This is a genomic window from Ruegeria sp. HKCCD6428 (assembly GCF_013110595.1).
In the GTDB taxonomy this organism is placed as follows: domain Bacteria; phylum Pseudomonadota; class Alphaproteobacteria; order Rhodobacterales; family Rhodobacteraceae; genus Ruegeria.
Window position 1 is genome coordinate 55130 of sequence record NZ_WVQX01000003.1, and the last position, 114134, is coordinate 169263.

The 114134-nt window shown below is 58.0% G+C and carries 114 protein-coding genes, 1 tRNA gene and 1 pseudogene (2 of these 116 running past the window's edge); 69 read left to right on the forward strand and 47 right to left on the reverse strand.

Going from position 1 to position 114134, the window contains the following annotated elements:
- From GS620_RS08955 to GS620_RS09010, 12 genes are all read left to right on the forward strand, one after another.
- Positions 1 to 854, forward strand: the end of a protein-coding gene (locus tag GS620_RS08955; protein WP_171615380.1) for an SNF2-related protein. It extends 2119 nt beyond the left edge of the window; 854 of the gene's 2973 nt are visible here — the last part of the coding sequence; its start codon lies off the left edge, out of view; its stop codon occupies positions 852 to 854.
- A 525-nt stretch (positions 855 to 1379) separates the two neighbouring features.
- A complete protein-coding gene (locus GS620_RS08960) occupies positions 1380 to 2144 on the forward strand; it encodes a TniB family NTP-binding protein (protein ID WP_171615382.1) in 765 nt (254 codons plus the stop codon).
- A gap of 574 nt (positions 2145 to 2718) precedes the next feature.
- Complete coding sequence (iolG, locus tag GS620_RS08965) at positions 2719 to 3732, forward strand: inositol 2-dehydrogenase (protein WP_171615384.1); 1014 nt, start codon at positions 2719 to 2721, stop codon at positions 3730 to 3732.
- Between the two features lie 124 nt (positions 3733 to 3856).
- Positions 3857 to 4777, forward strand: a complete 921-nt coding sequence (locus GS620_RS08970) for a sugar ABC transporter substrate-binding protein (RefSeq protein ID WP_170347329.1) — start codon at positions 3857 to 3859, stop codon at positions 4775 to 4777.
- 69 nt (positions 4778 to 4846) lie between these two features.
- On the forward strand, positions 4847 to 5953 hold the full coding sequence (locus GS620_RS08975) for an ABC transporter permease (protein WP_152459132.1): 1107 nt from the start codon (positions 4847 to 4849) through the stop codon (positions 5951 to 5953).
- 1 nt (position 5954) lies between these two features.
- A complete protein-coding gene (locus GS620_RS08980) occupies positions 5955 to 6776 on the forward strand; it encodes an ATP-binding cassette domain-containing protein (protein ID WP_152459131.1) in 822 nt (273 codons plus the stop codon).
- A gap of 152 nt (positions 6777 to 6928) precedes the next feature.
- Positions 6929 to 8761, forward strand: a complete 1833-nt coding sequence (gene iolD, locus GS620_RS08985; RefSeq protein ID WP_171615386.1) for a 3D-(3,5/4)-trihydroxycyclohexane-1,2-dione acylhydrolase (decyclizing) — start codon at positions 6929 to 6931, stop codon at positions 8759 to 8761.
- Positions 8758 to 9657: a myo-inosose-2 dehydratase gene (gene iolE, locus GS620_RS08990; protein ID WP_171615388.1), complete on the forward strand. Its 900-nt coding sequence runs from the start codon at positions 8758 to 8760 to the stop codon at positions 9655 to 9657. The genes iolD and iolE overlap by 4 nt, the downstream gene beginning before the upstream one ends.
- A 49-nt stretch (positions 9658 to 9706) precedes the next feature.
- Positions 9707 to 10888: a phytanoyl-CoA dioxygenase family protein gene (locus GS620_RS08995; RefSeq protein WP_171615390.1), complete on the forward strand. Its 1182-nt coding sequence runs from the start codon at positions 9707 to 9709 to the stop codon at positions 10886 to 10888.
- A 48-nt stretch (positions 10889 to 10936) separates the two neighbouring features.
- Positions 10937 to 11743 carry a 5-deoxy-glucuronate isomerase gene (iolB, locus tag GS620_RS09000; RefSeq protein WP_171169076.1) on the forward strand — a complete coding sequence of 269 codons (807 nt, stop codon included), beginning with the start codon at positions 10937 to 10939 and terminating at the stop codon, positions 11741 to 11743.
- The gene (locus GS620_RS09005) at positions 11740 to 12498 is read left to right on the forward strand and encodes an SDR family NAD(P)-dependent oxidoreductase (protein WP_171615392.1); all 759 of its coding nucleotides are present in this window, start codon (positions 11740 to 11742) and stop codon (positions 12496 to 12498) included. Before iolB ends, GS620_RS09005 begins: the two co-directional genes overlap by 4 nt.
- Before the next feature lie 26 nt (positions 12499 to 12524).
- Entirely contained in the window at positions 12525 to 13304 is a 780-nt protein-coding gene (locus GS620_RS09010; RefSeq protein ID WP_171615394.1) for a TIM barrel protein, read from the forward strand.
- 3 nt (positions 13305 to 13307) lie between these two features.
- Here the strand turns inward: GS620_RS09010 and GS620_RS09015 are convergent, their stop codons facing one another.
- Genes GS620_RS09015 through iolC form a run of 3 tightly spaced genes read right to left on the reverse strand, consistent with a single transcriptional unit; the run spans position 13308 to position 15958 of the window.
- A complete protein-coding gene (locus tag GS620_RS09015; RefSeq protein ID WP_171615396.1) occupies positions 13308 to 14147 on the reverse strand; it encodes a class II fructose-bisphosphate aldolase in 840 nt (279 codons plus the stop codon).
- Entirely contained in the window at positions 14144 to 14980 is an 837-nt protein-coding gene (locus GS620_RS09020; protein WP_171615398.1) for a 5-deoxy-glucuronate isomerase, read from the reverse strand. The genes GS620_RS09015 and GS620_RS09020 overlap by 4 nt, the downstream gene beginning before the upstream one ends.
- Before the next feature lie 9 nt (positions 14981 to 14989).
- Positions 14990 to 15958 carry a 5-dehydro-2-deoxygluconokinase gene (iolC, locus tag GS620_RS09025; RefSeq protein WP_171169311.1) on the reverse strand — a complete coding sequence of 323 codons (969 nt, stop codon included), beginning with the start codon at positions 15956 to 15958 and terminating at the stop codon, positions 14990 to 14992.
- A 123-nt stretch (positions 15959 to 16081) separates the two neighbouring features.
- Here iolC and GS620_RS09030 point away from each other — a divergent pair, with 123 nt between their 5' ends.
- A complete protein-coding gene (locus GS620_RS09030; RefSeq protein ID WP_171615400.1) occupies positions 16082 to 17185 on the forward strand; it encodes a Gfo/Idh/MocA family protein in 1104 nt (367 codons plus the stop codon).
- A gap of 38 nt (positions 17186 to 17223) precedes the next feature.
- Complete coding sequence (locus tag GS620_RS09035) at positions 17224 to 18357, forward strand: Gfo/Idh/MocA family protein (protein ID WP_171615402.1); 1134 nt, start codon at positions 17224 to 17226, stop codon at positions 18355 to 18357.
- On the opposite strand, the gene GS620_RS09040 is transcribed toward GS620_RS09035, so the two are convergent.
- The gene (locus tag GS620_RS09040; RefSeq protein WP_171169069.1) at positions 18358 to 19356 is read right to left on the reverse strand and encodes a LacI family DNA-binding transcriptional regulator; all 999 of its coding nucleotides are present in this window, start codon (positions 19354 to 19356) and stop codon (positions 18358 to 18360) included.
- A 535-nt stretch (positions 19357 to 19891) separates the two neighbouring features.
- Positions 19892 to 20893, reverse strand: a complete 1002-nt coding sequence (locus GS620_RS09045) for an AraC family transcriptional regulator (RefSeq protein WP_171615404.1) — start codon at positions 20891 to 20893, stop codon at positions 19892 to 19894.
- Positions 20894 to 21035: 142 nt separating this feature from the next.
- On the opposite strand from GS620_RS09045, the gene GS620_RS09050 reads away from it, so the two are divergent.
- From GS620_RS09050 to GS620_RS09070, 5 genes are all read left to right on the forward strand, one after another.
- On the forward strand, positions 21036 to 22433 hold the full coding sequence (locus GS620_RS09050) for an amidohydrolase family protein (protein ID WP_171615406.1): 1398 nt from the start codon (positions 21036 to 21038) through the stop codon (positions 22431 to 22433).
- Positions 22434 to 22458: 25 nt separating this feature from the next.
- The gene (locus tag GS620_RS09055) at positions 22459 to 23223 is read left to right on the forward strand and encodes a DUF3299 domain-containing protein (RefSeq protein ID WP_171615408.1); all 765 of its coding nucleotides are present in this window, start codon (positions 22459 to 22461) and stop codon (positions 23221 to 23223) included.
- Complete coding sequence (locus tag GS620_RS09060) at positions 23220 to 24398, forward strand: carbohydrate porin (RefSeq protein ID WP_171615410.1); 1179 nt, start codon at positions 23220 to 23222, stop codon at positions 24396 to 24398. The genes GS620_RS09055 and GS620_RS09060 overlap by 4 nt, the downstream gene beginning before the upstream one ends.
- 50 nt (positions 24399 to 24448) lie before the next feature.
- Complete coding sequence (locus GS620_RS09065) at positions 24449 to 25690, forward strand: membrane dipeptidase (RefSeq protein ID WP_171615412.1); 1242 nt, start codon at positions 24449 to 24451, stop codon at positions 25688 to 25690.
- A gap of 486 nt (positions 25691 to 26176) precedes the next feature.
- Entirely contained in the window at positions 26177 to 26530 is a 354-nt protein-coding gene (locus tag GS620_RS09070; RefSeq protein ID WP_171615414.1) for a hypothetical protein, read from the forward strand.
- Between the two features lie 459 nt (positions 26531 to 26989).
- Here the strand turns inward: GS620_RS09070 and GS620_RS09075 are convergent, their stop codons facing one another.
- From GS620_RS09075 to GS620_RS09090, 3 genes and pseudogenes are all read right to left on the reverse strand, one after another.
- Entirely contained in the window at positions 26990 to 27730 is a 741-nt protein-coding gene (locus tag GS620_RS09075) for an SDR family oxidoreductase (protein ID WP_171615416.1), read from the reverse strand.
- A gap of 28 nt (positions 27731 to 27758) precedes the next feature.
- A pseudogene (locus tag GS620_RS22275) lies at positions 27759 to 28586 on the reverse strand (zinc-binding alcohol dehydrogenase family protein).
- A 3-nt stretch (positions 28587 to 28589) separates the two neighbouring features.
- The gene (locus tag GS620_RS09090; RefSeq protein ID WP_171615422.1) at positions 28590 to 28754 is read right to left on the reverse strand and encodes a hypothetical protein; all 165 of its coding nucleotides are present in this window, start codon (positions 28752 to 28754) and stop codon (positions 28590 to 28592) included.
- A 91-nt stretch (positions 28755 to 28845) separates the two neighbouring features.
- Between GS620_RS09090 and GS620_RS09095 the strand changes: the two genes are divergently transcribed.
- Positions 28846 to 29682 carry a LysR family transcriptional regulator gene (locus GS620_RS09095; RefSeq protein WP_171615424.1) on the forward strand — a complete coding sequence of 279 codons (837 nt, stop codon included), beginning with the start codon at positions 28846 to 28848 and terminating at the stop codon, positions 29680 to 29682.
- 2 nt (positions 29683 to 29684) lie between these two features.
- Here the strand turns inward: GS620_RS09095 and GS620_RS09100 are convergent, their stop codons facing one another.
- The 6 genes from GS620_RS09100 to GS620_RS09125 form a co-directional block, all read right to left on the reverse strand.
- The gene (locus GS620_RS09100; protein WP_171615426.1) at positions 29685 to 30380 is read right to left on the reverse strand and encodes an SDR family oxidoreductase; all 696 of its coding nucleotides are present in this window, start codon (positions 30378 to 30380) and stop codon (positions 29685 to 29687) included.
- A 10-nt stretch (positions 30381 to 30390) separates the two neighbouring features.
- Entirely contained in the window at positions 30391 to 30900 is a 510-nt protein-coding gene (locus tag GS620_RS09105; RefSeq protein WP_171615428.1) for a nuclear transport factor 2 family protein, read from the reverse strand.
- Between the two features lie 60 nt (positions 30901 to 30960).
- Positions 30961 to 31914 (reverse strand): alpha/beta hydrolase, encoded by a 954-nt coding sequence (locus GS620_RS09110; RefSeq protein WP_171615430.1) that lies wholly within the window; start codon positions 31912 to 31914, stop codon positions 30961 to 30963.
- Between the two features lie 113 nt (positions 31915 to 32027).
- Positions 32028 to 32330 (reverse strand): helix-turn-helix domain-containing protein, encoded by a 303-nt coding sequence (locus GS620_RS09115; RefSeq protein WP_371809792.1) that lies wholly within the window; start codon positions 32328 to 32330, stop codon positions 32028 to 32030.
- Between the two features lie 45 nt (positions 32331 to 32375).
- Positions 32376 to 33686, reverse strand: a complete 1311-nt coding sequence (locus tag GS620_RS09120) for a sensor histidine kinase (RefSeq protein ID WP_371809797.1) — start codon at positions 33684 to 33686, stop codon at positions 32376 to 32378.
- 53 nt (positions 33687 to 33739) lie between these two features.
- Positions 33740 to 34408, reverse strand: coding sequence for a response regulator transcription factor (locus GS620_RS09125; protein ID WP_171118947.1), 669 nt, complete (start codon positions 34406 to 34408; stop codon positions 33740 to 33742).
- A gap of 139 nt (positions 34409 to 34547) precedes the next feature.
- Between GS620_RS09125 and GS620_RS09130 the strand changes: the two genes are divergently transcribed.
- From GS620_RS09130 to GS620_RS09150, 5 genes are all read left to right on the forward strand, one after another.
- The gene (locus GS620_RS09130; protein ID WP_171118945.1) at positions 34548 to 35636 is read left to right on the forward strand and encodes a tricarboxylate transporter; all 1089 of its coding nucleotides are present in this window, start codon (positions 34548 to 34550) and stop codon (positions 35634 to 35636) included.
- 76 nt (positions 35637 to 35712) lie between these two features.
- Positions 35713 to 37743: a tripartite tricarboxylate transporter permease gene (locus tag GS620_RS09135; protein ID WP_171615432.1), complete on the forward strand. Its 2031-nt coding sequence runs from the start codon at positions 35713 to 35715 to the stop codon at positions 37741 to 37743.
- Between the two features lie 79 nt (positions 37744 to 37822).
- Complete coding sequence (locus GS620_RS09140; RefSeq protein ID WP_171615434.1) at positions 37823 to 38911, forward strand: 4-oxalomesaconate tautomerase; 1089 nt, start codon at positions 37823 to 37825, stop codon at positions 38909 to 38911.
- Positions 38912 to 38962: 51 nt separating this feature from the next.
- Positions 38963 to 39199, forward strand: a complete 237-nt coding sequence (locus tag GS620_RS09145; RefSeq protein ID WP_171615436.1) for a hypothetical protein — start codon at positions 38963 to 38965, stop codon at positions 39197 to 39199.
- Positions 39196 to 40176, forward strand: coding sequence for a D-2-hydroxyacid dehydrogenase family protein (locus tag GS620_RS09150; protein ID WP_171118936.1), 981 nt, complete (start codon positions 39196 to 39198; stop codon positions 40174 to 40176). The genes GS620_RS09145 and GS620_RS09150 overlap by 4 nt, the downstream gene beginning before the upstream one ends.
- On the opposite strand, the gene GS620_RS09155 is transcribed toward GS620_RS09150, so the two are convergent.
- A complete protein-coding gene (locus tag GS620_RS09155) occupies positions 40145 to 41119 on the reverse strand; it encodes an AbrB family transcriptional regulator (protein ID WP_253284204.1) in 975 nt (324 codons plus the stop codon). The two genes, GS620_RS09150 and GS620_RS09155, sit on opposite strands and share 32 nt — an antisense overlap.
- Before the next feature lie 168 nt (positions 41120 to 41287).
- On the opposite strand from GS620_RS09155, the gene GS620_RS09160 reads away from it, so the two are divergent.
- From GS620_RS09160 to tcuB, 3 genes are read left to right on the forward strand one after another with little or no spacing between them, the layout of a single operon-like run.
- Entirely contained in the window at positions 41288 to 41968 is a 681-nt protein-coding gene (locus tag GS620_RS09160) for a GntR family transcriptional regulator (RefSeq protein ID WP_171118934.1), read from the forward strand.
- 11 nt (positions 41969 to 41979) lie between these two features.
- Entirely contained in the window at positions 41980 to 43374 is a 1395-nt protein-coding gene (tcuA, locus tag GS620_RS09165; protein WP_171615438.1) for an FAD-dependent tricarballylate dehydrogenase TcuA, read from the forward strand.
- On the forward strand, positions 43364 to 44443 hold the full coding sequence (gene tcuB / locus GS620_RS09170; protein WP_171615440.1) for a tricarballylate utilization 4Fe-4S protein TcuB: 1080 nt from the start codon (positions 43364 to 43366) through the stop codon (positions 44441 to 44443). Before tcuA ends, tcuB begins: the two co-directional genes overlap by 11 nt.
- Positions 44444 to 44727: 284 nt before the next feature.
- Here the strand turns inward: tcuB and ureG are convergent, their stop codons facing one another.
- The 10 genes from ureG to GS620_RS09220 all read right to left on the reverse strand — a co-directional run bounded on the left by ureG (position 44728) and on the right by GS620_RS09220 (position 51128).
- The gene (gene ureG / locus GS620_RS09175; protein ID WP_171615442.1) at positions 44728 to 45357 is read right to left on the reverse strand and encodes an urease accessory protein UreG; all 630 of its coding nucleotides are present in this window, start codon (positions 45355 to 45357) and stop codon (positions 44728 to 44730) included.
- Complete coding sequence (locus tag GS620_RS09180; protein ID WP_171615444.1) at positions 45354 to 46007, reverse strand: urease accessory protein UreF; 654 nt, start codon at positions 46005 to 46007, stop codon at positions 45354 to 45356. The genes ureG and GS620_RS09180 overlap by 4 nt, the downstream gene beginning before the upstream one ends.
- Positions 45991 to 46443, reverse strand: coding sequence for an urease accessory protein UreE (gene ureE / locus GS620_RS09185; RefSeq protein WP_171615446.1), 453 nt, complete (start codon positions 46441 to 46443; stop codon positions 45991 to 45993). Before ureE ends, GS620_RS09180 begins: the two co-directional genes overlap by 17 nt.
- 28 nt (positions 46444 to 46471) lie before the next feature.
- Positions 46472 to 46696, reverse strand: a complete 225-nt coding sequence (locus GS620_RS09190; protein WP_171118922.1) for a DUF1127 domain-containing protein — start codon at positions 46694 to 46696, stop codon at positions 46472 to 46474.
- A gap of 121 nt (positions 46697 to 46817) precedes the next feature.
- Positions 46818 to 48578, reverse strand: coding sequence for an urease subunit alpha (gene ureC / locus GS620_RS09195; RefSeq protein WP_171363984.1), 1761 nt, complete (start codon positions 48576 to 48578; stop codon positions 46818 to 46820).
- Complete coding sequence (locus tag GS620_RS09200; RefSeq protein ID WP_171229060.1) at positions 48553 to 48885, reverse strand: urease subunit beta; 333 nt, start codon at positions 48883 to 48885, stop codon at positions 48553 to 48555. Before GS620_RS09200 ends, ureC begins: the two co-directional genes overlap by 26 nt.
- Positions 48882 to 49043 carry a hypothetical protein gene (locus tag GS620_RS09205; protein WP_171169025.1) on the reverse strand — a complete coding sequence of 54 codons (162 nt, stop codon included), beginning with the start codon at positions 49041 to 49043 and terminating at the stop codon, positions 48882 to 48884. The genes GS620_RS09200 and GS620_RS09205 overlap by 4 nt, the downstream gene beginning before the upstream one ends.
- Before the next feature lie 18 nt (positions 49044 to 49061).
- Positions 49062 to 49364: an urease subunit gamma gene (locus GS620_RS09210; protein WP_152459090.1), complete on the reverse strand. Its 303-nt coding sequence runs from the start codon at positions 49362 to 49364 to the stop codon at positions 49062 to 49064.
- A 1-nt stretch (position 49365) separates the two neighbouring features.
- Positions 49366 to 50295 (reverse strand): urease accessory protein UreD, encoded by a 930-nt coding sequence (locus GS620_RS09215; protein WP_371809793.1) that lies wholly within the window; start codon positions 50293 to 50295, stop codon positions 49366 to 49368.
- Between the two features lie 215 nt (positions 50296 to 50510).
- A complete protein-coding gene (locus tag GS620_RS09220; protein WP_171615450.1) occupies positions 50511 to 51128 on the reverse strand; it encodes a TetR/AcrR family transcriptional regulator in 618 nt (205 codons plus the stop codon).
- Between the two features lie 101 nt (positions 51129 to 51229).
- On the opposite strand from GS620_RS09220, the gene GS620_RS09225 reads away from it, so the two are divergent.
- The 4 genes from GS620_RS09225 to GS620_RS09240 are packed head-to-tail and all read left to right on the forward strand — an operon-like array spanning position 51230 to position 56781.
- On the forward strand, positions 51230 to 52378 hold the full coding sequence (locus GS620_RS09225) for an efflux RND transporter periplasmic adaptor subunit (protein ID WP_171615452.1): 1149 nt from the start codon (positions 51230 to 51232) through the stop codon (positions 52376 to 52378).
- A gap of 3 nt (positions 52379 to 52381) precedes the next feature.
- Positions 52382 to 55510, forward strand: a complete 3129-nt coding sequence (locus GS620_RS09230) for an efflux RND transporter permease subunit (RefSeq protein WP_171615454.1) — start codon at positions 52382 to 52384, stop codon at positions 55508 to 55510.
- Positions 55507 to 55926 (forward strand): DUF2141 domain-containing protein, encoded by a 420-nt coding sequence (locus GS620_RS09235; protein ID WP_171169022.1) that lies wholly within the window; start codon positions 55507 to 55509, stop codon positions 55924 to 55926. Before GS620_RS09230 ends, GS620_RS09235 begins: the two co-directional genes overlap by 4 nt.
- 6 nt (positions 55927 to 55932) lie before the next feature.
- Positions 55933 to 56781: an ABC transporter six-transmembrane domain-containing protein gene (locus GS620_RS09240; RefSeq protein ID WP_171615456.1), complete on the forward strand. Its 849-nt coding sequence runs from the start codon at positions 55933 to 55935 to the stop codon at positions 56779 to 56781.
- Positions 56782 to 57099: 318 nt separating this feature from the next.
- Here GS620_RS09240 and GS620_RS09245 read toward each other — a convergent pair whose 3' ends face one another.
- The 3 genes from GS620_RS09245 to GS620_RS09255 form a co-directional block, all read right to left on the reverse strand.
- A complete protein-coding gene (locus GS620_RS09245) occupies positions 57100 to 57282 on the reverse strand; it encodes a hypothetical protein (protein ID WP_171615458.1) in 183 nt (60 codons plus the stop codon).
- A 43-nt stretch (positions 57283 to 57325) separates the two neighbouring features.
- Positions 57326 to 57772 (reverse strand): twin-arginine translocation signal domain-containing protein, encoded by a 447-nt coding sequence (locus GS620_RS09250; RefSeq protein WP_171615460.1) that lies wholly within the window; start codon positions 57770 to 57772, stop codon positions 57326 to 57328.
- 81 nt (positions 57773 to 57853) lie between these two features.
- Positions 57854 to 59512: a sulfatase-like hydrolase/transferase gene (locus tag GS620_RS09255; RefSeq protein WP_171615462.1), complete on the reverse strand. Its 1659-nt coding sequence runs from the start codon at positions 59510 to 59512 to the stop codon at positions 57854 to 57856.
- 78 nt (positions 59513 to 59590) lie between these two features.
- Between GS620_RS09255 and GS620_RS09260 the strand changes: the two genes are divergently transcribed.
- From GS620_RS09260 to GS620_RS09300, 9 genes are all read left to right on the forward strand, one after another.
- Positions 59591 to 60760, forward strand: coding sequence for a helix-turn-helix domain-containing protein (locus tag GS620_RS09260; protein WP_171615464.1), 1170 nt, complete (start codon positions 59591 to 59593; stop codon positions 60758 to 60760).
- A gap of 347 nt (positions 60761 to 61107) precedes the next feature.
- Positions 61108 to 61485: a nuclear transport factor 2 family protein gene (locus GS620_RS09265; protein ID WP_171118898.1), complete on the forward strand. Its 378-nt coding sequence runs from the start codon at positions 61108 to 61110 to the stop codon at positions 61483 to 61485.
- 186 nt (positions 61486 to 61671) lie between these two features.
- On the forward strand, positions 61672 to 63465 hold the full coding sequence (locus GS620_RS09270; RefSeq protein WP_171615466.1) for an alpha/beta hydrolase: 1794 nt from the start codon (positions 61672 to 61674) through the stop codon (positions 63463 to 63465).
- Positions 63466 to 63738: 273 nt separating this feature from the next.
- Complete coding sequence (locus tag GS620_RS09275) at positions 63739 to 64725, forward strand: zinc-binding alcohol dehydrogenase family protein (RefSeq protein WP_171615468.1); 987 nt, start codon at positions 63739 to 63741, stop codon at positions 64723 to 64725.
- A gap of 569 nt (positions 64726 to 65294) precedes the next feature.
- Entirely contained in the window at positions 65295 to 66641 is a 1347-nt protein-coding gene (locus tag GS620_RS09280) for a substrate-binding protein (RefSeq protein ID WP_152459077.1), read from the forward strand.
- A gap of 105 nt (positions 66642 to 66746) precedes the next feature.
- Positions 66747 to 67778, forward strand: coding sequence for a branched-chain amino acid ABC transporter permease (locus GS620_RS09285; RefSeq protein ID WP_171615470.1), 1032 nt, complete (start codon positions 66747 to 66749; stop codon positions 67776 to 67778).
- Between the two features lie 3 nt (positions 67779 to 67781).
- Positions 67782 to 68987 (forward strand): branched-chain amino acid ABC transporter permease, encoded by a 1206-nt coding sequence (locus tag GS620_RS09290; RefSeq protein WP_171118889.1) that lies wholly within the window; start codon positions 67782 to 67784, stop codon positions 68985 to 68987.
- Between the two features lie 10 nt (positions 68988 to 68997).
- Positions 68998 to 69753, forward strand: coding sequence for an ABC transporter ATP-binding protein (locus tag GS620_RS09295; protein WP_152459074.1), 756 nt, complete (start codon positions 68998 to 69000; stop codon positions 69751 to 69753).
- Positions 69754 to 69762: 9 nt separating this feature from the next.
- On the forward strand, positions 69763 to 70518 hold the full coding sequence (locus GS620_RS09300; protein WP_152459073.1) for an ABC transporter ATP-binding protein: 756 nt from the start codon (positions 69763 to 69765) through the stop codon (positions 70516 to 70518).
- Between the two features lie 495 nt (positions 70519 to 71013).
- On the opposite strand, the gene GS620_RS09305 is transcribed toward GS620_RS09300, so the two are convergent.
- Genes GS620_RS09305 through GS620_RS09320 form a run of 4 tightly spaced genes read right to left on the reverse strand, consistent with a single transcriptional unit; the run spans position 71014 to position 74175 of the window.
- On the reverse strand, positions 71014 to 71811 hold the full coding sequence (locus GS620_RS09305; protein ID WP_171615472.1) for an ABC transporter permease: 798 nt from the start codon (positions 71809 to 71811) through the stop codon (positions 71014 to 71016).
- Positions 71808 to 72560 carry an ABC transporter permease subunit gene (locus tag GS620_RS09310; protein WP_171615474.1) on the reverse strand — a complete coding sequence of 251 codons (753 nt, stop codon included), beginning with the start codon at positions 72558 to 72560 and terminating at the stop codon, positions 71808 to 71810. Before GS620_RS09310 ends, GS620_RS09305 begins: the two co-directional genes overlap by 4 nt.
- Before the next feature lie 9 nt (positions 72561 to 72569).
- Positions 72570 to 73334 carry a transporter substrate-binding domain-containing protein gene (locus GS620_RS09315; protein ID WP_171169003.1) on the reverse strand — a complete coding sequence of 255 codons (765 nt, stop codon included), beginning with the start codon at positions 73332 to 73334 and terminating at the stop codon, positions 72570 to 72572.
- Between the two features lie 43 nt (positions 73335 to 73377).
- On the reverse strand, positions 73378 to 74175 hold the full coding sequence (locus tag GS620_RS09320) for an ABC transporter ATP-binding protein (protein ID WP_171615476.1): 798 nt from the start codon (positions 74173 to 74175) through the stop codon (positions 73378 to 73380).
- A 77-nt stretch (positions 74176 to 74252) separates the two neighbouring features.
- Here GS620_RS09320 and GS620_RS09325 point away from each other — a divergent pair, with 77 nt between their 5' ends.
- Genes GS620_RS09325 through GS620_RS09340 form a run of 4 tightly spaced genes read left to right on the forward strand, consistent with a single transcriptional unit; the run spans position 74253 to position 78477 of the window.
- Positions 74253 to 74909, forward strand: coding sequence for a TetR/AcrR family transcriptional regulator (locus GS620_RS09325; RefSeq protein WP_174830398.1), 657 nt, complete (start codon positions 74253 to 74255; stop codon positions 74907 to 74909).
- On the forward strand, positions 74906 to 76090 hold the full coding sequence (locus GS620_RS09330) for a pyridoxal phosphate-dependent aminotransferase (RefSeq protein WP_171615478.1): 1185 nt from the start codon (positions 74906 to 74908) through the stop codon (positions 76088 to 76090). The genes GS620_RS09325 and GS620_RS09330 overlap by 4 nt, the downstream gene beginning before the upstream one ends.
- Positions 76087 to 77691, forward strand: a complete 1605-nt coding sequence (locus tag GS620_RS09335) for a 5-guanidino-2-oxopentanoate decarboxylase (protein WP_171615480.1) — start codon at positions 76087 to 76089, stop codon at positions 77689 to 77691. The genes GS620_RS09330 and GS620_RS09335 overlap by 4 nt, the downstream gene beginning before the upstream one ends.
- Positions 77692 to 77694: 3 nt before the next feature.
- Positions 77695 to 78477 carry a dimethylarginine dimethylaminohydrolase family protein gene (locus GS620_RS09340; RefSeq protein ID WP_171118872.1) on the forward strand — a complete coding sequence of 261 codons (783 nt, stop codon included), beginning with the start codon at positions 77695 to 77697 and terminating at the stop codon, positions 78475 to 78477.
- A gap of 265 nt (positions 78478 to 78742) precedes the next feature.
- On the opposite strand, the gene GS620_RS09345 is transcribed toward GS620_RS09340, so the two are convergent.
- From GS620_RS09345 to GS620_RS09365, 6 genes are all read right to left on the reverse strand, one after another.
- Positions 78743 to 79618: a copper resistance D family protein gene (locus tag GS620_RS09345; protein WP_171615482.1), complete on the reverse strand. Its 876-nt coding sequence runs from the start codon at positions 79616 to 79618 to the stop codon at positions 78743 to 78745.
- A 2-nt stretch (positions 79619 to 79620) separates the two neighbouring features.
- Entirely contained in the window at positions 79621 to 79962 is a 342-nt protein-coding gene (locus GS620_RS09350) for a copper resistance CopC family protein (RefSeq protein ID WP_171615484.1), read from the reverse strand.
- 10 nt (positions 79963 to 79972) lie between these two features.
- The gene (locus GS620_RS09355; protein WP_371809798.1) at positions 79973 to 80404 is read right to left on the reverse strand and encodes a cytochrome c; all 432 of its coding nucleotides are present in this window, start codon (positions 80402 to 80404) and stop codon (positions 79973 to 79975) included.
- 757 nt (positions 80405 to 81161) lie between these two features.
- Positions 81162 to 81371 (reverse strand): DUF6538 domain-containing protein, encoded by a 210-nt coding sequence (locus GS620_RS22280; protein WP_371419717.1) that lies wholly within the window; start codon positions 81369 to 81371, stop codon positions 81162 to 81164.
- A gap of 63 nt (positions 81372 to 81434) precedes the next feature.
- Positions 81435 to 81510 (reverse strand) — tRNA-Ala (locus GS620_RS09360).
- A 143-nt stretch (positions 81511 to 81653) separates the two neighbouring features.
- A complete protein-coding gene (locus tag GS620_RS09365) occupies positions 81654 to 81980 on the reverse strand; it encodes a TIGR02300 family protein (RefSeq protein ID WP_171118864.1) in 327 nt (108 codons plus the stop codon).
- Between the two features lie 100 nt (positions 81981 to 82080).
- Between GS620_RS09365 and GS620_RS09370 the strand changes: the two genes are divergently transcribed.
- The 3 genes from GS620_RS09370 (at position 82081) to GS620_RS09380 (ending at position 84698) form a co-directional block, all read left to right on the forward strand.
- A complete protein-coding gene (locus GS620_RS09370) occupies positions 82081 to 82776 on the forward strand; it encodes a M48 family metallopeptidase (protein ID WP_253282570.1) in 696 nt (231 codons plus the stop codon).
- Positions 82777 to 82806: 30 nt separating this feature from the next.
- Positions 82807 to 83454: a GntR family transcriptional regulator gene (locus tag GS620_RS09375; RefSeq protein ID WP_170346010.1), complete on the forward strand. Its 648-nt coding sequence runs from the start codon at positions 82807 to 82809 to the stop codon at positions 83452 to 83454.
- A gap of 113 nt (positions 83455 to 83567) precedes the next feature.
- Positions 83568 to 84698 carry a lytic murein transglycosylase gene (locus GS620_RS09380; protein WP_171363948.1) on the forward strand — a complete coding sequence of 377 codons (1131 nt, stop codon included), beginning with the start codon at positions 83568 to 83570 and terminating at the stop codon, positions 84696 to 84698.
- Positions 84699 to 84701: 3 nt separating this feature from the next.
- Here the strand turns inward: GS620_RS09380 and GS620_RS09385 are convergent, their stop codons facing one another.
- Positions 84702 to 85664, reverse strand: a complete 963-nt coding sequence (locus GS620_RS09385; RefSeq protein ID WP_171615488.1) for an acetyl-CoA carboxylase carboxyltransferase subunit alpha — start codon at positions 85662 to 85664, stop codon at positions 84702 to 84704.
- A gap of 103 nt (positions 85665 to 85767) precedes the next feature.
- Between GS620_RS09385 and GS620_RS09390 the strand changes: the two genes are divergently transcribed.
- A complete protein-coding gene (locus GS620_RS09390; RefSeq protein ID WP_171363947.1) occupies positions 85768 to 85938 on the forward strand; it encodes a hypothetical protein in 171 nt (56 codons plus the stop codon).
- Here the strand turns inward: GS620_RS09390 and GS620_RS09395 are convergent.
- Complete coding sequence (locus tag GS620_RS09395) at positions 85914 to 86510, reverse strand: LysE family translocator (RefSeq protein WP_171615490.1); 597 nt, start codon at positions 86508 to 86510, stop codon at positions 85914 to 85916. The two genes, GS620_RS09390 and GS620_RS09395, sit on opposite strands and share 25 nt — an antisense overlap.
- Before the next feature lie 73 nt (positions 86511 to 86583).
- Between GS620_RS09395 and GS620_RS09400 the strand changes: the two genes are divergently transcribed.
- Complete coding sequence (locus GS620_RS09400) at positions 86584 to 87036, forward strand: Lrp/AsnC family transcriptional regulator (RefSeq protein ID WP_171615492.1); 453 nt, start codon at positions 86584 to 86586, stop codon at positions 87034 to 87036.
- 119 nt (positions 87037 to 87155) lie between these two features.
- On the forward strand, positions 87156 to 87734 hold the full coding sequence (locus GS620_RS09405; RefSeq protein ID WP_152459039.1) for a PA14 domain-containing protein: 579 nt from the start codon (positions 87156 to 87158) through the stop codon (positions 87732 to 87734).
- Positions 87735 to 87779: 45 nt separating this feature from the next.
- Here the strand turns inward: GS620_RS09405 and GS620_RS09410 are convergent, their stop codons facing one another.
- Positions 87780 to 88742, reverse strand: a complete 963-nt coding sequence (locus GS620_RS09410; RefSeq protein WP_152459038.1) for an L-malyl-CoA/beta-methylmalyl-CoA lyase — start codon at positions 88740 to 88742, stop codon at positions 87780 to 87782.
- A 295-nt stretch (positions 88743 to 89037) separates the two neighbouring features.
- On the opposite strand from GS620_RS09410, the gene dgcN reads away from it, so the two are divergent.
- The 3 genes from dgcN (at position 89038) to GS620_RS09425 (ending at position 91951) form a co-directional block, all read left to right on the forward strand.
- Positions 89038 to 90039, forward strand: coding sequence for an N-acetyltransferase DgcN (dgcN, locus tag GS620_RS09415; RefSeq protein ID WP_171363944.1), 1002 nt, complete (start codon positions 89038 to 89040; stop codon positions 90037 to 90039).
- A gap of 75 nt (positions 90040 to 90114) precedes the next feature.
- Positions 90115 to 91080, forward strand: a complete 966-nt coding sequence (dgcA, locus tag GS620_RS09420) for an N-acetyl-D-Glu racemase DgcA (protein WP_171615494.1) — start codon at positions 90115 to 90117, stop codon at positions 91078 to 91080.
- 10 nt (positions 91081 to 91090) lie between these two features.
- Positions 91091 to 91951, forward strand: a complete 861-nt coding sequence (locus tag GS620_RS09425) for a D-amino-acid transaminase (RefSeq protein ID WP_152459035.1) — start codon at positions 91091 to 91093, stop codon at positions 91949 to 91951.
- A gap of 199 nt (positions 91952 to 92150) precedes the next feature.
- Here the strand turns inward: GS620_RS09425 and GS620_RS09430 are convergent, their stop codons facing one another.
- Positions 92151 to 93053, reverse strand: a complete 903-nt coding sequence (locus GS620_RS09430) for a LysR substrate-binding domain-containing protein (protein WP_171206284.1) — start codon at positions 93051 to 93053, stop codon at positions 92151 to 92153.
- A 172-nt stretch (positions 93054 to 93225) separates the two neighbouring features.
- Here GS620_RS09430 and ugpB point away from each other — a divergent pair, with 172 nt between their 5' ends.
- The 7 genes from ugpB (at position 93226) to rpsD (ending at position 100100) form a co-directional block, all read left to right on the forward strand.
- Positions 93226 to 94536 (forward strand): sn-glycerol-3-phosphate ABC transporter substrate-binding protein UgpB, encoded by a 1311-nt coding sequence (ugpB, locus tag GS620_RS09435; protein WP_171232901.1) that lies wholly within the window; start codon positions 93226 to 93228, stop codon positions 94534 to 94536.
- A gap of 61 nt (positions 94537 to 94597) precedes the next feature.
- Positions 94598 to 95479, forward strand: coding sequence for a sn-glycerol-3-phosphate ABC transporter permease UgpA (gene ugpA, locus GS620_RS09440; protein WP_152459032.1), 882 nt, complete (start codon positions 94598 to 94600; stop codon positions 95477 to 95479).
- Between the two features lie 20 nt (positions 95480 to 95499).
- The gene (gene ugpE / locus GS620_RS09445) at positions 95500 to 96336 is read left to right on the forward strand and encodes a sn-glycerol-3-phosphate ABC transporter permease UgpE (RefSeq protein WP_152459916.1); all 837 of its coding nucleotides are present in this window, start codon (positions 95500 to 95502) and stop codon (positions 96334 to 96336) included.
- Positions 96337 to 96339: 3 nt separating this feature from the next.
- Entirely contained in the window at positions 96340 to 97395 is a 1056-nt protein-coding gene (gene ugpC, locus GS620_RS09450) for a sn-glycerol-3-phosphate ABC transporter ATP-binding protein UgpC (RefSeq protein WP_171118844.1), read from the forward strand.
- Positions 97395 to 98342 carry a glycerophosphodiester phosphodiesterase family protein gene (locus tag GS620_RS09455; protein ID WP_253283858.1) on the forward strand — a complete coding sequence of 316 codons (948 nt, stop codon included), beginning with the start codon at positions 97395 to 97397 and terminating at the stop codon, positions 98340 to 98342. Before ugpC ends, GS620_RS09455 begins: the two co-directional genes overlap by 1 nt.
- Positions 98343 to 98918: 576 nt before the next feature.
- Positions 98919 to 99239: a hypothetical protein gene (locus tag GS620_RS09460; protein ID WP_171615496.1), complete on the forward strand. Its 321-nt coding sequence runs from the start codon at positions 98919 to 98921 to the stop codon at positions 99237 to 99239.
- Between the two features lie 240 nt (positions 99240 to 99479).
- Entirely contained in the window at positions 99480 to 100100 is a 621-nt protein-coding gene (gene rpsD / locus GS620_RS09465) for a 30S ribosomal protein S4 (RefSeq protein WP_152459028.1), read from the forward strand.
- Positions 100101 to 100233: 133 nt separating this feature from the next.
- Here rpsD and GS620_RS09470 read toward each other — a convergent pair whose 3' ends face one another.
- Positions 100234 to 100695: an Lrp/AsnC family transcriptional regulator gene (locus GS620_RS09470; RefSeq protein WP_152459027.1), complete on the reverse strand. Its 462-nt coding sequence runs from the start codon at positions 100693 to 100695 to the stop codon at positions 100234 to 100236.
- Positions 100696 to 100797: 102 nt separating this feature from the next.
- On the opposite strand from GS620_RS09470, the gene GS620_RS09475 reads away from it, so the two are divergent.
- The 4 genes from GS620_RS09475 (at position 100798) to GS620_RS09490 (ending at position 105110) form a co-directional block, all read left to right on the forward strand.
- Positions 100798 to 102213: an aminotransferase class V-fold PLP-dependent enzyme gene (locus GS620_RS09475; RefSeq protein WP_171363937.1), complete on the forward strand. Its 1416-nt coding sequence runs from the start codon at positions 100798 to 100800 to the stop codon at positions 102211 to 102213.
- Positions 102214 to 102277: 64 nt separating this feature from the next.
- Entirely contained in the window at positions 102278 to 103363 is a 1086-nt protein-coding gene (gene hisC / locus GS620_RS09480; protein ID WP_171615498.1) for a histidinol-phosphate transaminase, read from the forward strand.
- Positions 103360 to 104280 (forward strand): prephenate/arogenate dehydrogenase family protein, encoded by a 921-nt coding sequence (locus tag GS620_RS09485; RefSeq protein WP_171118835.1) that lies wholly within the window; start codon positions 103360 to 103362, stop codon positions 104278 to 104280. Before hisC ends, GS620_RS09485 begins: the two co-directional genes overlap by 4 nt.
- A complete protein-coding gene (locus GS620_RS09490; protein ID WP_171615500.1) occupies positions 104277 to 105110 on the forward strand; it encodes an extensin family protein in 834 nt (277 codons plus the stop codon). Before GS620_RS09485 ends, GS620_RS09490 begins: the two co-directional genes overlap by 4 nt.
- Here GS620_RS09490 and GS620_RS09495 read toward each other — a convergent pair.
- Positions 105107 to 106105, reverse strand: a complete 999-nt coding sequence (locus GS620_RS09495; protein WP_171118830.1) for a DUF2125 domain-containing protein — start codon at positions 106103 to 106105, stop codon at positions 105107 to 105109. The genes GS620_RS09490 and GS620_RS09495 overlap by 4 nt on opposite strands.
- Before the next feature lie 66 nt (positions 106106 to 106171).
- Between GS620_RS09495 and GS620_RS09500 the strand changes: the two genes are divergently transcribed.
- The 3 genes from GS620_RS09500 to GS620_RS09510 all read left to right on the forward strand — a co-directional run bounded on the left by GS620_RS09500 (position 106172) and on the right by GS620_RS09510 (position 109696).
- Positions 106172 to 106702: a gamma-glutamylcyclotransferase gene (locus GS620_RS09500; protein ID WP_152459021.1), complete on the forward strand. Its 531-nt coding sequence runs from the start codon at positions 106172 to 106174 to the stop codon at positions 106700 to 106702.
- A 69-nt stretch (positions 106703 to 106771) separates the two neighbouring features.
- A complete protein-coding gene (locus tag GS620_RS09505) occupies positions 106772 to 107950 on the forward strand; it encodes a biopolymer transporter ExbB (RefSeq protein ID WP_152459020.1) in 1179 nt (392 codons plus the stop codon).
- Positions 107951 to 107953: 3 nt separating this feature from the next.
- Entirely contained in the window at positions 107954 to 109696 is a 1743-nt protein-coding gene (locus GS620_RS09510; RefSeq protein ID WP_171615502.1) for a peptidoglycan -binding protein, read from the forward strand.
- A gap of 50 nt (positions 109697 to 109746) precedes the next feature.
- Here GS620_RS09510 and GS620_RS22025 read toward each other — a convergent pair whose 3' ends face one another.
- The 3 genes from GS620_RS22025 to gloB all read right to left on the reverse strand — a co-directional run bounded on the left by GS620_RS22025 (position 109747) and on the right by gloB (position 114039).
- Complete coding sequence (locus tag GS620_RS22025) at positions 109747 to 110634, reverse strand: YHYH protein (RefSeq protein ID WP_171329243.1); 888 nt, start codon at positions 110632 to 110634, stop codon at positions 109747 to 109749.
- A gap of 138 nt (positions 110635 to 110772) precedes the next feature.
- Positions 110773 to 113097 (reverse strand): ATP-dependent Clp protease ATP-binding subunit ClpA, encoded by a 2325-nt coding sequence (clpA, locus tag GS620_RS09520; RefSeq protein WP_171168952.1) that lies wholly within the window; start codon positions 113095 to 113097, stop codon positions 110773 to 110775.
- A 174-nt stretch (positions 113098 to 113271) separates the two neighbouring features.
- Positions 113272 to 114039 carry a hydroxyacylglutathione hydrolase gene (gene gloB, locus GS620_RS09525; protein WP_171615504.1) on the reverse strand — a complete coding sequence of 256 codons (768 nt, stop codon included), beginning with the start codon at positions 114037 to 114039 and terminating at the stop codon, positions 113272 to 113274.
- Positions 114040 to 114100: 61 nt separating this feature from the next.
- Here gloB and GS620_RS09530 point away from each other — a divergent pair, with 61 nt between their 5' ends.
- Positions 114101 to 114134, forward strand: partial view of a class I SAM-dependent methyltransferase gene (locus GS620_RS09530; protein WP_152459015.1) — the start only. 701 nt of this gene lie beyond the right edge of the window; the window shows 34 of its 735 coding nt (coding positions 1-34); its start codon is at positions 114101 to 114103; its stop codon lies beyond the right edge, outside the window.

Genomic DNA, 114134 nt, shown 5'->3' on the forward strand with positions numbered 1-114134 from the left:
TCGATCACGGCTCAGAACTGCACGATGGGCTTGTTGCCGGCTACACGGCCGCATGCTTCAATCGCTTCGGAACCGAAAAGCCCGTTGTGCAGACGAGCGTCAGGCTGCCTGAAGGTCATCCGGCAAGAGGGATTGGCCCACTGGTAATCATTTCTGCAGCGCTGATCGATCCATTCCCAGATGGATTGCTTCCACCACTTTGGACACCCAGAGCAAAGGAAATCCTTGCATCCGCCCCGACAGATGCGCAGAGGCGAGCGCTCAGCGCCGACCGTTTTGCGCTACAAGCCCTCTTTCACGCCCTCCAGCGCAAGGTTAGGTTCGCAGCGCCAGCGAAGCTCATTCGTGTTGGTTCTCTGAAGGCACGCGACTGCTGGCAAGACTTGGCTGAAGATGACGTGGACCGATGCCTTGAGCCAATAACCTCATCAACCAATAACGCGTTGGCCAAGGGGCGGACTCCACCTTTACTTCTCGAGAAGCAGGAGGTTTTGAATTCGATCCGGTCTCGACATCTGGCTGCGATTGCAGAACGGGTGGAGCAGAACAAGGCGTCGGTCTTGAATACAGTTCGACAAGAACTTGCAGGCTTTGCGCTGCAAGTAAGCGCCCATTTTCAGGCAGAAATCAAAAACAGAGAGCTGGCCTTGGAGCGTCGTAGGCAATCACCACCCGATGCTGGTCCACTCGAACTCTGGCAGGGTCAGGTGGCCGCTTTGGAAAGATCACTCTCGATGGCCCGTTTGAACTATTCGGAAGCCACAACCTTTGTCCGTGACATTGCCGGTGGAAGCGTCCTGTTTGGGGGAATTCAACCCTTCACAGTGCTCATGGCTCTCGTCGCTGACGATTGAATGCAAATCCAAATCGGAAAACTTCTCGCCGTGGGTGAGATGCCAGAGAACGTTCGCCCCCGGTCCCGTCCCCTCCAGCAGTCGTCCATCAAATCCGACCCTTCTATGGGGAACTGCATAACCCTGGAGGAGTGGACACGCATTCTCGCTGGATTACGGTCGTACCCACCAGTGGCGTGAAACTTGTGTGCAACCCAAAGCCAAGGTCCGGAAAGCGGACGAAAGCAGCCTCTTTCGCAAACGCAGCGAATTCACCCTATGTCCGCAGTCCTGACATTTGATACCGCCGAGGTTGAGCATTTGCAGCGAATGTCCGATAAGCGGACTGGGACCGCAGCAATGTCGGTTGCCGGACAATGGCCGCTATGGCCTCCCCCTTGAAGTGCAACAAGCGGCCGCAGCGTCTGCGCCTCAAGAGTTCTTGGGCCGTGCAGCGAGCGGCGATTGCTTCGCTTGCATCCGTCCAATCAGTGCAAACCGGCCCGCTGCCGTGGAACGCGCTGCCAGAGTGTGATCGGTAGGCAATTGGTAGCTAAAACCGGTGGGCTAGAATTCGGCTCGAACTTTTGGAGTGTGACTATTCCGAGCCGGGCAACCGTGAAAGAAATCTGCGAACTGATCTTGCGCCAATTGGGCTATCCCATCTCACCTACATCTAGGCGCAACCCAGATTATCTGATCGGCCTTGTGCGCAGTCGATTGAAAGATCGGGACGTCGCCGCCCTTCAGCTCGATGAGGTACAGGACAGCGGTCGGTACACGACCAACAACACCATGAAGCAGATCACGTCGAACTTTCGGAATTTGATGCAGGACGATGATTGGCCAGTTAGCTTGATCGTCACCGGAACCATGGAGGCAAAGGCCATTATCAATGACAACGACACGTTTTTGAGGCGGCTTGAGCCAATCGAAGTTCTGCCCATGGAGTTCAGCGAAGAAGGAGTTGCTCTGAAGACAGCGGGCAAGGAGTTGCTGAAGAAGGCTGGAGTACTCGATGATGGTCTGTTGGATGAGGATGAGTTCATTCGGATTCTGATGCACGCATCCGCACAGCGGTTTGGCATTGCCATCGAAATCTTGATTTCTGCGATCAGCAGCGCCGGGATGTCGAAGCCAAAAACCATTTCCTTCGAACACTTTGCGAAAAGCTATTACGAAAGGATGAACTGCGATGATGCACTTAATCCCTTCCTCAGTCGTGATTGGCAAAGCATTGATACGACGATTGCGATGGACAGGCACATCAAAGAATCAAGGCAGACCCGCAGGAAACCTCGGCAGAGATAACCCGCCAGGATCAAAGATATTCAAGCCGCTCAGAGATGAGCGGCTTTTTTCTTGAGAAAATCGAAGAAAACGAACGGTTTGGGAATGTCGTAAGACGGAATTTAGATGTCGCGGAGACGAAACAGAGAATGTCGCACCCAAAATATTATCTTGGTATAACAATGAAGTGTTATTTTTTGGGAACGGACTTTGGATGTCGAACGTCAATTTCGATGAACACGTCAGGCCGCAATGCGGGCTGTTTCTTCGCGGTTGTTGGGTGAGGTATGAAGGGCTGGACGAGGGGGTCATGCCAGCCCTTCTAAGGGGTCACAGAGTGGTAGTGTGTGTTCCTTAACCAAACATTAACCTGATTCACCATGTTCCGAAATTGGGGGATTCCCGTAGGACGGCCAATGCGCGGATTTCAGCGTGTGAGTTGCAGCTGGCAGATCGGGATCCGGGGTCATAACGCGAATTCTTCAGGATGATTTGGGGCCTGAGCCGTAAAAGCGCCAAGGTTGTGAAAAAAATATTGCAACCGGTTGCAAATAGAATCATTGTTGCGCGCAACAACAAGATTCGGGAGATCTGTATGTTGAACGTCGGATTGTTGGGTGCCGGGCGCATCGGGCGTGTTCATGCGCAGGCGATTGCATCGCATCCGGGCAGCAAACTCATTGCTGTTTCCGATGCCTTGCCCGAGGCCGCGGCCAGCCTTGCCAGCGATCATGCGGCCGAGGCGCGCAGTTCCGAAGAGATCATTGCGGATCCGGAAATCGGCGCGGTTCTGATTGCAACTCCAACAGATACGCATTCTGACCTGATTGAAGTAGCCACAGGTGCAGGAAAAGCCGTTCTGTGTGAAAAGCCCGTTGATTTGGACCTGAAGCGCGCCACGGAATGTCTCAATTCGGTCTCGGAACGCGGCAAGCCGGTCATGATAGGGTTCAATCGGCGATTTGATCCCAATTTTGCGACCTTGAAGGCGGGGTTGGATGCGGGTGAGATTGGCAAGGCAGAGCTCCTGTCGATCACATCTTTTGACCCGGCGCCACCACCGGTCAGCTACGTAAAGGTGTCTGGCGGCTTGTTTCGGGACATGATGATCCATGATTTTGACATGGCGAACTTCCTGATGGGGGGCGTTCCCGAAACAATCTCGGCGGTTGGGTCTTCGCTTGTGGATGCTGAAATCGGCGCCGCGGGGGATGTGGATACAGCGGCAGTTACAATGACTTACGCGGATGGCCGCATCGCGGTCATCAAGAATTCGCGGCGCGCGGCCTATGGCTATGACCAGCGGGTCGAACTGCTGGGCTCCCAGGGGTTGCTACAGGCTCAGAACATGCTGGAAAACACTGTCGTCAAGTCAACGGCGGACGGTGTCGTGGGTGCCAAGCCTACCTATTTCTTCCTGGAACGCTACATGCCTGCATACCGCGTGGAATGGGCCGCATTTGTCGACGCTGTTGAAAGTGGATCCGAAGTTCCGGTCACGCTGAAGGACGGTGTTGCAGCGCTGGCGATGGCCGAGGCCGCAACCCTGTCGGCGCGGGCAGGAAAACCGGTTCGGATGGAAGAAATTTTGAAACCGGTTGCAAAATGATCGAAATTCTTCAAACTAACATCAGCTCGGCCCAGCGCCGCAGCCACTGAGATTCGGCACAGCCGGATGATCGGGGCTGGTACCCCGACAGAAGATCAGACTGAACCATTGGGAGGAAACTGAAATGAAGAAATTCGTTAAAGGCGCGCTTGCTGCGGGGGCACTGGCCTTGGCCACACCTGCATTTGCGCAGGAAATCGTCGTCGTGTCGCATGGCCAGGCCAATGACGCATTCTGGAACGTCGTGAAAAACGGTGTTGAGCAGGCCGGAAAGGATGTCGGTGTGAACGTGGAATATCGTGCACCTGAAACCTTTGACATGGTGGCCATGTCGCAGCTGATCGACGCCGCCGTGAACCAGGAGCCCGACGGGCTGATCGTCTCGATCCCGGATGCGGATGCGCTTGGCCCCTCGATCGAACGTGCGGTTGCCGCCGGTATCCCGGTGATCTCGATCAACTCGGGCGCGGAAGTGGCCAAGGAACTGGGCGCTCTGCTGCATGTGGGTCAGGACGAATATGATGCGGGCAAGGCGGCTGGTGAAAAGCTGGCCTCGATGGGTGGAACCAATGCGATCTGTGTCAACCACGAGGTCGGCAACGTGTCACTTGACCTGCGCTGTGAAGGCTTCACCGAAGGGTTTGGCGGTAAAGTAACCGTTCTGCCGACCTCGAACGATCCGTCCGAGATCGAGTCCAAGGTTGCTGCCGCTCTGGCCTCTGACGAAAGCGTCGATACCGTTATGGCGCTGGGCGCAAGCTCGGCCGGCGAGCCTTCGGTCGCCGCGGCCAAAGCCTCGGGGCGGGATTTGAATGTTGCCTCGTTCGACCTGTCGGCCAACTTCCTCCAGTCAATCGTGGATGGTGACGCGGCCTTTGCCATTGACCAGCAGCAGTATCTTCAGGGCTACCTGTCGGTGAACTTCATGGGTCTGCACGCCAAATACGGCCTGATGCCGGGCGGCGACGTGCCTTCGGGTCCGAACCTGATCACTCAGGACAAGGCCGCACAGGTCATCGAACTGTCCGCGCAAGGTATCCGCTGATTTCGGCGCGGCTCGACAAACAACAGGATCGGCGCCAACGCGCCGGTCTCACCGAATTGGGAGGAAACCATGAGTGAATCAGCGCCCGTCCTGTCGGACGAAAGGGTCAAGAAAGAACCATTCCTGACCAAACTGATGAAAAGACCCGAGCTGGGCGCCATTGCAGGTGCGGTTCTGGTATTCGTGTTCTTTGCGATCACCGCAGATGAATCGATGTTCACTCTGGCCGGTGTCATGAACTTCATGACTCCTGCGGCACAGTTGGGTATCCTGGCGATCGGTGCGGCACTGCTGATGATCGGTGGAGAGTTCGACCTGTCGATCGGATCGATGGTCGCGTTCTCGGGGCTGTTTTTCGGCGTCTGCGTCGTGACCTGGCAATTGCCGCTGATCTTTGCCATCCCGATGACATTCGTATTTGCGGCCTGTGTCGGTGCGATTAACGGCAATATCGTGATCCGTTCTGGCCTGCCTTCGTTCATTGTAACCCTGGCGTTTCTGTTCATCCTTCGTGGCCTGTCACTGGTGGGTCTGAAAATGGCGACAGGCGGTTCGACCCAGCTGCGCGGTGTGCGCGACGCGGTCGAAAACGACTGGCTGGCCCCCTTCTTTTCGGGCGAAGCATTCGGCAGCCTGTTCGCATGGCTGGCCGCCAACGGCATGATCGATACGTTCAAAAGCGGCGCGCCCAAGGTCCCGGGTATTCCGGTCGAAATCCTGTGGTTCATCGTCATTACACTGGCGGCGACCTACGTGCTGCTGCGTACCCCGGTGGGGAACTGGATTTTCGCCTCTGGTGGTGACAGCACGGCTGCATCCAATTCGGGTGTTCCGGTGAACCGCGTCAAGGTTTCACTGTTCATGCTGACGGCGTGCTGTGCCGCCCTTGTGGCGATCATTACCGTCATGGACGCAGGCTCGACCGATGCGCGGCGGGGGTTCCAGAAAGAATTCGAGGCGATCATTGCTGCGGTGATCGGCGGCTGCCTGCTGACCGGCGGATACGGCTCGGCCATCGGGGCTTTCTTCGGCTCGATCATCTTTGGAATGGTCGTCATCGGACTGACCTATACCGACTTTGATCAGGATTGGTTCCAGGTCTTCCTGGGTGCCATGCTGTTGATTGCCGTTCTGTTCAACAACGCGATCCGCAAGCGCGTAACCGGGGAGCGCTGATATGACCGAAGACACCAAGTTCCACCATGGCGATGCCGTCGATGATCAGGCGCCCATCGTTCAGATGAAAGACATCGAAAAGCACTTTGGCAATATCATCGCGCTTGCTGGCGTCAGCTTTGACGTCAAGCCCGGGGAATGCCATTGCCTGCTGGGCGACAACGGCGCGGGTAAGTCCACCTTCATCAAGACCATGTCCGGGGTGCACAAACCCACCAAGGGCGAGATTTTGTTCGAAGGTCAGCCGTTGCATTTCGACACGCCGCGCGATGCAATGGAAGCGGGCATCGCGACCGTGTTTCAGGATCTTGCGATGATCCCGCTGATGAGCGTGACGCGCAATTTCTTCATGGGGCGCGAACCCACCAAGGGCAAAGGGTTGCTCAAGCGGTTCGATGTGGATCATGCAAACGAAGTCTGCATGGAAGAGATGCGCAAGATGGGCATCAATCTGCGCGCACCGGATCAGGCGGTTGGGACATTGTCCGGCGGCGAACGTCAGACGGTGGCCATCGCGCGGGCGGTGTATTTCGGCGCCAAGATCCTGATCCTCGACGAACCGACCTCGGCGCTTGGTGTGCGTCAGACGTCGAATGTTCTTGCTACGATCGACCGGGTGCGCAGCCAGGGTGTCGGCGTGGTTTTCATCAGCCACAACGTGCGCCATGCGCTGGCGGTGGGCGATCGTTTTACCGTACTGAACCGCGGCAAAACTCTGGGCACTGCCAAACGCGGTGAAATCACACCCGAAGAGTTGCAGGACCTGATGGCCGGCGGTCAGGAAATGGCCGAGCTTGAGGGATCGCTGGGCGGTACTGTCTAAAGCAAAACACTCGGATGCCCCCAAGGGGGCATCCATCGGGCGGTGGCACCTGACGCCACTCTGATTTCAGGCTCTGGCAAAAGGCCTGACACCTTCGCAAATGAGAAAACCCGCGGACCGCCGATGGCGGATCCGAGTTGAAAGGGATCATGATGAGCAAAACAGTCCGATTGACCGCGGCGCAGGCTCTGGTGCGCTATCTCGGGGCGCAGATGAACGAGGCCGGAGAGCCGTTCATCGCAGGTGTTTGGGCGATCTTCGGCCATGGCAACGTGGCAGGTCTGGGCGAGGCGCTGCATGGGGTGAAAGACAGTCTTCCCACTTATCGCGGTCACAACGAACAGACCATGGCACACAGCGCGATTGCTTATGCCAAGCAGTTGGGTCGGCGGCGCGCCATGGCGGTGACATCGTCGATCGGACCGGGGGCCACCAACATGGTCACGGCCGCTGCTCTGGCCCACGTGAACCGTCTGCCTGTTTTGTTGCTGCCTGGCGATGTATTTGCGACGCGCGGCCCTGATCCGGTTTTGCAGCAACCCGAAGTGTTCTCGGATGGAACCATCAGTGCGAATGATTGTTTCAGACCGGTCAGCCGGTATTTCGACCGCATCACCCGCCCGGAACATCTGCTGACGGCTCTGCCGCGCGCCTTCCGCACGATGACGGACCCGGCGGATTGCGGCCCGGCGACGCTGGCCTTTTGTCAGGATGTGCAGGCCGAAGCATATGACTATCCCGAAAGCTTCTTTGAGGCGCGCGTCTGGTATCAGCGCCGCATTCGCCCGGATGAGGGGGAACTGGCGCGCGCCGTTACCGCGATCAAGGCCGCCAAGCGTCCCGTTATCGTTGCCGGCGGAGGTGTGCATTATTCGGACGCAACCGCCACGTTGCAGCGTTTTGCCGAGGCACACAACGTCCCCGTGGCCGAGACACAGGCCGGCAAGTCCGCATTGGCCTGGGATCATCCGCTCAACCTTGGTCCTGTTGGTGTGACCGGGGGCGAACCTGCCAACGACATTTGCGCAAAGGCGGATCTTGTGCTGGGCGTCGGCACTCGTTTTCAGGATTTCACTACCGGGTCATGGGGTTTGTTCGCGAACCCCGAGCGAGAGTTGATCAGCCTGAACACCGCCGCCTACGACGCCGAAAAGCACGGAGCGATGCCGTTGCAGGCCGACGCTCGGGTTGGTCTGAGCGAACTCAGCGAAGCGCTGGGCGGCCATCGCGCGCCGGATCTGCCCGCGACATTGAAATCTGATTGGTTCGGCAAAGTTGATGCGCTGACGGATGCCCCCACCGACAGCAATGCACTGCCCACGGATATGCAGGTGATCGGTGCCGTGCAGCGGGCCGCCAAGGAAAACACTGTTGCGATGTGCGCGGCTGGAACGATGCCGGGTGAGCTGCACAAGCTTTGGAAGGCACCACGCCCCGGAGCCTATCACATGGAATATGGCTTCAGCTGCATGGGCTACGAGATCGCCGGTGCCATGGGTATAAAGATGGCCCAGCCCGACCGCGACGTGGTTTGCTTTACCGGTGACGGCACTTATATGATGGCCAACTCGGAAATGGCGACGGCGGCGATGATGGGGATTTCGTTCACCGTTGTTGTCACGGACAACCGCGGGTTTGGGTGCATCAACCGTCTGCAAATGGGGACAGGCGGGGCCGAGTTCAACAACCTTCTCGACCACACTGTGCACGAGACAAAATCAGCCATCGATTTTGCCGCCCATGCGGCAGCGATGGGGGCGACTTCGGTCAAGGTCAGTTCGATTGCCGAGCTCGAAGACGCGCTGGCCAAACGCGATGAGGTCAAAGGCCCCTATGTCGTGGTGATCGACACCGATCCCTATCCATCGACCGAATATGGCGGAACCTGGTGGGAAGTGGCGGTGCCCGAGGTCAGCACCCGCCCCGAAGTGAATGAAAAACGCGCGGCCTATGAAGCCGCCATCAAGGAAAGAAACACGAAATGAGCGTGAAGATCGGCATCTCTCCGATTGCCTGGCAGAATGACGACCTGCCGGACCTGACCGCAGCTTACACGATGGAGCAGGCGCTGAAAGAAGCGCGCGAGATCGGTTATACTGGTGTCGAACGCGGCCAGAGGATGCCCGCCGACACCGAAGGGTTGCGGGCCTATCTGGACGCAAATGACATCGCGCTGTGTGGGGGGTGGTGCTCGGGCAGCACGCTGGTCAACGACCTGCACGCCGAGATCGCCGTGGTGCGTGAACAGGTCGAACAATTCGTTGCGCTGAACAGCCCGTGCATCGTCTATGCCGAATGTTCCAATACCGTCCAGGGACAGATCGGAACGCCTGTCAATGATCGCCCCAAACTTTCGAGGGACGAGGTTCTGGCCTATGCGGGCAAACTGACCGAACTTGCCAAGTGGATGGCGGATCAGGGCATGCCCATGGCCTATCACCATCACATGGGCACGATCATCGAAAGCGAAGATGAGGTGAACTGGCTGATGGAGGGGTCAGGCCCCGAATTGAGCCTGTGTTTCGATACGGGCCATCTGCTGTTTGGTGGCGGCGATGTGATGGCCACGCTGAACCGTTGGGGCGATCGGGTGCATCATGTGCATTTCAAGGATATCCGCCCTGAAATCGTACAGGACACGCGTGAGAACAATCGCAGTTTTCTGGATGCGGTGATCGCGGGCGCGTTCACCGTGCCGGGTGACGGTTGCATAGACTTTCAGGCCGTGGCCAATGCGCTGAAAGCAATGGATTACAACGGCTGGATCGTGGTCGAGGCAGAGCAGGACCCGGCCAAGGCGCCGCCCTATGAGTACTCGAAAATGGGCTATGACCACATCGTCGAGGTCTGCGGCAAGGCCGGGCTGAAGATCACCTCATAGATCACCACCACAACTGGGCAACACCGAAGCCATCAGAGAGGAGCACGTCATGGTACAACAGGACCTTGGATATGTCGGCTATTTCGACCGGGAATCCTGTGATCTGGATGAATTCAAGGTGTTGACCTCTCAGACTCTTTCCGCCGAGACGGTGCCTTTTGCCGCCTCGGTCGAAAAGAACGTGCCCGTCTATGATATGCAGGCACTGAGCCCCGGTTTGGAACGGCCTGATACGCGCAGGGCCTTGCTGGCAGAATGGGGCCGGGTGCTGGGCAAATCCGCCGGTGTGATCGCCCTGAAAGGGGCGTATCCCGACACGTCGATCATTGATCGGGCGACGGATGTGTTTCGTGAAATCATCGAAGAAGAACGCCAGGGTGGCGCCGGTGAAGGCGATCACTTTGCCGCCTCGGGCGCGAATGACCGGGTGTGGAACGCGCTGCAAAAGCAATGCCTGCGCGACCCCGAGGGCTTTGCGCTCTATTTCGGGAACACGGCGGTTGCGGCGGCATGTGAAGCGTGGCTTGGCCCGAACTATCAGGTGACTGCTCAGATCAATCAGGTGCGCCCCGGTGGCAAGGCGCAACAGGCGCATCGGGATTATCACCTTGGGTTTCAAAGCGCCGAAAGCGCGGCCAGGTATCCCGCACAGGCTCATCTGGTGACGGCCTCGCTGACCCTGCAAGGGGCGGTTGCGCATTGTGACATGCCGGTGGAAAGCGGGCCGACCAAGTTGTTGCCGTTCTCGCAGCTCTACCCGCCGGGCTATCTGGCGTTCCACGATGAAGCACACCGGGCGCATTTCGAAGACAGCTGTATCCAGTTGCCATTGGAAAAGGGTGACGCGGTGTTCTTCAATCCGGCGCTGTTCCATGCGGCGGGCGCGAACAGCAGCGCCGACATCAATCGCATGGCAAACCTGCTGCAAATCTCATCCGCCTTCGGGCGCGCGATGGAGTCGGTGGATCGGCGGGCGATGTCCGAGGCGGTATTCCCATCTTTGATTGCTCTGAAACAACGGGGGGATCTGACGGTAGCAGAACTGGACGCAGTCATAGCGGCCGCGGCAGAGGGCTATCCCTTCCCGACCAATCTGGACACGGACCCCCCGGTCGGGGGCAATGCGCCGGAAAGCCAGGCAGATATTCTGCGTCGCGCGGTTGCGGAAGGATGGACCGAGGCGCGGCTGGCCCAGTCCCTATCGGCCCGGAACCAAAGGCAAGCTGCCTGAATTCAACACAGGCGGGCACTCGGGGGCCGCCCAAGAAGGAGAACAAGAATGGCAGACCTGCTGAAGAAACCGGTCGGAACCTGCGGCAAGGTACATGACATCACTCCGTCAAGCGCTGGATGGAAATACGTGGGCTTTGGGCTTTATCATCTAAAGGCCGGGGATCGCGCAAACGAAGTGACCGCGGATCGTGAAGTCATTCTGGTGATGGTCGAAGGCAAGGCGCGGATCACCGGGGCCAGGCAGGATTGGGGCGTTCTGGGTGACCGGATGAGTGTATTCGAAAAAACACCGCCGCATTGCCTGTATCTGCCCAACGGAACCGAGTGGGAGGCCGTGGCGGAAACCGACTGCGTTGTGGCCATCTGTTCGGCGCCGGGTAAGGGCGGTCATACGGCGCGTCGGATTGGACCTGATGGCATAACCCTGACCGAACGCGGCAAAGGGGTAAATACGCGATACATCAACAATATCGCCATGGAGAATGAGGACTACGCAGACAGCCTGCTGGTGACCGAGGTGTTCACGCCGAACGGCCACTGGTCCTCCTATCCCAGCCACCGCCACGACGAGGATGACTATCCCCGCATCACCTATCTGGAAGAGACCTACTACCACCGCCTGAACCCGTCGAACGGGTTTGGGATCCAGCGGGTTTACACCGATGACGGCCAGTTGGATGAGACGATGGCGGTATCCGATGGCGACGTTGTCACTGTCCCGCGTGGCCATCACCCTTGCGGTGCGCCCTATGGGTTCGAGATGTACTATCTGAACGTTATGGCCGGACCGCTGCGGAAATGGCGGTTCGTGCCGGCCCCCGAGGTCGAATGGATCATGGAGCGTGACGGATGAGCCATACTTTCGCCAATTACCCAAGCCTTGCAGGTAAGACGGTTTTCATCACCGGAGGCGCCGGCGGAATTGGCGCGGAAACCGTTCGGGCTTTTGCCGAACAGGGGGCAAAGGTTGGGTTTTTGGACCTCAACGCCGATGCCGGGTTTGCTTTGCTTTCCGAGCTGGACGGAGAGCATGCATTCGCCCAATGCGATCTGCGCAACATTGACGAGATGAACGCCGCAATAGGGCAATTGGTGGAAGAGCTGGGCGACGCGGATGTGCTGGTAAACAACGCGGCCCGGGATGACCGGCACGACTGGCGTGACGTCACGCCCGACTATTGGGATGAGCGCATGGCGACCAATATCCGCCACATGTTCTTTGCCATTCAGTCGGTGGCACCCGGAATGATCGCCAAGGGTGCAGGTTCGATCAACAATATCGGGTCGAATTCGTGGTGGGAGGCCGGGGCGGGTTTCCCTGCCTATGCCACCGCCAAATCCGCTGTGCATGGACTGACCCGCACCATGGCGCGCGAGCTGGGCGATCATCGTATCCGCGTCAACACGGTCGTGCCCGGCTGGATCATGACCCAGCGCCAGAAAGACCTGTGGGTCACCCCCGAGGCTCTGGCCAAGCAAGTGGATCGTCAGTGTCTGCCCGACCCGATTGACCCGGTCTATGTGGCGCGGATGGTGCTGTTTCTGGCCTCGGACGATGCAGCCATGTGCAGTGCCGGGAACTTCATGGTCGAAGGCGGGTCGATCTGAGCCCACACATTCCGAAAGGTGGTTCGATGACTCAACCGTTCGAACTGGCAGCTTGCGCCGAGATGCTGTGGCTGGACAGGCCGATGATTTGGCGTGTCGCCCGGCTGGCCGAGATGGGGTTCGGCGTCGGGCTGTGGAACTGGCCGGAGCTCGATATTCCCAGGCTGGTCGCAACCGGTGCCAGTTTCACCATCATGAACGGCTATCTTCAGGGGCGGCTGGCCGACGATGACGGGGCCGAGATGCTGCTGGCCTCGGCGGCCGAAACAATTCAGGTCGGCAAGCGTCTGGGCGTTGCGCGTCTGAATCTGCACGGCACCGGGTTGGGTGATGGTGGCATACCGATCTGGCAACATGACGAGGTCACAGGGCCGATGTGGCTCAAGGCCAGGGACACCCTGAACCAGATCTGTGATCTGGCCCAGGCCGAAGATGTGGTGTTCACGCTTGAAAACCTGAACCTGCTGGACCATCCCGGCTGCCCGTTCGGGTCAACGGCGGACGTGCTCGCCTTGGTTTCGTCGGTTGATCGTCCGCAGTTGCGGATCAATCTCGACCTCTACCATACCCAGATCGGCGAGGGGGATCTGATCCGCTGGTGTGAAAAATGCCTGCCCTGGATCGGAGAGGTGCAGGTGGCCGACAATCCCGGTCGGTGCGAGCCCGGAACCGGCGAGATCAACTATGCCGCCGTGGCGCGTGCGCTGAACGATCTGGGTTATCGTGGCCCTGTCGGGATGGAAGCCTTCGCCGCAGGCGACCCGGAAGACGCGCTAAACGCCTTCCGGTCGGCATTCACGCTCTGAGCGTCACCGCTGCGGTGGCGCACCAAAGGCGCGGATCACGGTGCGAGCGGCAGCCACGACCGGATCGTGGGTTTCCTTCAGGATCGTCACCCGGTCGAACCGGTCGGGGTCGCGGTTCACGGCCGCGCGCAGGGCGGTGCCGAAGGCCATGCGCAGCTCGGTCCCGATGTTGAACTTACAGATCGCGGTTTCACGCGCCAGCCGCGCGCGCTGTTCCACGGGCACGCCCGATCCGCCATGGATCACCAGCGGCACGTTGGTCACGGCCTGAATCCGGCGGATGCGGTCCTCGTCCAGACCACCTTCCTTGTTCTGCTGAAGGTGGACGTTTCCGACCGAGATCGCCATCGCATCCACGCCGGTCTGGGTGGCGAAGGTCGCTGCCTCGTCCGGGTCGGTCCCGGCCGAGCCTTCACCACCGGAATAGCCCACAAAGCCGATCTCGCCCTCGCACGAGATCCCGGCGGCATGGGCCATTTCGGCAATCGCGGCGGTTTCGTCGATATTCTGCTGCAAGGGCTTGCGCGATCCGTCGAACATCAGCGAGGTAAACCCGCTGTCCAGCGCGATCTTGCACTCTTCGAACGTATATCCGTGGTCCAGATGCGCCACGACGGGCACCGAGGCGTTTTCGGCGAGATACCGGAACATCTTGCCCAGAACGGGCAGCGGCGTGTGCTCGCGGCAGCTGGGTCCGGCTTGCAGGATCACCGGGGCGTTCTCGGCCTCGGCCGCGGCGACATAGGCGCGCATGTCCTCCCAGCCCAGCGTCACCAGGCCGCCGACAGCATAGCCCTGTTCATAGGCCGGTTGCAGGACGTCTTTGAGCGTAGCGAGGGTCATTTGAACTTGGCGATCATGTCTTTGATGCCCGGGATCGTCTCGATCTGATAGGCATGGGTGGGTTGGAAATACTGCACCAGCGATCGTTGGGTCAGCCCGCCGAGGATGGTGAAGTAATACATCTCGTATCCCGGCAGAACGCAGCAGGGGTGATAGCCCTTGTCGATACAGATCGTCGAGCCATCGACGATGTGATAGGCATCGCCCGACTCATTGTCCTCGCGCTGCAACATCTGTAGGCCCGAGCCCCAGTTGGGCTTGAAGCGGAAATTGTAGGTTTCGTCATGCCGGGTCTCGTCCGGCAGGCGGTTGGTGTCGTGCTTGTGGCTGGGAAAGCCCGACCAGCCGCCCTGACCCACGGTGAACAGCTCACTCACCAGCAGGCGGCCGACCTTGTCATGCTGTTTCTGGCCCAGGATATGCTTGATCTTGCGATGGGTCTTGGTGTCGTCGCTGCCATATTGCACCAGGTCATGCTCGCGCACGTCGAACGGGTCCAGCACCTTGTCGTATTTGGCGCCGGCCACGAACACCTCGGCCGTGTCCGAGACGCAGACCATCTGCGCCCTGGCCCCCGACGGGACATAGGCGCCTTCGGGCTCGCCATCCCAGACATCTTCGCCGCGGTTGCCAAGATGGGCAAAGCGCACGCCCTCGACCTCCACGTCGACGCTGCCGGTGGCGGGCACGATGCAGGTCTCGTAACCCGGGACCTTGTATTCGAAGGCCTCGCCCTTTTTCAGTTTGACGATGTTGAAATAGTTCAGCGGAACCGTTGGATCATCGGCGTCTACGATGGGTTTGTTCTGATTGTCATAGGGCGCGATATGCATGGTACTCTCCTATGTGGTCGGGCCGGGATGCGAAGCGAGAAACGCGTCCAGTTCTGGTGTCGTTGGCATGGCGGGTGCGCAACCGGGATGCGACACCACGATCGACGCGCAGGCCGAACCGCGCATGACGGCGTCTTTCAGATCGTGCCCCGCCGCGATCGAGGCCAGCAGCCCGGCCATGAAACTGTCGCCGGCCCCGTTGGGTTTGACAGCCGTAACCGGGTAAATACCGGTTCGCAGCTCCTGCCCGTCCACAAAGGTGACAGCACCTTTTTCGCCCATCTTGTAGATGACGATCCGACCCGGCTTTTTGGCAAGTTCCTGCGCTTTGGCAAAACCCTTTTCGATGCCGCCGGCCATGAATCCGAACTCTTCGTCGTTGCCGACGATCAGGTTGCTGGCTTCGCCAGCCCGCGACAGAACTTCGGCAGCCACCTCGGCCGAGGGCCAGCTGTATGGGCGGTAATCGATGTCGAAGATGATCGGCAGGCCTGCGCTTCGGGCGTTCTCGAAGGCCCGGAATGTGGCGCTGCGCGACGGTTCGGACGCAAAGACCGTTCCAGCCGAGATGATTGCCGAAAAAGATGAATAATCGACCCTGTCCATATCCTCTTTGGTGACTTGGAAATCAACGGCCCCGTTGCGATAGATCACATTCTGAAAGTCGTCGATCCGGCTTTCGTACACGGCCAGAGACATGCGGTATTCGCCGCCCAGAACGCGGATATAGGATGTGTCCACACCGTAATGCCGCAACCGGTTCAGACAGAACCGCCCAATCGCATCGTCCGAGACGGACGTAATCAGCGACGCCTCGCTGCCCAACTTGACCAGCCCGGCACAAATATTGGCAGAAGAACCACCAAGGTCGGCATGAAACGTGCTGGCATCCTCGCTTTTGACGCCAATTGGGTCAGCGTACAGGTCCATGCCTGCGCGACCCAGAACGGCGAAGCGGTTTCCTTTGATACCATCCATCAAAGCGCTCAAGTTTTGTCCTCCGGCAGAATGGGTCGGCAAAGTTTGGACCTTGCGTTGAATCGATTCACACGATACTGATTTTGCAACCGGTTGCAAATGATATGTTCGGAGCCGTTGCAGATGCCTGAAATCGGAATTGGAATCGTCGGCGGCGGCTATATGGGCAAGGCCCATTCCGTGGCTATGTCAGCGGTCGGCGCGGTGTTCAACACGGCATTGCGACCCCGGCTCGAGGTCATCTGTGCGTCCAGCCCTGAAAGCGCAGAACGTTACAGGACAGCCTACGGATTTGACAAAGCGACCGATGATTGGCGGGTATTGGTTGAGGATCCTAGGGTCGAGGCAATTGTCATCGCCTCTCCTCAATCGACACATCGCCAGATTGCCGAAGCGGCGTTTGAATTGGGTAAACCGGTCTTGTGTGAAAAACCACTGGGCGCATCCCTTGACGACAGTCTGGCCATGGTTGCTGCTGCCGAAGCGTCTGGCGCGGTCAACATGGTGGGGTTCAACTATGTTCGTACACCTGCGACCCAATACGCCCGCCAGCTTATTACCAATGGTGAAATCGGGGATATCACCTGGTTCCGGGGGGAGCACACCGAGGATTTCTATGCCGACCCGCACGCCCCTGCCTCCTGGCGTACGACGGGTATGGCCAATGGCACCATCGGAGATCTGGCACCGCATATGGTCAACGGTGCATTGGCGCTGGTTGGTTCGATCGCGCAGGTGATGGCGGATGTTGAAACGGTTCACAAAACCCGACCGGGTGGTGAGGTGACAAATGACGACCATGCCCAGATGATGTGCCGTTTTGAAAACGGGGTTATGGGCAACCTGTATTTCAGTCGCGTCGCGACGGGGCGAAAAATGGGCTATGCTTATGAAATATCGGGAACAAAGGGCGCCATCCGGTTCGACCAGGAGGACCAGAACGCGCTGTGGCTGTATAAGCGGGAAGGGCCCGAAGCGTCCCGTGGGTTCACAAAAATCCTGACAAGCCCGGCGCATCCGGATTACGAGCCCTTCTGCCAAGGTCCGGGCCACGGAACAGGCTATCAGGACCAGATCATTATCGAGGCCAAGGATTTTCTTCAGGCCATCCACACCGGAAGAGCCGCTTGGCCCACCTTTCGCGACGGGCATGAGGTCAACCGGGTGCTTGCCGCCGCCTTGGCATCGTCAGAGCAACGGCAGTGGAAAGACATCCGCGATTTCTGATCGCTCAAACAAAAAAGTTCTAATGAGAGACGATGACCATGGCTAAGTTGAGATGGGGCATGATCGGTGGTGGTGAAGGCAGCCAGATTGGCCCCGCGCACCGCTTGGGGGCACAGGCTGACGGGCTGTTTGAATTTGCTGCTGGCGCGCTGGATCACCGGCCCGAAGCGGGCCGGGAATACGCGCAGCGATTGGGCGTTGCCGCCGATCGTGCCTATGGCGACTGGCAAGAAATGCTGGCGGGTGAGAAGGACCGTGAAGACCGGATCGATCTGGTGACAATCGCCACGCCGAATTCGACACATTTCGAGATCGCCAAGGCCTATCTTGAGGCGGGCTTCAATGTCTTGTGTGAAAAGCCGATGACCATGACTGTGGAAGAGGGTGAGGAAATTGTCCGCGTCGCCGAAGCATCGGGAAAGATCTGCGCGGTGAACTACTGCTATTCCGCCTATCCGATGGTGCGGCAGGCCCGCGCTATGGTGCGCTCGGGCGAAATTGGACAGGTGCGTCTTGTGGTGACCAATTTCAGCCACGGCCATCATGGGGATGCCACGGATGCGGACAATCCGCGCGTGCGCTGGCGCTATGACCCTGCGATGGCAGGGGTTTCCGGGCAGTTCGCCGATTGCGGTATCCACGCCCTGCATATGGCCAGTTTTATCTGTGATGACGAAGTGAAGACGCTTTCGGCTGATATGGCCTCAACGATCGCAAGCCGGGAACTGGAAGACGATGCAATGATCAACTTCCGTATGGAAGGCGGCACGGTCGGGCGTCTTTGGACATCTTCTGTGGCGATCGGGCGCCAGCATGGCTTTGACATACAGGTCTTTGGCGAAACCGGTGGGTTGCGCTGGGCGTCAGAGCAACCCAACCAGTTGATCTATACCCCAGTCGGTGGGCGCACCCAGATCATCGAAAAGGGCGAGGGGGGTCTGCATGATGAAGTGCAGCGCCTGTCTCGGGTCGCCATCGCGCACCCCGAGGGGTTTCCGCTGGCCGTAGCCAATATCTATTGCGATCTGGCGGATGCGATCCGCGGTGAAAGCCGGGATGGCCTGCCAAATGCGGCGGATGGCGTGCGATCGATTGCCGCCGTTCACGCGGCTGTTGCGTCGGGCAAAGCAGATGGCGCCTGGCAGGAGGCCCGCCCGCCGATGTTCCGCTGATCAGGGGCGGGGCCGCAACGTGCCCCGCTCGACCACCCGGCAGGGGAAGATCCGCGCTTCGGGGTAGCGGTCGGGCGTTTTCAGCATCTCTTCGACCAGATCGACGGACGAGGTGATGATCTGCTTGATCGGCTGATGGATGGTGGTCAGTTTGATGTATTCCCAGCGCGACATTTCCATGTCGTTCAGGCCGATGATCCCGATATCGGTGCCCGGTTTCAGCCCGTGATCAGCCAGCGCCGACAACGCCCCGATCGACAGGATGTCGTCGCCGCAGAAATAGGCCTGCGCCGGGTCACCGGCCAGCAGGCGCAGCATCTCGGCCCGGCCGGCCTCGAAGGAATAAGCCCCGGCGAAGGAGTGGTTGACCGGAATCTGCGCATGGTTGGCCATTTCTTCGATAAAGCCCCGCTGTCGGTCCAGGGACGAGGTCGCATCCTGCGGCCCGCCCAGATAGCCCACGCTGGCATAACCCCGCGCGACCAGCTCGCGCGCGGCCATGCGCCCACATTCCACATTGTCGATCCCGACCACATGCACCTCGGGCGAGGTGGCAGACCGGCCGAACGTGTGCACCACCGGTACGCCCGCATCGTGGAACGCTTTGGCAAAGCTGGGCGGCAAGGTCGACGAGGCGACGATCACCGCATCCACCGAATATTGCCGCAGCATGCGTACGGAATTGGCGGGCTCGGTCTCGTCCGTCAGGTTCACGATCAGCGGGCGCAGGCCGCGTTCCTGCAAGGCGCGTGTAAACTGGTCGAAGACTTCCAGAAAGATCGGGTTGTGAAAGTTGTTCGAAATCAACCCGATCAGTTTGGTGCGCCCGGTCGTCAGAGACGAAGCCAGAGCATTGGGGCTGTAGCCCAGCTCACGGGCCGCCTTTTCAACCTTGCTGCGCGTTTTTGCGGAAACCGAGGCACCTTCGGTAAAGGTGCGCGACACGGCAGAGCGTGAAACGCCGGCCAAGGCGGCCACGTCTTTCAGGGTTACACTCACGCTGCGGGACTCCGATAACAGCGAGGCAGGAAAGCAGGTAAGTTTGGCATTGCCCGAGCATTATGCATCATCGACCTGAACTTGCAACCGGTTGCAACGCCGCCACGTCGATTCAACCGTGTTTGAGCGTCGAAATTCAGAAGGTAAAAAGGTGGGTGAAGAGACACTCGAACTCCTGACATCTTCAGCATAACCGAAGCGCATTTTCCAATACGCAGATGCGCCCAAGCGCCGTCTTGCACTGCCGCCAAGCGCACAGGTTCCCAGAGATCCCTGGTGTTTTCAGCGATTTGAAGTTGCACAAACTGCGGATCGGTTCAAGGGCATATCCTTTCCTGCCGCTTTCAAGATCACATCCGATCGAGCCGCAACAGGCATGCGTGACGGCGCACGCGTTGCCGAAAGGGTCTTCGGGCAATTGCTTTTTCAACCCTTGGTTTTGATCCATGAACGAGGCGCAAATCATGGCCATCCCTTGGTGGACACACATGAGAGAGGCAGTGGAACGCCAACCCGCCCATTCGCAGCGCAGGTGCTATCCAAGGCGGAATTTGGTTGGCGTCACACCGGTCTGGCTTCGAAAAAACCGAGTGAAGTGGGACTTGTCGGAATAGCCAAGCATGAGGCCGATCTCGGCAACTGTCATTTTGCTTTCTCTGAGGTGCTCCTTGGCGACATCGACCCGCAGACGCCTTACCTCTCGGGGAAGTGTTGTCTGATGTTTCTGAAGTGCTTTCAGGAACCGCTCGGGCTGGATACCCAGCAATCCGGCCACAACCTCCGGCCCCAGCTCTGACTCATCCAGTTTTCCACGCAAGACAGACCGCAAAGCGGCCACCACGGTGACGTCTTCATTGTGTCGAATCGTGTCTGTCGGCGCTTCGGACTCCTCTGCCGCACGGTGTAGAAACAACCATTCCACGGGAAAACTGATCTGCATTCCGGGGTTGGGTCCAAGGCCGACTTCGATACCTTTGTAACCGCGTGGCAAGCCAAGAATGTATCTGCTTTCCCATCGCACCCGGGACGGATCCCACGCGTTTCCGACCACGCTTTGCAACAGGCGCACATAGATGGCAGCTCCAAACCCGGTAACCTGAACGGGCGGAACGGTTGGTTCTTGTTGCCGCGCGATCCGATAGATCGCTTTGTCTGCTTCCACGACAAGACTGTGCCGGACGGCGTTGGACTCTTGTGGAACAAGCCTTACGAACCGGGCAAAAAACTCGAACAGAGTGTTCGAGGATTGCAGCGACCGAGCGAATGGCGGCCATCCTTGCAGGTCAAATGTCTCTCCTACATTCAGGCCAAGGTATCGATCCCCTGACAACTCTGAGAAGGCATTCAACAGACCATAGACCAGTTCTGAGTGGACATAGACAGATGGGTCGGACAGCAGGTCGGCCTTCAAGCCGACCTGATCCAAGGCCGGTTGCGGATTGATCCTGCGGTCGGTGAGATATTGCAGAAAAGGGGCGGCCAGCGCGAGGCGGATAAAGCCTTCGCTATGCGCTTCAGAAGTGGAGCTGAGTGGCACGCCCGTCACCCTTGTTTAAACCAATGGTTTCGTTCAGTGGCCTTTTTTGCGGTCACATTCGCACATGTTAATCCAAAAGTGGCAACCCGCCCAAGAGTTTTCGGGCTACGTTCGGTAAAACGTGAATGTGAAGGGAAGACCTATGACCAACATGCGAATGTCCATTTGCCCGGCGGTAGTGGTCGCGGCAGTTTTTGGTTTTTCGGCGGCTGCGCAGGCTCAGGATCAAGAAGATCCTCAAACGCTGTTTACCAATGTGCACGTCTTTGATGGCGTGAATGAGCAACGTATCGAGAATGCAAATGTTCTGGTCGAGGGCAACCTGATCAAGACTGTTTCAACCGAAGCGGTGGACGCGCCAAACGCCGTTGTGATTGACGGCGGGGGGCGGACGTTGAGCCCGGGCTTTGTCGAGAACCATGCCCATTTGATGTTGATGGGGCCTACGCTGCCAGCGATGGAAGCCAACACAACATGGGAGGACTTCGCCATTCACGGTGCACGAATGGCTGAGATGTATCTCATGCAAGGTTTTACCACGGTCAGAGACGCCGGGGGGGCCAATGGTGGGTTGCGCAGGGCAATTGACTCGGGGCAAATCGATGGCCCCCGTTATTACCCGTCTGGCGCATTTATAGGAACGCGAGGTGGTCACGCTGACTTTGCGAATTTCACCGCGCCGCCGGGTTCAGAGACCAACATGAGCCGCCTAAACTTGGCGCAAGAGGTTAGCGGCGTCGATGACGTTTATAAATTCGCGCGTAACAATTTCCGCATGGGCGCAACGCAGTTGAAATTCATGCAATCCGGCGGTGTCGTTTCAGCCTTCGATCCATGGCAGTTGCTTGCTGGATCGCCCGAGGAAATTCGAGCCGCGGTACAGGTCGCCAATGAATATGGCAGCTATGTCATGGCGCATTCCTATCGTAAGGAGGCAATCCTTAGTGCGCTCGACGCAGGTGTGATGTCGATCGAACATGGCTTCTCGTTTGATTGTGACATTGCTCAAGTCATGAACGAAAAAGGTGCTTACATTACCACGAACCTGACAGCCTTCGATCCCGGATTGCTCGATATTCCGGCAGTGGCAAACGTTCCCTCGAGCCTTGCCAAAGCAAAATCGGCCTCGGCGACATTTGCAGGCTACATCGATAATATGAAAGAATGCCCGGTGAAGCGGGGCTTCCAGACTGACTGTGTTGGCTCAGTCGAAGCGTGCAATATTCAGATTGCCTACGAGAAACACCTGAACAATGAATTTTTTGGGCCCTATCAGTCGATGGTCACTTTGACGTCGATCGGTGGCGAGATCGTGGCGCTGTCCGGCGATTTCATGAACCCGTATACGGACGGAAAACTGGGTGTGATCGAGGAAGGGGCTTATGCGGATATCCTGCTGATCGACGGAAACCCTCTTGAAGACTTTTCCGTCGTTGGAACCGGGGATCAATGGTTTGGCGCCGACCCGAGGCCGGAAAGCCCGGAAACGATCCGACTGATTATGAAGGACGGTGTGATATACAAGAACACACTGGACTGACCCAAAAAACGGTTGGAGAGATTTGATGTTCCCTTGGTTTCGCGCCGCAGTTTTCGCTGGCTTGGTCCTGAGCGGTCATTCCGCAATGGCAACGCCCCATGCGACGCTTGACTGGTCTGACCTTCCAGACCCGTCGGTGCAGGTGTTCGATGACCCTTATCGTGATCTGAGCCCTGAACAGTTTGACGATGTGCTCTTCGTCGTGCGCTTGCGCGGCAGGTTGCAGCAGGATGTCGGCAGCGTTGAGGAAAGACAGAAATGGCAAGAGCTTCTGACCGAGACTGAAGACGCCTTGGCCGAGGGGGGCGTTGATGTCGACTGGCTGCTCGATCAGCGAGAGTATGTGAAAGAGCGGCGAAGAAAGGCAGGAACAAACGGAAATCCGCAACTCGATGGCCAGAGTGTTACGCTGACAGGCTTTGCCATTCCCGCGCCGAACGATCCGGACGGGCGAGCGGTTGCATATTTGGTGCCAGAACGCGGGATGTGCAGCCACATGCCCCCGCCTCCGCCCAACCAGATGATCCGGGTGCGGTTGAACGGCGACTGGGCCCCCAGTTACTTCCATGAACCCGTTCGGCTCACAGGTAGGCTGACGATTGAACCCTCGGTTCAGAACATGATGGTCGTGGATGGGCTTGTGCCGATGAATGCAACCTTCAAATTGGAGACGGACAGCGTTGAAACGCTGGAGACCAAGGCCGACGGTCTGGAATGGAGACAGCGTGCAGCCGATCGCGTCCGAGCTGCTGGCAATCGTAAAACTGGCGGCGCAAAGGCGTCGGAATGATAAGGCGCCTTGTTGCCGCATTGAGTATTGCCTTCGCGGGTACGGCGTCTGCGCAGGGGTTGTCCGGGCCTTCTTCGGTCGAGGCCGAGCTGAAACCTGGCGATGGCCTGACCGATCCGCAGTACCGTTCCGAATTTCCGCGCAACATCGCGCCGGGTTGGTTTCGGTGGAAAGACCGGCTGGCCGAGAGCGGATTTCGGTTCAACGTGGATTACCTGGCGTTGGGTCAATCCACGAACGCCGATTTGGGAACTGGTGAAGCCGCTAGTGGAATCGCTCGCGTCTACGGCAGTTGGCAGGCAACCGAGCGGGGTTCTTTGACATTCAAAATCGAAGATCGGCACGGATACACCGATGTTGCCCCGCAATTCCTTGGGCTGGACGGAGGCGCATTGTCGATCACAGGGACTGCCTTCAACGACAATGGTTTGTTGCTGACCAACCTGTTCTGGACCCAAAGGGCCGAGAACGGCGCGTGGGCGCTGCAAGTCGGCCAGATTGATGTGACGGACTTTGTGGATATCTATGGATTGGTCAGCCCCTACAGCGGGTTCCAAAACCTGTCGTTCAACACCAACCCGACAATCAACACACCCAACCAGGGAATTGGCATTGCCGGTGGGATAAAGCTGAGCGAAAACTTCTACGCCGTTGCCAGCGTTGCAGACGCAAACGCCGATCCGTCTGATCCAAGTCTTGACGTGTTCAGCGACGGCAATCTCTTCAAATCGTTTGAGATTGGCTACACTTCGGGCTTTGATCGCATCTATTTCGACAATGTCCATTTGACCCTCTGGCATGCAGATGCGGCCGACGATGGCAGCCGTGCAGAAGATTATGGCGCCGTGTTTTCCGCGGCTTGGTTTGTCGACAACAAATGGATGCCGTTCGTTCGGGCAGGGGCGTCGAAAGGCACGGCAGCGCTGTATGATCGTTCGGTTTCTGCCGGGCTGGGTTATTACGGTCGAAACACCGATCTGGCCGGTTTGGGTTTGAACTGGGCCGAAGCAAGAAACATCGACGGCGATCAGTTCACGCTGGAAGCATTCTATCGCTTTTCAATCTCACCCGGGCTGCAAATCACGCCGTCACTGCAGTTCATCTCCAATCCGCTGCTGAACCCCAATCAGGATAGTATCACATTGTTCAGCCTGCGAACCCGGATCGTTTTTTGATGCGGCTCGAAAGCAGCAACTCACCCGAAGCCAATTTGGGAGGCTCAGTCATGAAAACTTTGTTGGCCGCAAGCGCCATTGCAATCGTATCCGGTGCCGCGCTGCACGCGAGCGAGGAAAGCAAGACATGGGATGCGTCAGATGAGGCGAAGCAGTTTGTGAAGGACACAATCGTTCTTGGCATGTTGGCCAGCCCCTACGGCACCGGCTGGACTGAAGACGAACAGCTGCACACTTACTTCGCGCGCGCTCGGGACAACGGAATAACAGGTCATGAGATGACGCTGGCCGCAGCGGATATGTCCTTTGAGACTTTTCTTGATCAGCACTACCGCTTCCGGTCGGCGATGGCGCAACAGCCAGAGAATTACCTGATCGTGAATGAAACCCGCGATATCGAAGCCGCCCATATTCAAGGCAAGACGGCGGTCATCTGGAACAGCCAGACGGCGACGATTCTGGATGGCGACCTGAGGAAGATGGCGTTGCTCAAGGATGTGGGGATCAAGAGTATGATCCTGGCCTACAACGATATCTTCCGCACCGGGTCGGGGCAGTTGGCGGCCTATAACGGGCGCGATATCGGTCTGACCCCTTGGGGCAAGTCGGTGATCGATGAAATGGTGCGTTTCGGCATCCTTCTGGACCTGAGCCACACGGGCTCCAAAACGGCCAACGACGCCATGGACTACATGGACGAAAACTATCCCGGCGTGCCTTATGTCTACACGCATTCGGTTCCTGCCGGGCTTTACGCAAACGAACCCGGTGCGACGCCACGCGGGTGTTATCGGGCCATTCCCGATGACGAGGCCCTGCGAGCGGCCAAATCGGGTGGCTATGCTTCTCCGACATTCACTGAATGGATGATGGACGGCGTTTGGCCTGAAGATATCTCACCCAAGCAAGCCGCCGACATGATCGACTACTATGTTCAACTTGTTGGGGTCGACCACGTTGGGATCGCAACCGACGATATGTTCTCGACTGAATTGGTTGTGCAGTTCGCGACTGCAAACGCAAGCATGTATGATGATGGCGGCTATATGATCGACGCGTTCAACAAAGGGGCGACCGGCAACGGTGAGCTGGCCAAAATCCTTGCGGCAATCACCGATGATCTCTGGGCCAGGGGTTATTCCGATGAAGACCTCGAAAAGATCTATGGCGGCAACAAGATGCGGGTTTACGCGCAAGTCTGGGAGGGAAAGCCCCCCGAACAATTTCTGAAAGAATACCCCGAGCGTCTGCGTCTCAGACAGGAACTGCGAGAAGGGTTTTATTCGCGATAGACGTTCAGGACCCGCATCAATGATGATTGGCCCCGGATGCGGAACAGCGCAGGAATTTTTGGGGAAAGGCTGGTGGGTGATGAGAGACTCGCACTCCCATGCCTACCCAACAAAGAACCTATTTTATAGCGCTTTTTAGCCGCTGCCTTGATTGTGATGTACTCCTCCAATGTACCGAAGGTCAACACTCGTCGGCTGGCCAGCATCAACAATCAAAAGCGCGTAACCTGACTAGATGAGGCGCTTAGGTGCATTGTGTGGAATGGAATACAGTTCCGAACCTGCCTAAAAGTGACTTAAATGAGGGTATTTCCAAGTGTCTTTGTGGCTCGATATTTGCTACCAAGTGTCCATTGCGACAAGTTGCTACTTGGCTCTACTCATCAACAATTGTTAGTCTCATTTCGAAACCGTTTGAGAGTTTTCGCGTCAGTGCTTACTTTCAGGTTTCAAAAAGCTAAAAAACAAAAAATTGGATAGTGGAAAATGTTCAAGCGACTAGTTTTCGCCGGGGCATTTCTCGTGCTTTCAGGCTGCGCTGAGTCAATAATGCAATCATATGTCGGGCGAGATATTACAGACGTAATACTCGACTACGGTCAGCCAGATAACGTGGTCAAGCTCCCAGATGGACGTTTTGCGTTTCAGTGGAGCAACACGACGTCCTATACGGCACCAACGACAACAAATGTCTATGGCTATGGAAACAGCGCTACCGCCTACACGTACGGTGGTGGAACGACTTATTCGGAGTGCCTGTACACCTTATTCGCGAAACCAAATCCACAAGATAGCTTTACAGTGATCGGCTATAAAAAACCGACTTTGATGTGTGCATAGTTTAACCTGTATCGCTAGAGCGGGACTGCCAAAGTTAGAGACGGTCCCTTTTAGCTTTGTGGCACTCCCAAATGAAAAATGTGTAGATATGACGGGTCGCTTGTGTGGCTGACGCTTGAAGCGCGTTGGGCGGACGCAAGCCGGTGCTACGGCCAATCAAGTATCGGAAGTATCGGTGCAAAGGACAGTTTCTAGGCTCCAAACTCAGTGATTTACAGCCAGAATGGGACTGTAGCAGCGAGAGCGATGCCCGAAGATCTCCCTCTCAGCAAGCGCTCTCGCGGCAACCGTTCTGTCTTAGCTGTAAATCGATGAGCCGTGAGCCTAAGAAATTGCGCCTGCGCTTGCGTTCGGCCCAACTTGCGCACCGCCTTCAAACGATTTGCCAACTTTGACCAAAGCCAGACCAAAGGCTGTTTTGGGCAGGCTGTGTTCTTAACGCCAGACTTGGGTCAGGCGTCAGTCACGTACAAGATGGCCGCCATCCACATCCAGAACGGAGCCGGTTAAAAACCTGTTCGTCATCGCCATGATCACGGCTTGCGCGATGTCCTCGGCCTCTCCGACGCGTCCCACAGGCAGGCTGCCACCAACCTGCGCATACATGCCTTCACGTGCCTCTTCCGACATTGCGGCATAGGCTTCGGTTGCGACCATGCCGGGGCTGATGCAATTCACCCGCGCCCGTCCGGACAGCTCCAGCGCCAACCCCTTCGCCAACGCCTCGACCGCGGCATTTACGGCGCCGAGGCCCGTGGCCACGGCGGATGGGCGGCGGCTGAGCACACCGGAAAAGAATGTTATGGAGCCGCCTTTGACCAACACAGGCAACACTTCGCGCGCAGCCAAATAGGGGCCGATAAACTTGGCCTCGAACATGGCACGCAGATCGTCTGTGGGCAGATCGGCGAACGCACCATGCGCAGCGCTTGAGGCTGAGATCACCAGGTGATCCACCGGGCCCAGTACACCAGCCCATGATCTCACGCCGGTCTCATCGGTTGTATCGACCTGTGCGATCTGCACCCCGCCGCCGATCTCGTCTGCCGCCGCATGCAGCTTGGCAGCACTGCGGCTTGCGATTGTGATCTTTGCCCCGAGGGCGGTGGCCATCTTTGCAGTTGCCTTCCCCATACCGCTGCTACCGCCGACAATGACAATGTGCTTGCCTTTCAGGGCGGTTTCGAAAACCGCGCTCATTTCTATGGCTCCTTTTTTGTTGGATTGATCAGTCGATACCCAGCACCAGCTTGCCGGTGGTTTCACCGGCTTCCAGTCGGCGGTGCGCCTCGGCGGCTTGGGCGATGGGCAGGGCGGTGACCTGCGGGCGCAGAATTTCCGTCTCAAGCAGATCAAACACTGTGGCCATATCCGCGCTAAACTGATCGGGGCGATTGACGAAATAGGTGTATATATCGCTGACACGGACCGAGACGGATTTCTAGAAGTGCTTCGCCAAGTCCGTGGCAAAACTGCCTGCGGGCGGACCGGCAACAAACCCGAACAGAACGGCGGTACCCAGAGGCGCCAGCACATCGAGATCTGATTTCAGAGACTCTCCGGAAATCGGGTTCAGTGTCAGGTCCACGCCGCACCCGCCGGTGATTTCCATCACCCGCTCGGTGACGTTCTCAGTGCGATAATCAATGACGTGATCGGCACCTTGATCTTTGGCATACCCAACCTTGTCGGTGCTGGTCGAGGCGATCACCGTCATGCCCAGATGTTTCGCGATCTGTAGGGCCATAGTCCCTACGCCCCCGGCTGCCGCGTGAACCAGCACGGATTTGCCTGCCATTGCGCCACCCAAATTGACCAGCATGTGATAGGCGGTCATCCCGTTGACAGGGATAGCGGCCGCGGTTTCGAAGTCCACCGATTCAGCCAGCCGGGTGACATAGGGCGCTGCGATCACCGAATGGGTCCCGTATCCACCGGCACCAATCGGCCCTATCCATGCCACGCGGTCCCCTACACAGAAGCCTTCGGCTCCCTCACCCAGCGCCTCTACAATTCCGGCCCCCTCGACACCGGGTACATGAGGCAGATCGGGCATCCTTCACTCGGGCATCTCACCGCGACGGATGATCGTGTCGATGAAGTTGACCGCCCCGGCCTTGTTGCGGATCAGGGTTTCCCCGGCATCGGGGGTCGGGGCCGGCCTGTTGGTCTTGCGCAAAACGTTCGGTTTGCCGGTCTGGGTGATATCAATGGCGAAAGGCATGAGCTGTCTCCTTCTGTTGCGCAGAAGGTAGAGGTCACGTCATCGGAAGATAATAGTTGATATCGGAAGATATAATCCCAAAAATAGGATAATGATTTATAACGACCTTGTCCTGTTTACTGTCGTCGCCAACCATCTCAGCTTTTCCAGGGCTGCGGACCGCCTGGGTATACCCCTCAGCCGGGTCAGCCGAAGGATTGCAGAGTTGGAAGGCCATCTGGGCACCAAACTGTTCGAGCGGACAACCCGCCAGGTTCGCCTGACGGAAGAGGGCCGCCGCCTTCTGGATCGATGCCAGGACCCGATTGAGTCGTTGCAGGGTATTGCGGGTTTTACCGACGATACAAGACGCCAGAGCATCCACATTACGGCGCCTCCGTTGGCCGCGCGCACGACCATTGGCCCTCGGCTGTTGGATTTTGCGGAGCAGAATCCGGATGTGGCACTTGAGGTGACCACGACCAACATCATGTTGGATTTCTTTCGCGACAATATCGACCTGGCCTTTCGGGTCGGCCCGTTGACAGATTCCAGCCTTGTCGCGAAACGGCTCTGGTCGGTTCCCTATTGCTTTTGTGCGGGACAGGGCTTCATTCGGGAGCGTGCGTTGGACGGGCCGATATACAGACCGGGCTTTCTTGCTTTGCCCGCCCTGACAGCTGGTCAGCCCTGGGTGCTTGAGAGCGGGGAAACTCTGCAACCGAAGCACACCGCGCACAGTTTAACGGACCTTGATGTCATTGCTCAGGCGGCCCGCCGCAACCTGGGTGTCGCGATGCTGCCTTTGGATATGGTGGACGGAGACCTGCAACGGCTTGAGGTCACGGACACTATCCCTTTGACGCGGGATATGTTCGCAGTCTATCCCAGTCGTCGCCTTTTGCCCGCGCGGGTCAGGAAGCTGATTGATTTTATGGCACCCGGATAAACCTACCAATCAATTGCAACGCCGTCGCGAAAGAACCCTCCGGTCGGGCCGCCTTTCGGCAAGGTCGCGGCCCAGACAACGCCCTTGGCACCCTCAGAAATCGGACGTCCTCCGCCGCCCAAATCTGTTGCAACCCAACCGGGGCACACGGCGTTAACGAGAATGCCCTGAGGTTTCAACGCGGCAGCGGTCTTGAGGGTTAGCGCATTCAAAGCCGCTTTGGAAACGCCGTAACCGGGTGTGCCGGCGGACATGCTGTTCAGCGACCCCGCGCCAGATGAGACGTTGACGATCCGGGCATCCGTGCCGCGTTGCAACAGTGGCACCGCCGCAATCGTGGTATCCCAAGGGCCGAAAAGGTTCGTATCAAACGCGCGGCGAACCCGATCCAGATCGGCGAGGTGGACCTGTTGGTCGGTGTCATAGTCCACACCCGCATTGTTCACCAGAACATCGAGACGACCGTAGATAGGTTCAACCATCAAAAAGAAGGCGGCAGCGACAGAGTCCGGACTTGAGACATCCAATTCCAAGGCTTCCGCCGCATATCCGATTTCATCCGCAGCAGCCTGCCCTTTTGCCAGATCGCGTGCACCCATCAAAACCTTCATCCCGTGGTCTCGGGCCAATTGCCGGGACACTTCTTTACCAATGCCGCGATTGGCTCCCGTCACGAGTGCGATGCGCTGACTGGTCATGTTGCTTCCCTCAATTCGCCTCGGCAGCGCGCTGGCCGGCAAGAGCCACAAGCCCACGATCTCCGGTTTCCCAAAGTGCCGTCATTGTCATCGCAGTAACGACCCAACGGTCGTCTGATGTCTCCAAGATATAGTCATAGCGACCACCCAGCACCCACAAGTCTTTATCAAGGCGATGGGTTGCTGTGAAATCAGCCTGTGCCATGGCGGATGTATCGGACAGAGAGGTGATCGTATGATTGGTCACCATATGATGCGTCGCGTCGAAACCGGGCAAGAAAGCGGACCAACCCGCCACAAGCTCATCAGCGGGTTGCGTGACTGCGTCTCCGCCCCAGAGGCTGGTATAATCCGTCGTGACAGTATCGGAAAACGCGCCGCGCACGCGGGTCCAGTCGTGGCGGTCAGCACCTGCCGCGATGTCGGTGATTGCGGTCGAGATGTCCGCTTGCTGTTCAGCAAAAGCCGCGGTTCCGATCATGGAGACGGCAGCAAGAGTCGATGTGAGTTTTCTACGCATGGGGATGCTCCGAATAGATGAAGGTGGACGCCGAATGACTGCTCGGCGTCCAGACAGGGCTTAGTTGCTCGAACCGGCGCGGAAGTGGTCAGCGACGGTATCGGCCGCGCGGGTGACATCCTCAGGATTGTCGTAGAAGTCGAACTGCGTGACATCCTCCAGCCATTGCGCGGTCGCATCGCCTGTGAAACCGGCAAGGAAGGTTTGAACGCCCTGTGGGATCGCCGCGCTTTCCGAGTGCACAATGGCCAGTGGCTTATCCAATCGCTGCGGATTGTCGGCGGGATGATAGGTCAGCCAGCCTTCCCAGCCTGCATTGTTCCACTTGTCGTCATATTCCGGGATCGCGCCACGGTCGGCCTCATAGTAGTATCCGCCGATCGGCATCAGCACGCCCTCGGCGCCCTCTGGGCCTGCCGCCGGAATGATCTGGCCACCAGCGGCCTCGGCGGCGTGGGACACCTCAATCAGCCCGGCGACACCTTCTGCACCGCCATAGACTGCCTCGACGATCTCTTCATTCTGCAACCATGGTGCAACCAAGCCCAGCCGCTGAACCAGCGGGTTGCCGGAGACCGCATCGACCATGTAGCCAGCCGAGGCGCAGATGCCCAGACCGTTGATGTGATCGGCGTCCACTTCGGGAAGGGTCGCGACGAATGCGATGGCAGCTTTGATGTCCGATGTCTTGGCCTCGGGGTTTTCGATGAAGCGCACGTTGTTCGGCAGATCGCCCGATTTGCCCCAACCGCGGAAATCAAAGGTGAAGGCAGCAAAGCCGCGCTCGGCCATCTCGCGGGCATAGTTGGCGGGCATCTGTTCCTGAACCGAGGTCCAGGCCCCGGTCACGACGACTGTCGGCAGCGGTTCAGATCCGCGCTCTTCCGGAAGGTACAGTGTGCCGGACAGGGTGGCGCCTTCGTTCTCGAATGTAACGGTGCGGGTTTCAACCTGCGCAACGGCGGCCGTCGACGCCATAAGTGCTGCGGCGGTGTTCAAAGCGAGGGTGTTCATAGCGATATCTCCCAAAATCTGTCTGGATGGGCACAAGCCCGATGACACCTGAGATACGCTGTCGACGGCAGGGACACTTGCACCGGACTGCCACGTTTTTGAAAGATTCTGCTTCAGACAGCATTCGCCGCACGAAATGCGCGGGGGGTCTGCCCTACTACCTGTTTGAAACTGCGCGTGAAATGCGCCTGATCTGAGAACCCACAGGCCATGGCGATATCCCCCAGAGGGCGCGCCGGGTCATCCATCATCTTCATCGCCTGTTCAACCCGGTAGGCCATGACATATTGCATGGGTGTCGAGCCCAGCGTCTCCTTGAAAACCCGCGCGAAATGCGAGGGGCTCATGCCCGCCTCGGTCGCCATCTGATCGACGGTGATCGTCTGATCCAAACGGTCCTGCACATAGGTCAGCACCCTTTGATTTTAAAGGGTTTCGACCTCCCAAAAGCTGGAAACGACTTAAAGGGCTATGGGAAGCTCCAATGTAACGCTCGCTCCTTTTTCCACTTGGTTGATTGCAACCACTCCTCCATGGCGTTTTGCCACCGCTGAGACAATTGACAATCCAAGGCCGCTGCCTTCCGAGTACTCTAGCTGCGAAAACCGACTGAATGCTGCTTCGCTTTGGGCGGGTGAAAGACCAGTTCCGTCATCGGCCACAGTAAGATTGACATTTCCTCCGTCACAGAAGAGCACAATTGAAATTCGGCTCAATTTAGCGCCACCATGCTTAACTGCATTGTCCAGCAGGTTTTTGATGGCCTCAGTCAAAAATACCCGATCCCCTGTTACCATGATTGCAGACTCCGGCATCGTGACCTCAAAATCGATCCCATTTGCCAGAATGTGTACGCCCATCTCTGCACAAGCTTCTTCCACGACCAAGCGGAAATCAATCTTTTCCATCTGATCCTGATGCGTAGGTTGCCGCAGCCGTTCCAGTGATAACAGCTGTTCCGCCACAGTGGCCGAGTTCTTTGCTGCTGCCACAAGCTCGACAATGCGTTTGTCCCTGTCTTCATCCGTTTTTGCATCTCGCAGCGCCTCGGCCATGGACTGGACTGCGGCTGCTGGATTTCGCAGTTGATGCGCAGCTTCTGAGATAAACACTTGATGAGCGTTTATACTGTCTTCGACCTGCCCAAACAGCCGGTTCAGGGTCTGAACAATGCCACGGACTTCGGTCGGGACCGGGCGTTTTATCTTGCTGAGGTCGTCGGGCGAACGCAGGTCAATGGCGTCCTGCAAATCCAGCAACGGTCGCAGGCCGCGCGCAACGCCGAACCAGACGACAAAGCCAAGGGTGGCCATTAGGATGCCCATAAGTATAGCTGCTCGGATCGACAATTCGTTGGCAAACGCGTTGCGATCCGCGATGCGTTGCCATGCGGTGACCGTCGCATCTCCTACCAGGTTATCCAGTGTGACCCGTTCGGTCATTTTCAATACGCGCACCGGCTCGTTACGATAGACAGCTTCGAAAAACTGGGGTTGGTAAACGTCCTGTTCTGTCGGGTTTGCCGAGGCAGGTGGATATGCGTAACCGGTTACGTAGATACCGCCGGGTCCGGTCACGTGGTAAAAAATCTCTCCCCCCGATGCATCGCGGATTAAGCTGCGGGTGGTGGGCGATAAAGCATCGCCGTCTGACACCGCCACATCGCGCGAGATCGCCAGACCAGCAGATAACAGGCTGTCGTCAAAAAGCTCTTGCGCCGTTTCCCGGGCAACCGTGTAGCGCCAATATCCAAGCAGAATCGCGAGCAACACCAAGGGTGTCAGGATCAGAATGAACAGCCTAAGCCGGAGCGAACCATGCCTGATCACTTCTGCACCTCAAGCAGATACCCAAGACCGCGGGCTGTCTTGATCCTAATACCAAGGTTCTGAAGGCGTTTGCGCAATCGCGATACATGAGGTTCAACGGCAGAGTCTTCGACATCCGCACCCACGCCATAGACATAGTCAGTCAGCTGGCCCTTGGGGACAATTCTGCCGCGCCGTTCCAGCAGGCATTCAAGCACAGCCATTTCTCGGCGTGGCACGTCAAGCACCTGTCCCTTTACGCTGACCTGCCGCGCGGTGCGGTCAAATTCCAGTTCTCCGATGGTCTCTTGCGAGCCGTAATCCAGTTGCTTGCGACGAGACAGGGCGCGGATGCGCGCCTCGAGCTCGTCCATCTCGAAAGGTTTGACCAGGTAGTCGTCAGCGCCCATATCCAGACCAGACACTCGGTCACTGGTCTCGGTGCGCGCGGTCAGCAGAATAACCGGGGCGCTGTCACCCCGGTTGCGCAACGACCGCAAGATTTCAAGCCCTGACCGACCCGGAAGGTTGATGTCCAGAACGATCAGGTCCGCGCCTTCCTGCTCTAGATACAGATCGGCTGCATCGCCGTCTGTCAGTACATCAGCAGCATGGCCCCGATCCCGCAGGCGATAGGCAATGGCGTTGGCGAGGGTCTCATTATCCTCGACGATGACGATCCGCATTCGGGCTCCTGCAAGTTTCGCGCAAGGTTGGCGCTCCATGATTGCCAGATGGGAGGGGGAATCAACCCCACAGTTCTATTTGCGATCACGGTGGCGCGGAGGGCGCCGACGTGGTTGTCTGGTCAACAGGGAGGAACCAATGGCCATTTCCAACTTCACCCGTCGCGCCGTCGTGGGGCTGATCGCCGCCGCCGGTATCGCAGCACCCGCCGCAGCCGAGGTCGATTTCTCGGGCAAGACCATTGAATGGGTCATCCCGTTCTCGGAAACCGGCGGGTCTGCCAAATGGGCCAACTTCTTTGCGCCGCTTCTGTCCGAGGCGCTGCCGGGTCAACCGACCGTGGTGGTGAAATTTATGCCGGGCGCGGGTTCGACCAAGGGTGCGAACTGGTTTCAGGAGCAAAGCCATGATGACGGTACGCTGCTGTTCGGCACCTCGGGTTCAACTCAATTCCCGTATCTGCTGAACGATCCGCGCGTGCGTTATGAATATAACGACTGGATTCCGGTTATGGCATCGGGAACCGGTGGCGTCGCCTATCTGAACGCTGAGGATGGCGCAAAGTTTGATGGCTCCGCAAACGCGCTGAAAGACACCAACTTCATCTACGGCTCGCAGGGCGCGACCCGGCTGGATCTGGTCCCGCTGCTGGCGTGGCAGATGTTGGGTATGAATGTTGAGCCTGTCTTTGGCATCAAAGGCCGTGGAGACGGACGCCTGATGTTCGAACGTGGAGAGGCCAACATCGATTATCAAACCTCCTCGGGCTATCTGGGCGGTTCGGCGCCGCTGGTCGAGGCTGGTCAGGCCGTGCCGATGATGACATGGGGTGCCTTGGATGCAGACGGCAACATCGTGCGCGATCCGACTTTCCCGGATATCCCGACTTTCAAAGAGGTCTGCGAGGCGACCGATGGCTGTGAAACCAGCGGTGAAGCATGGGACGCATGGAAAGCCTTCTTCGTGGCGGGCTTCCCGGTTCAGAAACTGGCCTTCTTGCCCGGTGACACGCCACAAGAGGTCGTCGATGCCTACACCGCGGCGTTCCAAGCTGTAACCGAGCGTGGTGACTTTGCAGACATTTCGTCCAAACGCGTAGGCAAGTATCCGGTGTTCGTCGGCGACGGCTCAAAAGCTGCGCTGCAAACCGCGACCAATGTGGATGACAATGCCAAGCAATATGTCCTGAACTGGCTGAAGGAAGCCTATGGTGTCGAGTTGAACTAAGCCGACACGTCGTCGCGCGCCCAACGAAGGGCGCGCGCTTTTCTACATACAAGACAATTTATGAAAGGCGGCCGCTATGGAGGTTTTCGCCACCGCTCTACCTGCGCTTGGTGATGCGTGGGGTCTGATCCTGCAACCCATCGTTCTGGGCTATCTCGTGCTCGGCGTCGTTATGGGGCTGGCCGTGGGTGTTTTCCCGGGGCTTGGAGGAATTGCTGGCCTGTCGCTCTTGCTCCCTTTCATGTTCGGCATGGACCCGATCCTGGGTCTGGCCCTGATGATCGGGATGGTGGCGGTGGTTCCGACCTCTGACACTTTCGCATCGGTCCTGATGGGCATCCCCGGCAGTTCGGCGTCGCAGGCCACAGTGCTGGATGGCTTCCCCATGGCCAAAAAGGGCGAGGCCGCGCGGGCGCTGTCGGCGGCCTTTTCCTCGTCCCTGTTCGGCGGGCTGGTCGGCGCGACCTTTCTGACCATTTTCATTCTGATCGCGCGCCCAATCGTTCTGGCCTTTGGACTGCCCGAGATGCTGATGATCACTATTCTCGGTCTGTCGATGGTCGCCATTTTGGCAGGACGCATCCCACTGAAAGGCGTCGCTGCCGCTGGATTAGGCCTGATGGTCGGCACAATTGGCGAGGCCGATGCCGGTGGATCGCTTCGGATGGCGACCTATGACATTCCCTATCTTACCGATGGCTTGAAACTTGTCATTGTCGGTTTGGGTATTTTTGCGGTGCCCGAAATCGTCTCGCTGCTGCGGCAGGATCGGTCGATTGCGAAAGGCGCCTCGATAGGTGCTGGATGGCTGGACGGCGTCAAAGACTGGTTTGCGAATATCTGGCTGTCGGTCCGCTGTTCGATCATCGGGGTCGTCGTCGGCGTCATTCCGGGCCTCGGCGGTTCGGTCGTTGACTGGATCGCTTATGGTCATTCGGTTCAAACCACCAAGGACAAAAGTAATTTCGGCAAAGGCGAAGTGCGCGGGGTCATCGGCCCGGAAAGCTCGAACAACGCTAAGGAAGGCGGCGGTCTGGTGCCGACGCTTCTGTTCGGAATTCCAGGCTCGGGCTCGATGGCAATCTTCATTGGTGCGGTTGCGTTGCTGGGGTCGGGGGATATCGAAGTCGGTCCGAGCATGCTTCAGGACAATCTCGACATCACCTATTCGATCGTCTGGCTGTTGGCGCTGGCCAACGTGGTAGGCACCATCCTGTGCATCGCGGCCTCGGGCGGGATCGCCAAGCTGACCACGATCCGCTTTACCTATCTGGCGCCGTTCCTGTTCATGTTGATCAGCTTTGCAGCCTTCCAATCCGGTCAGAACTTCGAAGACCTGCTGGCCTTGTTTGTGATTGGTTTGATCGGCATCTTCCTGCGACGGTTCGACTGGTCGCGCCCAGCTTTCCTGATCGGCTTTGTTCTGTCGAACCCGGTCGAAAAGTTCACCAATCAGGCCTTCCAGATTGCATCGTTCCGTTTCCGAAAGAGCTTTGGCGAAGGGATGGAATATGTCTTCAGCCCCATCGTCATTGTCTTGATCGTCGTCACGGTTGCCTCGGTTATTCTGGGCATCCGGCAAGCCAAGATGATCATGGCCGAGGGTGAGGTCCAGGCAGGTACAAAGCGTGCGCCATTGGTCTTTCTACTGGTGATCATGGCCTATCTGATCGTGGCTTTGGTCAATGCTAACATGATCCCTGACTACAACATGACCGACAAAATCATCCCCCTGGTGATCGGCTGCATCTCTTTGTTCTGCTGCGTGATCCTGCTGATCCAGATGATGCGGCGGCCCGAGGGCGACGCGATCTTTGCAGACAAGGAAATTGCGGGTGAGGACGCCAGTGCCCCCCATGGTTTGTGGTCCACGCTGGCGTGGTTCGCCGGTCTCATCGCGGCGACATGGGTGGTGGGGTTCATCCTTGCATTGCTGGGTTTCCTGATGGCGTTTTTCCGCATTCGGGCGGGGGCCAGCTGGCAGATGGCGCTGATCCTGACCGCCTGCGGTATCGGCTTTATGTGCCTGATGGCGGGTGCTCTGAACCGCGATTTCCCACCTGGACTGTTACAGGACATGGTCAGCTTGCCCTGGCCATTGAAATGAGCAGCCCGATGACATCGCTCGGCCTGTGTACCGGGCCGGGCAGAAGAAACACCACTCAGTCTTGGCCAGGGGGCACCCGATGACCCAAACAGCAATCCCATATGTATTCATGCGGGGCGGAACCTCTCGGGGCCCGTATTTCCGCCGCTCGGATCTGCCCGAGGATCTGGACACTTTGGCCAAAGTGCTGATCGCTGCCCTCGGGGCCGGGCAATCGCTGAACATTGATGGTATCGGCGGTGGCGCGGCGGTCACGACCAAGGTCGCGATGCTGTCGGTCAGCGAGGATGACTGGGCCGATATCGACTATTTCTTCGCGCAGGTTGCGGTCGAGGATAAGTTGGTCGACTTCAAACCAACTTGCGGCAACATCCTGTCCGGTGTCGCCCCCGCTGCAATCGAAATGGGGTTGTTTGATCCCCAAGGCGATGAAACCGAAATCCGTATCCGGGCGGTCAACACCGGGGCCCGTGTAGTGGCCCGGATTCAGACACCCGGGGGAAGGCTGACCTATGAGGGTGATACAGGTATTGCCGGGGTGCCCGGCCAGTCTGCACCGGTGCAGCTGAGTTTTATGGGGGTGGTTGGGTCAGCAACCGGTGCTTTCCTGCCCACCGGCAACCTGCGTGACACAGTACAGGGGATCGAACTGACTTGCATGGACGTCGCCATGCCAATGGCCATTGCCTGCGCCGCAGATTTCGGACTTACGGGTTATGAAAGCGCCGAGGATCTCGACGCCAACCGCGCCTTTTTTGACCGGATGGAAGCCGTTCGGATCGAAGCCGGTGAACGGATGGGGATGGGGGATGTGTCCAAATCCGTGACCCCCAAATTCGGCCTTGTAGCTCCTGCCAAAGCGGGCGGAACGCTTGCGGTGCGGTATTTTATGCCGTGGAAGACCCACCCGACCATGGCGGTTACCGGTGCGCAGTGCATGGCGTCCTGCGCTTTGACGCCCGGCACGGTCGCAGACGGTTTGCTGGATCGCCCGACGACAAGCCCGGCTGAAGTCATATTGGAACATGCCTCGGGCACGATCGACGTATTGGTGGATTTCACCACTGAGAATGGGTTCACTGTAAACGCAGCAGGCTTGGTTCGTACCGCGCGCAAGTTGGCAGACGGCCATGTGTACGTTCCACAATCCGTGTGGAAAGGGAGTTGATTAGGCACTTTCAAATTGGTATACCTTTGTATACAAACGAGAGAGGTTACGATGGACGACTACTCGGAATGCCTCGATATCGCGCGTCAGGAGCTCCGGTTGGCGCAAGCTGCCTTGCGGCGGGATATGGCCGAATACCCCACGCCAATCGCGGGGTGCGACGAGCAGTTTAATCATCTGTTGGACCAAAGCGAACGCGTCCGAAACGCGCTGGCAGCACTTGACGTGCAGCATTTTGTGCAGACACCCAGAAAACTGACCACCGAGCAGAGTATAGAAAGCCGATGAAAGTACACATTCTGGACGATTGGTTCGACACGCTGCGTGGGCTGCCATGTTTCGAGAGGCTCAACGATCATGAAGTGACGGTGTGGACGGATCATGTCGAGGATCTTGACATCTTGGCCAAGCGTTTGCAGGAGGCTCAAGTGCTGGTGCTGTTCCGCGAGCGGACCAAAGTCACGCGTGCCTTGCTGGAAAAGTTGCCGAATTTGCAGCTGATCAGCCAGCGCAGCGTCTATCCCCATGTTGATGTGCCGGCCTGTACAGATCAGGGTGTTTTACTGTGTTCGAATATGCATAGCGGTACGCCGTCTTACGCTGCGGCGGAACTCACATGGGCGCTGATCATGGCTGGGATGCGGGATTTGCCCGCTCAGATGGCCTCGGTCAAGGCAGGGCACTGGCAGGCAGGGGTAGGCAAGACGCTACGCGGTCGTCAATTGGGGCTCTATGGTTACGGCCGTATCGCGCGTGCGGTTGCGGGTTATGCCGAGGCGTTCGGAATGAATGTCGTTTGGTGGTCGTCCGATGAAGGTCGGTCGCGTGCGCAAGCGGATGGCGCTAGGGTCGCGCCGAGCCGCGAGGCGTTTTTTGCCGATAGTGATGTTGTTTCGATCCATGTGCGCCTGAAACCGGACACGCGTGCGATCATTACCGCATCGGATTTTGCGCAGATGCAGCCCGGGGCGATCTTCGTGAACACTTCACGGGCCGGGCTGATTGCTCCGGGCGCTTTGCTTGAAGCGCTCAACGCCGGTCGCCCCGGCAAAGCCGCGATTGATGTATTCGATTCCGAGCCACTGACTGACGCGACCGATCCTTTGCTGGCACATCCCAACCTGCTCGCGACGCCGCATATTGGTTTTGTGACCGAGGATGAGTTCGACCTGCAATTTGCCGATATCTTCGATCAGGTAAATGCGTACGCTGACGGCGCGCCGATCCACATGATCAACCCCGAGGTTTGGACCACCGTAGAATAAGATTGGCGGCGATGGGCGCGCCGATGATCACCAGCACAATCCTTGTCAGATGGTGAGTGATCACAAAGCCCAGGTCCGCGCCTGAAACGATGGCCAGAACGGTCATCTCGGCCTGCCCGCCGGGCGCGAAGGCCAGAAACGCCTCGACCGGCTTGCCAAGCCCTAACGTGGTGACAACAGCAGTGAAGGCCGCCGCCAACACGGCCAGGACAACCACATAGGCGCAACCCGCTGCCACGACCTTGCGCAATTCCACCCAGGTGACACCGACAAACTTCACTCCGATTCCGCAACCGATGAAGAATTGCGCGGCCAGGATGGCCTCGCGCGGGGGGCGGGTATGGATGAAGTCCCCAAGTGACAAAGCAGCTGTCAGGATCATCGGTCCCAGGATCGACGCGCCGAAGAGACCGATGCGCTCGCCGCCCTTCCAGCCGATAAAGGCGGCCAACACCATCAGGGCCAGTTCGTGAACCGGCAGGGCGTGTGCGGGTTCACCGATTGGGTTGGTCAATTCAGCGCCATAGAAAACAGTCAGAAATAGCGGGGCCAACGTCACTATGATCAGCACGCGTGTGCCGTGGATCAGCGACAACGTGCGCGGATTGGCACCCGCCTCGGATCCGAAGATGATCATGTCCTGCAACCCGCCGGGCATGGCAGCATAAAAAGCGGTTGTAGTATCGAAGCCCCAAACCTTGCGGAAGAATGGCACTCCGACCAGTGCGATCAGCAGGATAAAGAACGGAACCAGCGCAATCGACGCGGCCATTTTCGGCAATTCGGCAAACAGGGCCGGAGTGATCGATGCTCCCACGGCAACGCCCAGGATAGTGCGCGCCGCCACCGAGACCTGCCCGAATCCCTCCATCGGCGCATGCGCCAGGGCTGCAATCAGACAGGCGCTCATTGGGCCGAACAGGAAGGGCAGGGGCAAGTTCATTAACCAGAATGCTCCGGTGCCCAACACTGCAAGCGCGAAGGTCACTGCACGTTTTTTCGCTGAGGAGGGTGCGTTGATCTGGGTGGACAAAATGTAGATTCCGGTGCGGTTGACTTAATGTGTATCCAAATGTATACAAGTGGACGCAATAACACAAGTGAGCGCGTGATGACCCTGCAGGACGACCCGTTACAGCCAGGCCCACAAGGCAATTCCGCCTATCAGCGCCTGCTGGATGAGATTCGCGAAGGTAGCCTGCCGCCCGGCGAACGCCTGCGCGAGATAGAGTTGTCCGAGAGGTTGGGAGTTAGCCGCACGCCTGTGCGCGAAGCGATCCGACAGCTGGAAGCGGATGGCTTGGTAACACATATCCCCCGTCAAGGCGCGACGGTACGCAGCCTGGATTACGCCGAAGTGATGGAGCTCTATGAGATGCGCGCTGTGCTCGAGGGAACTGCGGCCCGTCTGGCGGCAAGGGCGGCGTCCGATGTCGAACTGGATGAGCTGGATGTGCTGAATGACCGGCTGGCCGAGGCAGGCACCGGTCCGGAGGCCGCGCGGATCAATCGGATTTTCCATGCGACGCTTCTGGATGCGGCCAAGAACCGGTTTCTGGCTAAATCCATGTTGTCTTTACAAAAGGCGTTGCTGATCCTGGGTCCGTCGCAATTGCTGGACGGCGACCGAGCCGAGGTCGCAGTAGCCGAACATCGCCTTATCATGGCCGCCTTGAAAGCCCGGGATGGCGCGGCGGCTGAGAAAGAGATGCGCGCTCATATCCACGCAGCACAACGCATGCGCATTCGCGCCTTGCAGGAGCGCGACCGAACAACGGACCAAACTCAATAGGCGGAAACCACATGGCCACCCAAAAGGAAGCCTACGATATCGCTGTGATTGGCGGAGGTAACGCCGCCTTGTGCGCTGCGATGACCGCCGCCGAAGCAGGCGCGCGCGTTCTTATCCTCGAAGCGGCGCCAAAACCCTATCGTGGCGGAAACTCTCGCCACACCCGAAACTTTCGCTGTATGCATTCCAGCCCGTTGGGCCCGCTGGTCGAGGAATACAGCGAAGACGAATACCTGTCAGATCTGCTCAAGGTTACCGGGGGCAAAACCGACAAAGATCTGGCGCGCCTCGCAATTCGCACGTCTGAGGAATGTCTTCCCTGGATGGAGGAGCACGGGGTTCGGTTCCAGCCCTCTTTGTCGGGGACGCTATCGCTGGCGCGGACGAATGCGTTCTTTATGGGCGGCGGTAAATCGCTGGTAAATGCCTATTACCGGACAGCAGCGAAGCTGGGCGTCGAAGTCCTGTACGAAGCCGCCGTCACGCATCTCGAATTGAACGGAGACCGGATTGAGTGGGTAGACTTCACCTGCGAAGGCCAATCCCATCGCATAACACCCAAGGCGGTCATCGTCGCATCGGGCGGCTTTCAGGCTGACACCGATTGGCTGACGCGTGCGTGGGGACCTGCGGCACGCAACTTCCTGATCCGGGGCACGCCCTATAACCGGGGTGTCGTGCTGGCCGATCTTCTGGATCAAGGCGTTGAGAGCGTCGGAGACCCGACCCAATGCCACGCCGTTGCCGTCGACGGGCGTGCTCCGAAATTCGATGGCGGCATCGTCACCCGCCTGGACTGCGTTCCATTCTCAATTGTTGTCAACAAAGATGCCGAGCGGTTCTATGACGAGGGCGAGGACGTCTGGCCAAAGCGTTACGCGATCTGGGGTCGCTTGGTCGCAGCCCAGCCGGATCAGGTGGGCTATGTGATCATTGATGCCAAATCGCTGAATCTGTTCATGCCGTCGGTTTTTCCGCCGTTAAAGGCGGACACGCTCGAGGAACTGGCCAAAGCGATGGGCCTGCCCGCCGATAAGCTGGCCACGACCGTCGCAGAATTCAATGCCGCCTGCGGTGACACAAGTGGCTTTCATCCAACAGAATTGGACGGAGTTTCAACTACCGGCCTGACCCCACCCAAAACCAATTGGGCGCGCCCGATCACCGAACCTCCTTACTATGGCTACTCGCTGCGCACCGGTGTGACCTTCACCTATCTGGGGCTCAAGGTGGATGAATCTGCGCAATGTTCAATGGCAAACGGCAAAATCCAGAACCTCTGGGCGGCAGGCGAAACCATGGCTGGGTCGATTTTGGGGCAGGGTTATCTGGCCGGGTTCGGCATGACCATCGGAACCGTCTTCGGGCGCATTGCAGGACGAGAGGCCGCTTCTTATGCGAACTGAACTGATACAGGAAGCCCGCCGTCAGGCTGAGATCTGCAATGCCTGCCGGTATTGCGAAGGCTATTGCTCGGTCTTTCCGTCGCTTCACGCTGAACGCGCATTCTCGGACGGCGATATCACGCAATTGGCCAATCTCTGCCATAACTGCAGAGGATGTTACTATGCCTGCCAATACACGGCGCCGCATGAGTTCGACCTCAACCTGCCGAAGGCTCTGGCCGAGGTCCGGCGCGACAGTTGGGAAAGCTTCGCCTGGCCGCAACCTCTGGCGCGCTGCTTCCATAGCCATGGCGGGGCGATCGCTCTGGCTCTGGTCGTTGGCTTCGCGCTTATTTTTTGGGCCATTCGCGCGATCGGCTCGACCGGAGGCGAAGGCTTCTACTCTGTCCTCTCTCACAATGCGATGGTGTTGATTTTTGCTCCGGCATTCCTTCTGCCGTTGTTCAGCATTGGCATCAGCTTGCGGCGCTATTGGCACGCAGTTGGAGGCCAGCCGATCCAACTGGGCGACTTGAAAGCCGCGCTAAGTCGAACGGCCAAAATGCAGGACCTGGCTGCTGGCCACGGGGAGGGTTGCAATTTCGAGGACGAAGACCGTTTTAGCCAGTCCCGCCGCCACGTGCATCATGCGATCATGTACGGGTTTCTGCTGTGTTTTGCTTCGACTTCGGTGGCGACGATCATGCATTACGGGTTCGATCTGCACGCACCTTACGGGTTCTGGTCATTGCCGAAGCTGTTTGGAGTCACAGGGGGCGTTTTGCTCACTGCTGGCTGCTACATGATGGTCCGGCTGAAACAGAAGTCAGACCGCAATCTCGGCGATGTTTCAGCTTGGGGCGGAGAAATCGGATTTATATTACTGCTTGGGTTTGTAGCGTTGAGCGGGCTTGTTCTTTACGCTTTCGGTTCATCCGCAGTAATGCCTGCACTGCTTGCCGTCCATCTGGGGTCGGTCCTCGCGTTCTTCCTTCTTACGCCTTACACAAAAATGGCGCACGGTTTCTATCGGCTTGCTGCCCTTGTCAGGGATGCGCAACGAAAAAGAGATGTGTCGGTGGTCCGCTAGCAGCCCGCATTTTCTGAGTGAGGCGAAGGAAAACGCATTTATTATCGAAGGACGCGGTGTCGCGGGTGGCAGCCAACGTCCCGAAGGGTTCGCGTGAATATTTCTCAGCGGCACTGAAAGATACCGCCACGAAAGGTGCGGAATTGATGGAAAAGCTTGGAGTCGCGCGTGGTAAAATCTGTGCGCCAATCGAAAACAGAATGACGAAAAATCTATGAATTAGGTGCCTCTGAACGGCAGAGCCGATGGCAGGTGTCGACAGATTGGCATCTTCGTTCTGAGCGTTAATTCCTTTCTGGAATCATTAACCCCCCCTTCTTCACTAAAAGGTCGACAATTGCTCCGACCCCTTTTTTGTGACGAAGGGACGTGAACAAAAAGGGCCGTCCATTGCGCATTCTGGCTGCATCTCTATCCATGACCTCCAGTGAAGCGCCAACATGCGGCGCCAGATCGGTCTTGTTTATGACCAGGATGTCGGATTTTGTTATTGCCGGTCCGCCTTTTCGCGGGATTTCCTCTCCAGCGGCGACGTCGATCACATAGATTGTAAGGTCTGCGAGTTCCGGGCTGAAAGTAGCCGACAGATTGTCGCCACCGCTTTCGATCAGAACGATATCAAGATCTGGATGGCGTTCCCGCATTTCAGCGACAGCTGCAAGGTTTATCGATGCATCCTCGCGGATTGCTGTATGTGGGCAACCGCCCGTTTCGACGCCGATAATCCGATCTTGGGGAAGGACCTGCATGCGCACCAGCGCTTCGGCATCCTCCTGCGTATAAATGTCATTGGTGATGACGCCCACTGAACAAGAATCGCGCAGGGCTTCAGACAAGGCAGCGGTCAATGTGGTCTTTCCGGCTCCAACCGGACCACCGATGCCAACGCGAAGAGGGCCGTTCATACTGCTCATGTTCGGAATATCCTTGAATACTGTATTTCGTGTCTCATCGACGCGATGTCCGTCAGGAACGCAGTCGAACTCAATTCTTCCAAACCTGCCAATTGCGCCTTTTCGGCGATATGAGCACATTGCGGTGTCAAATTACGGATCAGTTTCTGAGCGTCGGTTTGCCCCAAAGGTACAAGGCGCGTTGCGCAAGCGACCAAGTTGCTTGCGAATGCTTGTAGATACATCTTCGTCGTCAGTAGTAGGGGGAGGTTTTGCAGACGCGCGGCGTGGCCCACCGACACTGGGTAGGAAAGCTGTTGGATGTCTAAATCCCAGACGTCTCCTGTGACGGTCCCGAATGCCTGCCCCAGCAATTCGGTTTCCATTTTTCTTTCCGATGATGCGCAGATCACCCGTGCCTTGGTATCAACGCTGATAAGCTCATCATTATCCTGCGCGTTGTAAGCGGACACTACGAACAGAGCGTCATTCCATCCCGACCCATGTTCCAGCACATCAGAAATCCAGGCTTCGGCGTCTTGTGAACTGGCGACCGCCCCCTCGTCAATTGCGGCTTCCAGCCCATGAGAATATGCAAAGCCTCCCACAGGATATGCCGGAGACAACCACTGGGTCAGAGTCAGGATATCGGCGTCAGTGGGCGTGGCCATGTGTCCTGCCGTGGCCGTAGGCCCCGCCTTCAGGGGTGAACGGTTCGTGCACCTCACGTACTGTGGCCCCGATTTTCAACAGCATGTCTCGGATCACATGATCGACCTGGATCAACAGACGATCCTTTTCGATCTGGCAGGGCGTGTGGCGATTGCCGATATGCCATGCGATACGTGTCAGATTCGGAGCCGAGACTTCCAGCAAGGCTTCGGGCGCGGCTTGGATTTCAACCGCGCGCCCATCGTCCAGGATCAGCGCGCCACCGTGATCCAGTGAGGTTGTCTGAGCCAGGTCGACCAGAATCTGTTCGCCGCTTTCGCATGTTAAAACCTTTCGGCGCAAAAACCGATCGTCATAGGTCAACGACAGGCAATCGGCAGTGTCGTCGTACATGTGATCCGAGTAACGGCGTGCGGTGCAGAGCAGGGCGGTCATACCGTCGCCTCCTCTGGAGCAGAAATGGTCAGAGCCAGATCGAATCCGAAAACACCCGATGCACGATCCGTTCGCGTGATAGGCCCCGTTTTTTCAACTCTTCGTCGCTGAGCGATTGCAGGAATTCGACTTGCCGCACGCGCGATTGAGCTTCGGCCACACTGATCAGAGCCCCGTAGATTGATGATCCGATGGACGCGATCAGACCGGGCAGCGAAAAGCCTGCGTGTGATTGTGTTGCTGAGTGTGCCATTTGGACCCTCGTAAACGTTGGTCCTCCCTTGAGCATTAATATCTGTCATATCGGCCTCACGTTGAAGTGGGTGTTTGGTCATTTCTGCCTTGCGCACGGTGCAATGCAGCATAATTTTTAGTCAGAACATAAAGTATCGCTGTGCCATCGGCAGCACTTCGGCCGGTTGGCAGGTCAGCAATTCACCGTCTGCCCGGACCTCATAGGTTTCCGGATCAACTTCGACATGCGGCGTCGCGTTGTTGAGCAAAAGATCCTGTTTGCCAATCTCTCGTGTGTTTTGGACAGCGACAGTCTGCTTCGCCAAGCCCAGTGTATCGCCAATCCTGTCGGCCTGTGCGGCCTCAGAGACAAATGTGATTGCCGAATGCTCGACCGAGCGGCCATAGGCCCCGAACATCGGGCGGCTATAGACTGGTTGCGGTGTGGGGATCGACGCGTTTGGGTCACCCATTTGGGCACAAGCAATCGTACCGCCCAGCAAAACCATCTCGGGTTTCACACCAAAAAAGGCAGGGTTCCATAGAACAAGATCAGCACGTTTGCCTTCTTCGATACTGCCAATCTCGCGGCTCAGGCCATGAGCAATGGCCGGGTTGATCGTGTATTTGGCGATATAGCGTCTGACGCGCAGGTTGTCGTTTTCGCCTGTTTCCTCGGGAAGGCGCCCGCGCTGTTTCTTCATTTTGTCGGCGGTTTGCCACGTCCGGATCAACACTTCGCCCACGCGGCCCATAGCCTGACTGTCGGACGCAATGATGCTGAACGCGCCCATGTCGTGCAGGATATCTTCAGCCGCGATGGTCTCACGCCGGATGCGGCTTTCAGCAAAAGCCACGTCCTCGGGAATGGATTTGTCGAGGTGATGGCAGACCATCAGCATGTCCAGATGTTCCTCGACCGTGTTCACCGTAAAAGGCCGCGTGGGGTTGGTAGAGGAGGGCAGGACATGGTCCTCTCCGCAGATTTTGATGATATCTGGTGCGTGGCCGCCGCCCGCGCCTTCAGTGTGGAAAGCGTGGATAGTCCGACCCTTTATCGCGGCAACCGTATTTTCAACAAACCCGGATTCGTTGAGCGTGTCAGTGTGGATCATCACCTGAACGTCCATAGCGTCAGCGACCGAAAGGCAGCAATCGATGGCCGCCGGGGTTGTACCCCAATCCTCGTGCAGTTTCAGGGCACAAGCCCCGGCTTTGACCTGCTCCTCCAAAGCAGCTGGAAGCGAAGCATTTCCCTTGCCTGCAAAAGCAAGATTCATGGGAAAAGCATCCGCCGCCTGCAACATCCGGCCAATATGCCACGGGCCCGGGGTACATGTGGTCGCCAGAGTGCCATGTGCCGGGCCGGTGCCACCGCCAAGCATGGTCGTCAGGCCAGAATGCAGCGCGTCCTCGATTTGTTGCGGGCAGATGAAGTGAATATGGCTGTCGAACCCGCCAGCCGTCAGGATGCGACCTTCGCCCGCGATGGCCTCTGTGCCGGGACCGATGATGATGTCTACGCCGGGTTGCGTATCTGGATTTCCGGCCTTGCCGATCTTGGCGATGCGCCCGTCCTTCAGACCGACATCCGCCTTGTAGATACCCGAGTGATCCACGATCAGAGCATTGGTGATCACAGTGTCCACGGCACCTTCGGCACGCGTGGCCTGAGACTGCCCCATCCCATCTCGAATGACTTTGCCGCCACCGAACTTGACCTCTTCACCATAGACATCTTCGCGGTGGCCGGTTTCACTAAAACGCGCAGTTGTTGCGCGCTCCACGATAAGGTCTTTTTCTACCTCGATGATCAGATCGGTATCTGCCAATCGTACTTTGTCGCCGACCGTTGGGCCGAACATGGAGGCATAGTCACTCCGACTGATCTTGCCCGGCATCTTTCAGAGCCCCCATGATATGCATATTGAAACCGTAAATGTGCCGGCGCCCTTCAAATGGCACCAGTATAACTTCGCGAGTTTGGCCTGGCTCAAATCGCACCGCGGTACCCGCCGGGATGTCCAGCCGCATACCCAAAGCTGCATACCGATCAAAATCCAGGGCCGAGTTTGCTTCGGAAAAATGGTAGTGGCTGCCGACCTGTATTGGTCGATCGCCGGTATTGGCGACAATAACAAGACGGCTGCTGCGTCCCGCGTTCAGCGTCAGTGAGCCTTCGGCAGGTATAATCTCACCCGGAATCATTTCGGCAGCTTCAAAATTACGGTTATGGCGATGACCCCAATCAAAGCCAACCCAACTGCAAGCGCGGTGTAATCGCTGCCATGGGCGTGAATATGGGTATCCGAATGGGCCGTGGCCGGACCAGCCAGAATGAGAGCGGGAAACAGCATGCGGATCATGGGTGACTCCTTTGGAAATTAGCGAATGGGGTTGTGGACAGTCACAAGTTTTGTGCCATCCGGGAAAGTGGCTTCGACCTGCACCTCGTGGATCATCTCGGGCACGCCTTCCATGCAGTGTTCCCGAGAGATCACTTCAGCCCCTGCTTGCATCATATCGGCGACCGAACGACCATCGCGCGCGCCTTCGACCACGGCATCGGTAATCAACGCAATGGCCTCGGGGTGATTCAGCTTGACGCCACGCGCCAGCCGTTTGCGAGCGACCTCGGCGGCCATGGCCACCAGTAGTTTGTCTTTTTCACGAGGGGTCAGGTTCATGTCAGAGCATCCAGCATCGGGGCAATGTGTCGTTGTTCAGCCGGCGCAGAACCGGCATCAATGTGCGGCGCAGTGCAAAGCTGTCGCCGGCCAGAATGCGAATGACCAGTAGGTCTTTCCGGATCAGAGTTGCCCCGGCGGCGTCCGGTAGCAATTCCCTGACAGGTTCCAGATGACCTTCGGCGGAACTCGACATTAAGACGATCAGGGCCATCGCCCCTGCGTCGTTTGCAATATGCCGCTTAGCCAAGTGAGTGTGCCAATCACCAGCGAACCTAATCGCATCGAGAAACACCGGCGTTCCTTCGCGCCAAATCTCGATCTGATCGCGCAAGCGGATTTCAGTCAACGTTTCACCCATGGCGATGCGTCCAAAAACAAGCGGTTCCACCATCAGCATGTCGGCATCCGGTGACAGGTCGATCCTGAGGCGCCGGTCTAACGCACTGCCATTGTACAGAATGGTCTCTTGTGGCAACCAGTTCAGCCGGGCTCCAGCCTCTACCGTCAAATGATTTGTAACCTGGCCCCATTCTTTGGGCGGGGCCTTGTAAGCGCGCTCGCAAGCTTGCGTTGTCAAGGTCAGCGCTGTGCCTTTTGCTGCCTTGCAAGAAAACCGAAAGGAATCTCCTCCTGTCACTCCGCCAGCCGAGTTTAGCAGAACCGCATCAAGTTCAGGTGTCGTGGTTCTGGGGAATAGGCATTTGAAAGACCCAGATTGGCGAAACTTGTTCAGCACGGTCCTGTTGCCCAATTGCTTGGTGCTTAAGCTGACGGTGCCTGCTGCGCGCGGTGGTACTGCGCTGTGCGCGGGTAATATGGTTGCAACTTGTGTAATAGGGCACCTACAGCGCTTCGTTTTGCTGCTACCTGTTTCTCTGTTGAAGTATCGGAACACTAACTTGCAGCGTCGGAATCTGCTTAATTTCACATCATGTGATTAAATTTTAGACAGCAACCATTGGCTTGGATGAAAAAATATGCGCATCTCGCCGATTTCCCAAATTGGGTTAAAGGTAACTTGGGGAGGCTTCGTTTTCCTGAAGGATGGGCGGAAAGCTGAACTCAGCTATCCGCACGATTGCCACAGTGCGTCTTCCCGTTCGCAGGCTTTCATCAGCCTCGAATAGACAAGTGACACAGGCTTCATCGACGCGCCAGCAGAGAGCTCAGAATGAAATCCTCCATGCTTCCAGCGATTTTGCTCATGGGCGTTTCCGACAGAACGCTGCGATACGCGCTTCCTTCCAGAACCTCTATCACCAATTGCGACGCCTGTAGAGGATCCGGAACAGCGCGCAGATCTCCTGCCTCCACGCCGCGTCTCACTACTTCTTCAAGCGCCTCCGTCAGTCTGGCTCGGTTTTCGACGAACAGTCGCGCGATATCCTGTTGACGAACGGCTTCGCTCGAAATCTCCAAGGTGAGGATGACGTTTTCCGGCGCAGCCAGATAGTTGGCGTAGGCCCGGATGAACTTTTTCAACACTTTGGGTGCGGGTGTATTTGAATTCAGGACTTTCAGAAACGGCTCCAGTTCGCGGCGTTCGAGCATTGCGATTTCCACAAGCACATCATGCTTGCCGCGAAAATGGTTGTAGAGGTTTCCAAGGCTGACGCCCGCCCGCGCTGCGATATCGCGGACGCCGGTCTGATGATAGCCGCGCTCGAGAAAACACATGACGGCGGCTTCCAAAATCTGGTTGCGGCGCTTGGCTGTAGCCTTTTCCCGGGCTGACCCTGGTTTTTTGGTGTCTTCAGACATTTTTGCTTTTTCATATTGAACGAACGATCGTTCATAGTATATGATATCCAATCGTGCACCACAAGGCGCAATGGTTCAGGCGGCTCAGGAAAAACAGGACAATGACAGACAAAACCTCAGAAGCTCAGCGAAGACCAGCCCGACGATGGCTCTGGATTGGATTGTCGCTGATGCTGTTTGTGGCGATCGTCATCCTGTTGTTTGACACGGAAGATACGGTTGATGTTCAGGCAACAAACATCTCACCTCCGCCACCGACCGTCTCTGTCGTAACTGTTGTTCCGGAAACCGTGCAGGCGCGAGTTTCTGCATTTGCCGAAGTTCGGCCTCGTTGGGATGCCGAGCTGCGATCTGCTGTGTCCGGGCGCATCACCGCAGTCCATGCCGGTGCTTTGGCCGGGACACAGGTGGAACGGGGCGCCCCTTTGTTTTCAATCGAAAATGCTCCTTATCAAAGCGCCGTTGCAGCCGCTGAGATGGAGCTTGAGCGAGCAGAGCTTGCACTGTTGCGCGCGCAGAACAACGTAACCGTCGCGAAACGGCAGTTCGAACGAGACGGGGTGGAACCGCCAAACGAACTGGCCGTGAACCTGCCGCAATTGCGCGTTGCCGAAAAAACCGTTGCAGCGGCGCAGGCTCGCCTGAATGCAGCGAGAAATGACCTGAAGGACGCAGAAGTTGTTGCCCCGTTTTCAGGCTTTGTCACCCGTCGCTTTGCCAGCCTTGGCCAGACGGTCAACCCGGGCGATCCCCTGATACACCTGTCGGACAACCGGCAATTCGAGCTGGTTGCCGCGTTCAGCCAAGCGGATTGGACGCTGTTTGATCATCCGATCTCTGGCGTTGCTGCTGACCTGACGCACCGCTCGGGCGAAAGCCTTGGGCAGGCTCGGGTCCGGCGTGGAGGCGGGTTTCTGGATCAGGACACACGACAGGTGCGCGTCTTTTTGGATGTCGCAAACCCCGGTGACGGCATACTCGCCGGAGACTTTCTGAAGGTGCACATTCCAGGACGGCGAATTGCTGACACCGTGACCATGCCGGAAAGCGCCCTGACGCGTGCGGGGTACATTTGGCTTGTGGATGAAAACGACCACCTTCAGAGGTTCAGTCCGAACATCCTGTTCCGCAGCGAAGGTGCTGTCACGATACAGGCCCCCGACGGGAACGGCCCATGGCGCGTGGCCAAGACACCTTTGGCCTCGTTTCTGCCGGGTCAGCGCGTCACGCCGCTGTCGGATGGGGGTTGAGCCATGCACGCGCTGACATCCTGGTTTATCCGCAACCCTGTCGCCGCCAATCTGATGATGGCGCTGATCCTCTTTCTTGGGGTGCAGACGCTGCTGAATATTCGGATCGAGGGCTTCCCTCGCATACCTGCGGAAAGCGTTACGATTTCGATCGAGTTCCCGGACGCCACTGCCGAACAGGTCGATGAATTGGTGACCCGCAAAGTTGAGCAGGCGCTGGAAGGGTTGGAGGGCGTGCGCAGTGTGACTTCGCAATCCCAAAACGATCTGAGTGTCGTGACCGTCCGCCGCGCGGGTGGCCAGAAACTGCAAGCCGTTCTGGATCGGGTCCGCATTCGCATCGATGGGTTGACCGATCTGCCCGATACCGCGCGCCGCCCTGTGATCGAAGCGTCGGGTTTCGATTTTCCGGCGCTCTATCTGAACCTTTTCGGCGAAACGGACCCGGCCACATTGCAGAGCCTGGCGCAGCGCCTGAAAGAAGAGCTGCTGGCGCAACCGGAATTGTCGCGGCTGCAAATCTGGGGTCTGATCCCGCGGGAACTGCGCATCGAAATCGACCCTGCGCTGCTGCGCCACTATGGCCTGACCGTGGCGGATGTGACCCGCGCCATCGAGGAAAACTCGGTGACATTTCAGGCAGGCCGTTTGCGGACCGAGGGCGGCACGATCTATCTGCGGGCCGATGATCGCGCAAAATACGCTCCTGAATATGCGGCCCTGCCGATCATTGAACGTGACGACGGGTCTTTTGTGCCCTTGGGTGATATTGCCAAGATCGAAGACGGGTTTCAGGACGGCGAGTACCTGTTTCGGCTGAACGGCAAGCCAACTGTCGGGATGGAGGTTCTGGTCGGGCAGAAAGAGAACCTGCTGACGATCAGTGACGTTGTGCGCCGCACGGTGGATGAGTTCAGCCGCCAGTTGCCGTCGCAGGTTCAGGTCGATGTCTGGGGCGACAGCGCCGGCTATATCTCGGACCGGCTGGCGCTGTTGCGGTCCAACGGGGTGCAGGGGCTGATCCTTGTGACCTTGATGCTGTCGGTGTTTCTGAACGTGCGCCTGGCCTTCTGGGTTGCCATGGGCATTCCGGTTTCGGTCATGGGGGCCATAGCCGTTTCGGGTTCAAAATGGGTGGACTATTCGCTCAATGATGTCACTACCTTCGGTCTGATCATCGCCCTGGGCATTCTGGTCGATGATGCCGTTGTGGTCGGAGAAAGCGTTTTCGAGGAACGTCGAAAGGGCAAAGACCCGATTCAGGACACTGAACGCGGCGTGCACCGCGTGGCAGTCGCAACAGTCTTCGGCGTTCTGACGACAATCGCGGCGTTCTTCCCGATGTTGTTGATCGACAACCCGTTGGGCAAGGTACTGGCCGGGTTCGCGGGGATCGTGATCCTGACGCTGGTCTTTTCGCTCATCGAAAGCAAGTTCATCCTGCCCGCCCATCTGGCGCAGGTTTCGATGGGGCAAGAGCGCAGGTACCTGCTGTCCCGCCTCTGGGGCCGCGTACAGGATACTGCGCAGGGCGGCCTGGACTGGGTACGGGATCGCATCTATCAGCCCTTGCTTGTCGCCGCGGTGCGGCAGCGCTATGCAGTGCTGATCCTGTTCGTCGCCGCCGCGACGCTGGGGCTTGGCTTGATGTACAAGGGCAAGGTCAGAACGGTGTTCTTTCCCGAAGTGCCCGGTCAGATCATCACGATGAACTTGGAAATGGACGCCCGCGCGCCCTTTGCGCTGACCCGCGCGAACGTGGACCGGATTGAAACTGTGTTGAGCGATCTGAACGCCGAGCTTGCCGAGGGCGCGGGCATGGCCACGCCGCCCGTTCAGACGGTGTTCAGCATCATCAACGGCGCAGGAAACGCGCAAATATACGCTGAAATGATCCCGGTGGCCGAACGACCGGATGTTCCGATCCTTTCCGTGGTTCGCGAATGGAGCGACCGGGCTGGTGCGGTCGAAGGTGCAACCGAGTTGGAGTTCACCGGCTCGGAAACACTCGCCGGAGGATTCCGCATCCGGTTGGCGTCCAAAGACGAAGACCTGCTGCAACAGGCCAGCGCCGAGATGAAAGACTTCCTGTCGAACATTGAGGGCGTGGCGAATGTTCGGGATGGGCTGGCGGGCGGCCAGCCCGAACTGAAACTCCGCCTGCGTCCGGACGCGCGGCACCTTGGCTTCAATGCCGAGGCTTTGGCCAGACAGATTGGTTATGGGTTCGGCGGGGCCGAGGTGACCAAGGTTCGGCGCGACGGGTCCGAAATCCGCGTGGTCGTGCAGAACGCGCGGGAAAACCGCGATACGCTCGCCGATCTGATGCAGACCCAGTTGCGCAGCGCATCCGGTGCCTGGGTGCCGCTTGAGACGGTTGCCGAAATCGAAGGCACCTACGCCTCTGACACCGTCGATCGCCGCGACGGCAAGCGCATGAACATCGTGGCCGCGTCCATCGACCGTGACCGTGTTGCCCCCGAAGAGGTTGGTCAGGCAGTGTTCGATCAGCTGGTCCCGAAACTCCGCGAAAAGTACCCGAGCGTCACAGTTCTGCCCGCCGGTGAACTGGAAGAGATGGCCGATATCAGCGGTGGCTTGAAACGTGCGCTGCTGCTGGCAGCTGTTCTGATCTATGTGCTGATGGCCGTGCCGTTGAAAAGCTATTGGCAACCTTTCGTCATTCTGGCCATCGTGCCCTTTGGTTTTATCGCGGCTGCGGTCGGGCACCTGATCATGGATGTGTCGCTGTCGCTGTTTTCGTTCTTCGGCATGCTGGCGCTGACCGGCGTGATCGTGAACGACAGTCTGGTCATGATCACCCGATACAATCAGGCGCGCGAGGAAGGTCAGCCCGTGAACCTGGCGCTGAAAAGCGCCGGCATCGGACGTTTCAAGGCGATCTTTCTGACCACCGCAACGACGGTGATCGGCCTGCTGCCCTTGCTGACGGAAACCTCGGAACAGGCGCAGTACCTGATCCCTGCCGCCATTTCTCTGGCTTTTGGCGAACTGTTCGGCACCGCCCTCATGCTGCTGCTGGTGCCCGTTCTGATCGCCATTGCCGAAGATGTCCTTGTCGTCTTCAAGCCAGTCCCGCCGCACCCTTCCGGAGAAAGGACACAGTCATGACTCGAAGCATTCTGGCCCCCGCATTCGCCCTGATGGCGCTTGCAACGCCTGCCGCCTCTGATGGTCTGAACGTGATTGTGGAGGGTATCCGCAACGCCAAGGGAAACATTGTGATCCTTGTTTTCGACGACGCGCGCGCCTTTGACGGTTTGGATGTCCAGAGCGCGATTGACTACGCCCAGGTTCCGTCCCGCAAAGGCAGTGTCAGCCATGAGTTTCCCGACCTGACGGCCGGCCCCTATGCGGTGCTGCTGTTTCACGACGAAAACAAGGACGAAGACCTGAACATGACCGAGACGAAGCTTTTGGAGGGGCTGGGTTCAACCGGCGCCCCGAACCCTCAGGACATGCCTGATTTCAAGGCCGCCTCGGTCTGGCCGGGCTATGTCCGCGTTCGTGTCCACTATGATCAGTGATGCCGCATGCTGAGGGACAGAAAACTGACGATCGGCACGTTGCTGAGCGTGTTTCGGTGGCGTGTCGGGATCACATGGTTTCTGATCCTGTCGGAAACAGCACTGACTGTGCTAATCCCGCTGTTTATCGGCTTTGCCATCGATGGATTGCTGAGCGGACAGTTTCAGCCCTTTGTGCATCTGGGCGCTCTTATGGTCGCCCTCACGCTGATCGGCGTGATCCGGCGGATATACGATACGCGCGTCTACGGAACGATCCGCGTCGAACTGGGCAAGGCGCTTGCTGCGCGTTTTTCAAACCTGCCGATTTCTTCGTTGAACGCCCGGATCGGAATGGGGCGCGAACTGGCCGACTTTCTGGAAGAGATCCTGCCTTCGGCCATTTCAGGAATCATGCAGTTCGTCGTCTCAGCAATATTGCTGTTTTACTTCTCGCCGGTGCTGGCTCTGTCAGCCTGCGGGGTGCTTGTGGGAATGATATGCATCTACGCCCTGTTTCATTCGACGTTCTGGCAATGGAACCGGGCCCTGAATGAGCAGATGGAACATCAGGTCAGCATTCTGGAGCAACGCCGCGTCCGCCCGGTGCTTGTCCACCTGACGAAACTGCGTCGTTTCGAAGTGAAGCTCTCGGATACCGAAGCTTACCTGTACGGTGTGATCTTCGTTCTGCTGATAGGTCTGATCCTGTTCAACCTGTGGTTTGCGACGCAAAACCTGGAGGCGACACCCGGAATGATCTTTTCGATTGTCAGCTACTCATGGGAATTTGCTGAAGCCGCACTTGCTTTGCCGATCACGTTCCAATCCTGGTCCCGGCTGTCCGAAATCACAGTCCGATTGCAGAGAGGATGATCAGATTTTCAAACTGCAAGTTGCGTGGAACAGGTGTTGCAATCAGGTGTTGGTCTTCTCGTGACCGCTGTTGAACCACCCTCCAGCATGCGGCAGGGCAGCTCTTTGTGGCAAATACCCTGTGCGATTGCTCTGCGGCAAAACTGTCAGAGGCCTGTAACGCGGGAAAAGCAGGTTTCGAAACAATGGCAGTGTCTCTGCGCAGGTCAGAGTGTTGAATGGAATGTCGTACAGGCTGTAGCTTTGCCAAGACAGCGTCGGCGGGATCTTTCCGGTAGGGAAGGATCAGCCACGCCAGCCCATCTGCAATTGCTTAGGTCAGGCTGTAAAACGGCTGAGAACGTTATGCGTGATTTGCTGAGTGGTGCGGTCCTTCCGCTTGAGACATAGGAACCAATAGATGGTGCCCGCGCAGAAGGCCTCGCCCTTGCCTTCGATCAGCTGCGCCCAACCAGTTTGCGAAACCGTGTCATAGCGCGATACGATGTATTGCTCGGCCACCTTGGCGCCGATGCTGGGCGATGTGATACGGGCCGCGTTCGGATCAATATCTTTGTTGAAAGCGCTGACCTTGATTTCGATCCCGTCTCCTCGACGGCAGCGGAACCGTGAGGGGTACCTGATCAAAGGTCTTTGGTTCGGACTGTCGGGCCTCAACCTTGGTTGTGACGTTGTTCCAGGCAGCGCCCAGCATAGCAGGCGATGCGGCCACGCTCATGGAGGCTTTCAAAAAGCCGCGGCGGCTAAGGTAGTCAGTAATCAAAGCAGAGGTTTTTTGTGCACGGTGATTTGTCCAGCTGGGTTGGAATACGGTTGGCACATCGGTCAAACGATCCGCAAAAAACCACATCCGGTCAAAGCCTAAAAAGCCAGTTGCTACCAGATTGAACAATATCAGGGCAAACACTGGCGCCGATGCGTTCAAAGATTGCCTTGGAACATTACCTTCCTCGGCATTCCATTGGCTTGGGCCACGCGGAATCTTGTCCAAGCCTTGGGGAGTGGCCCAGTGTTGTCTTGACTGCATAGGTTGTCGTTGGCGCGCGGGCAGGTTCCGCGCGCCATCAAGGCTTCACTCTTGCCAGCTCATGAAAACCTGCCGCGCCTTTTCGCTTTCGGGGCGTAGGTTCTCGATGCCGCCATAGGGGACGTCTTTACCGATTTCCGAGTTCGGATACTTGGCGATCATCTTCTGATGTCGCTTGATCATGTCCTGGAACGAGGCGCCGGCCCAGAGGGAGTACCCGACCAGCGGATGCAGTTCGCGCGGGTCGCGATAGATGTTGTACGTTGGCGCGGCGGCTCCGGGCGCGCCCGGCGCAGGCAGGTGCATCTTGAACTCCTGTTTCACGACCGAGCGAAGAACCGGGCCCTCGTACACATAGACGTAGTCGCGTCGCCCATTGCCTTCGCCTTCCAGCAGCAGGGCCGTCTGATCGATCCCATCGATCACCCGATCACGCGGGATATAGTCGGTGGCGCCAGCGATACGCGCCATCGTCGTGTAGATATCCGACACATGAAAAATGTCACCGGCGGCGCTGTCAGCCTCGATCACACCGGGCCAGCGAATGAATGCATCAGTGCGCACACCCCCTTCGAGATGTTGGGTCTTGCCGCCGCGATAGATCAGTTGGTTCAGCCCGGATGTTCCTTCGTAATGGTACATCAACCCGTTGTCGGCCATAATCATGACGATGGTGTTGCCCGCCTCGCCGGTCTTCTCCAGCGCGTCGAGAACGTCGCCGATCCAACCGTCCAGAAGCTGCAACTTGTCCGCGTGGAAGCCTCCGTTACGTGACAGCGCCTGATCGGGATAGACAAAGTTCAGCGGATAAAGCGGCCAGTATTGCAGAAAAAACGGCTCATCCAAGGCTGCGACACGCTCGAGCTGTTCAATTGCCTGCATCTGGTAGCGCTCGTTCATCTCTTCGTATTTGGCTTGGGTCCATTCTTCACCTGCGGCCATTTCGACTTCGCGGGCTTGCCCTCCGGCCTCGGCTTCGACACCTGTCACCAAACCATAGGGCTTGAAACGCTCATCCAGCAGAAGGGCATTGTTCTGTCCCGACGCGTGGTACCCCAACATGTTGTTCGCCTGCATCGCCTCGCGGGTCATCAGGCTCAGCTGAACCTGCTGATGCAGCGGGAAGGCCGCCCAGTCAAAGCCCTGATTGTGCGGATAGGCCTCTTCGATATCGCCTTGATGCCATTTGCCGACATGCGAGGTGTTGTAGCCCGCCTGTTTCAGGATTTCCGGCAGCGTCACTTCGCTGGCAGGAAGCCCTTCCCCCACCAAAGCCACTTTCACCTCTTCCACGCCGGCCCGGATCGGGTGGCGCCCGGTCAGCATGGCCGTACGAGTGGGCGTGCATGAGGGCTCGGTGTACATCCGCATCAACGACATGCCTTCGCTGGCAAAGTCATTGATATTCGGGGTTTCAATGCCCATCACATAGTTGAGTTTGCGTTCGCCCATCTGGCCAAAGCTGATGTCATCGATGAGGATGTACAGGAAATTCGGGGGTTTGCCGCCGTTGGCTTCCCGAAGTTCAGCCAGCCTCGCATCAATCTCGACGTCCTGCGCATCCCATTGCTCGCCAAATTGGGCGCGCAGGAACGCAAATTCACCGTCATGCACAATCGCGTCTTGTTGTGCGGCCGATTGTGTGGTGCTCAGCGCTGCTAGCAAACAGGCTGCGATGCCAGTCCTTTGGACAACATTAGTCATTCTTCGTTCCCCCTTTGGTGCTCCTGAAGTTCATCGCCTGAACAATCAGGTCGCGACATTTTGCTGAAAGAGATTGGTTTGACTGATGCGCCAGCTCAGATAACCGCTGGTGTTCTGGTGGCGTTAGAAACGTCACCACGCGCTCTGATCGGGCATCGGCCTCAGGAAGCCGTGGTCGGCCCATGGTGGCGAGGTTTGGAGTTTTTGCTGACACTTGACTCCCTGCGGTTCGAATTCGCTACATTACCGGTAAAGTGTCAGGCTCTGGGAATGGACCGCATCAAGAATTCGCCAAATTCGCAAAAGGGTGTCCTTTCCGTATCGGGCGGGGTGACGCCCGCAGCCGTGCTGAATTTCGAACATCCCAACAAAATCGGGGAAATCACGCCGTGGGAGATAGACTTCCGACAGCTCGATCCCGGTCGGTTGTCGACGTCCATAAGGGTGCGCTCAGGGCGATCGGTCTCCGCTCTCAGCATCGCGATGAACCAACGCGTTCATCAACGTGGTGTTTCGCCCAAGGGCTGGATGACGTTCGGGATTCCGTCAAATGGTGCGGTCGACAAATGGCAGGCAAAGGACGTAACCGATAACGCATTCCTGTCCTTCGGTGACAGTGATGGGTTTGACGGTATTTCGACGGCCGGTTTCACGGGAAATGTCATTTCCTTCCAAACCCAAAGATTGGAGAATTTTGCAGAGTCCTGCGGATTTCACCTGGCGCGCGACAACCCGGATGCCCACAGACTGAGGTCCAAAGCAGGTTTGGCCAGCATGGCGAATCTGGAGGGTCGCGTAGCCGGGTTTCTTAACAGTGTTGATGCGCAGTGGTCTGAGGCGGCTGAGCAGGCCCTGATGCTTGAAGCCTTGGTTATCCTGACCGACGACGAAGCGCATTTTGACAGAAGTCAGGCGGACACCAGGCGGCGTGCCCTGGAGCGCGCAACCGATCTTATGGTTGCCAATCTGGAAGACCCGATTTCAATTGAAGAGATTTGTAAAGAAAGCGGGGCGTCTTGGCGAACTCTGGATCGCGCTTTCAAGGAACAGTTCGGACAAAGCCCCAAGTCGTATTATATGCGTCTCAGGTTGAACCGTGTTCGCGAGGACCTTCTTTCAGGGTCTTTCAGCGGAACGATAACCGATGCTGCAAACCGGCTCGGATTTTGGCATATGGGCCAGTTCGCGCGCGACTACAGGCTGTTTTTCCGAGAGCTGCCGTCTGAAACAAGGGGCGTGCAGAAATAGGTTTCCCGTACCAATTCGCGCTCTTCAACACCCGGAATTATCAGGGGTAGGGGCCAGCACCTTCCTGCCCTGAGCTGGCGTCAAGCGCATATCGGCAGGAGGGTTGTTGCCAGTTTCGAGCAGTATGGTGTCGTCCGGTACAGAGTTGAGATGCGCCAAGACCCGCAGGATCACATCTTGCCCAACGAATGGCGGCTACTTGCTGCGTCCAAATTTACAAGGTGCAGTTCTGCCTGTTCCGAAGCAAGCCCGGTGGCCAATCTTTGCAGGGCCGTCTCATTTTGATCTTTGTCAAGGTTGGATGCGGCCCGACGAGATACAGTCACGGGTGTATCAGGAGGTCTTGCATGGAAAGACTGGTCGAAATTGGGCGGACATTTGTTCAGGCGATGCGTGATCGCAATGGCTTGGCAAGTGTTGACGAGATGTACGCGGAAAACGCTCAGTCCATAGAGGCGGTTGTGCCTCCGGTGCGGCAATTTCGGATTACAAAGGGTCGCGACGCGATCAAGGCAAAGCGGGAAGATTGGCTGAAAACGCATGAAATCCAAACGCTTACGGCAGATGGTCCTTTTGTTCATCCGCCCAATCGCTTTGGCGTGCGTTTCAATGCCGAGGTCGTGCAGAAAGACACCGGACAAAGAATGAACCTTAGCGAGATTGCCATTTATTCCGTTGAGGATGGCAAGATTGTACTGGAAGAGTTCTTTATGTTGCCAAAATAGCGAACGGCGCCCGGCAACACGGGTTCCCAAGCGCTTGCGTCCATTTCAGGAAGCCTCGCCAGGTCCGGCGCTGCAATCAAGTACGTCCAATCAAAATGGGCGGTTGACTGGTCGGTCCGGGGCTTGGTGGACAGATGGATTAAAGCTTGCAGCATTTTAGCACTCTGCCCGGATCGGAGAACCCAGATGACCGAACTCTCACCTGACAAGCTGTCTGCCGAGGCCGGGGTTTGTGCGGCAGATACCGACGAGAATGCCCCGCCACACCCCTATGAGAAACTTGACCGCGCAACGCGCGCGGCCCTTGCCCGTGCCACCGCCGGTGTTTCCCCGCATTCGATAATGGCCACCTGGATGGATTGGGCCCTGCACCTGGGTCGTTCACCCGGACGCCAGCTTGAACTGACAGAACGCGCGGCACGCGATGCGGCCAAACTCTGGGTCTATGCCAGCGAGATGGCGACCGGCGCGAAGGCCACTCCGCCTTTTCAGCCACGTAAGCAGGATCACCGTTTCAATGCGCCCGGCTGGCAGAAGGCGCCGTTTTCCCTTTGGCAGCAGGCTTTTCTGAGCGCACAGGATTGGTGGCAGGCCGCAACGGACGAAATGCCGGGCATCGCCCCCCGTGACGCCGAACGCGCGCAATTTCAGATTCGCCAGGCACTTGATCTTGTCTCTCCTTCGAACTTCCCGTGGTCAAACCCGGAAATCATCAATCGCACGTTCCAGACTGGCGGTCGCAATTTGATAGAGGGCGCCGCCCACTTTCTTGAGGATGTTGCCCATACCATAACGCAACAGCACGAACCTGCCCCTCAGGGGTATGAAATCGGTAAAGACATTGCCGCAACCCCCGGCAGGGTCGTTTATCGCAACGCGCTGTTCGAGCTGATTCAATACACTCCACGCACCAAGCGCGTACAGGCGGAACCGGTCCTTTTCGTGCCTGCATGGATCATGAAATACTATGTGCTCGACCTTTCGCCGGAAAACTCCATGGTGCGTTATCTGGTCGAGCAGGGCTTTACCGTTTTCATGATCTCCTGGGTCAATCCCATGGCTGATCAGGCTGATCTCAGCCTCGAGGATTATCGCCTGAACGGTGTCATGGCCGCGATCGAGGCCATCGAGAAAATCGTTCCGGGTCAAAAGATCCACGCCAATGGGTATTGCCTCGGCGGCACACTTTTGGCGATTGCAGCTGCGGTGATGCAACGCGATGGCGATGACCGGCTTGCAAGCGTTACGCTGATGGCGGCGCAGGTTGATTTCGCCGAAGCCGGTGAGCTTTTGCTGTTTATCGATGACAGCCAGGTCGCTTTTGTCGAAGACCTGATGTGGTTGCAGGGCTATCTTGATCGCCCTCAGATGACGCGAACTTTCACGACAATCCGCGCCGAAGATCTGATCTATGCCCGGGCTGTGCGCCGCTATTTTCTGGGTGAAGACGACCTGCCTACGGATCTGACCGTCTGGAACAATGACACGACCCGGATGCCGGCGCGAATGCATTCCGAATATTTGCGCGGTCTGTTCTTGGAAAACCGGCTGAGCGCCGGGCGCTTTTCTGTCGAAGGTCGGGTTGTTGCGCTCAAGGACATACGCGTACCCATGTTTGTGGTCGGAACGGAATCCGACCACATTGCCCCGTGGCGATCAGTGTATAAAATTCGGCTGTTTACCGACGGAGATCTCACCTTCGTGCTGACCAACGGTGGTCACAATGGCGGTATCCTCAGCGAGCCGGGGCACAAGCACCGCCACTATCGGTTGGGCCACAGGCCGGCGGACGCGCTGTATACCTCGCCGGATGAGTGGTTTGAGTCGGCCGAAGAAAAGCAAGGTTCCTGGTGGCCTGCGATGGTGGATTGGATCAAAGACCGTTCATCGGGCGAAACTGCGCCGCCGCCGATGGGCGGAAAACGAAGGGGGGCTGAAAACCTGCTCAAAGCGCCGGGCAGCTACATTCATCAGACCTGAAACCGGTGGCGAGGGTCAGACCCGTCAGTGCCCGGTCAATCACCCTTGGACATCCTGCGCAATCCCTTCAGGTGCAGTTGAGGTTTTGGTCGCTCGGTCAGATCTGGGACTTTGCGATGGATCAAGCCTTGCTGCGGCGCAGGAGTGCTATCGTTCAGGTCGTCGGAACCCAGTGCCACATTTACGGTTTTGTCGAAGGCCGAGCCCGAAATTTGCAACGAAAAGAGGCAATAAACAGATGATTTCGGGCGGATGTATCTGGAGAGTTGGACCATGACCCGCGCAATGGTTTTGAACGAGGCCGGCCGCGCGCTGAAACTGGAAGACATCGAACTTCCGGCGCCGGGCCCTCATGACATCGAGATCCAGATCGAGGCTTGTGGTGTTTGCCGAACGGATCTTCACATCGTCGATGGTGACCTCGAACATCCTGAACTTCCACTGGTTCCGGGCCACGAAATCGTTGGGCGGATCGTTCGAAAGGGGGATGCCGTAACAGGGCTGGAAACCGGTCAGCGCGTGGGCGTGCCTTGGCTTGGGTCCACTTGTGGGAAATGTCCGTATTGCCATCGCGCACAGGAAAACCTGTGTGACGCGCCGGTGTTCACGGGATACACGCGAAACGGAGGATTTGCCGAAGCTTGCCTTGCGGATGCACGGTATGTCCTTGCCCTGCCAGAGCTTGCCGATCCGGTTGCACTGGCGCCGTTGTTATGTGCCGGGCTTATCGGGTTTCGCTGTCTGCGAATGGCCCAGGATGCCAAGAATATCGGCTTTTATGGCTTCGGAGCTGCCGCGCATATCCTTGCACAACTGGCCGTCTGGCAGGACCGGAATGTATATGCGCTGACCCGGCCCGGCGATATCGAGGCGCAGGAGTTTGCGCGTGACCTTGGCGCGGTATGGTCTGGTGGGTCCGACGAACGACCACCGGCGGAACTGGATGCTGCAATCATATTCGCACCTGTCGGAGCCCTTGTGCCCAAAGCGCTGCAATCTGTCCGCAAGGGCGGCCGCGTGGTTTGCGGCGGAATTCACATGAGCGATATTCCTTCCTTTCCCTACAGCGATCTTTGGGGGGAACGTCAAATCCTGTCTGTCGCAAACCTGACGCGTCAGGATGGTGAGGAGTTTTTTGCAATGGCTCAAGCCGCAGGCATCCAGACACGGACCCAAAGATATTCACTGAAAGACGGCAACACAGCCCTCGCGGATCTGGGCGCCGGACGATTGCAAGGGGCAGCGGTTTTGGTTCCCTGACCAATGGTCTGTCGCGCCCCGCACCGGCTTGACAAGTCACAGCGGACGTCAGCATCCGAAATTAGGGTGGTGGCTTAGGCAAACGGATCCTGATCGAGGAACGGACGGAACACCGGAGCACGAAAGACCGCTCGGCGCACTGGGATGCCGCCCACCCGTGCCGGGCACGATCATACCGGCAAACCAGTGGGCGATCATGCGCCAACAATCAAACTGGACCGTCAGATGAGCGAAGAGCTTGTTTCCATTCAGCGTGCTGAAAATGCTGGCTTTGTATTGCAAATCTGCTTTTGGTGCCGCAGATAACGAATATTGGTGTCATGCCTGACAAATGTGTCACCGATATTTACATTTAAATATATGAAAAATATATTTTTAAATGTAAGCAAACGAAAAATCTTTTCAACCGATCTTGATTTTCGTCAAGACGTTTACAAAATTTTGTTTCAAATCCAGTAATTTGTTGTGAAATTTTCCACCGCCTTTCCATTATTGAAATGCACATAAGTGCGCTTTCGTCTGCTGGAAGAGGAGCCAGACGACGAGAGAAAGGGAAATGGGAGGAATTAATGACCAACAAATCTGTCACACGCCGCGGCGTGTTGAAGTCTGGTGCCGTTGCAGGCACCGGTCTGGCCCTGCCTACGATCTTCACGGCTTCGTCGGCGGCCGCTTACACCAACGAACCAACCGGAGGGTCCGTGACCCTGGGCTTCAATGTTCCCCAGACCGGGCCGTATGCGGAAGAGGGCAATGACGAGCTGCTGGCGCAACAGCTGGCGGTGGAACACCTGAACGGAGAGGGTGACGGCGGTTGCCTGAACACCTTCACGTCGAAGGCGCTGAAGGGCAATGGCATCCTCGGCAAGAAGGTCGAGTTCGTCACAGGTGACACCCAGACCAAGTCAGACGCCGCACGTGCGTCCGCAAAGTCGATGATCGAAAAAGACGGTGCGATCATGATCAACGGCGGGTCGTCCTCAGGCGTGGCCGTTGCGGTTCAGGGCCTGTGTCAGGAAGCGGGTGTGATCTTTATGGCGGGTCTGACCCACGCCAACGACACGACCGGCAAGGACAAGAAGGCCAATGGTTTCCGCCATTTCTTCAACGCCTACATGTCGGGCGCTGCGCTTGCGCCGGTGCTGGCTGCCGAGATGGGCAATGACCGCCGCGCCTATCACCTGACGGCGGACTACAACTGGGGCTGGACCCAGGAAGAGTCCATCGTCGCCTCGACCGAAGCCCTGGGATGGGAAACGGTCAACACCGTCAAGACGCCACTCGCGTCAACAGACTTCTCGTCCTACATCACTCCGGTTCTGAACTCGGGCGCGGACGTTCTGGTTCTGAACCACTATGGCGGCAACATGGTGAACTCGCTGACCAACGCGATTCAGTTCGGCCTGCTCGACAAAGTCGCCAACGGCAAGGACTTCAAGATCGTCGTGCCGCTGTATTCGGAACTGATGGCCGCCGGTGCTGGCGAGAACATCAAGGGCGTGCTGGGTTCGATGAACTGGAACTGGCAGTTGCAGGATGAAGGCACCAAAGCCTTCGTGAAATCCTTCGGCGAAAAATACGGCAAGCCGCCGTCCAACTCGGCGCAAACCTGCTATGCACAGGTTCTGCTATATGCTGATGCTTGCGAGCGTGCCGGTACGTTCAACCCATGCGGTGTTGTTGAAGCGCTGGAAGACTTCGAGTTCGACGGCCTGGGCAACGGCCCGACCTGGTATCGCGGCGCGGATCACCAGTGCTTCAAGGACGTGCTGGTCGTGCGTGGAAACATGAACCCGACCAACGCCTATGACACGCTGGAAATCGTCGAGATCACCCCACGCGCGCAGGTTGAATACGATCCGGAGCATCCGATGTTCGCCGGTGGCGCACTGGGTGAGTGTAACCCGGGCGCATAAGGCCGCGTATCAAAGTCTGGCCGCCAACTTGGTGGCCAGACATCTACAGCAGGGTTGATCCTGTTGTGCCACTCAATTCACACTGACCAACCCTGAGGTGGGCCAATGGACGCCATCCTATTGCAAATTCTGAACGGTCTGGACAAAGGGTCGGCTTATGCGCTGATTGCGCTGGGGCTGACGCTTATTTTTGGGACGCTCGGCGTTGTGAACTTTGCCCACGGGGCCCTGTTCATGATCGGTGCGTTCTGTGCCGTCACTTTGCAAAAGCTCATGAACCTGAGCTTTGTAACCATCGACGAGAGCCAAACTGACTTTCTCGGCAACCCGCTGAAGGTGGAAACACCTTATGTCGAGGCATGGTTCGGCCCGGAGTTCGGGGCGACGATCATCGACTGGTCCGTTCCATTGGCAATCCTGTTTGCGATCCCGATCATGCTGGCGGTTGGCTATGTGATGGAACGCGGGCTTATCAAGCATTTCTACAAACGCCCCCACGCGGACCAGATCCTTGTCACGTTCGGCCTGGCGATCGTGTTGCAGGAAATCGTAAAGTATTTCTTTGGTGCCAACCCCATCCAGACCCCGCCGCCCGACGCGCTGAGTGGCTCTATCGATCTTGGCACCACGATCGGGTTTGATCCCAACGCGATCATCTACCCGATCTGGCGCCTCGTCTATTTTGGCTTTGCAGTTGCCATTATCGGTGCCGTCTTCTCATTTCTGCAATTCACCACCTTCGGCATGGTTGTGCGCGCCGGCATGGCGGATCGCGAAACTGTGGGCTTGCTGGGGATCAACATCGACCGGCGCTTTACGATCATGTTCGGGATCGCTGCCGCGGTGGCCGGTTTGGCGGGCGTCATGTACGGGCCGCTCAACCCACCAAACTATCACATGGGGATGGATTTTCTGGTCCTCAGCTTCGTTGTGGTTGTTGTTGGTGGCATGGGGTCTCTTCCCGGCGCGGTGCTGGCTGGCTTTCTGCTGGGCATTCTCGAAAGCTTCGCCTCTACGACCTGGGCCACAACGACGATCCCGGGCATCAACCAAATCATCATCTACCTTGTTGCCATTATTGTGCTGCTCACACGCCCGCGCGGTTTGATGGGACGCAAAGGCGTGATGGAGGAATAATCGATGTTGGGACTGAACAAAAAAGATACCAGCCTGCTGATCATCGTCGGCATCCTTACGATGCTGGCACCCTTCATCCTGAATCCGTTCCCGGAAGGCAGCGCCATGGCGCAGTTCAACGCGGGCTATCCGGATCTGATGCAGCGCTTTGTCATCTTTGGCATCTTTGCCATCGGCTTCAACATCCTGTTCGGCCTTACCGGATACCTGTCATTCGGACACGCGGCCTTTCTGGGCGTTGGATCCTATTCCGCCGTATGGATGTTCAAGCTGCTGAGTTACAACATCATCCCGGCCATCGCACTCAGCGTTGTGGTCGCCGGGGTATTCTCATTGCTGATCGGGTTCGTCAGCCTGCGCCGGTCGGGCATCTATTTTTCGATCCTCACGCTGGCTTTCGCCCAGATGAGCTTTGCGTTGGCTTATTCGGTGTTGTCCAACCCCAAATTCAACCTGACGAACGGGGAAACGGGATTGCAGGTTTACGCGGATGATCCACAGATTCTGCAAGGGGCGAATTCGCCGGACCTGCCGCATTTGTTCGGGTTGCCGATGCGCGCAACCTACACATTAGACGTGGGTGCGTGGAGTTTTGATTTCAACGCGGGATACTATCTGTGTGCAGTGATTATGATGGTGGTGTTCTATCTGTCCATCCGAATTTTCCGTTCACCTTTCGGGATGATGCTGCGGGCCGTCAAATCAAACCAGCAGCGGATGAACTACACCGGCCTGAACTCGAAACCGTACACGCTGGCGGCATTTGTCATCTCTGGCATGTATGCCGGCCTGGCTGGTGGGCTGATGGCCGCAATGGACCCGCTGGCAGGTGCCGAACGTATGCAGTGGACCGCATCGGGCGAGGTCGTTCTGATGACGATCCTGGGCGGCACCGGCACACTGATCGGGCCGGTGCTGGGTGCGGGCTTCATCAAGTACTTCGAAAATATCTTCTCGAAGATCAACGACAACGTGTTGCACAGCTGGTTTGCATTCCTGCCTGACGGGCTGGAGGACGCGGTGGTTTTCTTGATCCATCCGTTCATCGGCAAAGGCTGGCATCTGACGCTGGGCATTCTTTTCATGCTTGTCGTTATCTACTTGCCGGGTGGTCTTGTCGAAGGTGGTCAGCGTTTGCTGAACCGGCTCAAGCGCAAGAAATCAAAATCCGACGACGCGACGTCGGGCAAAACGGAACCGGCGGAATAAGGGGCGAGCCATGGCAATTCTAAGAGTCAAAGACGTCAGCAAGCGTTTCGGCGGCCTCAAGGCGCTCACGGATGTGAATCTCAGCGTCGAGGAGAATTCGGTTCACGCAATCATCGGGCCTAATGGTGCGGGCAAGTCGACCTTGCTGAATTGTCTGGTCGGCAAGCTCATGCCAGATACCGGGTCCGTATTGTTCGACAACGCATCGGTCTTGGGGCTTGAACCCTTCCAGATCAACCAGATGGGCATAAGCCGAGTGTTTCAAACACCAGAGATTTTTGGTGAATTGACGGTGATGGAGAACATGTTGATTCCGATCTTTGCCATGCGGGATGGCGCGTTCCGGATGCATGCATACGAGACCATCGCCAACGAAAAGGCTGTTGTTGAACAGGCCGAAGCCATGCTGGAAGAAATGAACATGGCCGACAAGCGCGAGATGCATGCAGCCTCGCTGTCGCGCGGCGACAAGCGCCGGCTCGAGATTGGCATGTGCCTCAGCCAGAATCCGAGGCTGTTGCTGCTGGACGAACCGACGGCGGGGATGGCGCGGGCGGATACCAACAACACGATCGACCTGCTGAAACAGATCAAGGAAGAACGCGACATCACCATCGCGATCATCGAGCATGACATGCATGTTGTCTTCAGCCTTGCCGAACGCATCACTGTTCTGGCCCAGGGGACACCCCTGGTTGAAGATACTCCTGAAAACATCCGCGGAAACCCAAAGGTTCGCGAAGCCTATCTGGGCGAGGCTGCGTAAGGACAAGCTATGAACGAGAAACCTGACTTTTCGAAAAACGCCAATATGGCCAGCACCGCCCCTGCGTTTCTTTCCGTTTGGGATATGCACTCCTATTATGGAGAAAGCTATATCGTGCAGGGTGTCAGCTTCAATGTGCATGAAGGCGAGATTCTTGCGCTTCTTGGGCGCAACGGTGCGGGCAAAACCTCGACACTGCGCTCGATTGCAAGGGTTGGAGAACCCGAAGTAAGACATGGCGAAATCTGGTTGGACCACAAACCGCTGCACAACATGACAAGCTATGAAGCAGCAGCGGCTGGCCTTGGTCTTGTACCGGAAGACAGACGCATTATTCCCGGCCTGACAGTTGAAGAAAACCTGCAACTTGCACAGATTGCTCCTCCGATCGGATGGTCCCTTGAACGGCTTTACGAGCTGTTTCCGCGTCTCGGTGAGCGCAGGAAGCAGGAGGGGATTACATTGTCGGGAGGCGAACAGCAGATGCTGTCAATCGCCAGAGCGCTTGCCAGGGACATCAAGGTGCTGCTTTTGGATGAGCCGTATGAAGGTTTGGCGCCTGTTATCGTCGACGAAATCGAAAAAACCCTCATACATGTCAAACAGCAGGGTATGACCACGATCATCGTTGAACAGAACGCTGTACGCGCTTTGGAACTGGCGGACCGCGCGATCATTCTTGACACCGGTACCATCGTGTTCGACGGAACGGCAAAAGAAGTGCTTGAGGACACCGGTCTTCGTGAGGAGTATCTGGCGATCTGAGCGTTATTCTGATTGGCAAACAGACCCGATGGGCATGACCAGTTCGTGGCTCACCACGACCTGCGTTCAGTGCAGATACTGCCCATTCGCGCGATCAAAGGTGTTTCAACCCAAAAAAATGATGGTCGTCGGTTCAAATCTGAATACGGGTTTGCGACATTAGGTTCTGTCGGGGCTGTGCCGAATGCACGTCTTGTGCAACGGGCCCCAAAGGACGAGGGGGGCAAGTTTGCAATGCTTCGTGACATCCGCCACTGCGCCAACCAGACGATTGCGCCGCGGTGTTCCAGGTCGTTGTGCAATGGATAAGAAAGTCAGGCTCTGGCCCTGGGCTGCCGGTGCCTTCGCCGCAGGGGCCTGCAAGCCCAACCTTCCCTAAATCATTTCGGGCAACCGTCTTGATCGTGTGCCCATGGTTTCAATCGGCCTGAAAACGCGCCGACGAAACCTGTGCCCGGAGTGGGGCCGTGGATCTCGCTTTACTTCCGGCTTGTACTATCCGGCTGGCCCATTTCGGCGTCCGGTTCCCAGCACCTTCACTTCCAGCCAGTGGAACATCAGGGCAATAATACCGGCAACGAGAATGTAGAATACGGCCAACAGGATAAGCGGCTCGTAGATGATGAACGTGTCAGATCGCACCCGGGATGACACGGCATAGATATCCACCACCGTAATCGTGGCGACCAAGGGCGTCGCCTTCAACTGGAGGATGGTTTCACCGCCCAGGGTGGGCAGAACGTTACGGATTGCCTGTGGCAGCCAGATGCGGCGGAACATTGTCAGCCTGGGCATGCCGAACGATTTGGCGGCCTCCAGCTGACCTTTTGCGACGCCTTTGAAGGCTCCGCGCATTACCTCACCTTCATAGCCGGCATAAGAAAGTGTTAATGCCAGCACCGCGTAAGGCCAGGCCTGACGCAGATACGGCCAAAGCTCGGATGATCGTATCCAGGGGAATTGAGGGAACAATGAGCCGAGGCCATAATACAGCAACCAAAGCTGCAAAAGCAGGGGTGTGCCCCGAATGATTGTGCAAAACGCCTTGGCGGGAGCCGCAAGGTACCAGGGCCCAACGGCCTGGGCCAACCCGAGTGGTACGGCCAGCAGAAACCCGAGAACGACGGTGACAACAAGCAGCCAGAGCGTGGTCCAGATTCCCTGCAACGCAAGCGGTGCGTATTTTGGCAACCAGTCCCATCGCAAAGACATGGCACACCAGATCACGATCCCGGCAAAGATCAGCATCATCACGATGCGATGGGGTTGCATCAAGGACCTGAGATCGATCATCTGCCACCTCCTTTCAGAGAAGGTTGACCGCGACGCGCCCATTTTTCGATCCGCGCGAAGATGGCGCCCGAAAACAGGGTGACCATGAGATAGAGAAAACCCGCCGCCAAAAAGAAGGTGAAATAGGCGCGTGTGCTGCTGGCGGCCTGCCGGGTTTCCAGTGTCAGTTCGTTGAATCCCACGACCGCGAGCAGGGCGGTGTCCTTGGTGGCGATCAGCCACAAGTTGGCCAGACCGGGTACGGCAAAGCTCATCATGGCGGGGATCGTCACGCGGCGCATGGTCATGAAGGCGGGCATCCCGTAGGATTTGGCGGCCTCAATCTGTCCGGGTGGAACCGCCTGTATGGCTCCGCGTAGAATCTCGGTTGCATATGCGCCCTGAACGACGCCCAGAACCCAAATGCCCGCAGCGACGCCATTGACCTCGACCCGTCCTCCGCCCATTGCAGCGGAGATTTTGTTGATGATGTCAGATCCCACGTAATACAGGATCAGGATCAGGACCAGTTCCGGCACGGCCCGGATCACGGTCGTGTAGATGGCAAGAAGATCGCGCGTGACCTTCCCGCCGTAAAGCTTGCCATAGGCTCCGAACAATCCGATCACGAGGCCGAGCGCATATGCACCAAAAGCGATCTGCAATGAGTGGGACAATCCGCGCAGCAGATTGCTCCCCCAACCCGGTGGCGACAGCGACAGAAGCTCTGCGCTCTGCGCCAATCCAAGCGATTCCAACAGTCCGGTCACGGCAGCCGCTTAGTAGATGCTGGCCGAGAAATAGTTCGAAGTGATCTTCTCGTGCGTTCCATCGGCAAGAATTGCCGCGATGCCTTTGTTCAGCGCTGCAAGCAGGTCATCGTCGCCCTTGCGAACACCGGCACCAACGCCCCGGCCCAGGATGGCCGGATCATCTGCGACGGCGCCTTTGATTTCACAGCATGCCCCGGCATCCGAGTTCACGAAGTCCGCCATGGCGATACTGTCGGCCTGAGTGGCGTCAATACGACCTGCGAACAGGTCCTGGTTGGCCTCATCCTGAGTTTGATAAACCTTCAGTTCGGAATCCTTGAAATATTCCTGCGCATAAGCCTGGTGGATGGTCGACGCCTGAACGCCGACAACCTTACCGGCCAGCGACTCGGGGGTCGCTTCGATATCCATCGATTTGTCCGCGACGATGACGGCAGGTGTGTTGTAGTAAGGATCGCTGAAATCAATGGTTTTCAGCCGCTCTTCGGTGATCGACATAGACGCCATTATGGCGTCGATCTGCTGTCCGGTCAGCGACGGGATGATACCATCCCAGGCGACCGGCGTGATGACACAGTCAAGTTCCGCAGCGGCGCAGACCGCATTGATGACATCGATCTCCCAGCCGACCCAATTGCCTGAACTGTCCAGTGATGCGAATGGCGGGTAAGGTTCGGCTGCGATGCCGATCTTGACCTCTTCTGCACTGGCGATACCAGCCGAAAGGACAGCGGCGGCAAGGCCGGACACGAGCAGTTTCTTGACGTTCATTTTGATACTCCCTTTTGGTTCATTTTGTTTTGTTTTTTTTGGATCAGGCGACCGAGCTGAGGAACTGCTTCAGGCGCTCTGATTTTGGGTTGCCGAAGACCTCGGCAGGTGGGCCCTGCTCTTCGATGCGGCCCTCGAAGAGATAGACAACGTGGTCTGCGACTTCGCGTGCGAATTTCATTTCATGGGTGACAAGCAGCATTGTGCGCCCTTCGGCGGCAAGATCGCGGATCACGGTCAGAACTTCGCCAACAAGCTCGGGATCAAGCGCCGACGTCGGTTCATCGAAAAGCATTACCGAAGGATCGACCGCAAGCGCCCGGGCAATGGCGGCGCGCTGTTGCTGACCACCCGAAAGATAGGCCGGATAGGTGTCAGCCTTGTCGCCAAGGCCCACCCGCGTCAGCAGCTCATGCGCCCGCCCGATCGCCTGGGCCTTCGGCACCTTGAGCACATGCACCGGCACTTCGATCACGTTCTCCAGAAGCGTGCGGTGTGTCCACAGATTGAACTGCTGGAAAACCATGGCCAGACGCGTGCGGATACGTTCGATCTGGCGGCGGTTGGAAGGGCTGCCATCGGTGTGCATTTCAACCAGTTCACCGCCGATGGTTATCTTTCCGGAACTCGGCGTTTCCAGAAAGTTGATGCAGCGCAGCATGGTGGATTTTCCAGAGCCTGACCCCCCGATAATGGCAACAACATCCCCCTTGTTTGCGGTCAGGGATACGCCTTTCAAAACCTCCAGCGTGCCAAAGGATTTGTGCAGATCCTCAACCTTGATCGCCTCGTCAGGCGTGGTTGTTTCGGGTGCGGGTGAAGCTGCTTTGGCTGTGTCCATATCCAAGAATCTTCTGATTTCAGCTTGCAGTAAGCCCCGAATCTCGCAATTATGCAAGTGTATAATAACTCCATGCTATGGATGACACTGACGTGCAGGACGACAGTCGCAAATTCAAACGTGAGTCTGCCGAGTTTCGCCGCGAGGCGCTGATTCTGGCGACTTTGGACCTGATCGCCGAGATGGGCGTTCGGGGTGCCACGGTGCGCGAGATCGCAGCCCGCGCGAATGTGACCCAAGGTTTGATCCGGCACTATTTCTCATCCAAGGACGAACTGGTTCAGGCGGCGTATGAGCACCATATGAATACGCTGACGGACCAGACCGCAGCGTCATCAGGAACCGGAAGCGCGGTGTCTCAGTTGACCAACTTCGTCGACGCGTCACTGCGACCGCCGATCGTCGATCCAAGCGCCGTGGCGTTGTGGGCGGGTTTCCTGAACAAAGTGCAGCATGACCCGAAAATGCAGCGCATTCACCAGCGAACCTATGACTATTTCCGTGATCACCTCGAAAAGCTGATCGTCGCGGCATTGCAGGAAACCGGGCGTTCGGTTGACGCGTCAGAGGCAATGCAACTGGCCATCGCCTGCAACGCGGTGATCGACGGCCTGTGGCTTGAAGGGGGCGCGCTTCCGGATGCGTTTTGTGAAGGCCAACTGGCGCGGATCGGTTTGGATTCCGTCAGCGCCATCGTCGGGATTCCGTTGACCAAAGAGGTGGAGCAGTCATGAAGACCACATCGGTGACAGAACGGTTGGCGGGCTTGGGTGGCGCCAAATGGGGCGTACATCTGAAAGCCCGCGACCTTATCAAGGCCGGGGCGGACATCGTCGAAATGACGATAGGAGAACCGGACGTGCCGGTGCCGGACGCGCTGGTCGAAGCCACCGTTGCATCATTGCGGGCGCAGCGGACAGGGTACTCCAACGGGCGCGGTGAAGCAGGGCTGCTTGACGCGCTGGCTGCGCGCTATTCTGCCTCTCGCGGGCGGGCTTTCGAGCCCGGGAATTTTCTGTGCTTTCCTGGCACACAAACCGCCTTGTTCGCAGCCATGGCCGGGGTCGCCGAGGCGGGCGACGAAGCTCTTGTCGGCGATCCGATGTACGCGACCTATGAAGGTGTTGTTCGTGCATCCGGGGCCGAGATGGTGCCCGTACCGCTGCGGCCCGAGAAAGGGTTTCGCATGCAGGCCGCAGATATCGCGGCCCGCATCACTCCGCGCAGCCGCGCCATTCTTCTGACAACGCCGCATAACCCGACGGGCGCGATTCTGACCGCCGCGGACATTGCCGAGATCGGGCAGCTGGCGATTGCGCGTGATTTGTGGATCATCTCGGACGAGGTCTATGAAGAACTGATCTTTGACGGTGCCCGATTTGTTTCACCATTGGCAGATCCGGAACTGGCGGATCGTGTCATTGGCGTATCATCCATCTCGAAGTCTCATGCCGCTCCGGGATTCCGCAGTGGCTGGTGCGTCGGGCCCGCCGCGTTCTGCGAAGCGCTGCTGCCCTATTCCGAGACCATGCTTTTTGGCAATCAACCGTTCATCGCGGACATGACCGAAAAGGCGATCCGTGACGGATCCGAGGTTGCCCCCGGTATGGCCGCCCGATTCTCTGGTCGCGCGACCCTGTTGGCCGATCGTCTTGAAGCCGAAACGGATCTGAAAGTTCACCGGCCCGAGGCGGGAATGTTCGCACTCATCAATGTCTCTGCCACCGGGCTGGATGGCGAAGCCTATGCCTGGGATCTGCTTCAGGCCGGGGTGGCCGTCATGCCGGGATCTGCCTTTGGTGACAGCCTGAAGGACTGGGTGCGGGTTGCTTTGACGATCAATGACACGGATTTTGGTACCGCAGTTTCCCGTATCATCGAACACGCCAACAGCAAATCACGCGAGGTCGCATGAGCGGTATGACAATTGGCGAAGCTCTGGTTGCCGGGCTGCGCCAGCGGGATGTGACCTGCGTCTTCGGAATTCCGGGCGTTCACACGGTGGAACTGTATCGAGGGCTTGCCGCTTCGGGCATACGACATGTGACGCCCAGACACGAACAGGGGGCGGGTTTCATGGCCGATGGCTATGCCCGTGTGTCGGGTAAACCGGGTGTTGCCTTTGTGATCACCGGCCCCGGATTGACCAATACGCTGACGCCGATGGCGCAGGCGCGGGCCGATTCAATACCGATGCTGGTGGTGTCCGGCGTCAACAAAACCGGATCGCTTGGCAAGGGTTTGGGGCATCTGCACGAATTGCCAGACCAAATCGGGCTGGCGAAAACGGTTGCGTTGGTATCCGAACAGGTCACCGGCCCCAGTGCTCTGGCCCAGGTTTTGGACCGCGTTTTTCACGGCCTCAGCAATGGTCGCCGCGGGCCGGCGCATATCGAGGTTCCGTTGGATGTCGCAGCGGCGGAATACCAGGAAACAGCAGTCGAGACGCCTGACCCTGATCCTCCGGTCAGCCCGGCATTGATCAGGCAGGCTTCAGGGCAACTGGCTGAGGCAAAGAAAGTCGTCATTTTGGCGGGCGGCGGCGCGAAACGTGCCGAGGCGGGATTGCAGGCACTGGCCGAAGCTCTGGATGCTCCGGTTGTGCAAACCGTCAACGCGCGCGGCCTGATGCACGGACATGCTCTGACCGTACCGGCCAGCCCCAGCCTGAACGCGGTGCGCGCATTGTTGGAAAGCGCCGATTGCGTTCTGGCCTTGGGAACCGAGCTGGGGCCAACCGATTATGACATGTATGCCACCGGTCAGTTTGCGAAACTGCCAAACCTGATACGGGTTGATCGGTGCAGCGATCAGCTTTCACGGCATGAGGCAGCGATTGCCATTCAAGGTGACGTCGGCTTGGTTTTGCCAGCGCTGTGTAAGGTCCTGCCGCAGAGGTCACGGCAAAGCAACGGTGCGGACTGTGCCAGAAAAACGCGCAATGCGGCCTGGCAGGAGATTGGTCCGGATTATCGCCAACAGGTGGAGATACTGAATGCAATGCGCTCGGCGTCTCCGAATGCTCTGATGGTCGGGGATTCCACCCAGCCCATTTATGCCGGCAATCTTTACTATGACCACGACCGGGCTGGTGGCTGGTTCAATGCGGCAACGGGGTATGGTGCGCTTGGCTATGGCATACCCGCAGCCATCGGTGCGTCGATTGCCGATCCAACGGCGCGGGTAATATGCATCACCGGCGATGGCGGGGCGCAGTTTTCAATGCCGGAAGCAATGGCCGCGGTAGACGAAAACCTGCCGGTCACGTTCGTGATCTGGAACAATCACGGGTACCGGGAAATCGCCACATCGATGCAGGATGCAGGCGTGACGGTCATTGGATGTGACCCCACACCCCCCGATTTTGCAGCAACGGCCAGATCCTTTGGCATTCCGCACACCAGGGTTCCCGATAAGCCGCAGGCCATTGCGCAAGCGTTAGGCGAAACTGCCGCCCTGGGCGGGCCCGCGATGATCGAAGTCACCGCCCGAAAATTCGAACCTCAGAGAGATTGAAACATGTCAGACCCAACTTTTGAGTTTTCCCGCGCCATCACTCGCCGCCCGGCACCGACCATTGCTGACGGATTGCGCGCAGAAGATATCGGAAACCCGGATTTCGATGGGATGACGGCCGCGCATGGGGCATACGTGGCAGCACTGAAAAGCACCGGGGCCGAGGTGATCGAGCTTGATCCCCTGGATGCGTTCCCTGACGCGCAGTTTGTGGAAGATACGGCCCTGTGTCTGCCGCAGGGTGCTGTGCTGATGCGGCCGGGCGCGCCTTCGCGAATGGGGGAAGTGGCCGAGATCGCCCCGGCACTGCGGGCCTGCTATGAAACGGTCACACAGATCAATGGTCCCGGCCATATCGAGGGCGGAGACATCCTTGTAACCGGCCGCGAAATTCTTGTGGGCCGGTCAGACCGCACTGACGCGGAAGGTGTTGAGGAACTGGCGAAAATCACCTCGGAATGGGGTCACAAACTGCGGGAAGTGTTCACGCCCGAGGGCGTTTTGCACTTCAAAACGGATTGTTCTCTGATGGATGCCGAGACAATTCTTGCGACCCGGCGATTGGACGCTTCGGGCTGCTTTGAAGGCTACCGGGTGCTGCATGTTGCTGATGGAGAGGAGGCGGCGGCAAACGCGATCCGGTTCAACAATCTGGTGCTGATGGCCGCTGGTTTCCCACGCACCGCAGAGATGCTGGACCGCGAAGGCTATGAGGTCGTTGAAATTGACAATACCGATTGTGCAAAGCTTGATGGTGGCATGTCCTGTCTTTCATTAAGGTTTTGAGGGGCAGCTGCAGGGTTCAGACCCCAGTGAATTCGGCAGGTCGCGTGTTGATGGTTCGAAAGACAGGCGGTGAACAAGCTTGATTTCTTACGGTTGACCGGCGCGCAGGTGGCACTGTTTGAACCCTGTTTGCCAAAGCCCAATGGCTAGGCCCCGCGGCAAGGGTCGGCGGGCCCTGAGTGGGATTGTCTTTCTTGTTCGCATCGGATCGTGCACCGCTGTTGCCATTGCTGCACACTGCGCGCGCACCGGTGTCTGGCCCGCTCTAATGGCCCGAATTCGGAAGCGTCAGAACACTCGTGAGTGTTGCCGTTGTTGCCAGCACCACCAACACCATCAATGCCTCAACCTCGATAGAGCGGGCGAGGCGTTGCGCTGCCTTGACCTCTCCACCTTGCATGGCCGGAACAAATCGGAGCTTGTTTGCAGCGGCAAGAAACAACAGCAGCGCCACAAAAAACACTTTGAGCAACAACGCCTGCCCGTAGCTTGTGAACAGAAGCCCTTGGAGATTGCCGACAAGCAACCAGGCCATCCAAAGACCCGCCACGATTAACGCCGGCACAAGCCAACTGGCAGCTTGCCCAAAGACATGACCGAGTTCAGAAGCATCCTTCAGATGTTCAGGAGCAAGGGCCATATTCCGCAGCGGGCTGAAGATGCCCAACCAGAAAGCTACACACAACAGGTGCAGCAGGAGCAGGAGCTGGATACCAAAGCTCTCCAGTTCCGGCACGTGCCCGATCTGCGCAAACGACCATAAAGCGATCGTGCCATCCAACAGCGCGATCCACTGACCAAAGCGAGGAACGGAAAGCCCCACAAGGATCAACGCTACGCCTGCAAGGCGGTAAACAAGTGTGTCGCCCACGGATGTCTGCCACAGTAGGCCAAGCATCTTCGGATCGACCATGCCGTCAACCCCGCCTGTCAAGGCGGCTCCACGAAGCAAGAAGCCAACTGCTGTCGCGACAAGAGCAAGCCATGCCAAGGCCCTGGCCTGGCGCGTCATCGCAAGGTTCACCGGCGCGACAAGGCCGGAATAGAGGCATCCAACAATCACAAGCCCGGCAGAGCCCGCAAAGCCGATGTAGAGCACCAGCTTTGCAAGGATCGCAGCAATCGCCCAGATGTCTGGCATGCTCATTCCACGGTAAAGGAAAACGCGCCCTGCATCGCATGGCCGTCTTCACCCAAACCCCGCCATTCGATGACATAGGTGCCCGTTCCATTGCTCGGCAGTGGGATCGTGAACGCCTGATCGAAACTTGTCTGGTCGCCCAAATCCAAGCTTACCGCCGAGTGTTCTTCATGGGCCATCTCTATCCGTGTCAGCCGGATGTTTTTTGAGAAGTTGAGACCAATTTCAGCGGGCACAGTGGTTATCGTGGCGCCGTTGGCAGGGGTTGTTTCTTCAATTTTGGAATGCGCCAGTGCGCCGTTGGCAAGCGCAACCATAAGCGCGAATGTCATGATCTTCTTCATTGGGTTACCCTCAGTTTATTCCGTTGGGACGCTGGATTTCGCGAATGTAGGCGATCACCATGGCAACGTCACCTCGTGTCAGGCCCTCCACGGGGGGCATGTCGCCAAACTGCCAATGGTGGCTTCTTACACCTTGTGAAACCGCCCTGTGAAAGGCTTCATCAGCGTGGTGGCTGGGTTCATATATTTTGTGGATCAAAGGCGGCCCGGCGCCCTCTACGCCGACCGCGTTGGCGCCGTGGCATGACGCGCACGAGACCTCAAAGACACGCTGGCCGATTGCGGCATTGCCTGCGATGGCCGGCATCCGAATTGCGACCATGGCGTCGCCTTTGCGTGTTTCATGCGATGTGGTCTCTTCAATTGCGCCGGGGCGAAGAGTTACGAAGGCGGCGACTGCAGCGACAGCGCATGCGCCGATTAGCAAGTGACTTTTTTTTATGGATTGGTCCTGACATTTTGGAAGCTGGCAACGCTGCGGCACATCGCGAACAGCCGCACGTGCTGGTCGCTAACATCCGCAGGGATTTTTGCTGCTTCAAAGGTCAGGGGGCCTGTAAAGGACGTCTGGTTCACTCAGCTTGACTTGGGTTCCAACATGGAGCTCCGGGTCAGTATCACGCCGACCCTTGGCAACTTCACTGACTTGGAACGGCAATGCAACGGCTTGGCAGATAAAGGGATTGCACTTTCCGGTTTCGGAACTCTCCGGGTCATGATGATGACCTGAAGCCGAGACGTCTCCGCTCGTTGCCAGTGCTGAGTGTTCGGAAGGTTGCGTATGGTGCTCACAGTGAAAGCCCGCGCAGCCCTTCGACAGCGCGTACGCAACACCGCCAATGCCGGTCAGGATGACCAGAACGCCAACCAATAGAACAAGTGAATATCGCCGGATGACCATGGTGCCGGACGTTACTGCACGCAAGCGCACGATACAACGCCACACAATTCATCGCCCCGAAACAGGGTCGCTCAATTGTGGTCTGCGATGCAAAAAAAGCAAACCGTGACTGCGATGCGGTTTTGTGCGCTGCATTCTCACCATAGTCTTCATGGCCCAATTCGCAGTATCGGATGGTATCAATCATGCGCTCCCTATGAGACTCACTGAAAGGGCCGAGTTTATCCCGCGCGCCCTTGTCCTTGCCAAAGCACTCTTGAGACCCCGGGCATCATTGTGCATAGTTCATGCCCGACTGTTATTTGTGCTTTTTTGTTGCGTCCCCGCACGCTGCAATACGCCGTGCCAGAGTACGAGCCTCTTTAGGGCATCTTGTACGCAAAGACACCCGAAGGGTCCTACGTGTGGTGTTTGGTCTAGTGTGGGGTTTTGGTTTTGTGTCGGGCAGGGGCCAACGGAAGTAATAGATCCCATGTCTGGACAGCGAGAGATACGCATACAGCTTCATTTTGTGTCACACCTGTGTGTCACACCGCTCTAATGCTTGCTATCTAGTTGTATTGTTAGGTTTTGGTGGAGCCTAGGGGAGTCGAACCCCTGACCTCTTGCATGCCATGCAAGCGCTCTCCCAACTGAGCTAAGGCCCCATCTAGGTACCGCTGATGCGGTGGACGGACGTTTAGGAGACAGTGACGACGAGTGCAAGTCCAAAAATGGAATCGAACGCGAATTTCCGCACTAAGCTGTCCGTGGAACGAAAAAGGCGACCCTGTGGTCGCCTTTGACATGATCAGTTTTCGTCTTCCGAAGACATGTCGGTGATATCATCCAGCGAAACGTCATCACTGGTGTCATCATCGTCATCCAGCAGATCATCATCCAGTTCGACGTCGACAGAGTCGTCGTCATCCAGTACCAGCTCCCCATCCGACGCGTTTTCACGCGCTTTGACCGAGGCGGCATCTTCTGCATCCGCCGCGATCATGCGGCTTTTGGATGTTTCAAGCTCCACGATCTCGCCAGTGTAGGGGCTGATGATCGGGTCCTTGTTCAGGTCGTAGAATCGCTTACCGGTGGTCGGGCAAACGCGCTTTACGCCCCATTCTTCCTTGGGCATGTCAAATCCCCTTGATATCAGGTGAGTCGTCTAAATGATTCAGCTCACCTGCCACAGGCAGAGGGCACTGTCAAAGTCTTTGCGCAAGAGAGGTCGCGATATGGGAGAGCACGCATTGCCAGGGACACCGCCGGTGCCGCTGAGGCTGCGCAAATCCGCCCGGGCGCGGCGCATAAGTTTGCGAATTTCTCAGCTGGACGGCCGGGTTACGCTGACCTATCCGGTCGGTGTGCCTGAATCCGAGGCGCTGAGTTTCGCACGTACCAAGGAAGAGTGGATTCGCCAGCATTTGCAGGACAGGCCGGAAACGGCCGTGGTGCAGTTCGGACAGAAGATACCGATTGAAGGCGTTGTCCGGCGAATCGTGCCCGCCAAGGGTCGGCGTGTTCAGTTGATGGCGGACGAGGTCGCAGTGCCCGAAGGGGCCGAGGCGCGCAGATTGGCCCGGTTTCTGAAGGAATTGGCGCGGGACCGATTGATTGGCGCGTGTGATGATTACGCGGCAATGCTGGGGCGGTCGTACAGCACGCTCAGCCTGCGCGACACGCGGTCACGCTGGGGATCATGCAGTTCGCAGGGTGGATTGATGTTCTCGTGGCGGCTCATTCTCGCGCCGTCCGAGGTGCTGCACTATGTGGCCGCGCATGAAGTGGCGCATCTTGTCGAGATGAACCACTCGCCCGCGTTCTGGGAACAGGTGGAACGCATTTTCGGCCCCTGTCAGCAACCCCGCCGCTGGTTGCGAGACAATGGGGCAGAGTTGCATCGTTACAGGTTTGACGCAAAGCCGAGTTGACCTTGCGCTGTTTTGTGATCACATAAGCGGATGTTGAGCACACGCCCGTCTGACACCCAAACTGCCACTCATGACCGGGTTTATCGGGCCCTGAGGTCTCGAATCATGCATGGTGAGATGGCGCCGGGACAGGCGCTGACCTTGCGTGGCATCGGCAAGGAATTCGGCGTCTCGATGACCCCGGCGCGAGAGGCCGTGCGCCGTCTGGCCGCCGAGGGGGCATTGTTCCTTTCCAATTCCGGCCGGGTCTCGACACCTGAATTGACCAACGACCGGATTGAGGAATTGGCGGCGTTGCGCGCGTTGCTGGAAGTCGAGCTGGCCAGCCGGGCTTTGCCCCGGGCGCATATTGCGCTGATCGACCGGTTGCAGACCATCAACATGACCGTTGCCGAGATGGTGACCAAGCGGGACGCGGTTGGGTACATCCGTTCAAATCTGGAATTTCATCGCACCCTGTACCTGCGGGCTCAGGCGCCCGCGATGCTGGCCATTGCCGAAACGGTCTGGCTGCAACTCGGGCCGACGATGAGGGCGCTTTACGGGCGTCTCAGGCGCACTGAGCCACCGCATTATCACAAGCTGATCATTGCTGCCCTCAAGGCCGGGGACGAACCGGGTTTGCGCCTGGCGGTCCGTTCGGACGTGACGCAGGGATTGCGCTTGCTGGTGAGCTGAGCGGCATCCCGCCGACATTCCCGCGCCCACTGCGCAAGGTTTCACCGTTCTGGCCTGTTCAACCCGACTGGGTTACTCTTGAGGCAAATCACAAACAAGAGCAGACCACAGCCATGATCACTCGACGGACTTTTTCCATTTGCCTTGGATCAACATTGTTGGCCGCCTGCACGCGTGGCGGTGCGCCATCCAGCGCGCCTGCATCGCGTATGCGAGCTGTTCCCAACGCGGGTTGGGATGCCTGGGTTGCCGGGTTCAAGGGCAGGGCGGCATCGCAAGGTATTTCACAATCCACGATTGATCGCGCTTTTCAGGGGGCAGGGTACCTGCCCGATGTGATCGAGCGTGACCGCAATCAGGTAGAGTTCAAGCGTTCGCTCGAAGACTACCTGGCCATTGCCGCCTCGGACGAGCGGATCAGCACCGGCCAGAAGATGCTGCGGCAATACAACGGGACGCTGTCGCAGATCGAGGCGCAGTACGGGGTAGACAAGGAAATCGTCGTTGCAGTGTGGGGGCTGGAAAGCCGCTATGGCGCGCGTCGGGGCGATGTGCCCGTTGTATCAGCTCTGTCGACGCTGGCCTATGACGGGCGGCGTGGTCAGTTCTTTGAAAGCCAGTTGATCGCGGCGCTCAAGATTCTTCAGAATGGTGACACCACGCCTGACAAGATGACCGGCAGCTGGGCCGGTGCGATGGGGCACACGCAATTCATTCCAACCTCCTACCTTGCCTATGCCGTGGATTTCACCGGCGACGGGCGGCGCGATATCTGGTCGGACGATCCGACGGATTCGCTGGCTTCGACCGCTGCTTACCTGTCGCGCGCAGGCTGGGTGCGGGGGCAGCCTTGGGGGGGCGAGGTCGGAACCGTTTCCGGTACACCGGTCGCCGTGCTGCAACCACAGAAACCCGGGCCGCGCATTGCCGTCTTCCGCAATTTTCAGGTCATCAAGCGCTATAACAATTCGGACAGTTACGCGATCGGGGTCGGTCATCTGGCGGACAGAATCGCCGGTGGCGCGCCGTTTCAGGCCTCGTTCGGGCCAGATGCAAACGGTCTGACATTGGACGACCGCAAGGAATTGCAACGGCGGCTGACATCCCAAGGGTATGATACGAAAGGCGCGGACGGGGTGATCGGCAAAAACACGACGTCTGCCATCAGCGCGTATCAAAGTGCCAATGGCCTGGCGGTCACCGGAGAACCCTCGGTTGCGTTGTTGCGCAGGTTGGGCGGCTGACGGTTACGCCGCCAACCCTTTCGAGCCGATGTCGAGGAATTTTTGACGGCGGTCCTGTATCAGGGTCGCCGCGTCTTTGCCGTCCAGTTCCGCCAGCATATCGGTAAGAGCCGCGCGAACAGCCTCGACAGCGGCCGGACGATCGCGATGCGCGCCGCCCTTGGGTTCAGAGATGATCCGGTCGCAAACGCCAAGCTTGTGAAGATCCTGAGCGGTCAGACGCAGCGCTTCGGCCGCTTCACGCATCTTTTCTGCATCTTTCCAAAGGATCGATGCGCAACCTTCCGGCGAGATCACCGAATAGACCGAGTGTTCCAGCATTGCCACGCGATTGGCGGTGGCAAAGGCCACGGCCCCGCCCGAGCCGCCTTCGCCGATGATGACCGACACCAGGGGCACGCCGATCTTCAGACACATCTGGGTCGAGCGGGCAATCGCTTCGGATTGACCGCGTTCCTCGGCGCCTTTGCCGGGATAGGCGCCGGCGGTATCGATCAGGGTGATCACCGGCAGGCCAAACCGACCGGCCATCTCCATCAGGCGGACCGCCTTGCGATAGCCTTCGGGGCGGGCCATGCCGAAATTGCGTTCGATCCGCGATTTGGTGTCGCTGCCTTTTTCATGGCCGATCACCATGACGGGTTGATCGTTGAAACGTGCAAGCCCGCCGATCACTGCCAGATCATCGGCAAAATTGCGATCTCCGGCCAAAGGGGTGAATTCGGTGAACAGGGCATCGACGTAATCGCTGCAATGCGGGCGTTCCGGGTGTCGGGCGACCTGGCATTTCCGCCATGGGGTCAGATCGGCGTAAAGCTCATCCAGAAGCTTGGCGGCCTTGGCGTCCAACGCGGCGGCTTCTTCGGTTACGTCCATCTCTTCGTTGGTGCGGGCCAGCGCACGCAACTCTTCAGCCTTGCCTTCAATTTCAGCCAGCGGTTTTTCGAAATCCAGATACTGGGTCATGACGCCTCTCAACGCGAAAGTTCCCTGCTATATGGCCTGACGGTGCTCCGGATGCAACTCGGCAAGATCCGAGGGGTGAAGATGTTCGATTTCAGATGGGTGAATGGAAAAACGGATACTGAAGGCCGCCGCCAAGAAAGACCCCGCGCTGCGCGTTCTGACCTGCGCCCACGACAATCTAACGCGGCGTCTGACCCTGTACCCACCCGAAACCGCGCCCGAGGATGTGTTGGCCGAAGCCTGTCTGGGTCAACTGGGCCAGAGAACGGGATAGAGCGAGGCCACAAGCAGCACCGCCATTGTCCAGTTGAACGCAACCAGCCTGCGCGGGTTCGTCAGCACCCGCGACGTCTGCTGCCCGAGAAAGGTCCATGTGCTCACCGATGGCAGATTGACCGCCCCGAAAACCAACGCCACAAGCGCAATCGCATGCAGGGTCTGACTGGGCGTGTAAGCGGTTGTGGCGGTCAGGGCCATGGCCCAGGCTTTGGGATTCACCCACTGAAAGGCAGCGGCTTGCAGAAACGTCATGGGTGTCCCCGCTGCCAAATCGCCTGTGGCTGGCGCGGCATGCGCGATCTTCCATGCCAGATAGAGCAGATAGATCACCGACACGACCTTCAGCACTGAATAGCTGACCGGGTACCGGTCAAAGACCTGAACCAGCCCTGCACCGACCAGCAGCACCATGAGCGTGAAGCCAAGGCCAATGCCCAGCATATGCGGGATCGAACGCCGAAAGCCGAAATTCGCACCCGATGCCATCAGCATCAGATTGTTCGGCCCGGGCGTAATGGATGTCACGAAGGCAAAAGCGATGAGCGCCAGAAGGATGTCGTAAGTCATGCTGCGAAGTATCGTCTGACCGGCAGCAAATGAAATTGCTTTTTCGTGCGTGTTTCCGCTATTTCTGCAACTTATGATGAAGAATGATCGGATAAATCGCCAGATATTGCAGGAACTGACCCGTGATGGGCGCATCAGCAATCTGGAATTGGCCGAACGGGTCGGGCTGTCTCCGTCCGCCTGCCTGCGTCGCGTTCAAGAGTTGGAAAAGGCCGGCGTGATCACCGGTTATCGTGCGGTTCTGAACCCGGCCGCGATGGGTGTCGGCTTTGTCGCCTATATCGGGGTCGGTCTTGGTGAACACACGAAAGCGGCGCAGGAGGGGTTTGAGCGTGCCCTGCAACAAGCCCCCGAAGTGGTCGAATGCCACAACATCACCGGTACGATCGAATACCTGCTGCGCGTCGAATGCGCCGATCTGCCGTCCTACAAGACCTTCCATACCGAGGTGCTGGGAACGTTGCCTCATGTCACGTCGATCACATCCTATGTGGTCATGGGGTCACCCAAGGATCTGCGTGCGTAGCCACTGGAAATGTGAAGCCACACTCTCTTGCAGCGCAAATTTTCAGGGCCTAGTGTCTTTGTAATGACGCTGCCAGGGGATACGCCCAGCTAAAACGGCACGCAAACAGGGAGATTACGATGAAACTCGTTCGAACAGTGGCGACCGCAGTTGCCATGTCGGTCATTGCCGGGGCCGCTTTGTCTGCCCCGCTGAAACTGCAACCTGCCAATCCACAGCCGTCTCCGAAGGCGGGTTTGAATGTCAAATACTTAGGTACAGGCAATCAACACAAGAAGATCCGGGATCTGAGCCAGGCAAAAAGCATGCTGTCTAAGGCGAAGCCCGGAAAACCGTTGCGCGGGTTGGATTACAGGGACACCAGCAAGGGTGAGGATGTCTTGACCTTCGACCAGGCCTACAACGTTGCCGCCGAGGTCACAGGCTATATGCGCTTTGACTCACCTGGCGTTTACGAGCTGGAAACGTGGTCGAATGACGGGATAGAGGCTTGGGTTGGCGGTCAGCAGATTGGCCGGGTAAATGGCATTCAGGGCTGTGAAGCCAATCAACGCACCGAAGTGGAAGTGCCCAAGGCGGGCTGGTATCCATTGAAGATCGTCTATTTCCAGAAACTGGGAACCTCTTGCCTGATGATGAAGTCAGGAAAGAAGGGGGAACGCTTCACATGGACGCCCAATGACGTTTTTGGCCGTTGAAGAATTCATGAAAGGGCGCTCGATCGAGCGCCCTTTTTTGGGGGCTTAGCTGCCCGCCGCAATCAGTTCGGCCTGCGCCACGATGACTTCGGCCTGCTTGATTGAGGCGATGTCGACAAGGCGGCCTTTATAGACGGTTGCGCCCTCACCGTTGGCTTTGGCCTGTTCCATTGCGGCCAGGATTTCGCGGGCCTCGGAAACGGCCTCATCCGACGGGGTAAAGACCTGATTGGCCAGTGCAATCTGCTTGGGATGGATCGCCCATTTGCCGACCATACCCAGCGTGGCCGAGCGTTTCGCCTGAGCGATGTACCCTTCATCATCGCTGAAATCCCCGAATGGCCCATCCACTGGCAGCACCCCATGGGTGCGGCACGCTGCAACGATGGCGGCTTGGGCCCAGTGCCACGGGTCGGACCAGTGTTTTTCGCCGTCACGCAGCATATAGTAGTTTTCCTGTGTGCCGCCGATGCCTGTAGTCTGCATCCCCATCGAGGCCGCAAAATCTGCAGCCCCAAGGCTCATGGCCTGCAAACGGGGAGAGGAGGCTGCGATCTCTTCCACATGCGCGATACCGGCAGCGGATTCGATAATGACCTCGAAGCTGATAGGTTTGGTCCGGCCCTTGGCGCGTTCAATGGCGGTGACAAGGGCATCCACGGCATAGACATCCGATGCGCAGCCGACTTTGGGAATCATGATCTGGTCCAGACGGTCGCCTGCCTGCTCCAACACGTCGACAACGTCACGATACCAATAGGGGGTATCCAATCCGTTTATGCGAACGGACATGTATTTGCTGCCCCAATCAACAGTGTTCAGGGCTTCGATGACATTGGCGCGGGCGATGTCCTTGTCCGAAGGCGCAACCGAATCCTCGAGGTCAAGGTTGATCACATCCGCAGCAGAAGCTGCCATTTTCGGGAACAGTTTGGTATTCGATCCCGGACCAAACAGTTGGCAGCGATTGGGTCGTGCAGGCGCGGCGGGTTGGATGCGAAAGCTCATCTGGACCTCGTGTGGGTAATGAAATTGCGATTTTCTTGCCCAATGAGGTATTAAATTGCGCAACCTGGCGCAAGGGAGATTGTGCATCTGCGGCAATGCGGTTGCAGAATGCTGCGTGCCAGCAGCTGGGAAGTGGTGATTAAAGTTTAATCACTTTGGAAACTTCGAAGAATTTTGCGCCTTTAGTGTCAATGGTGCAAGAAACTCGCGTACCCGCCGTGTTGGGCGGATCAAAACGCGAAACGCTCGTTTAAACGCTTCTCTAGCTTGGGCCGGAATCAAAGGAGTGACCGCAATGATCGAGACACCGTACCTGCTGTTTTTGGGCGATGCGCCCGACCAATTGGCGGCCAAAGTGGCTGTGGGCATCAAGGATTGGCGCCCGGAAAACGCCGTCGGCCAATATCGTATGGACGGCTGCAAAGCTGATCTGGGCCTGAAGGATATGACCCTGACCGAGGCCAAAGCGGCCGGCGCAAAAACGCTGGTTATCGGTGTCGCCAACCGTGGCGGCGTCATCAGCCAGGAATGGAAAAAGGTTCTGGTCATGGCGCTTGAGGAAGGGTTTGACCTGGCCTCTGGCCTGCACAACCTGTTGCGCGACGAGCCCGATCTGGTGGCGGTGGCCGAAGCAACGGGGCGAAAGCTGCACGACGTGCGTGTACCCGAGGTCGATTACCCGATCGCCAACGGGATCAAGCGCAGGGGCAAACGTTGTCTGGCCGTCGGCACCGACTGCTCTGTGGGCAAGATGTACACTGCAATGGCGATGGATGCCGAAATGCGCAAGCGTGGTATGAAGTCGACCTTCCGCGCGACCGGCCAGACGGGCATTCTGATCACCGGCGATGGCGTGCCGCTGGACGCCGTTGTTGCGGATTTCATGGCCGGCTCGATCGAATGGCTGACACCGGACAACGATGACGACCACTGGGATCTGATCGAAGGTCAGGGATCGCTGTTCCATGTGTCCTATTCCGGCGTGACCATGGCGCTGATCCACGGCGGCCAGCCTGACGCGCTGATCCTGAGTCATGAACCGACCCGCGCGCACATGCGCGGTTTGCCGACCTATCAGCTGCCGACGCTCGAAACCCTGCGCGACACCGCGCTGGCCCTGGCCAAAGTGGCTAACCCCGATTGTCAGGTCGTCGGCGTTTCGGTCAACACGCAGCACATGTCCGAAGAGGACGCGACAGCATATCTGGCCAAGATCGAAGCAGATTTGGGGCTGCCGGCGACCGATCCGTTCCGGTTCGGCTCGGGCAAGTTGGTGGACGCGCTGGCCGCGATGTGATCCAACCGGCCCGCCGGTGGCGGGCCGGTTCCGCCTCTGGCGGGAGTATTTGGGAAAAGATGAAGGAGCAGGTGCGTGCAGATAGAAGTCTCTCGCGATGTGTTTCAGTTGGCGCAGGTGTTTACCATTTCGCGCGGGTCACGGACCGAAGCAAAGGTGCTGACGGTGCGGGTGTCGGACGGAACGCATCAGGGCTGGGGCGAATGCGTTCCTTATGCGCGTTATGACGAAACGCTCGAGTCGGTCGAGGCCGAGATCGCCGGTCTGCCTGCTGAGTTCAGCCGCCGGTCGCTGATGGATCTGCTGCCTGCCGGTGCCGCCCGAAACGCCGTGGATTGTGCTTTGTGGGATCTGGAAAGCAAACGCGCCGGAAAGCGCGCCTGGGATTTGGCGGGCCTGCCGGTGCCCGGACCCGAGATCACGGCCTATACTCTGTCGCTGGATACTCCGGAGGCAATGCAGGCTCAGGCGGCCGAGAACGCGCATCGCCCACTTCTGAAGATCAAGCTGGGCACGCCAGATGACATGCCCCGGCTCGAGGCCGTGCGCGCCGGTGCTCCGAACGCCAGGATCATCGTGGATGCGAACGAAGGCTGGTCGGCCGAGGTTTACGCCGACCTCGCCCCGCATCTGGTGCGTTTGGGCGTAGCGCTGGTCGAGCAGCCATTGCCGGCCGGTGACGACGACGCTTTGATCGGAATGGACCGCCCGGTGCCCGTCTGCGCCGACGAGTCCTGCCATGATCGCGCCAGCCTGCCCGGGCTGAAGGGGAAATACGATGTCATCAACATCAAACTCGACAAGACCGGTGGCCTGACCGAGGCGCTTGAATTGCGCAAAGCCGCAATCGCGGAAGGGTATGGCATCATGGTCGGCTGCATGGTTGGCAGTTCGCTTGCCATGGCGCCCGCGACACTGTTGGCGCAGGGTGCGATGGTGACGGACCTTGACGGCCCGCTTCTGTTGGCCGAAGACCGGGACACCCCGCTGATTTTTGACGACGCCGGAGTTCACCCGCCCGAAGCGGCGCTCTGGGGCTGAGGAGACAAACATGACCCGTACCGTTTATGTAAATGGCGAATACCTGCCCGAGACCGAGGCCAAGGTATCCATCTTTGACCGTGGCTTCCTGTTTGCAGACGCGGTTTACGAAGTGACCAGTGTACTGGATGGCAAGCTGATCGATTTCGAGGGCCACGCGGTGCGCCTGAAGCGGTCTCTGGACGAGCTGGAGATGGCCGAGCCCTGCACCAAGGAAGAGCTGCTGGAAATCCACCGCAAGCTGGTTGATCTGAACGGCATCGAAGAGGGCCTGGTCTACCTTCAGGTTTCGCGCGGCAGTGACGGTGACCGGGATTTTGTCTTCCCTTCGGCCGATACCAAACCCAGCCTGGTTCTGTTCACCCAGAACAAGCCCGGGCTGGCTGACAGCCCGGCGGCACGGAAAGGTGCCAAGATCATCTCGATCGAGGACATCCGTTGGGGTCGCCGCGACATCAAAACCGTGCAACTGCTTTACCCTTCCATGGGCAAGATGATGGCCAAGAAAGCGGGGTGCGACGATGCATGGCTGGTCGAGGACGGCTTTGTGACCGAGGGCACCAGCAACAACGCCTATTTCGTCAAGAACGGCAAGATCGTGACCCGCCCGCTGTCCAACGACATCCTGCACGGGATCACTCGCAAGGCCGTGCTGCGCATGGCAGCCGAAGCACAGATGGAAGTTGAAGAGCGGCTGTTTACCATCGACGAAGCCAAAGAGGCTGATGAGGCGTTCACGACCTCGGCCAGTGCTTTCGTGATGCCGGTGGTGGAAATTGACGGAGTCACGTTGGGTGATGGTACACCCGGTCCGATTGCCAAACGCCTTCGTGAAATTTACCTGGATGAAAGCCGAAAGGCCGCGATCTGAAGAACCACCAAGTTGAACGGCGTCGCAGTAAATTGTTGCGGCGCCGTGCCAACATCAGCCGGGTCCCGGTGGCAGTGCAGGGAGTTTCGCTGTAGACCCCGCTGAGCACGAGCAGATCACATGCGACTTTCCACCGGGACACCGGTCTTGTTGTCGGATCAGTTCCTGCGGTGTGACAAGAACATGGTCGAATGCGGGGCTACCCGACCTTGAAAGGGCTCAGGCTTTCCTGAAACTGTTCGATGAATTCCAGCGTTACCAATGACGGTTGCTTCAGAATTGGACGCACCAACGAAAGGGTATGCGTCAAAGACGGCTTGAACGGCCGATAACTCAATCCCCTCGACGTGTATTGGACAGCATCCAGCTCGCTAACGACCGAGACTCCGACACCTTCCAGCGCCAATTCACATGCTGCCGTGAACTGCCTGACCTCGATATGCGAGTTCAATTCGACATTGGCATGTTGAAACACTTTCGAAAGCCGCCCGAAAAAATCGCTGTCGCGTCGGGTGTGGATGATTTTGCTGTGCGCGAGATCCGCCGGAGTAATTTCGGAAAGGCCTTCCAACTCGTGCCCGGTGGGGAACACGCACACCGTGCGAACGTCGATGTCCCTGCTTTCTACCGCCGGATGACCGTGAAAGCTGTCAGTGATTCCGAAATCATACTGCTCGCCGATCATCCATTCCAGAATGCGTTCAGGTCTGTCTGGTTCGATCGTCAGGGTGACACCGGGCCGATCCTTCAGGAAACCGGCGACGACTTTGGGCAAATGGCTGGTGGCAAATCCCGGCAGGCAAGCGACACGGATGTGCCCTGCTTTGCGTTGTGTGATATCCTGACTGACATCCGAAATTTGTCTCATCAATTCGAGAACGCGCTCGACGCTGGGCAAGAGATAGCGAACCTCCTGCGTTGGTACTAATCGGCCTTCCCGACGGTCAAAAAGCTGAAACCCGAGCGACTTTTCAAGATCGGACAGCAATCTGCTGACAGCTGGCTGGGTCACGCCCAGATCAGCCGCCGCGGCCGTGACAGACCCATTGGTGGTCACGGCCATCAGGGCCTCCAACTGCCGAACTCTCAGAATTTGACTCATTGCTGATCCCGATCTGCCGCGCCATTTCATAACACTATGTTATTTTTTCACCAAGTAGATAGGCCTTGAATTATATTTTTGTAACGTTAACGTCGTGAAATCGTCATGTGTGCCGTTTACGCGTTGCGGTCGGTATTCAACGAAGCATCAACCCTGATGCATGGGAGGAATCATGAAAAAGAATCTGCTTGGCGCGATTGCCATCACCACAGCCTTGTCCCCCTTGGCGGCAATGGCGCAAACCGAAGTCCAGTTCTGGCACGCCTTCACCGGTCGCCTAGGGGAACTTGTCAAAGGACAGGTTGAAGAATTCAACGCCAGTCAGGATGAGTTCGTCGTGGTCGAAAGCCACAAGGGCAACTACTCGGAAACCCTGAATGCCGGGATTGCAGCATTCCGGGCCGGTGAACAGCCACATATCCTGATGGTGTTCGAAGTCGGCACGGCGACAATGATGTCAGCCAAAGGGGCGATCAAGCCGGTCTATGAAGTGATGGCCGAAAGCGGCGCGTCTTTTGATCCCGACGCGTATATTGGCGCCGTCAAAGGCTACTACACAACCACTGACGGAGAGATGCTGTCGCTTCCCTTCAACTCCTCGACGCCGGTCCTGTGGGTCAACCGCGATGCCATGCAAGCAGCAGGCGTTGATCCGGACACGGATCTGTCCACTTGGGAAAAAGTCGGCGAAGTGCTCGAGCAGCTGAAGGCAGGTGGCGAGGATTGCCCGCTGGTGACAGCATGGCAAAGCTGGATTCACCTTGAAAACCTTTCAGCCTATCACGACGTTCCCTTTGCCTCACGGGACAACGGATTTGCCGGTCTGGATACCGAGCTGATGCTGAACGGTCCGGTGCAGGTTGCACATCTGACCGCGATGGGTGACTGGGCCAAGGACGGCAAGTTCATCTATACCGGCCGCAGAAACGAAGGTGGTGCGAACTTCCGGTCAGGCGAGTGCGCATTGTTCACCGAAAGTTCGGCCGGATACGCCGGCATCAAGGCAGAGGCCGAGTTCGATTTCGACGTGCGTCCGCTGCCCTATTGGGAATCCGTCACCAGTGAGCCGCAAAACACCATCATCGGTGGCGCGTCTCTATGGGTGATGGAGGGTCATGAGCCGGAAGAGTATAAGGGCGTCGGAGAGTTCCTGAGCTTCCTGTCATCACCTGATGTACAAGCGGCCTGGCACCAGAACACCGGTTACCTTCCAATCACGACAGAAGCGGGTGAGGTTACGCGTGCCGCTGGTTTTTATGACGAAAACCCGGGTACCGACGTCGCAGTGATCCAAATGACCGCGAAAGAGCCGACCGCAAATTCGAAAGGCTTACGCTTGGGATCGTTCGACCAGATCCGGGGCATCATCGACGAAGAGCTTGAGGCGATCTGGTCCGGTGAGAAGACCGCTCAGGAAGCGATGGACAGCGCGAAGGAACGCGGTGATGCGTTGCTGCGCCGGTTCGAATCCGCCAATCAATAAGTCGTAACGTCATGCGGGCCTTTTCGGGGCCCGCATTTTCTTTCTTCGGTGGGTTTTCAGGATGGAAAAACGCGTCACCTTTCGCGGCTGGCTGTTGCCATTGGCGTTGATCGCCCCTCAGGTCATCATTTCCGCTGTTTTCTTTTTCTACCCCGCCGGTCAGGCCATCTGGCAGTCGCTGTTCATACCTGACCCGTTCGGGCTGTCGTCCCAGTTCGTGGGGCTCGGCAACTTCGAATTTCTGCTGAGTGACAAGTTTTATCGCGCCTCTTTCGTGACGACGGCGGTGTTTTCCACGCTGGTCACGTTGTGCTCGATGATCCCTGCCTTGTTTCTTGCGGTCATTGCGGATCGATTGATCAAAGGGTCCGGGGTCTATCGGACGTTGCTGATCTGGCCCTACGCTGTTGCCCCTGCGGTTGCGGGCGTTCTGTGGCTGTTCATGTTCAACACGCGCGTCGGCGTCGTGTCATGGTATCTTGGCCAGCTCGGATATGACTGGAACCATGTTCTGAACGGCACCGAAGCCATGGGGCTGGTGGTCGTTGCCTCTGCCTGGGGGCGCATAAGCTATAACTTCCTGTTCTTTTTCGCTGCCCTGCAATCCGTTCCAAGATCCGTGATCGAGGCGGCGGCGATTGACGGCGCGCATTTCTGGCGCCGATTCTTCACGATCGTGCTGCCGCTGCTGTCGCCGACGGCGTTCTTCTTGCTGGTGGTGAACGTCGTTTACGCCTTCTTCGAAACCTTTGGCGTGATCCACACGATCACCGGCGGCGGGCCGCAACAGTCGACGACAATCCTTGTCTACAAGGTATTCTCGGACGGGTTTGTGGGGCAGGACCTCGGCTCGTCTTCGGCGCAATCGGTCATCTTGCTGATCGTCGTGGGCTTGTTGACGGTCATCCAGTTCAAATACGTGGAAAAGAGGGTGCATTACTGATGGCGGCCCAACAACACGGAATGGTCGAAAAACGCGGCGCGGGCATCTGGTTGTCCCATGCCCTCATGATCCTCGGTGTCCTGATCATTTTTTTCCCGATATGGCTTGCCTTCGTGGCTTCGACCGTGACCCAAGCCGAGATCGTCTCGCCACCGATGCCTGTCGTGCCTGGCGATCAGTTCTGGGTGAACTACAAGGCGGCGCTTTTCTCGGGGGTAAATGTGCCCGTTGCCACGATGCTGTTCAACAGTCTGGTGATGGCAATCGGAATTGCAGTCGGCAAAATCATCATCTCACTGCTGTCGGCTTTCGCGATCGTCTATTTCCGCTTTCCCGGACGAACGACGTTCTTCTGGCTGATCTTCCTGACGCTGATGCTGCCGGTCGAAGTCCGCATCGTTCCGACGTTCGAAGTTGTCGCCGGGTTCGGCATGCTCAACAGCTATTACGGGCTGATCTTTCCCCTGATCGCCTCGGCCACGGCAACCTTCCTGTTCCGTCAGTTCTTTCTGACCATCCCCGATGAGCTTGCCGAGGCAGCCCGGGTCGACGGCGCGCGACCGATGCGGTTTTTCATCGATATCGTCGTCCCCATGAGCCGGACCAACATCGCCGCACTGTTCGTGATCCTGTTCATCTATGGGTGGAACCAGTACCTTTGGCCGCTGCTGATCACGACCGATCCCGAAATGAATACCATCGTGATGGGTATCAAGCAGATGTTCCCGTCCGGTGACGACTTTGCGCATTGGCCGACGATCATGGCGACGTCCATTCTGGCCATGATCCCGCCGGTCATCGTGGTGGTGTCGATGCAAAAGCTCTTTGTCCGTGGCCTTGTCGATAGCGAGAAGTAAGAAATGGCAACAGTTACTCTAGAGAATGTCAAAAAGAGCTTTGGCCCGACGGATGTGATCCACGGCGTTGATGTCGATATCGCCGATGGAGAGTTCATCGTGATCGTCGGCCCGTCAGGCTGCGGCAAGTCCACATTGTTGCGGATGGTGGCGGGGCTGGAAACGGTCACGTCCGGGGAGATCCGGATCGGCGGTGAACGCGCCAATGACAAAGAGCCCATGGATCGCGACATCGCCATGGTGTTCCAGAACTACGCGCTCTACCCACATATGTCAGTGCGTCAGAACATGGGGTATGGCCTGAAGATCGCGGGGCTGCCCAAGGCTCAAATCGATCAAAAGGTGACCCAGGCGGCAAAGCTGTTGCAGCTTGAACCTTTGCTGGATCGCAAGCCCAGGCAGTTGTCCGGCGGTCAGCGCCAGAGGGTCGCGATGGGCCGGGCTATTGTCCGCGAGCCCGCTGTTTTCCTGTTTGACGAGCCGCTCTCGAACCTCGATGCCAAGCTTCGTGTTCAGATGCGTCTGGAAATACGCGAACTTCAGGAAAAACTTGGGATCACGTCACTTTACGTCACGCATGACCAGGTCGAAGCAATGACGATGGCGGACAGGATGATCGTGATGAACGGCGGCATCGCCGAACAGATCGGCACGCCGCTCGAGGTCTATGAAACTCCACAAACGCTGTTTGCCGCGCAATTCATCGGCAGCCCGGCAATGAACATATTCGAAGCGCGGCGCGAAAACGGGGCGGTCAAGATCGGAGAAATCGAAGTCGGCCCCTCAGGGGGTCCGGACTGCGCCGTGAAGCTTGGCATAAGACCAGAGCATCTGTTGTCGGATGACAATGGCCCGCTTGGAGCCGCGATTCAGATGGCTGAACCGCTTGGGGCCAACACGTTGCTGCACGGTCACCTGTCGGGCTCTGAAAGCGCGATCACGGCAAGCCTTCCCGGTGTCCACCCGATCGAAGGACGCCATCCGATTATGCGGTTCTCGGTGGCACCGGAGAACATGCATTTGTTCGACCACGCGACAGGCCAAAGGCTGGAAGGCTGATGGCGTTTCAACAGGTTGAGGCCTTTCGCGGCGGGGAGAACCTGATCCGGGTCGTGGGGCATCGTGGGGCACGGGGCGTGTTGCCTGAAAACAGCTTGATCGGCTTCGACTTTTCACTTTCCATTGGCGTCCCGCTTCTTGAATTTGACGTTGTCCTGACAGCCGATGATGTGCCGGTCATTACGCACAATCATCGCCTGCATTCGGCCAGTTTCCGCGATGGCAATGGCCTGTTTCTGACCGGGGAAGAGCCGAAAGTATCCTCGCTGACTTACGAACAGATCCGACAATTTGATATCGGGCGTCTGGACGGCCATTCCGCCTATGGCCAACGTTTCCCGGATCAGGCGCAAATAGACGATGTTCGTGTTCCAAGCCTGTTGGATCTGCTCGATCTGGTCGATGACCCGAAAAACGGTGATGCCCATCTGATGCTCGAGCTGAAGTCGGACCCCGACCTGGCCCATGATGCGCTTTACCGAGAGAACTTTGTCCGCAGAGTACTTCGGGATGTTCGCGGCAAGGGTTTATCTTCGCGTGCGGTGCTTCACAGTTTTGATTGGAACCTGTTGTCGGAGTGTCAGAGGCAAGCCCCGGATATGCCTTCATCCTACCTGACGCAACTTCCGGACAATGCCGACGATGTTGGCGAGGATTCCTCAAAATCCGTTTGCCCGGACTTTCGTGGCCGTCGCGACGAAATTCCAAACTTGGTAAAGCAGGCCGGCGGTTCGCTTTGGTGCCCGTACTTTGCGGATGTAACGCCCGAAAACGTCACGCGCGCAAAAGAACTGGGCCTGTGCGTCGTCGTGTGGACAGTCAACGAACACGAAGATATCGGCAGGATGATCGATCTGGGCGTGGACGCAATCGTATCCGACTATCCCGGGCGGGTTCAAAGACAACTGTCGGAGTCAGGCTTCCGTTGGGCCGTAGCGCACCGGTGATCCCGGGACCCCGAGGGTGACGTGGATGAATTTCTTGCGCCATTTGAAAATTGAATCAAACAAAGGCCCTTCAGCCCGTTGACGCTCAGGACCCGCGTGTTTTTGCGGCCTGATTTGATGAGAGCCTTTGCTCAGGAAACCGTTCTTGGGCGCGCGGCTGACGGAAATCCGGAACACTGCCCCCGTTGCTCTGAGCGTTGTACCCGCAGTTGTCGGAACCGCGTTCCACACGTTCTCCGATGAATTGGAATTGATATCTGGCATCGGTTTCGGCCATCGCTGACCACAACCGTCATCGACGGGCCGTCACCCCTGACGGATGGCGCCAAATATTGAGTCACATTAACAACAATCTTGTGATTGCTGCAGTTCTGTCTCTTTTCCGCCGGAATTTGTGCTGATAAGGATAAAATTAAGTGTTGGGGTGTTGTAAGTGCGAGTGGGCAGATGAGAGCCGGAACAAACGGTCAAATAGCTATATCCTGGTGTCAGACGGAAATTGACGGGCTTGAAGATGCTCCTCTTTCCTGTTTGGCGATCGGATCGGCATGGTCATGGCGTGGTCAAGCAATCGTCATGAGCGAGGCTGCCGAACAAAGCATCGAAAAAATAGGAAATGTCGGGGGCGTTGCCAGCCAGGTGAACAGCCACTTTCCAATTGTCCGTGACATTCCAGGCCACGTGGCCGGAGCCCTTACCATTACCAATGGTGCGCAGAAGTTCTCTGCCAAGCTCGTTGCCGATGGCAACGATACGTCGCGGGCTCTCGTGTTCGAAGGCGCTTGCCCGCCACGGGACGAAGAGTTCTGGATTGTTGAAGTGACCGAGCTTGCGATGATCCCAAACCCCGCCGCGAAAAGCAGCGCGACGGTAGTTTCTTTCCCGACCTCAAACTAAGTTTTCAAGGTGCCGCCAGACGGTTTCGGCGCGCTGCCGGGTTCGCTGGCTGTCTGCCCTGATCGTTTTTCTGAACTTTACGGAATGCTGTGTTGACTCCGCCAGCATTGCGGATATAAGCGCGGCTTCATTGGTGTTGGTGGCCCCCGCAAGGGGATGCCTGTCATGGGGGAGACCTCAAGAGGACAACGCCCTTCATAGTGGCCCGTCAGGGCTTCGACCTAACGAAGGAGATCAGCCGTGACCAAACGCACGTCTGCCAAGTACAAAATCGACCGCCGGATGGGCGAAAACATCTGGGGTCGTCCGAAATCCCCGGTCAACCGTCGCGAATACGGCCCCGGCCAGCATGGCCAGCGCCGCAAGGGCAAACTGTCGGACTTCGGTCTTCAGCTGCGGGCCAAGCAGAAGCTGAAAGGCTACTACGGCGACCTGACCGAGAAGCAGTTCCGCCGCATCTACGCCGAAGCCGAGCGTGTGAAGGGCGACACCGGTGAAAACCTGATCGGCCTGCTGGAGCGCCGCCTGGACGCTGTGGTCTACCGCGCCAAGTTTGTCGCAACTGTTTTTGCCGCACGCCAGTTCGTGAACCACGGCCACGTCAAAGTGAACGGCAAGCGTGTAAACATCCCGTCCTACCGCGTTAAAGAAGGTGACGTGATTGAGGTACGTGACAAATCCAAACAACTGGCTGTTGTCTTGGAAGCCGTTGCGCTGGCCGAGCGTGACGTTCCTGACTACATCGACGCCGACCACTCGAAAATGACCGCGACGTTCGTGCGCGCGCCGGGCCTCAGCGATGTGCCTTACCCGGTCGTCATGGAACCGAACCTGGTCGTCGAATTCTACGCGAAGAACTGATCTTCGCCGCAATCGAATTCTGAAAGGCCGCGCTTTTGGCGCGGTCTTTTTTTATGGTTTGCCCATGGCGAAGCCGTCATCGCGACATTGCCCGCGACTCCTTAGGGTGTTTTTTGGGCAAATGAAGTGCGTGTCAGATCGGCAGGGGCCTGCCTTCGGCGATCGCTTCCATCGCGAAATACGAGGTCACGCTGTCCAGCTCGACCTTTTCGATCAATCGTTGATAGACCTTGTCATATGACGACATGTCCTGCGTTACGACTTTCAGCTGATAGTCGTAGTCCCCTCCGATCCGATGAAAATCCACGACTTCCGGGATTGTCAGAACATGGCTCCGAAACGCCTGAAGCCACTGGGCGGAGTGGTGTCGGGTGCGGAGCATGACGAAGACCACAAGGCTCAACCCCAGTTCCTCTCGTGCGATGCGGGCCGTGGATCCGATCAGCACACCGTTTTCGTTCAGGGCCTTCAAGCGCCGCCAGCAGGCATTCTGGGACAGGCCGACGCGATCCGCCAATTCCCGCTGTGACAGGGTGGCGTCCTTTTGCAGCTCTTTCAAAATGCGTGTATCAATTTGATCTATTTTTGATGTCATGACTGATCATATGACACAAATTTTTTAAAAACCACGCAAAGATATGTGAAGTTTCCTCGGGCCAGAAATATCACATTGGTATGGCAGTAAGGAGCCAATGCCATGACCCTGTCCAAATTCCGTGCGGAACTCTGTTCCACCGCTCACAATTCAAATCTGCGCGATGGGCTGATCGGCGAGAACGTTCTGATCCCGGGTCTGCTTGGAGACGTGCCGCTTGTCTATGCGGATTACGTCGCTTCGGGCCGCGCGTTGCGGCAGGTCGAGGATTTTGTGGCGCAGGACGTATTGCCGTTTTACGCAAACAGTCACACCGAGGCCTCCTACTGTGGGTCCTACATGACACGTCTGCGCCGCGAAGCGCGGGCGGAAATAGCCCGCATTGTTGGCGCGCGGGAAGAGGACGCGGTGATCTTTACCGGGTCCGGCGCCACTGCGGGGCTCAATCGGTTGGTCAGCCTGCTAGGGGTGGCAGAGGCTGACCAGCCGGTTGTCTTGATCGGCCCGTATGAACATCACTCAAACATTCTGCCGTGGCGCGAAAGCAAGGCACGTGTCATCGAAATCCCCGAGGCCGAGGGCGGTGGTGTGGACCTGCATGCGCTTAAAGCCGCGCTGGAGGCCCATGTGGATGCCGATTTGGTGGTCGGATCCTTTTCTGCCGCGTCCAACGTAACGGGCATTGTCACCGATCCTGATCCGGTCACACGGATGCTCAAGGCGTATGGTGCCTTGGCCGTTTGGGACTATGCCGGTGGTGGGCCCTACCTGCCGATGGACATGGGGCCGGAAGGGGCCCGAAAGGATGCGATTGTGGTTTCGCCGCACAAGTTTCCCGGTGGCCCGGGCGCGTCAGGCGTTTTGGTTGTGAGCCAATCGGCCGTGAAACGGACATGCCCCAGCTGGCCCGGCGGTGGAACCGTCAGTTTCGTGTCACCGTGGCGGCACGACTACAGCACCGATCTGTCCACCCGGGAAGAGGCCGGGACGCCCAACGTGATCGGAGACATTCGTGCGGCGCTGGCCTTCATCGTCAAGGATGTCGTCGGAACGGACGAAATCGCCCGGCGTGAGGCGCAGTACAATCAAATGGCTCTGGACGGCTGGAAGAACAACCCGAACCTGACCCTGCTTGGGGTCGAGAAAGCGCACCGTCTGCCGATCTTTTCCTTCCTGGTGCGCGACACTGCGGGCCAGCCCGTGCATCAGCAGCTGTTCACGCGGATGCTCAGCGATATCTACGGCATTCAGGCGCGGGGCGGCTGTGCCTGTGCCGGACCCTACGCCCACCGCTTGCTGGGGATCGATCAGGCAACGTCAGAGGCGCTGCACGCTGCCTTGTCCGCTGGGGAAGAAATGAAAAAACCCGGCTGGGTGCGCCTGAATTTCTCATATCTGATGAGCGAAGAGACGGTTCAGTTCATCATCGACAGCGTCAATGACCTGTCGCACCGGACCGAAGAATTCACGCCTTACTACAACGCTGACCCGGCAACAGCGCGCTTCAAGGCCGCATGAGGGAATTGCCGCTTTTCTCAACCCTTTGAGACAGGTATGAGAGGCCCATTCAACGGAGCCTCTCATGACCAAGATCACCCCACAACCCGGCATTATGGACATCGCGCTGTATCAGGGCGGTCAGTCGCACGTGGCGGGAGTGGAGCATGTCATCAAGCTGAGCTCGAACGAGAACCCGTTTGGACCCAGCCCCAAGGCCATAGAGGCGGTGCGCGACAGCGCGGCCAGTCTGCATCGTTATCCCAGCACCGACCACGCGAGTCTGCGCGCGGCCATCGGCGCACGCCATGGGCTGGACCCGGCGCGCATCATCTGCGGTGTCGGCAGCGACGAGGTATTGCAATTCGTCGCCCAGGCCTACGCGGGGCCGGGGGGCGAGGTGATCTATACCGAGCACGGGTTTTCCATGTACCCGATCATCGCCCGCATGGCCGGCGCGACGCCGGTCATGGTGGCCGAACGTGACCGCAAGGTGGATGTGGATGCCATTCTCGCCGCGGTGACGGGGCAGACGCGGATCGTGTTTGTCACCAACCCCGGCAATCCAACTTCGACCATGATCCCGAACGACGAACTGGAACGTCTGGCGCTGGGTCTGCCCGACACCTGCCTGATGGTTCTTGATGGCGCTTATGCGGAGTTTGTCGAGGCGTTCGATGGCGGGGCGTCGCTGGTTGACGCCCATGAGAATGTAATCATGACGCGCACCTTCTCAAAGGTGTACGGGTTGGGCGGTATGCGTGTCGGATGGGGCTATGCGCACCGCCCGATCATCGACGTGCTGAACCGGGTGCGCCAGCCCTTCAACCTGTCAATGACCGCATTGGCGGCGGCTGAAGCTGCGGTAAACGATGTGGAATTCCTGACCTTCTGTCAGGCCGAAAACGCGCGCCTTCGTGTGTGGCTGGCCGATCAATTGGCCAAGGCAGGCGTGCCGTCGGACCCGTCTTGCACCAACTTCATCCTAGCGCGTTTCGCCGATCGGGCCGAGGCTGAGGCCTGCGATGACTACCTGAAAACGCAGGGTTTGATTGTCCGCCGGGTTGCAGGCTACAACCTGCCGAACGCCTTGCGGATCACCGTGGGCGACGAAGAAGCCTGCCGCCGTGTGGTTGCGGCGATCAATGCATTCAAAGAGGGCGCAGCATGAGCCAGATTTACGACCGCGTTGCGCTGATCGGGCTGGGCCTGATTGCTTCGTCCATGTTCTGGGCGATGAAACGTGCAGGGCTGGCCGGGGAAGTGACGGGTTATGCCCGGTCTGAAAAGTCCCGTGAAACCGCGCGCAGGATCGGATTGTGTGACCGTGTTTGCGACACGGCACGCGAGGCGGCCGAAGGCGCCGATCTTGTCGTGCTCTGCGTGCCTGTGGGGGCTATGGGCGCAGTTGCAGAAGAAATTGCATCCGTGCTGAAACCCGGTGCCACCGTTTCGGATGTGGGTTCGGTCAAGCGGGGCGTCATTCGGGCGGTGCAACCGCATATCCCCGACGGTGTGCATTTCGTCCCGGCGCATCCTTTGGCAGGGACCGAGCATTCCGGCCCTGAATCCGGGTTTGCCGAACTCTTTGACAATCGCTGGTGCCTGTTGGTCCCGGTCGAGGGTTCGGACCCGGATGCCATTGCCCGCCTGCGCGCGCTTTGGGAGGGTATGGGGTCGAATGTCGATGAGATGGATGCGGATCATCACGATCTGGTCCTCGCCGTAACGTCCCATGCGCCGCACCTGATTGCCTACACGATGGTTGGCGTGGCCGACGATCTGCGACGGGTAACCGACAGCGAAGTCATCAAATATTCGGCCGCCGGCTTCCGCGACTTCACCCGGATTGCCGCGTCCGACCCGACCATGTGGCGGGATGTGTTCCTGTCCAACAAGGATGCGACGCTGGAAATCCTGGGCCGGTTCACCGAAGAGCTTTTTGCCCTGCAACGCGCCATACGCACCGGCGACGGCGATCATTTGTTTGACTACTTCACCCGCACCCGTGCTATTCGTCGCGGCATCATCGATGCCGGGCAGGATACGGATGCGCCGGACTTTGGGCGGGGAAAGGCAAGTTCATGAAACTGCGTTGGGGGCATATTCTGATCGGGGTCGTGGCTTTGAGCGCCGCGCCGGTTCAGGCCGCGCCCCTTGACCAGTCTTTGGTGCCCCTCATGCGCCCTTTGACTGTTCAGCAGTCTGTCAGCGCGCCTGCCCCTTCTGACACTGCCAACCTGCGTCCGGTTTCGCGTCCGGTTTCCCCGCAAGTCACCGCTGCGGCGGCGCGCCCGTCGGAACTGCCACTTCTGGGGCCGGACACGTCCTTGATGCCTTATTTGCGACCCAAGTCCGTCGAACAGCAGGTGTTGTTCAAAAGGCGCAAGCTGCGCAAAGGGTCTGTTTGCGGGGATATTGCCATTCAGGGCAAGCCTGTTGGTCGGGTGGGCAGCAAGAATTCAGCCTGTGGTGTCAAGGATGCGGTACAGATCACCTCGGTTTCGGGTGTGATGCTCAGCCGCCCCTCGACGATGGATTGCGGCACCGCCATTGCGTTGAACAAGTGGGTCGACAAGACCGTCAAACCCACCTTCAAACGCCGCGGGCCCGTGGTCGAGTTGCAAATCGCCGCCCATTATGCCTGCCGAACCCGCAACAACCGTAAAGGCGCGCGGATATCCGAACATGGCAAGGGTCGTGCGATCGATATCTCAGGTTTCAAAATGGCTGACGGTGAGGTGGTGACCGTCCTGAACGGGTGGCGCAAGAACCCGTCTCAGAAACAGCTCAAGAAGATCTGGCGCGGGGCGTGCGGCCCGTTTGGTACCGTGCTGGGACCGAATTCCGATCGCTATCACAAGGATCATTTCCACCTTGATACGGCCCGCTATCGCAGCGGACCCTACTGCCGTTAACGCAGGATCAGGCGCGGGGCAGGGCCCAAAGGCAGCGGCCCGAGCGCCACGAAACCATCGCGGAAATTCAGTTGCAGATCCAGCGCGTTGGGGTTTCCGCCCAGCCCTGCCAGAAAGTTCAGCCCTCGGGTGACGGGATCTACGGCCTGATCAGGAAGGGCTCCTGCCGCGTTTGCCATTGCGATCATATCCCGCCAGTTTTCGGCTTTGACGGCAATCTCTCCAGTCGGGATACCTTGGGCGTCCACATCCAGATCGCCTGTCGCGAACAGGCGCAGCTCACCCCATTTGATCTCGGCCAGACGCAGATCGATGGCCACGGGCTGCGGACGGCTGTCTTCGAGGGCGGACCGGCTCCAAACCTTGTCGAAAGTGGTGACCATATCCAGTTCCAGCGTCTCAAAGCTCTGCGGTAATGAACTTGCGGAATGCATCAGGGCCCGCAGTTTTTCCCCCGGTGTAAACCCATCCGCGCGGGCCGTGATGGAATAGGCTTCTGAAATTGGCGTTTGTTCCATGATCAGGCTCAGCGTGTCGCCCGAGGCCAGCTTGGTGGAGTTTTCCGTCACCGACCAGGCTCCGGCCGTCAAAGCCATTTTCTCCAGCACGAGCGAGACGCCGGGCTGCAATTGCAGCTCGGCAAGCAATTCGTCGGCCACAATTGTTGATGTCTGGTCGAAATATGACAGGCGTTGCGGTGTGTCCGCGAACCGCAATATCTGACGACCGGGCCAGATGGCGGGGCTTTTGAATTCGATCCAATCCGCGCTCCATGCCGTGCCGTTCACCGGATCCGCCAGAGCCGGATTGTTCAGACGGGTCATGTGGTGGGTCGGATAGCCCGCTGTCGCGACATTCGAGAAATCCGCTTGCCAGCCGCGCGCCTCCTGCTGTTCGAACCAGCCAGTGATCGCAGAGCGCAGGCCATATCCGGCCACGAACCAATAGGCGCTCCATGCCAGGGAAACAAAAATCAACACTCGTATCAGACGCATTCGAAAGGCCCTTTTTCCCGCCTTGGAATTGATGTTTATAGGCCGAAACAGGCAAGGACCAGTGCAATGACGATGTGGGTATTCGGATATGGATCACTGCTGTGGAATCCGGGCTTTCCGGTGGCACGCAGTGAACGCGCGACACTTCATGGTTATTCCCGGTCCTTCTGCATGAGCTCGATCCACCATCGCGGGACCGAAGAAAAACCCGGCCTGGTGCTGGCACTGGACGAACAGGAGAACGCAAGTTGCACCGGTTTGGCCCTTGCGGTCGAGGCGGGTCACGAAGACCGTACGCTGCACGAGCTGCGCGAGCGCGAGCTGATTTCCTCGGCCTATGTTGAACGTATGCTGGATGTGCACCTGGAAAACGGCGAAATCGTCAATGCCGTTACCTATGTGATCGATGCCGACCACGTCCAGTATTGCGGCGGGATGCCGTTGGAGGAACAGGCCCGGATCATCGCCCATGCGGTTGGCGGGCGCGGTCCGAATGACGAATATCTTTACAACACCGTAGAACATCTGGCCGAGATCGGGCTGCGTGACCATGATCTTGAGTGGTTGGCGCAACGGGTGCGCGACATCACCGCATAAACTCTTGGCGTCACGCGCGGAATCCCGCTAGATTCGACGCAAAGCAGGCAAATACCGGGAACCACGCGCATGGCGCAGGCACATCAGGGCGCGAGACCCCATTTCTCGCATCCAATTCGACAAATTCTGTTGATGTTGATGGCGATCGGCCTGTCCGGGCTGGGGGTGTTTCTGGCGCTGCCATACGTTTTGCCGGTTTTTTATGCCAATCCGTATCTGAATGGTTTCATTCTGATCGTATTTCTTATCGGCGTCCTCGCTTGTTTTTATCAGGTTACGCAACTGATCGGGTCCGTGCGCTGGATCGAGGCCTTTGTCGGGGGCGTCGTTCGCGAAGATGCGCGCACACCGCAATTGCTGGCGCCTTTGGCTTCGCTGCTGCGCGAGCGAGGCGCGCGCTCGCAGATCAGTTCCACCTCAACCCGGTCCATTCTGGACTCCGTGGCCGAGCGTGTCGAAGAAGAACGGGAAATCACGCGTTATATAACCAATGTTCTGATCTATTTGGGTCTGCTGGGTACGTTCTTTGGCCTGGCGACAACCGTTCCAGCCATTGTCGACACCATCCGCAGCCTGAACCCGCAGGAAGGCGAAGAGGGGCTGGCCGTCTTCAATCGCCTGATGACGGGGCTCGAGGCGCAGTTGCAAGGGATGGGTGTTGCGTTCGGGTCCTCTCTGCTGGGCTTGGCGGGATCGCTGATTGTTGGTTTGCTCGAAGTGTTTGCCGGGCACGGGCAGAACCGCTTTTATCGCGAGCTCGAAGAATGGTTGTCCTCGATCACCCGCGTCGGATTTGCCGGTGGTGAAGAGGGTGGAGCAGAGATCGCCGTACTGACACCTGTGCTGGATGCCATGTCCGAACAGATGGATGCGTTGCAGGATCTGTTTGCCGCTCAGGAAAGCGAGCGGGCTGAGGTTTCGGCCAAGCTGGGGCAACTGGTCGATGTGATTGCCGAGATGAACAATCGCCAGGCCAATACCGAAAGCGTCACTTCGGCTCTGGAGCGTGTCGCGCTGGGGCAGGATGCTTTGCTTGACCACATGCGCGAACACGGTGCAGGCGATGGAATCGACGCCGAAAGCCGGATGCGCCTGCGCTCGATGGACGTGCAGTTGCTGCGCATTCTCGAAGAGATTTCGGCGGGTCGTCAGGAAAGCATGAACGAATTCCGCAAGGATATCGAACTGCTGGTCAAGGCCCTGACCCTGCCTCGAGGCGCGGTGCGCACCACGCCGGAAGGAGAGTAACCCATGGCGCTGTCCCGCCGCACCGGTCAACGCTTCCAGGGCTCGGTCTGGCCCGGATTCGTGGACGCGATGACCGGGCTGTTGATGGTGCTGACATTCGTTCTGACCATTTTCATGGTGATTCAGTTTGTTCTGCGCGAAACTATTTCGGGGCAGGAAGACGAACTGACGACACTGGCAGACGAAGTTGCCGCGCTTGCGGGCGCGCTTGGTTTGGAAGAGCGTGAAAACAGCCGCTTGCAGGCAAGGCTGGGTGCGTTGAACACGACGCTGTCGCAGGCCGAAGACGATCTGGCGCAAGCGCAGTCGCTGATCGCCTCACTGACCACCGAACGCGACCGTCAGGCCGCCGCGCTGGATCAGGCGCAGACCCGTATCACGAATTTCGAAGCACAGGTTGCGGCGCTGCTTGCCGAGCAGGAACAGGCTTTGGGCGACATCGCAGCGCTTGAGACTGAGCGCGAGCAATTGCTGACGGAACAAGAGGCGCTGAACCTTGCCCTTGCACAAAGTCGCGAGGAAATCGATGTGCAGACGGAAGCTGCCCGATTGGCAGCCGCCCGCCGCGAGGCACTGGAAGCATTGGTTGCGGATCTGGAGCAAAGCGGCAATGAACGCGCGGCGGAAATTGCCGCCCTTGAACAGCAACTGAGCGATGAAGAAGCCGCCCGCCTGGTCGAAGCCGCTGCTGCCGAGGCATTGCGAAACCGTCTTCAGGATGCGGATGCCGAACTGACGGCCATGACGCTCGCGTTGGAGGCACAACGCAAAGAGACCGAAGACACGCTGACTCTTCTGGCCGCCGCGCAAGCCGCGCGGGCGGAGCTTGAGCGACAATTCGGCGACGTGAATCCTGATGAATTGCGCGCCCAGCTTGAAGCCGCCCTGGAGGCGCAAACGCAAGCGCAGGTGGATGCTGATGAGCAACGCACCCTGGCCGTACAAAAGCAGGCTTTGCTGGCTCTGGCCGAATCGACATTGTCGGAAGAGAAAGAAATCTCAGCCGAGGCCCAGCGTGAGGCGGCACTTCTCAACCAGCAGATTGCCGCCCTGCGCGGGCAGTTGGGGTCATTGCAGGCCCTGTTGGATGATTTCGAAGAGCGCAACGAGGCCGCCGAAATCCAAATCCAGACTTTGGGTCAGGACCTGAATGCCGCGCTGGCCCGTGCCGCTTCGGAAGAACGCCGCCGCCGCCTGCTGGAAGAAGCCGAACGCCTGCGTCTCGAGGCCGAGGCCGAAGCACTGGCCGGTCAGAATGAGGAACTGGCAGCGCAGGCGGAAGATCTGCAACGTTATCGTTCGGAATTTTTCGGACGTCTTCGGGATGTCCTTGGCGATCAGGAAGGCGTGCGGATTGAAGGCGACCGTTTTGTCTTTTCGTCCGAGGTTTTGTTTCCGACAGGATCAGCCGTGCTGTCCGCGGAAGGGCAGCAGGAGGTTGCGAAAGTTGCCAACATCCTGCGCAGTGTCGCCGCCGAAATTCCACCCGGTCTGAACTGGGTGATCCGGGTCGACGGCCACACCGACAACGTTCCGCTGGCCGGTTCAGGCCGATACCGGGACAACTGGGAACTCAGCCAGGGTCGCGCGTTGTCTGTCGTGCGCTATATGGTCGACGCGCTGGGCATCCCGCCCAATCGTCTGGCAGCAAACGGGTTTGGTGAATTCCAGCCGGTCAATCCGGCTGACACGCCCGAAGCGCGGGCACAGAACCGCCGGATCGAGCTGAAACTCACGGAAAGATAGCAAAACCCATGCCTCTTGCCTGGGTAATCTGCGTGATGGGGTCAAACCGATTACCGTCTGCCAAAGCGAAAGCTTTGATCCGGAGTGCCCATGAAACACCGGGGTACCACGGGGTAATCCTCGGTCAGAAAGTACGCATAGGTTCCTGAAGGGTATTCTGCTGAAACGGTGAAGGCGCCGTTGCATTGGTCCAAATTGCCGTGACCCTGAACAAAAACGTAGTCCTCGTTGAAGGTGCCGTCATGCCGCCCGCCCGGCGCAGCGCCACCCGGCCGGTTGCCGGGTTTCAGACGATAGGACGACGTCATTTCGGTCACTTTGCCCCCTACGACGCCAGTGACGGCATATATCGGGAAACCATCTGCGGCATAGCCGATCAAGGGTGAATGCTCGGACGGTGACCATCCCAGCAGCTTGACCAACCCTGTCGGTACACCGTGATAGTGATATTTTCCATTCGGCTGTACATGGGCAAAATTGGCGTCCAATCCCAAGGAAACAGCGCCACCCAAGGCATTGTAGGACCACCCGGATCCGGGGTCGCCATGCCAGAACTCGGCCGCCAGCGGGTCGAACACAACCCCGTTGAGTGACACGCCAAAGTTCCACCCCATTTGCAGCGGTGTGATTGCACCTTTGGCCGTTGGATTTGCAGGCAATTTCAACCTGACCTTCTGCTGTTCGATCCGGTGCGGATTGCCTTGGTTTGGAAACCGGCCAACCAGATGATCAGGAATGCCGTTGCCCGTCACTTTGATTTTTCCGCCTTTTTCTTTCACCAAAGCGCTGCTTTTCCCGGGGTTTTCGGTTGCGGGCACCAACCTCAACGGTTCTGCGGTCGTTTCGTCGTGATAGCGAAACCTGTGCTGTGCAGTTGCCACAGCGGCAACGGCGGATAGGGCAAAGGCGGCGCCCCAGAGGATTGAAATTTTGCTCACGTGTCGATCCCTGTCTTGCGTTCATCATTGAAGATGACACGCAGCAGAAGTCTTTTTCCGTCGCACTTTATGCTGCCAGCAGAGAAAAAGCCCGGCGATGGGGATCGCCGGGCTTTGAAGGAGTTGTCTGTATTTTGGTCAGTCTGCCGTCAACAGAGGTGGTTTGTCTCCTGAAATGCGCCGTTGGTCCGGGCCAAGAATTTCAAGATCCAGTTCGCCTTTCTTGACCGAGACACGAACCACGCCGCCCTTGGCCAACTTGCCGAACAACAGCTCTTCGGCCAGGGGTTTCTTGATGTGCTCCTGGATCACGCGACCCAGCGGGCGTGCACCCATCTTGTCGTCATATCCCTTGTCGGCCAGCCACTCGGCAGCTTTTGGGGTCAGGTCGATGGTCACGCCACGATCCAGCAGTTGTGCCTCAAGCTGTAGGACGAATTTCTCGACCACCTGCAAAATGACCTCTTTCGGCAGCGGTGCGAAGGAGATCACGGCATCCAGACGGTTGCGGAATTCCGGTGTGAACATGCGCTCGATCGCGGCCGTGTCTTCGCCTTCGCGCCGATCGCGACCGAAGCCGATGGCGGCTTTGGCCTGTTCCTGCGCGCCCGCGTTCGATGTCATGATCAGCACCACGTTGCGGAAATTCACCGTGCGCCCGTTGTGATCGGTCAGCTCGCCGTGGTCCATCACCTGCAACAGGATGTTGAACACGTCCGGGTGGGCCTTTTCGATTTCGTCCAGCAGCAACACGCAATGCGGATGCTGGTCGACACCGTCGGTCAGCAGACCACCCTGATCAAACCCGACATAGCCCGGAGGGGCACCGATCAGGCGGGAAACCGCATGTTTCTCCATGTATTCCGACATGTCGAAACGCAGCAGTTCCACGCCCAGGGTATCTGCCAGCTGTTTCGCCACCTCGGTCTTGCCAACCCCCGTCGGACCGGCAAACAGATAGTTGCCGATGGGTTTCTCAGGTTCGCGCAGACCGGCACGGGCCAGTTTGATCGCGCTGGACAGCGCCTCGATGGCCAGATCCTGACCAAACACCACCCGTTTCAGCGAGGCTTCGAGGTCTTTCAGCACCAACGCATCATCCTTGGTGACGTTCTTGGGCGGAATACGCGCGATCTTGGCGACAACCGCCTCGATTTCTTTGACGCCAATGGTTTTGCGCCGCTTGCTTTCCGCGACCAGATGCTGCGCCGCGCCGGCCTCGTCGATCACGTCGATGGCCTTGTCGGGCAGTTTGCGGTCGTTGATATAGCGGGCCGACAGCTCCACCGCCGTCTTGATGGCATCGGCGGTGTATTTGATGTCATGATGCTCTTCGAAATAGGGCTTTAGCCCGCGCAAGATCTTTACGCTGTCTTCCACCGAAGGTTCGTTCACGTCGATCTTCTGGAACCGGCGGCTCAGCGCACGGTCCTTTTCGAAGTGTTGACGGAACTCCTTGTAGGTGGTCGAGCCCATGGTGCGCAGCTTGCCGCCCTGAAGCGCAGGCTTCAGCAGGTTCGAGGCATCCATAGCCCCGCCCGAGGTCGCCCCGGCACCGATCACGGTATGGATCTCGTCGATGAACAACACCGCGTCCGGGTGATCCTCCAACTCGGTCACAACCGCTTTCAGACGTTCTTCGAAATCACCGCGATAGCGGGTTCCGGCCAGCAGCGCGCCCATGTCCAGCGAATAGATCGTGGTGTTGGCCAGCACGTCGGGGGCCTCGCCACCGACGATCTTGTGCGCAAGGCCTTCTGCGATGGCGGTCTTGCCCACACCCGGATCCCCCACCAGCAGCGGGTTGTTCTTGCGGCGGCGGCACAGCACTTGGATGCAGCGTTCCACCTCGTCCGAGCGCCCGATCAGCGGATCGACATCGCCCGCTCGAGCCTTGGCGTTCAGATCCACGCAGTATTTTCCCAGCGCGCTTTCTTTCTGTTCGGCTTCGCCGGATGTGGTCTGGGCGTCTTCTTCCACCTGATCCGCACCGGATACCGAGCGGCTTTCGCCATAGGCAGGATCCTTGGCGACGCCATGCGCGATGAAATTGACCGCATCGTAACGGGTCATGTCCTGTTCTTGCAGGAAATAGGCGGCGTTGCTTTCGCGTTCGGCGAAAATGGCGACCAGAACGTTGGCGCCGGTCACTTCGGTCCGGCCCGAGCTTTGAACGTGGATCGCCGCGCGCTGAATGACGCGCTGGAACGCTGCGGTGGGTACGGCTTCGGATCCGTCGATATCTGTGACCAGATTCGAAAGATCCTCGTCGATGAACTCCACCAAAGTGCTGCGCAACTCGTCCAGATCGACACTGCACGCTTTCATGACGCGCACGGCATCGGGTTCTTCCAGAAGGGCCAGCAGCAAATGCTCCAGCGTTGCGAATTCATGGCGCCGTTCATTCGCAGCCGCCAGGGCCGCGTGGATGGCTTGTTCCAATGTGCTCGAGAATGAAGGCACGCGGGTGCTCCTCTGTCTTGGGTCAGAAGGGGGCGGTTTCTTGGCCGGAACCCCATCCCAACCATGTCCTCATACTATTAGAGTTTGGTTGATCGTGGCCCGGCTTCAAGGGTTTTCTTTCACTTGACAGTCACATTTGTTGTGACCGTGGCCCTGAAGAGGAGCAAATAGGCATCAGAACCGGTCTTTTCTAGCCCGAATTTCGGCAAAAACGGCCTCGGGGTCAGCGCCCACCATACCTAATTTCGCCTGAATCGCCGGATCTGCGGCCCTCAGGAACGGATTTGTGGCCTTTTCAAGGGCCAGAGTCGAAGGAACAGTGGCTTTTCCGGCCGCACGCGCGCGGTCGATATCCGCAATGCGATCTTTCAAGGCTTGGTTTTCGGGATCGACTGTAATCGCGAATTTGGCGTTGGATTGTGTATATTCGTGCCCTGAACAGACCAAAGTGTCGTCCGGCAGGGCGGCCAGCTTGTTCAAAGAGACCCACATTTGCGCGGGTGTGCCCTCGAACAGGCGCCCACAACCCAGCGCCATCAGGCTGTCGGCGGTGAACGCGGCGAAACTCTCCGGCATGTAGAACGCGATATGGCCATCCGTGTGCCCGGAAACGTCCAGAACCTGAACCGGTTCGCCGCCGATCTCGAAACTGTCCCCCTCGGTAACTTGCTGATCCAGCGGCGGCAGGCGATTTGCGTCAGCGGCGGCCCCGATGACTTTTGCCGGATGTTTGGCCAAAATTCCCGTCAGCCCGTCCACGTGATCCCAGTGATGATGGGTCAACAGCACATGTGACAGCGTCCACCCCCGGTCATCCAGCGCCTTCAGGACCGGTGCGGCCTCGGGCGCGTCGATCAGAGCGGTCTGGCCAGTGACGGCGTCATGCGCCAGAAAGGCGTAATTGTCGCTCAGGCACGGGATTGTAACGATTTCAAGAGGCATGGCCTTTTGCCCTTTCATTGCTAGACTACGCCCAGCTAAGCCGATTGACCGGATGTCCGCAATGCATCTTGATGTACAGGATCTGAGGAACTTCT

Coding starts and splice junctions, on each gene's coding strand:
- GS620_RS09375 (WP_170346010.1), top strand. CDS start 82,807: ATGTTGAGCACACGCCCGTCTGACACCCAAACTGCCACTCATGACCGG.
- GS620_RS09510 (WP_171615502.1), top strand. CDS start 107,954: ATGGCGCTGTCCCGCCGCACCGGTCAACGCTTCCAGGGCTCGGTCTGG.
- GS620_RS09235 (WP_171169022.1), top strand. CDS start 55,507: ATGACTCGAAGCATTCTGGCCCCCGCATTCGCCCTGATGGCGCTTGCA.
- iolD (WP_171615386.1), top strand. CDS start 6,929: ATGAGCAAAACAGTCCGATTGACCGCGGCGCAGGCTCTGGTGCGCTAT.
- GS620_RS09305 (WP_171615472.1), bottom strand. CDS start 71,811: ATGATCGATCTCAGGTCCTTGATGCAACCCCATCGCATCGTGATGATG.
- ureE (WP_171615446.1), bottom strand. CDS start 46,443: ATGACCGCCCTGCTCTGCACCGCACGCCGTTACTCGGATCACATGTAC.
- GS620_RS09345 (WP_171615482.1), bottom strand. CDS start 79,618: ATGCCAGACATCTGGGCGATTGCTGCGATCCTTGCAAAGCTGGTGCTC.
- GS620_RS09410 (WP_152459038.1), bottom strand. CDS start 88,742: ATGAGCTTTCGCATCCAACCCGCCGCGCCTGCACGACCCAATCGCTGC.
- GS620_RS09220 (WP_171615450.1), bottom strand. CDS start 51,128: ATGTCTGAAGACACCAAAAAACCAGGGTCAGCCCGGGAAAAGGCTACA.
- GS620_RS09335 (WP_171615480.1), top strand. CDS start 76,087: ATGAGCGGTATGACAATTGGCGAAGCTCTGGTTGCCGGGCTGCGCCAG.
- GS620_RS09125 (WP_171118947.1), bottom strand. CDS start 34,408: ATGCGGATCGTCATCGTCGAGGATAATGAGACCCTCGCCAACGCCATT.
- ugpE (WP_152459916.1), top strand. CDS start 95,500: ATGGTCGAAAAACGCGGCGCGGGCATCTGGTTGTCCCATGCCCTCATG.
- GS620_RS09280 (WP_152459077.1), top strand. CDS start 65,295: ATGACCAACAAATCTGTCACACGCCGCGGCGTGTTGAAGTCTGGTGCC.
- GS620_RS09155 (WP_253284204.1), bottom strand. CDS start 41,119: ATGAACTTGCCCCTGCCCTTCCTGTTCGGCCCAATGAGCGCCTGTCTG.
- GS620_RS09285 (WP_171615470.1), top strand. CDS start 66,747: ATGGACGCCATCCTATTGCAAATTCTGAACGGTCTGGACAAAGGGTCG.
- GS620_RS09020 (WP_171615398.1), bottom strand. CDS start 14,980: ATGCATATCGCGCCCTATGACAATCAGAACAAACCCATCGTAGACGCC.
- GS620_RS09050 (WP_171615406.1), top strand. CDS start 21,036: ATGACCAACATGCGAATGTCCATTTGCCCGGCGGTAGTGGTCGCGGCA.
- GS620_RS09315 (WP_171169003.1), bottom strand. CDS start 73,334: ATGAACGTCAAGAAACTGCTCGTGTCCGGCCTTGCCGCCGCTGTCCTT.
- GS620_RS09430 (WP_171206284.1), bottom strand. CDS start 93,053: ATGAGTCAAATTCTGAGAGTTCGGCAGTTGGAGGCCCTGATGGCCGTG.
- GS620_RS09090 (WP_171615422.1), bottom strand. CDS start 28,754: ATGCCTTTCGCCATTGATATCACCCAGACCGGCAAACCGAACGTTTTG.
- GS620_RS09405 (WP_152459039.1), top strand. CDS start 87,156: ATGAAACTCGTTCGAACAGTGGCGACCGCAGTTGCCATGTCGGTCATT.
- GS620_RS09380 (WP_171363948.1), top strand. CDS start 83,568: ATGATCACTCGACGGACTTTTTCCATTTGCCTTGGATCAACATTGTTG.
- GS620_RS22280 (WP_371419717.1), bottom strand. CDS start 81,371: ATGAAGCTGTATGCGTATCTCTCGCTGTCCAGACATGGGATCTATTAC.
- GS620_RS09200 (WP_171229060.1), bottom strand. CDS start 48,885: ATGATTCCGGGTGAGATTATACCTGCCGAAGGCTCACTGACGCTGAAC.
- GS620_RS09145 (WP_171615436.1), top strand. CDS start 38,963: ATGGACGACTACTCGGAATGCCTCGATATCGCGCGTCAGGAGCTCCGG.
- GS620_RS09460 (WP_171615496.1), top strand. CDS start 98,919: ATGAGCGAGGCTGCCGAACAAAGCATCGAAAAAATAGGAAATGTCGGG.
- iolC (WP_171169311.1), bottom strand. CDS start 15,958: ATGGATGGTATCAAAGGAAACCGCTTCGCCGTTCTGGGTCGCGCAGGC.
- GS620_RS09065 (WP_171615412.1), top strand. CDS start 24,449: ATGAAAACTTTGTTGGCCGCAAGCGCCATTGCAATCGTATCCGGTGCC.
- GS620_RS09100 (WP_171615426.1), bottom strand. CDS start 30,380: ATGACCAGTCAGCGCATCGCACTCGTGACGGGAGCCAATCGCGGCATT.
- GS620_RS09340 (WP_171118872.1), top strand. CDS start 77,695: ATGTCAGACCCAACTTTTGAGTTTTCCCGCGCCATCACTCGCCGCCCG.
- dgcN (WP_171363944.1), top strand. CDS start 89,038: ATGATCGAGACACCGTACCTGCTGTTTTTGGGCGATGCGCCCGACCAA.
- GS620_RS09110 (WP_171615430.1), bottom strand. CDS start 31,914: ATGAACACCCTCGCTTTGAACACCGCCGCAGCACTTATGGCGTCGACG.
- GS620_RS09240 (WP_171615456.1), top strand. CDS start 55,933: ATGCTGAGGGACAGAAAACTGACGATCGGCACGTTGCTGAGCGTGTTT.
- GS620_RS09225 (WP_171615452.1), top strand. CDS start 51,230: ATGACAGACAAAACCTCAGAAGCTCAGCGAAGACCAGCCCGACGATGG.
- GS620_RS09135 (WP_171615432.1), top strand. CDS start 35,713: ATGGAGGTTTTCGCCACCGCTCTACCTGCGCTTGGTGATGCGTGGGGT.
- GS620_RS09010 (WP_171615394.1), top strand. CDS start 12,525: ATGACTCAACCGTTCGAACTGGCAGCTTGCGCCGAGATGCTGTGGCTG.
- GS620_RS09385 (WP_171615488.1), bottom strand. CDS start 85,664: ATGACCCAGTATCTGGATTTCGAAAAACCGCTGGCTGAAATTGAAGGC.
- ureC (WP_171363984.1), bottom strand. CDS start 48,578: ATGCCGGGCAAGATCAGTCGGAGTGACTATGCCTCCATGTTCGGCCCA.
- GS620_RS09275 (WP_171615468.1), top strand. CDS start 63,739: ATGACCCGCGCAATGGTTTTGAACGAGGCCGGCCGCGCGCTGAAACTG.
- iolE (WP_171615388.1), top strand. CDS start 8,758: ATGAGCGTGAAGATCGGCATCTCTCCGATTGCCTGGCAGAATGACGAC.
- GS620_RS09365 (WP_171118864.1), bottom strand. CDS start 81,980: ATGCCCAAGGAAGAATGGGGCGTAAAGCGCGTTTGCCCGACCACCGGT.
- GS620_RS09395 (WP_171615490.1), bottom strand. CDS start 86,510: ATGACTTACGACATCCTTCTGGCGCTCATCGCTTTTGCCTTCGTGACA.
- GS620_RS08970 (WP_170347329.1), top strand. CDS start 3,857: ATGAAGAAATTCGTTAAAGGCGCGCTTGCTGCGGGGGCACTGGCCTTG.
- GS620_RS09400 (WP_171615492.1), top strand. CDS start 86,584: ATGATGAAGAATGATCGGATAAATCGCCAGATATTGCAGGAACTGACC.
- GS620_RS09475 (WP_171363937.1), top strand. CDS start 100,798: ATGACCCTGTCCAAATTCCGTGCGGAACTCTGTTCCACCGCTCACAAT.
- GS620_RS09205 (WP_171169025.1), bottom strand. CDS start 49,043: ATGATCCGCATGCTGTTTCCCGCTCTCATTCTGGCTGGTCCGGCCACG.
- GS620_RS09495 (WP_171118830.1), bottom strand. CDS start 106,105: ATGCGTCTGATACGAGTGTTGATTTTTGTTTCCCTGGCATGGAGCGCC.
- ugpB (WP_171232901.1), top strand. CDS start 93,226: ATGAAAAAGAATCTGCTTGGCGCGATTGCCATCACCACAGCCTTGTCC.
- GS620_RS09425 (WP_152459035.1), top strand. CDS start 91,091: ATGACCCGTACCGTTTATGTAAATGGCGAATACCTGCCCGAGACCGAG.
- ugpC (WP_171118844.1), top strand. CDS start 96,340: ATGGCAACAGTTACTCTAGAGAATGTCAAAAAGAGCTTTGGCCCGACG.
- GS620_RS09005 (WP_171615392.1), top strand. CDS start 11,740: ATGAGCCATACTTTCGCCAATTACCCAAGCCTTGCAGGTAAGACGGTT.
- GS620_RS09390 (WP_171363947.1), top strand. CDS start 85,768: ATGGAAAAACGGATACTGAAGGCCGCCGCCAAGAAAGACCCCGCGCTG.
- gloB (WP_171615504.1), bottom strand. CDS start 114,039: ATGCCTCTTGAAATCGTTACAATCCCGTGCCTGAGCGACAATTACGCC.
- GS620_RS09210 (WP_152459090.1), bottom strand. CDS start 49,364: ATGAACCTGACCCCTCGTGAAAAAGACAAACTACTGGTGGCCATGGCC.
- ugpA (WP_152459032.1), top strand. CDS start 94,598: ATGGAAAAACGCGTCACCTTTCGCGGCTGGCTGTTGCCATTGGCGTTG.
- GS620_RS09325 (WP_174830398.1), top strand. CDS start 74,253: ATGGATGACACTGACGTGCAGGACGACAGTCGCAAATTCAAACGTGAG.
- GS620_RS09320 (WP_171615476.1), bottom strand. CDS start 74,175: ATGGACACAGCCAAAGCAGCTTCACCCGCACCCGAAACAACCACGCCT.
- GS620_RS09060 (WP_171615410.1), top strand. CDS start 23,220: ATGATAAGGCGCCTTGTTGCCGCATTGAGTATTGCCTTCGCGGGTACG.
- GS620_RS09070 (WP_171615414.1), top strand. CDS start 26,177: ATGTTCAAGCGACTAGTTTTCGCCGGGGCATTTCTCGTGCTTTCAGGC.
- GS620_RS09055 (WP_171615408.1), top strand. CDS start 22,459: ATGTTCCCTTGGTTTCGCGCCGCAGTTTTCGCTGGCTTGGTCCTGAGC.
- GS620_RS09180 (WP_171615444.1), bottom strand. CDS start 46,007: ATGGCCACGCCCACTGACGCCGATATCCTGACTCTGACCCAGTGGTTG.
- GS620_RS09290 (WP_171118889.1), top strand. CDS start 67,782: ATGTTGGGACTGAACAAAAAAGATACCAGCCTGCTGATCATCGTCGGC.
- tcuB (WP_171615440.1), top strand. CDS start 43,364: ATGCGAACTGAACTGATACAGGAAGCCCGCCGTCAGGCTGAGATCTGC.
- GS620_RS09350 (WP_171615484.1), bottom strand. CDS start 79,962: ATGAAGAAGATCATGACATTCGCGCTTATGGTTGCGCTTGCCAACGGC.
- GS620_RS08975 (WP_152459132.1), top strand. CDS start 4,847: ATGAGTGAATCAGCGCCCGTCCTGTCGGACGAAAGGGTCAAGAAAGAA.
- GS620_RS09095 (WP_171615424.1), top strand. CDS start 28,846: ATGATTTATAACGACCTTGTCCTGTTTACTGTCGTCGCCAACCATCTC.
- GS620_RS09130 (WP_171118945.1), top strand. CDS start 34,548: ATGGCCATTTCCAACTTCACCCGTCGCGCCGTCGTGGGGCTGATCGCC.
- GS620_RS09230 (WP_171615454.1), top strand. CDS start 52,382: ATGCACGCGCTGACATCCTGGTTTATCCGCAACCCTGTCGCCGCCAAT.
- GS620_RS09105 (WP_171615428.1), bottom strand. CDS start 30,900: ATGCGTAGAAAACTCACATCGACTCTTGCTGCCGTCTCCATGATCGGA.
- GS620_RS09150 (WP_171118936.1), top strand. CDS start 39,196: ATGAAAGTACACATTCTGGACGATTGGTTCGACACGCTGCGTGGGCTG.
- GS620_RS09030 (WP_171615400.1), top strand. CDS start 16,082: ATGCCTGAAATCGGAATTGGAATCGTCGGCGGCGGCTATATGGGCAAG.
- GS620_RS09295 (WP_152459074.1), top strand. CDS start 68,998: ATGGCAATTCTAAGAGTCAAAGACGTCAGCAAGCGTTTCGGCGGCCTC.
- GS620_RS09255 (WP_171615462.1), bottom strand. CDS start 59,512: ATGACTAATGTTGTCCAAAGGACTGGCATCGCAGCCTGTTTGCTAGCA.
- GS620_RS09370 (WP_253282570.1), top strand. CDS start 82,081: ATGGGAGAGCACGCATTGCCAGGGACACCGCCGGTGCCGCTGAGGCTG.
- GS620_RS09140 (WP_171615434.1), top strand. CDS start 37,823: ATGACCCAAACAGCAATCCCATATGTATTCATGCGGGGCGGAACCTCT.
- GS620_RS09300 (WP_152459073.1), top strand. CDS start 69,763: ATGAACGAGAAACCTGACTTTTCGAAAAACGCCAATATGGCCAGCACC.
- GS620_RS09015 (WP_171615396.1), bottom strand. CDS start 14,147: ATGACCCTCGCTACGCTCAAAGACGTCCTGCAACCGGCCTATGAACAG.
- GS620_RS09035 (WP_171615402.1), top strand. CDS start 17,224: ATGGCTAAGTTGAGATGGGGCATGATCGGTGGTGGTGAAGGCAGCCAG.
- GS620_RS08995 (WP_171615390.1), top strand. CDS start 9,707: ATGGTACAACAGGACCTTGGATATGTCGGCTATTTCGACCGGGAATCC.
- iolB (WP_171169076.1), top strand. CDS start 10,937: ATGGCAGACCTGCTGAAGAAACCGGTCGGAACCTGCGGCAAGGTACAT.
- GS620_RS09500 (WP_152459021.1), top strand. CDS start 106,172: ATGACGATGTGGGTATTCGGATATGGATCACTGCTGTGGAATCCGGGC.
- GS620_RS09455 (WP_253283858.1), top strand. CDS start 97,395: ATGGCGTTTCAACAGGTTGAGGCCTTTCGCGGCGGGGAGAACCTGATC.
- GS620_RS09485 (WP_171118835.1), top strand. CDS start 103,360: ATGAGCCAGATTTACGACCGCGTTGCGCTGATCGGGCTGGGCCTGATT.
- GS620_RS08980 (WP_152459131.1), top strand. CDS start 5,955: ATGACCGAAGACACCAAGTTCCACCATGGCGATGCCGTCGATGATCAG.
- GS620_RS09490 (WP_171615500.1), top strand. CDS start 104,277: ATGAAACTGCGTTGGGGGCATATTCTGATCGGGGTCGTGGCTTTGAGC.
- GS620_RS09160 (WP_171118934.1), top strand. CDS start 41,288: ATGACCCTGCAGGACGACCCGTTACAGCCAGGCCCACAAGGCAATTCC.
- GS620_RS09190 (WP_171118922.1), bottom strand. CDS start 46,696: ATGGCACACTCAGCAACACAATCACACGCAGGCTTTTCGCTGCCCGGT.
- GS620_RS09505 (WP_152459020.1), top strand. CDS start 106,772: ATGGCGCAGGCACATCAGGGCGCGAGACCCCATTTCTCGCATCCAATT.
- tcuA (WP_171615438.1), top strand. CDS start 41,980: ATGGCCACCCAAAAGGAAGCCTACGATATCGCTGTGATTGGCGGAGGT.
- iolG (WP_171615384.1), top strand. CDS start 2,719: ATGTTGAACGTCGGATTGTTGGGTGCCGGGCGCATCGGGCGTGTTCAT.
- hisC (WP_171615498.1), top strand. CDS start 102,278: ATGACCAAGATCACCCCACAACCCGGCATTATGGACATCGCGCTGTAT.
- GS620_RS09270 (WP_171615466.1), top strand. CDS start 61,672: ATGACCGAACTCTCACCTGACAAGCTGTCTGCCGAGGCCGGGGTTTGT.
- ureG (WP_171615442.1), bottom strand. CDS start 45,357: ATGAGCAGTATGAACGGCCCTCTTCGCGTTGGCATCGGTGGTCCGGTT.
- GS620_RS09265 (WP_171118898.1), top strand. CDS start 61,108: ATGGAAAGACTGGTCGAAATTGGGCGGACATTTGTTCAGGCGATGCGT.
- GS620_RS09330 (WP_171615478.1), top strand. CDS start 74,906: ATGAAGACCACATCGGTGACAGAACGGTTGGCGGGCTTGGGTGGCGCC.
- GS620_RS09075 (WP_171615416.1), bottom strand. CDS start 27,730: ATGAGCGCGGTTTTCGAAACCGCCCTGAAAGGCAAGCACATTGTCATT.
- GS620_RS09470 (WP_152459027.1), bottom strand. CDS start 100,695: ATGACATCAAAAATAGATCAAATTGATACACGCATTTTGAAAGAGCTG.